This is a genomic window from Bifidobacterium phasiani, assembly GCF_019331775.1.
In the GTDB taxonomy this organism is placed as follows: Bacteria; Actinomycetota; Actinomycetes; order Actinomycetales; family Bifidobacteriaceae; genus Bifidobacterium; species Bifidobacterium phasiani.
In genome coordinates this window covers 57672-173014 of sequence record NZ_JAHBBD010000002.1, presented here as the reverse complement: position 1 = coordinate 173014, position 115343 = coordinate 57672, and the positions used below count along the sequence as shown (strand labels likewise).

Below are 115343 nucleotides of genomic sequence, written 5' to 3'. Positions count from 1 at the left end.
TCCTCCGGCGACGCCGAGACCCAGGCCGTCGAGAAGGCCGTGGCCGACTGGTCCGAGCAGTCCGGCCAGAGCGCCGAGGTCGTGGTCGCCAGCGACCTGTCCCAGCAGCTGTCGCAGGGCTTCGCCGGCGGCGACCCGGCCGACGTGTTCTACCTGGCCCCCGAGCAGACCGCCGGCTTCGCGGAGAACGGCTCGCTGCTGGCCTACGGCGACTACCTGGAGAACAAGGACGACTTCTACGACAACCTGCTGCAGACCTTCACGATCGACGGCGAGCTGTACGCCGCCCCGAAGGACGTCTCCACGCTGCAGCTGTTCATCAACGACGACCTGTGGGCCGCGGCCGGCCTGACCGAGGCCGACTACCCGACCACCTGGGACGAGCTCGAGACGCTGTGCGCCCGGCTGACCGACGGCGATCACGTCGGCCTGACCTTCAGCGGTGAGTACGCGCGCATCGGCGTGTTCATGAAGCAGGCCGGCGGCGGCTTGGTCAGCGACGACGGCACCGAGGCCATCGCCAACTCCGAGGAGAGCGTCGAGGGCCTGCAGGAGGTCAAGGACCTGCTCGCCACCGGCGACGTCGCGACCGCGGCCGACCTCGGCTACGGCTGGGGCGGCGAGGCCTTCGGCTCCGGCGCCGCCGTCATGGCCATCGAGGGCAATTGGCTGACCGGCAGCATGAGCGTCGACTACCCGGACGTCGACTACACCGTCGTCGAGCTGCCCGCCGGCCCGGCCGGCAAGGGCACGATGCACTTCACCAACGGCTGGGGCATCGCGGCCGACAGCCCGAACCAGCAGGGCGCCATCGACCTGGTCGAGTACCTGACCAGCGACGACGTGGTCATGGACTTCGCGGACGCGTTCGGCATCATGCCGGCCACCACGACCCTGTCCGACGCCTGGACCGAGGCCTACCCCGAGCTCAGCGCCTTCATGGCCGGCCTGGAGTACTCGGTGACCGTGCCGACCGCCAACGGCGCCGCCGACGTCATCACCGACTTCAACGCCAAGCTGGAGAACCTGGCGAACACCGAGGTCACGTCCATCCTCGACGAGACCCAGACGAACCTCGAGGCCATCCTCTGACCTCCCGGATCCGCCCCGGTCCCGGCCTGCACCCAGCGCCGGGACCGACGGCCGGGGCGGCGGCCCGAGACGGCCGCCCCGGCCCCGCGGGCCCCGCCCGCCAGCCATCGCCGGGCCGCCTCGCCACCGCGACCGCGACCCTTGTCCAAGGGAGAACACGAGATGAAACACACATTCCGCTCGCCGGCGGCGAAGTCGAAGCGAGCGAAGAAGGCGGTGCCGGTCCGCCGCATCAACCGGCGCAACGAGGAGATCTCCGGCTGGCTGTTCGTCGCGCCGATGATCATCATCCTCGGCCTGTTCCTCGTCGTGCCGATCGTCATGGCCCTGTGGGTGAGCTTCTCCGACTGGAGCGGCCGCGGTTCGCCGTTCGGCTCCAACGTCAGCTTCATCGGCCTGGGCAACTACGCCGAGGTGCTCACCGAGCCCGGCCTGGCGCAGAGCGACTTCGGTACCGCGATCCGCAACAACCTGTGGTACACGATCCTGGTCATCCCGCTGCAGACGCTGCTCGCGCTGCTGCTGGCCGTGCTGGTCAACCGCCGCGCGCTCAAGGCCCGCGGGTTCTTCCGCACCGCGTTCTACTTCCCGTCGGTGACCAGCTCCGTGGCCATCACCGTGCTGTGGCTGTTCCTGTTCAACGCCTCCGGCTCCATCAACGCGGTGCTCAAGTGGTTCGGCGTCAACGGCCCGAACTGGTTCAACGACTCGCGCGGCCTGATCCACATCCTGCTGTCGAAGTTCGGCGTCGAGCAGGGCCCGGCGTTCCTGACCGGCCACAAGTTCCTCGGCGTGAGCCTCTGGGAGTGGCTCTCCGGCCCGTCGGTCGCGATGTTCGCGATCATCCTCATGGTCGTGTTCACCACCTCCGGCACCTACATGCTCATGTTCATCGCCGCGCTGCAGAACATCGGCGAGGCCACCGAGGAGGCCGCGATCATGGACGGCGCCAGCTCGTGGCAGCGGCTGTGGAAGGTCACCGTCCCGCAGCTCAAGCCCACGATCTTCACCGTGGTCACGCTCGGCATCATCGGCACCTGGCAGGTGTTCGACCAGATCTACACCGGCACGCAGGGCGGCCCGGCCAAGACCACGCTCACGCCCGCCTACCTGTCGTACAGCGCCGCGTTCAACAGCCAGAAGTGGGGCAGGGGCGCCGCGATCGCGTTCATCCTGTTCCTGATCATCATCGTGATGAACGCGCTGCAGCGCTGGGTGATGAAGGACAAGAAGCTCTCCCGCCGCAAGCGCCGCGACTACGAGGCGATGAAGGCGGAGGCCCGCTCGATGAGCCGGGCCGAGGTGCTCTCGCTCGGCTCTCACGGCTCCGGCCCGGTCGACCCGAAGGTCGCCGCGGCCATGGGCGGCGCCGCGACGGCCGCCGCAGGCGGCAAACCCCAGGAAGGAGGGGCACGATGACCACGCACTTCGCCTCGCCGGAACCCGGCTCCGCCCCGGCCAGGCCGCGCCGGAACGAGCCGCTGTGGTACCGGATCCTGCACAGCGGGTTCCTGGTGTACATCCTGCTGCTCGCGCTCGCGGTCGTCTACATCATGCCGTTCCTCATCCAGATCGCCACGTCGTTCAAGACCGACGCGGACGCGACCGCCAACCCGGTGTCGCTGATCCCGGAGACCTGGACGACCGCGGCCTACGAGCGGCTGTTCCTGAACTCGGACTTCCCGCTGTGGTTCAAGAACTCGTTCATCGTCACGATCGCGGTGACGGTGTGCCGCGTGTTCTTCGACTCGCTGGCCGGCTACGCGCTCTCGCGCCTGCGCTTCCGCGGCCGCAACCTCATCTTCGCGCTGCTCGTCGCGGTGATGAGCGTGCCCGGCGTGGTGCTGCTGATCCCGAAGTTCCTCATCATCAACAGCCTGGGCATCTACGACAGCTATGCGGGCATGATCCTGCCGCTGCTCATCGACGCCTCCGGCGTGTTCATCATGAAGAACTTCTTCGAGTCGATCCCGCGCTCCGTCGAGGAGCAGGCGATGATCGACCGGGCCGGCACGTTCCGCATCTTCTGGCAGATCGTGCTGCCGATGGCGCGGCCCTCGCTCGTGACGATCGCGATCCTGTCGTTCCAAGGTTCGTGGAACGAGCTGTCGCACTTCATCGTCTCCACGCAGTCCACCGAGCTGACCACCCTGACCAAGGGCGTCGCCTCGCTGGCCAGCGGACAGCTCAGCTCCGGCAACCAGTACCCGGTCAAGCTCGGCGCGGCCGTGGTGATGACCATCCCGGTGGCGGTGCTGTTCTTCATCTTCCAGAAGAAGATCATGAACACGTCGGAAGGCTCGGTCAAGGAGTAGGCCCGCGGCCCACGGATCCCCGACCCTCGTCAACAACGGAGAAACCCATGACAACTCATACCAACGCACAGCCCCGCCAGCCGTGGATGCACGACATGAAGGCGCTGGTCTGCGCGCCCGCCCAGCTGTGGTGCGACCCGGACGGCACGGTGGCCGGCGGCGGCACGCACGCCGGGGCCGCCAGCATCGGCGGGTTCTACGTCGCGGACACGCGCGTCGTCTCCTCGATCGGCGTCGCCGTGGACGGCGAGCCCGCGACCCCGCTGACCTGGCGCACGACCCGCCGCGCCGCGAGCGTGACCTCGATGGTGGCGCGCAACGTCGACGGCCCGACCGTCGACCCGCAGCTGCGGCTGGACGAACGCCGCGAGCTCGCCCACGACGCGCTGACCGAGCGGATCGACGTGCGCAGCGCCGCCGACCGCGAGCGGACCGTCACGCTGTCGGTCGCGATCGGCCTGGACATGGCCACGATGCAGGAGGTCAAGGGCGGCGCGCCCTCCGCCGCGGCGAGCGGCGGCGCGATCGCGCTGCGCGCGGCCGACGGCGCGGCGGTCGCCGAATACGGCGGCATGACCGTGACGATCGAGCCGGTGGGCGGCGAGACCTGCGGAACTGTCGGTGATGCAACCGGCGGAGCGGATTGCGGTGCAGCCTGCGATGCGGCCGCCGGGACCGCCGACCGCGGGACCGCGCCGACCGTCGCGATCGACGTCGACGGCCTGGTCTGCACGGCCCGCTGGACCCTGACCGTCCCCGCGCGCGGCCGCGCCGGCGTCGGCCTGCGCGTGCGGGTGGCCGCGCCGGACGCCGTGGTCGCCGCCGCGGGCACGCCCTGCCCGTGGGACGGCCTGCGCGCCGTCGCCGACGACAGTCGCGTGCGCCGCTGGGTCAACGCCTCGCTCGACGACCTGGCCGGCCTGCGCCTGTCGGTCCCCGCGCTGCCCGACGACGAGTTCCTCGCCGCCGGCGCGCCCTGGTTCTTCACGCTGTTCGGTCGCGACTCGCTGTGGGCCGCGCGGTTCCTGCTGCCGCTGACCACGCGCACCGCGATGGGCACGCTGCGCACGCTCGCGCACTTCCAGGCCACCGAGCTCGACGCCGCGACGAACGCCGAACCCGGCAAGATCATGCACGAGCTGCGCGGCGAACAGCTCGTGTCCACCGGCGCGTTCGCCGAGGACGGCATGAGCCTGCCGCCGCTGTACTACGGCACGATCGACGCGACGCCGCTGTGGGTCATCACGCTCGCCGAGGCGCTGCGCTGGGGCGCGCCGGAGGACGAGGTGCGCGCGCTGCTGCCCAACCTCGAGGCCGCGCTCGCCTGGCTGCGCGACTGGGGCGACTGCGACGGCGACGGGTTCCTGGAATACGTGGACCGCACCGGGCAGGGCCTGAGCAACCAGGGGTGGAAGGACTCCGGCGATTCGGTGCGCTGGAACGACGGCAGCATCGCCGACGGGCCGATCGCGCTGTGCGAGGTGCAGGGCTACGCCTACCAGGCGGCCATGCTCGGCGCCGACCTGCTCGACCGCTTCGGCCGGCCGGGCGGCGACGAATGGCGCGCGTGGGCGGCGACGCTCAAGCGGCGCTTCAACGAGCGCTTCTGGGTCGACGACGGCCGCGGCCGCTACCCGGCGATCGCGCTCGACCGCGACAAGCGGCCGGTGGACGCGCTGACCAGCAACATCGGGCATCTGCTCGGCACCGGCATCCTCGACGAGCGGGGCGTGCGCGACGTGGCCGCCCGGCTGGCGAGCCCCGAGATGCTCAGCGGCTACGGCGTGCGCACGATGAGCAGCGCCGCCGGCGGCTACTGGCCGCAGAGCTACCACTGCGGCTCGGTGTGGGCGCACGACAGCGCGATCGTGATGAACGGGCTGGCCGCCGAGGGGCATGTGGACGAGGCCGTGCGGATCGCCGAGGGCCTGGTGCGCGCCGCCGAGGCGTTCGACTACCAGATCCCGGAGCTGTATGCGGGCGACGCCCTGGAGGACGGCGCCGGCGGGCCCGCGCCGTACCCGGCGGCCTGCCATCCGCAGGCCTGGTCGGCCGCGTCGTCGGTGGCGGTGGCCGCGCTGCTGCTCGGCATGCGGCCCGACGGGTCGACGCATCCGGTGGATTCGCCGCTGGCGCGCGGGCTGCGGTTCGAGCGCGGGTGAGCGGAGCCGGCCGACCGGTCGGCCCGCTGACCGGTCGGCCGGTCGGTTGCATGCTCCGGTTGGGCATGGAGCCCCGGTGTGATTGCCGCCGTGGACACGAGAGGTGTCCACGGCGGCTTTCGTATATACACGGTGTGGCTTGTGGCCTTGGGGCGGGAGCGCGCGGGGCGGGGGCGCTGCCGGGCGATTGCGGTTCGATGTGGAGTCGAACGCCGGGCATATTCTCCGATGTCTTTCGGGGGTATTGCATGGGGGATGAAGGTGTTGCGATGACAGTGTTTTTCGTGACATAAAGGGGGCTACTCGCGCCATATGGGGGTATCTCCCCCACGTCTGATTGTGGGTAGCATGGCCAGCAGAGTGTCAAGAACGATGCCGTCCGTGGCTCGTGGGGGCGGGCAAACCACCCACGAAACCGCGAAACGGTGCGGAAAAGCAGAGGAATGACGCGAAAGGGAGAACGGGTTATGCGTAACCGCAAGTTCAAGAACATGCTCGGGGGGGGGGTATCCCCATTTGGCTCCTCTGACGGGCGTGACCGCAAACGCACCGGAATCAACCGCTTGCTGACCGCGATCGTGGCCCTGGTGGCCACGGTCGCGCTCGCCGTTCCGACCGCCTACGCGGTCACCGGCGACACCGTCGTCGCAGGCGACGCGGCGCAGCAGGATGCGGCGGATGGTACGCAGGGCGACGCCGAATCGGATGCGGCGTCGGTTGCGGATGTGGTGGAGCCGTCGTCGGATGATGATGTGCGTTCGGCCGATCCGGTGGCGCAGGATGATGGCAGTGCGCTGTATGTGGTTGATGTGCCGGTTGGTCAGGGGGATGCGGCCGGTTCGTTGGGTGTCGAGGTGACGGTGCCGGCCGGCGCGCTGCCGGAGGGTGTGGCGCTGGTCGCGGGCGCGGTCGAGGATGCGGATGCGGTGTCCTCCGCGCTGACAGGTGCGGGCGTGGAGTATGACGGTCTGCTGGCCGTGGACGTGCGCTTCGAGGATGCCGAGGGTAACGAGGTGGAGCCGTCCCAGCCGGTGTCGGTGCGTTTCGACACGACCCAAAGCGTGCTGGGCGGGGATGTGGATGCCTCGACTCTTGCGGTGCGTCACCTGGCGGAGGATGCGGATGGTGCCGTGGAGTCGGTGGACATGGTCGCCGACGCGGGCGATCAGTCCGATGGCACGGTGAGCGTGGACGGCGTCGCCGTCCTGAGCGCCGACGAGACCGCTGATGCTGGCGCTGACGCGGCGGTGTCGGCCGAGTTCCAGGTGGACTCCTTCTCCAGCTTCACCATCACATGGGTTAAAAATAACTACATAGGCAAGGACTATACGCGTGACGTGGAGGTTTCCTGTGTTGACGCTGATACGAAGCAATCGTTGCCGGGCGGTGCGTGCGTAAGCATTCCCGATAGCGACGACAATAAATTAGAAGTCAATAATGGGCAGACAATCCTCTTCTCGAAGGATAGCGATTACGCCAAGCGATATTTTCAGATCAGCGGCTATACCTATGAATCTGCAGAGTACAGGTACCAGTTCAACAATTCGAATTGGACTAATTGGAGCGGTCTGACGTCGTTGCAGAATACCAAAAATAGTTATAGCAGTGGTTGGACCACTAAGGTGAACGACAATGAACTGAGTGGCAGTCATGTGACGGTGCAAGTCCGCCTATGCTACACCGAGAAAGAGAATCCAGATGGCGGTTCCGGTGATGAGGGTGAGACCGGGGACAAGGACGTGACGGTGACGACGGGTAAGACCGCCGTGCTGAATGACGATGGTAATTATGATTTGACGTTGTCGGTCACCGGTGATCGTGGGTCGAGCAGCCAGAAGCAGAAAGTGGATGTGCTGTTCATTCTCGATAAGTCCGGCAGTATGGCGTTTACGCTTGACAAAGAGGATGAATACCCCGGTAAGTATGAAGACAGCCGTATGGACCTGTTGCAATCGTCGGTGAAATCGTTGGTTGACACGGTCGAGGCGAACGATGGTATCGACGCGCGGTATGCCGCGGTGGCGTTCGCCGGCGACGGCGGTGGGAATCACGGCAGCACGTACACTACGACAAGGAACAACGGTGCGGCATGGCGCGACAGCAACGGTATTACGTCTTTTGTCGATGACATTGATGCCGATGGTGGCACGAACTACCAGCGTGGTATCCATGAGGGCATTGGCCTGCTGAAGAGCGCGCGTGATGACGCCTTGACCTTCGTGGTGTTCGTTTCCGACGGCATCCCGACGTACCGGGGCAACTACGACGACTCGGGTAATGGCAGCAGCGACCCCAGCAACGAGAACATCAATGCCGCCGTAAATGAAATCAGAGGGTTGTCTTGTGATTACTTCTATGCGCTTGGTATGGGCCCTGAGTTCGGCCAGCAAGGCGGCCGGCCTGGGCGTCCGGAACAGACGGTCGATAAAGAGGGCACAGCGAACCTGAAGGCTCTCGCGAATGCGGTGAATGCTACGTCGAAGGGCGACAACAACGTGTTCAACGCGAGCGACACGACCGCGCTGCAGAACGCGTTCAACCAGATTGCGTCGAGCATCACGTTCTTCGCTGCAAATAACGTGGCCATGATCGACCCGTTGAGCAAGTATGTCGACTTGGTGGCCGTGGCCGGTTCCAGTGGTTCTTCTCCCGCCTACCAGTTCACAGTGAAACTGGAACATCGTGACAGTGACGGGAATTACACCGTTGTTGATACTGAACCTATCGAGGTCAGCCCGGGCGAGGTCGGGACATCTGTGACGTTGAGCCACCAAAATGGTGAAACGACGGAGAACGTGCCGATGACCGTGTATGTCGAAATGGTGGGTGGCCAGGAGACCATTCGCGTGGTCTTCGATTCCAGCTATCAGCTTGCGCAGAACTATCGGTACACGGTATCCACCACGATCACCCCGAGTAATGATGCCAAGCAGTACGTTGGGTCTGACACGAATGAGGATGACCAGCAGACGCCTGACCCGGGTACAGGCACGCATGCCGATGAGAACGAGACGGGTTTCTGGAGCAATGATAACGCTAATGCGAAGGTGACCTATGACGCGATCGTGACCGACGAAAACGGAAACGTCACGAGCAGCACGCCGGGCGAGCAGTCCTTCCCGAAGCCGGTCATTCAGGTTACGGTTAAAGATGTAATCCTTGATGGTTCGGATTTTGTGACTGTGAAGAAAGTTCTCGCGGGGCGCGATTGGCTTGAAAACGAGTATTTCGATTTTAAGTTAGAAGCGTTGAATCCTGAGAACGCACCTATGCCGATCAAGGATGGCTCGCAGCAAGATACGTTGAGGATCGAGCGGCCGACAACTGGTTCGCAGAAAACGACGAATACGGGATCATTTGGCGACATCACGTTCACTGAACCCGGCACGTATACGTATACGTTGCAGGAGGTCCGGCCAGATGATATCGCTGATCGCTATGGCTTGGAATACTCGACGGATAAGTATCTGATCACCGTCATTGTTCCAGAGCCCATGGCGGCGCCGACCGTGACTGTGCAGTTGGTTAATGATAATAATGAGGCGATTAACCAGCAGCCGGAAGACGTCGGTGAGCGTATCGCGACGTTTATGAACTCAATCACGGTGGCAGAGCAACCGGTGCAGAAGGACCTCGTCGGCCGCAAGTGGGGCAAGGATGATGAGTTCACGTTCCGCGTGCAGGCCGTCAATGATAGTCTGCGGCCGTTGCCTGATAGCGCTGAAGTGCCATTCCAACCGATGAACGCGACGCCCGTTACTGATAAGTCGAATACGTGGGAGTTCACGGTTTCGAAATCGGACACCAGCTGTAGCCCGATTGAGGAGGGATCCGACTGGACTACGTGTAGAGCTGGTCTTCTTTTCGGAGCGGTGAACGGATACAGCGCTAAGTCTGTCAAATATCTTGTGTACGAGATTGACGATGGTGAGCCCGGCATGACATACTCGCAGGCCCGGTACACGTTCGATGTGGGTATTGACGACAGTACGGGGTATCTGAGCATAAACAACGTTGAACCCGTCAAACAGGATGATGGCGACGGCTCTGATGGTTCCGGCCCGTCGACGTACGAAGCCTTGCCTTCGTTGATGTTCACCAATCGGTATACCGAACCGGTGTCGGCGTTGCCGTTGACTGGCGGCGACACGACCGCGCGGAGCATCATGCTCGCCGGTGGCGGTGTGCTGCTGCTGGCCGGTGCGGCGTGGTTGCTGGCCAGGCGTCGGCGAGTCTGACGAGTGCTTGGCCGGGCGGCGTGAGCCGTCCGGCCCCAGGGCCGGTCTGTCCGGCTGGCCCTTACCCCTTATCCAATATTGAGATTTCCCGCCTGTCCTCCGCTTTCCCGGATGGGTCGGGGGAAACCTTCAGGGAAAGCGAACCAGATAACTGAAGAATCCATTTTTCCAATAGTCATCCCGCTCCTGCTTCTGTGGGGGTGGGGGAGTTAAGGAGAAAAGAACAATGATGATGAAGGGCATGTTGAAGAGGTGCCTGGCCGGTGTGGCCGCCGCCGCTCTCGCGGTGACGGGCATGGCCGCCATGAGCGGCGCCGCCAACGCCGCTCCGGTCGCCAGCGCGGATATCACGCTGACCGGCGACGCCGCAGGCCGCACGTTCGATGCGTACAAGATTGGTGATTACGCGGATGTCAACTACGATGCCGAAAACGGCGGTGGTCTGCTTTCCGTGGGCGTGTCCACCGACCCCGACTGGTCGGAGATCCTGGAGGACGCGATTGGCGCCGTCACCTCGACTCTGGACCCGACTTACGAGGAGAGTGAGTACCAGGGCAATCCCGCGGGCTTCATCGCGAACCTGGACACCGCCGCCGACGGCGCCGCGCTGCGCCAGATCGTCGAATACATCGAGGATCAGATCAACGACCCCGATGTCGATACGCCTGATGCCGACATTCCGCAGGTGCAGGGCACCGCGGACGGCGTGACGATTCCCGTGAAGGATGACGGCCTGTACCTGGTCATCGACAGCAATGGCACCCCGATCCTGGTCGGTTCGCCCGTCCAGGTGGCCACCGAAGGTGCGAACCAGTACGAGAACGAGATCGGCGCCACCAGCAGCAAGATGCCGCTGGGCGCTGCCGATCTGAAGCCGCTGACGGGTCCCTCCACCGACAAGACCGTCGAGGAGGCGGAGGACGAAACCGTGATTAAGTTCGACGACCAGTCCGCCTACGTCGGCCAGACGCTGCAGTACACGGTGTCGACCAAGGTGCCGAACACGACCGGCTTCGGTGGCGATGGCAACCCGTACGTTCTGTACATCCAGGATGACCCGAGCTCCAGCCTGACCCTGCAGAACGATTACAAGGTAGTCATCAAGGGCGCCGGACAGGAAGGCACCGATCTCACGGTGAATCCGTGGGACGGCAACAGTGAAGAGCCAGATCTGTACTATCGGATTGTCACGCCGCAGGTCAACGATGGCGACCCCGTGACCATCATGATCAGTGACCTCGCCGGCTTTGACGGCATGCCCATCGAGGTGACCTACACCGCGAAGGTCAACGAGAACGCTCTTAAGGATGCGGTGAACAACGTGGCCGGGGCCAGCCATGACAATAAGAACTGGGGCACCACGGGCAGCACGACCGTGCGCACGTACGGGTTCGACTTCACCAAGACCAACAAGACCGGTGATAAGAATCTGCAGGGCGCCGAGTTCATCATCAGCCGCACGGACGTCATCGATGACAACAAGTACCTCATCTATGACACCGTCAATGATACGTGGACGACCGGCACCGAGGACCAGGCCAAGGCCAGCCCCGTCGTCAGCGATTCGAACGGCCAGGTGAGCTTCCAGGGCCTGCCGCTCGGCACGTACACCGTCAAGGAGGTCAAGGCACCGACGGATTACATCACCCCGTCCAACATGACCCTCACCGTGACCCTGACCGATGAGAATGAAGACGGCGTGGTCGAGGTCCAGATCAAGGGCGGCGACGGCTACCTGTCCGGTAATCAGGAGGACGGCTACAAGGTCTACAACGCGGCCAGCCTCGCCGAGCTGCCCATCACCGGCGCCGCGGGCATCACCATGTTCGTGGTCCTGGGCCTGCTGATCGCGGGCGCGGGCGTGACCGTGTACATGAAGTCGCGCGGCGTGCGCAACGCCATGCGCGCCTGACATCCTGATCCCGTCGGATTCCCGGAGTGCTGACGTGGCCATGCATCCGCGTGACGCGGGGTGGACGAATCGTCTGCCGCATGGCCTCGTCAACGCCCGGTGAATCGGCGGGATTCCTGGGCGAATTGGCCGATACCGGCTTGCGTGCCGGTATCGGCTATCCCTGTTTTCAGGTGGACTTGTTTATCCGTATATCTCAATGGAGTCGACGCTGGCCGTGGGGCGGGCATGCGCGCGTTTCTCAGGTTGTGGAGTGAAGGGTTATGGCACGCAAACGTGAGTCGGAAGGAGCGCGGGGGTTCAGCGTCCGCGAAATCAAGTATCTGCAGTCGCTGCCGGCGGTCGAGCATGTGACGCGGACCCGCATCGAATACACGGAAGGCTTCAAGGTCGACTGTCTGCGCCGGTACATGGCGGGCGAATCCCCGGCGAAGATCTTCCGCCGCGCCGGGCTCGACTCGCAGCTCATCGGCTATAAGCGCATCGAACGCTGCATCGCCCGTTGGAAGAAGATGTACCACCTCGACGACGTCCGCCGCCCGTCCGGCCGGTCCGCCGGCGCCCAGACCCAGCCCGCCGACCTTGCCGCCGCCGACTCTGCCGCCGGTCCCGCAACCGGCGAAACCCCGCAGGACTCCGCCGTCGTGCAGTCCGCCGCACCGGGCAAGACCGCCGTCGACGTCGGGCACATTGTGCGCGCCGGAACCGACGCCTCCGCCGCCGCGTCCCCGGCGGATGCCGACCCCGCCGCTGCTTGCGACGCGACCGACTCCACCTCCGCCAGCCCCGCAACTGCGCCCGCCGCCGCAATGGCAGCCCCGACCGCCTCGCCGACCGCGGACCACGCGCCGTCCTCAACGGCCGCCGGCCAAACCGATGGTGCGGACCATGCGGAGAACGCTCCTGCCGCACTCGATCCCGCCTCCGCCGCCGCGCCCGACCCCGAGGCCGGCGCCTTCGACGTGCCGGAGTCGGAGCGCTGGGTCGCGCCCGTCGACCCGCTGTCGTTCGACCTCGACGACGGCACCTATGCGGATCTGCGCTACGCGTACCCCACGCCGCGGTCGACTCGCGGCGACCACCGCAGCGACGACATCTACCAGCTCATCATCATGCAGCAGGCCCGCCGTATCGAACGCCTCGAGCATGAGGTCAACGGCCTGAACGACCGGCTGCGCCATGCCTCCCAGCAGATTCAGGAACTCACCAAGGCGTGAGCGCGCCGTCATCGGCGTGGCTCGTCGCGTGGTGCCGGCGTTTGCGTCGCCGCTGCCTGACGTGCGTGCGGCTCGTCGTGTGATGCGTCGTCTTAACATTGTCGCCGCTGTCCATGCGCGGCCGGCTGCCCGGCTGTTGCCCGGCCGTTTGACCTGCCTGCGTCCTCGATTGATGCGGTATGGGGGATAAGCCGAAGCACGGCACGGGCGAGACAGGCCGGATTGCAGCCTGTGACCGCTTATTTGTCCACCTGCTCAGCGCAGCAGCGCCGGCAGCACATCGGCGATGTCCGCCGCGATCTGGATCGCCGATACCGGCGCATGCGTCGGCGACCCCGGCATCGGCCGCGTCGTGGTCGGGTCCATGTTCAGCCGGATAAGCCGCGCCGATGATGACGCGGTCGGCGTCGGCGAGCAGATCGCGGGCGCTGCGCAGCGGGTCGGTTGCGGTGTGACGGGTGTACGGGGCATTGCCGGAATCGGCCGGCCCTGCCGGGTTTGCGGGGCCGGGTGCGTCTGAATCGGCCGAGTCGGTTGGGTTGACTGAGTTGGTTGAAATGACTGAACTGGTTGAATCGGCTGAGGTTGAGTCGGACGTGTCGGGTAAGGCCGACGAGTCGGGCAAAGACACATTGTGCGCATGGCGGATGGCGGCATCGGAACCAGGGGAGTCGGGCGCGGGCGGCACGTGGCCGCCGCCCGCACCGCGCGCCGGCGCGCCGAACAGCCGCCGGTACAGCGCCTCGTCGCGCTCCGTGAACGTGACGAACACCACCCGCATCGGCGTATCGGCATGCCGGTCCAGCCAGTCGCGCACCGTGGCGGCCGCGATGTCCGCGGCCTGGTCCTGCGGGAACCCGAACACGCCGGTGCTGATGCAGCACAGCCCGATGCTCCTGTCGCCGGCCCGCGCCGCCGCGTCGAGGCAGCTGCGATAACACGACGCGAGCTGGTCGCGGTGCTCGTCGGTCGGCCGCCCGTTCGCGATCGGCCCGACCGTGTGGACGACGTGCCGGGCCGGCAGGTCGTACGCGTCGGTGACCATCGCGCGCCCGGTCGGTTCGGGCGCCCAGTTGCGGCCCGCCATGTAGCGCGCGCACTCGTCGCGCAGCCGGATGCCGGCGAAGGTGTGGATCGCGTTGTCGATGCACGAGTGCAGCGGCGACCAGCAGCCGGTCATGCCGCTGTTCGCCGCGTTGACGATGGCGTCCGCGGCGAGCGTGGTGATGTCGCCGCGCCAGACCGCGATGCGCGGGTCGGCCGGTGTAACGGGAATGGTGGCGACGTCGGTGATGCCGTGATTGGCGATGAGGTCGCGCAGCAGCCGGTCCTGCGCGTCCGTGAAGCCGTCCGGCGGCGTGGCCGGCTCGCGGGTGTTGACCAGCGCGCGCAGCCGGTGCCACTGCTGCGCGAAGGTGCGCCCGGTGGGGTCGTCGGGGCCGAAGGTCGCCGCGGCGTCCGGTCGATCCGCCGTCGATGCGGGGAAGGGGAGCGGCCGGCAGGCGTCCGTGCGTTCGCGTGTGAGCTGGTTGACCAGTCGCGCACATAGTGCCAGTCGTTCGTCTGTGGTCATCGTGGTCATCGCGCCGTCGCCTGCCTTTGCTGCCGGTGTGGGGTTGCCTGGAGTGATGTAACAAAATATATTGCAACAAAGTGGCAGTGTCAATGCCATGATCGCCGTATGGTTTGTATGTTTCGGTCTGTATAATGCAGTGTGTTCGATACGGAACCGATATACAGACGAAGACCTATACAAGGATGTTAAAGCCATGAACAGACCGCTGAGAAGAAGCTCGATCATAGCGGTCACCGATGGCGACGGGTCGAACCGGTACCTGCTGTACCACGACGCGAACTGGGGTTGCGACTTCTTCCCGAACCGCGCGGCGACCGGCGACGTGGAGGCCGACATGGCGAACGCCGCCCGCTACCTGACCGTCGAATTCGGCATCCCCGAGTCCGACGTCGAGCTCAAACCGGTGGGCATGGCGGAAAGCACCAAATATTCGACCGAACACCACGAACAGCGCGACTACGTCTATCAGCTGTACCGCGCCAGCCTGCGCGCCGTTCCGGACGGGTGGCGGGGCGATCGGTTCTCGGTCCGCGGCAAGGACTGCCGCTGGATGACGCTCGACGAGATGCTCGCCGACGGGCGGATCAACGAGATCAACCACGACGTGGTCGCGCTGGTCAGGCAGTCCGCGTAGCTCGTCCGAGCCAAGGGGCGAAAGTTTCCGCCGCGTTCACCGCAACCACGCCCGGGTGGGGGATACTGGAAGATATGGAACCCATGCAGACGCAATCGACGGCGGAACCCACGCGCACCGAAACGACCCCGGGCATGCCGGCGGTCGAGATCCCGCGGGGCACGGTCGTGCTCGCGGCGACCCCCATAGGCAACACGGCCGACGCGTCGGCCCGGCTCGTGGCGCTGCTCGAGCACGCCGACATCGTGGCCGCGGAGGACACGCGGCGGCTGTACGCGCTCGCGAACCGGCTCGGCGTGCACGTCGGCGGCAGCGTCGTCGCCTACCACGACCACAACGAGCGTGAGAAGGCCGACGGCCTGCTCGACCGCGTCGAGGCCGGAGCCACCGTGCTCGTCGTCTCCGACGCCGGCATGCCGACGATCAACGACCCGGGACTGACCGTGGTCCGCCGCGCCATCGAACGCGGGCTGCCCGTCACCTGCGCGCCCGGCCCGTCCGCCGTGCTCGACGCGCTCGCGCTGTCCGGACTGCCGACCGACCGGTTCTGCTACGAGGGGTTCCTGCCGCGCAAGCACGCCGAACGCATGCAGTACCTGCGCGCCATGCGCGGGGAGCGCCGCACGATGGTGTTCTACGAGACGCTGCACCGCATCGCCGAGTCGATGGACGACCTGCTGGAGGCGTTCGGCCCCGACCGCCGCATGGCGCTGTGCCGCGAGCTGACCAAGGACTACGAGCAGGTGCGGCGCGGCACCATCGCCGAGATCCGCGACGGCGTCGCGGCCGACCCTCCGCGTGGCGAGATGGTGCTGGTCGTCGCCGGCGCGTCCGACGAGGAGGCGCAGGCCGCCGCACCGGCCGCGCTGTCCGTCGAGGACCTGGCCGTGCTTGCCGTCGACCGCGCCCGCGAGGACGGGCTGCGCGTCAAGGACGCCATCGCGCAGGTCGTCGAGGAACATCCGATGGCCGACGGCACGCTCGCCAACCGCAAGCAGGTCTACGCCGCCGTGCTCGAGATGCGCTCCTGACCGCGGGGCGGCCGCCCCTCCATCGAATCGAACAGGATCTGCAGCGACTCCCTGACGTACGGTCCGCCCGCCTGCGACACGAACTCCAGCAGCGCCGCGTCCGCCGCGGGGTTCGCGACGATCCAGCGGCGCAGCCCCGGCTCGTCGCGCGCGATCCGCCAGAGCACGTCCCGCGGGGTCATGGGGTCGCAGGCCATAGCCGGCGTCGGCTGCAGCGGCGGCGCCGGCGGCTCGGCCGGAACCGGAGCGGCGCCGCCTGGCCTGGCCCCGGCTCGCGTGACCGTTCGCGATTCCCCGCCCGTCCCCGGTGGCGCGCGCCAGCGGAGCGCGGCCAGCCGGTGCTCCGGCGACGGTTGCGCATCCTGCCGTTTCGGCGGCAACCGCACCGCCCGCCGCAACGTCGACCGTATGCGCGATCGTCGGCCGTTGCCGTCGCCATCGCTGTCGACGTCGCCACGCCGTCGTCGTATCGTCATGTTCACCCCCTCTCGGATGCGATGCCGCAGGAGCTCCCGGTGCGCGTCGCCCGCCACCCGCCGCGCCCGCGGGGCCCTAGAAGCAATGCTGGATGTATTCGAAGAACGCCCTGGCGCGCGGCGCGTTCTGCCAGTACCGGTTGCGTTCGAGGATCTCCAGGCAGTCCGCCGGCCGGAAGTGGTGCGTCTCCATCAGCGAGCACACCATCTCGTTGGCCTCGTGGCGCGACAGCTCGTCCAGCGGCAGCAGCGCGAGGTCGCAGGCCGTGCGCGCCGGGCTCGTGACCTGCAGCGGCCCGAGCCTGGACAGGTGCGCGGGCGGCGCCTTGCGGTTGAAGACCCTGATCTTCCGTCCGAACACCAGCGCGCGGTAGTGCGAGGCGGAGATCACGTCGACCGTGTCGGGGAACTCGCCGCCCAGCCATACCCAGACCGCGGTGAGCGCGCAGGCGATGGTGCCGAACGGGATGACCTTGGCGGCGACCATGGCCCTGCCGTACAGCGTCAGCGCGTCCTCGGCGCGGTAGGCGGTGGCGGCGTCGAGCTTGTGGATGACGCCGAGCTCGGACAGCCGGTTCAGGCTCAGCGGTCCGGGCAGCTGATCGGCCTTAATCAGCGGGTCGGACGGCGTCGTTGTCGTGTCGTGTGGCATGCGCCGACCGTATCGCGATTCGGCGCCGTCCGCCCGTCGCCGGCGAAAATTTGTGGATATGTGGAGCGGGCGCCGCCGGGCCGCGGCGAATGTGGATAAATCGGCGGCGAGGCGCGCCCGCCGCCCGCCGCCGCTGTCCCCGCTGGGCCTGATAATCGGGCTATGACTCATGTTTTGGTGAATGTTGCCTGGCCGTATGCGAACGGCCCCCGTCACGTCGGCCACGTCGCCGGCTTCGGCGTCCCCTCGGACGTGTATGCGCGCTACGAGCGCATGAAGGGCAACGACGTGCTTATGGTGTCGGGCACCGACGAACACGGCACCCCGATCCTCGTCGAGGCGGAGAAGGAGGGCGTGACCGCGCAGGAGCTCGCGGACCGGTACAACCGCGTCATCGCCAAGGACCTGTGCGACCTCGGGCTGAGCTACGACCTGTTCACCCGCACCACCACCGGCAACCACGAGCATGTGGTGCAGGAGCTGTTCCGGCAGTGCCTGAAGAACGGCTACATCTACAAGGGCACGCAGAAGGTCGCCATCAGCCCGTCGACCGGCCGCACGCTGCCCGACCGCTACATCGAGGGCGAGTGCCCGATCTGCCACACCGACGGCGCGCGCGGCGACCAGTGCGACGCCTGCGGCAACGAGCTCGACCCGGACGAGCTGATCAACCCGGTCTCGAAGATCAACGGCGAGACCCCGCGCTTCGAGGAGACAGAGCACTTCTTCCTCGACCTTCCCGCGCTCGCCGAGGCGAATCTCGCCTGGCTGAAGACGCGCACGGACTGGCGCACCAACGTCATCAACTTCTCGATCGGCCTGTTCAAGGAAGTCAAGCCGCGCGCCATCACCCGCGACATCGACTGGGGCATCCCAGTGCCGGTCGACGGCTGGATCGACAACCCGAACAAGCGCCTCTACGTGTGGTTCGACGCGGTGATCGGCTACCTGTCGGCATCGATCGAGTGGGCGCGCCGCTTCGGCGAGACCCCCGACGACTGGCGCAAGTGGTGGAACGACCCGGCGACGCCCGGCTACTACTTCATGGGCAAGGACAACATCACGTTCCACTCCCAGATCTGGCCCTCCGAGATGCTTGCCTACAACGGGCAGGGCTCCAAGGGCGGCGAGGTCGGCGAGCTCGGCCCGCTCAACATGCCCGAGCAGGTGGTCTCCAGCGAGTACATGACGATGGAGGGCCGCAAGTTCAGCTCGTCGCGCGGCATCGTCATCTACGTCAAGGACCTGCTGGCCCGCTACCCCGTGGACGCGGTGCGCTACTACATCTCGGTCGCCGGGCCGGAGACCTCCGACGCGGACTTCACGTGGGCCGAGTTCGTGCGCCACAACAACGAGGAGCTGGCCGCCAGCTGGGGCAACCTGGTCAACCGCGTCGCCAACCTGATGTACAAGAACTTCGGCGAGATCCCCGCGCTCGACGAGTCGCGCATGACCGACGAGGACCGCGCGCTGCTCGAGGAGTCCAAGGCCGCGTTCGCCACGGTCGGCGACCTGATCGAACGCCACCGTCAGAAGAACGCGCTGTCCGAGGCGATGCGCGTGGTCGGCGACATCAACAAGTACATCTCCGCCACCGAACCGTGGAAGATCAAGGACGACCCGGCCCGCCTCGGCACCGTGCTGCACGTCGCCGCGCAGGCCGTGGCCGACGCGAACCACCTGCTCGCGCCGTTCCTGCCGCATTCCGCGCAGAAGGTGTGGGAGGCGCTCGGCGGCACGGGCGTGTTCTCGCCGCTGCCGCGCCTCGAGGAGGTCGAGGACCTCGACAAGCCGGGCTTCATCTACCCGATCATCACCGGCGACTACCGGCTCGGCGAGACCGTGCACCCGTGGCGGAGCGAGCCGATCGCCGCCGGCACGCCGATCGCCAAGCCGACCCCGATCTTCGCGAAGATCCCGAAGGAGGCCGTCGAGGAGGAGCTGCAGCGCTTCGAGGCCGACCAGGCCGCCCGCCGCGAGGCCGAGGCGCAGCGCCTGGCCGCGGCGAAGTCGAAGCTCGAGGGCTGAGGGCGGTGGGCAAAGCGACGTGAGCCGTCGCGTGCACGATGACGGAAGCCGCGCACCCCGGGGGATCCGGGATGCGCGGCTTCCGCGTAGAGGAAAGAAGGAAGGAAAGAACAGGATCAGTACTTGTACAGCTTGAGCAGACGGGCCTCGGGCATCGGGCCGAACTCGATGCTCATCTTCTCGTCGCCGTTGAGCACGCGCGAGGTGACGAACCTGCCGTCGACGATCGTGCCCTCCTGGTAGGAGACGACGCCCACCTTGCTGTTTTCGCCGATCTTGGCGGAGAAGTTCATCGAGCACATCATGCCGACCATCAGCAGCGTGTCGTCGTCAAGCTCGAACAGGGCGCCGGAGGCCAGCGGCTGCGACTCTGCCTTGGGGGAGAACGCGACCTTGAGGTCGTAGTTCTTCAGCTGGAAGTAGCGGCCGAAATCCGTCTCGCTCTCGCGGACCCAGCTGTGCAGGCGGTCGGTGCCCCGGTATTCGAGCAGCAGCGGCTTCATGCCCTGGATCAGCTCGTAGACGCGCGACAGGTACGGCTTGCTGTTCGTGATGTCGAAGGACGACGGGTCGATGTTCAGGGCGATCATCACGCTCATCGGCGGCTTCGGAATCGAATTGGGGTCGAGCGCAAGCTGTTCGATGCCGAATGGCGAGTAGCCGATCGCGTTGTATTTGGTGAACGCATGCAGGGCGTACGACGCGGTCTGCGCGTCCTTGCGGACCTCCGGCACGAACAGCGGGTTGCCCTCGTAGCTGTAGTCGTTCATCGCCTTGGCGATGGTGGGCACGTAGATGTCCGGGGCGAGCGTGAACAGCGACGGCGCCATGGCCTTCCAGACGCGGTGCGTCGGGGTGGACGGACCGCCCGCCGGGTAGGAGCCCGGATTCCACGGATACTGATACAGCCAGGAGTTCGCATAGGCCGGGATTGGATGCCTGGCCATGCCCCCCGCGGTGATACGCTCCACATCCTTGGCGTAGTGGTAGGCCATGAAGTTCTCGCCGTCGTGGCCCGGGAACTCGTCGGCCCACGGAGTGCCGGCTGCGACTCCGAGCCGTTCCGCGAGATCGGCTGGGATGCCTTGGGCGAACAGCGCGTTGGCCATATCCGAATAGTCGCGGTCGGAACCGAGCAGACCGATTTCGTTCTCGACCTGCATGAAGATGAACGTGGTCTGGTCATGGTCGAGCTCGGCGATATGCTCCATGAGCCTGGCGTATGCGTTCGCGTCCTTCTCCACGGCGGCCTCGCACAGCGGGGAGATCGAATCGAGCGGTTCGCCGTTGACCTTGCGGGCGCGGAAGTAGGTGTCGGTGTCCGTCTTCATCCAGCCGGGGACGTACATGGACTCGGCGTTCTTCCACAGACCGAACCACAGGCCGATGATCTTGGTGTTGTGCTCGCGGGCCTGTCTGGTGATGCCGTCGACCAGCGTGAAGTCGAACGTGCCCTCCTCGGGTTCGATCTGTTCCCAGTACAGCGGAATCACCAGCGAGTTGACGTGCATGCCCTCGAGATTCGGCCAGACGTTCTGCTCCATGTACTCCAGGCTCGCCGCCGACGAGTTCTGCAGTTCGCCCGCGGTGGCCAGGAACGGTTCGCCGTCCACGAACAGCGTGGGGATCCCGTTGACGTCTTCGATGTGCGGAATGGGTTCCATTGTTCCTCCTTTGGAATCGGTCACCCTCAGTACACCGTGGTTTGTCGGGATTGTCTATCGCAAAAATGAAATATCTATAGCTTAAAATTAAGAAACAAGTGGAAAAATTGTAAAGATTGTCGTGGCTAGTGTGTTTGCCGGTATTTTGCCGGTGTATCTCCGGTATATTTTCTGAACACCGAGCAGAAGTGGCTCGCCGAGCGGAACCCGCAATCCGCCGCGATGTCGCCGATCGGTTTGTCGGGGAACTGCAGCAGCTGCAGCCGGGCGTTGACGACGCGGGTGATGGTCAGGAAGTGGTGCACGGTCTGCCCGACGTTCTTCTTGAACAGGCCGCAGAGATATTCGTTGGACACGCCGGCCTCGGCGGCGATGTCCCCTATGGGGAGCGGCTCCATGTAACGTCGCTCGATTGTGGCGATGGCCCGGTCGACGATCGGATTGGAGTTGTAGACGCCGATGTGCTCGATGTGCTTGATGCGCTCCGACAGCCCCAGCAGCAGATGGAAGCATGCGGCGGCGATGCCGTTGTGGTCCTGGCGGTCGCGCATATAGAGGTGAAGCATGTCGGCGATGCGGTCGCGGAAGAAGTCCGGGTCGGAAAAGTAGTACGCGCCTGAGTCGTACATGCCCAGATTCATGAGCAGGTTGGCGCACAGCGGTCCCTTGAACCCCACGAAGTGCACCGTCCAGTCGTCGCTGAGCGGCTGATAGGTGTGCGTGACGTGGGGGTGCAGCAGAAAGCCCTGCTTCTCGCGGATGATCATGCGCTGGTCGTCGACGGTCAGCGAGCCGCTGCCGCGTTCGCAGTAGAACCACTGGTACAGGGGCATGCCGCGGGGGCGGTCGATGGGTTCCTGTTCGTGGTCGTATCCAAGGAGGTTCACCTCAAGCGGCATGGCGTCTTTGCCGCGCTTGCGGTTGCTGAGTGTAATAATCACAATATCTCCACAAAAAAATTAATTTTTCGCAATCGATATTATTTTACTGAGATAGACGAAGGATGTCTACGGCGCTGTAATGAGAAGTGTTCAAACCAATCAGGAGTTTGAGGCCTTACGGCGATCCGTCGACGCGACGGGTCGCCGGCCGCCAATGAAGCGGATTAATTGTCGAAGGAGATAGTATGGCTGCTGCTTCCCGTAGCGTGACGTCGAAGTACTTGCCCCGCATCGGTTATATGTCGGCCGAGATGGGTACGACGTTCAGTTTCTATATGATCAGTTCGTTCCTGAGTGTGTTCTACACGGATGCGGTGGGGTTGACGCCGATGGTGGTGAGCACGCTGATGTTGGTGGTGCGTGTGATCGACGCGGTGGCGGCGCCGATCATGGGCGGCATCATCGACGGCACGCGCAGCAAGTGGGGCCGTTGCCGTCCGTGGCTGCTGTGGGGGCTGCCGTTCCTGGTGCTGCTGTCGATTCTGACGTTCTCGAACTTTGACTTCAGCGGCGCGGGCAAGGTGATGTACGCGTACATCACCTACATCGGTCTTGAACTCGCCTACACCTTGGTCGACACATCCAAGGCCGCGTTGGTGAACACGATCACCGCGGACGGCCAGGAGCGTGTGGTGCTCAATTCGTGGCGTTCCGCCGGCGGCTCGATCATCAACATCGTGCTTTCGGCGATCACGATGCCGATCATCCTGCTGCTGGGCAACGATTCCGGCGCGTACCAGATCACCAACATCATCTACATCATCGTGTGTATCCCGCTGATCCTGTGCGGCTTCTTCTTCTGCAAGGAGACCGTCGTCGACGCCACCACCAGCGGCGAGAAGGTCAAGTTCACCGAATCGCTGGGCTCCCTGCTGAAGAACCCGATGCTGCTGTGCCTGTTCCTGTCGAGCGTGCTGGGCGTCGCCGCGTCCCTGTCCCGTATCGGCACGCAGGTGTATTACTACCAGCATTCGCTGCAGCGCGCCGACCTGGTGGGCACGATCATGGTCGCCTATCAGGTGGGCCAGTTCCTCGTGCCGTTCGTCGTGCCGACGGTGCTGCGGTTCCTCGGCAAGAAGATGGGCATGATCGTCGCGAACCTGCTGGACGGCGTCGCGCTGCTGTTCCTGTTCCTGCTGGGGCCGGACGCGAATCCTGTCGCCGTGATTGCGGGCACGTTCTTCGTTGGTTTCTTTGCGATGAGCGCATTGATGAGCTTCTCTGCGACGTCGGACTGCATCGAGTACGGCTACTTCCGCAACGGCAAGCGCACGCCGGGCGCCTCGGTGGGTGTGATGACGATGAGCGTGAAGCTCGGTCTGGCCATCGGCGGTTGGCTCGGCTTGTTCCTGCTCGGCCTGTTCGGCTACCAGCAGGGCGTGGTCGTGGACGACGGCATGCGTGAGAGCATCAACTTCGTGGTCAACGCGGTGCCCGCCATCCTGACCTTCCTGAGTGTGCTCCCGATGATTCCGTATACCTTGACCAACAAGCGCATGAAGGAGATCAGCGCCGCCAACGCCGAGACCGACGCCAAGCTCGCTTCCCAGGCGGCTGGAGAGGTCGAGGCTGCCGAATAAGCGGTAGGTCGGACGATCGGGCCGCCCGCGGCATGGGGCGGCCCGATCGTCCGGGGTCGGCTGTGACGCGACGGGGAGTCGCGGCTGTGAAAGATCGCCGGGTTCATCGATGAGTCAATCGGCAAGGTGGCCGATGCGACGTCCTGCAATTGAAATCGCCCACCGCGAATCGTTCATCGCCGTCAAGGGCGATTGTTCGGTTCCTGGCGTTCATGTGAAAGGAGCGCGGCAATGGTCGCTGCGACAAGTGTGAAGTCGAAGTATCTGACCCGCTTCGGTTATATGTCGGCCGAGATGGGTACGACGTTCAGTTTCTATATGATCAGTTCGTTCCTGAGCGTGTTCTACACGGACGCGGTCGGACTGACCCCTATGGCGGTGAGCACGCTGATGCTGGTGGTCCGCGTGATCGACGCGGTGGCGGCGCCGATCATGGGCGGCATCATCGACGGCACGCGCAGCCGCTGGGGTCGTGCCAGGCCGTGGCTGCTGTGGGGTCTGCCGTTCCTGGTGCTGCTTTCCATCCTGACGTTCTCCGACTTCGATTTCTCGGGCACCGGCAAGGTCATGTACGCGTACATCACCTACATCGGCCTTGAGTTCGCCTACACCCTCGTCGATACGTCGAAGGCGGCTCTGGTGAACACGATCACCGCGGACGGTGACGAGCGAGTGATCCTGAATTCGTGGCGTTCCGCGGGCGCCGCGATCATCAACATCGTGCTTTCGGCGATCACGATGCCGATTATCCTGTTCCTCGGCAACGACTCCGGCGCCTACCAGATCACCAACATCATCTACATCATCGTGTGCATCCCGCTGATCCTGTGCAGCTTCCTGTTCTGCAAGGAGACGGTGGTCAACGTCAACGTGTTCGACAAACCCGTCAGGTTCTCCGAGTCGTTGGGCTCCCTGCTGAAGAACCCGATGCTGCTCCTGCTGGTGGTGTCGAGCATGCTGGGCACGGCCGCGTCGTTGACCCGCATCGGCACGCAGGTGTACTACTATCAGCATTCGCTGCAGCGCGCCGACCTCGCCGGCACGATCATGGTCGCCTATCAGGTGGGCCAGTTCCTCGTGCCGTTCGTCGTGCCTGTGCTGATCAAGGTCGCGGGCAAGAAGATGAGCATGATCGTCACGAACCTGTTGGACGGCGCTGCGCTGCTGTTCCTGTTCCTGCTGGGGCCGGACGCGGATCCGATTCTGGTGGTCGTCGGCTCGTTCTTCGTCGGCTTCTTCGCGATGACGGCGCTGATCATGTTCTCCGCGACGTCGGACTGCGTCGAGTACGGCTACTGGCGTAACGGCCAGCGTATGCCGGGCGCCTCCGTGGGCGTGATGACGATGAGCATCAAACTGGGCCTGGCCATCGGCGGATCGCTCGGCCTGTTCCTGCTCGGCCTGTTCGGCTACCGGCAAGGCGTGGTCGTGGACGAGACCATGCGTGAGAACATCAACTTCGTGGTCAACGCGGTGCCTGCGATCCTCACGTTCCTGTGCGTGCTCCCGCTGATCCCGTACAAGCTGACCAACAAGCGCATGAAGGAGATCAACGCGGCCAACGCCGAAACCGACGCCAGGCTCGCCGAACGGGCAAAGTAGGACCAACGCGTCTCTGCTGCGCCCGTTGTGTAGGGTGGCGATGCCATCGACGAACGTATCGAGCATCTGACGGTAAGCGGTGCCGATGCCTGAATCTGGCTGTGGATTTTGGTCGGTATCGTATGCGCTCTGCCGGCTCCGCGCGCTGCGGTTCCGCGTTCCGGTCGGTTCGGTCTGTCGGGCGCGGGTATGTGTTTGGTGCGTAGCCGTCGTAACGTCCGGTCGATGCCGTGCACGACGTGTGGGCTGCTGCATCGGCGTCGGCGAAGATCGATGCTTCGATCGCGACGGCCGCATCTTTGGTGCCGCCCGGTTCCAGGAAGGGCGGCGTCTGACGGGATGTTGGCGTCCATGCACGGAAAGCGGGGTTTGCCGTAGCTCGGTCCGAGTCGGACGAGCGGGTTCGTTTGCGTGAAAGTCGCTGTGTCGGTGCGTATTTTGCAAGCCCGTCACATTCCTCTCAGAGTTCTTTGAGGAACACGCAGAGACTCCTTCAAGCAAGGGGCGGTTATATAGGGATTGTCAGCAGAACGAAGCCGCTGGCGAGGTTCCTGGCGGAACCCCATAACTGAACCCTTCTTCTCTCTTCTCTCTCACCCGGCGGCACCCCCGCCGGGTTTCTCTTTTTCTTGTACTGTTCTTGTGCTGTTCGTGTTCGGCGCGAACCGGCGCGCGCGGTGGCCGATGCCGTGGCGGAGGGCCGCTGGTTTACCGTTATCTGCAAGGTATGCGCCGGCGATGCGCAGGAGGTCGTGCCTTAGGACGCTTGGCATGCGCATCGGTGCGCCGATGCGTCCGGGAGGGCTTGTCACGGCGCAGTGCCGTGAATCGGGGAGCGGGCGCGTTGGAAGTGGGGCACGTCGATGGCGGGGCGCTGGCGGGCAATCGGCGTTATCTGGGGTAGATCTGCGGTGTTGCGAACATCCAACTGGATTACGTGAGGCGGCCGGTCGCGGTGCCTCGCAGTATCGGCCGCGGAATGACGCGGCTCCTACTTCGGGTGTTGGCGGATGGATGCCTCACGTAGTCCAGATGGATGTCTGCAGGGTGCTGAATCCGCTACAGATAGTGAAGATGATGGGATCTCGGACCGCTCCGGTCCGGCGATGGGGCGTCGAACCGCCGTCCTGGGGCCGATCGGCTATGCCTGCATTCCCGTCGACCCCGTGTCCATGATGCACCCCGGTCAGCGTCACGCCGCAGATGGGCAATCATGCGGTCGGACTCGCGTCCATGGCGCGCCCGGGCGGCGGTTGTTGTGCAACTCCGATGATTCTTTCGGGTTCCTTTGAGCGACATGCGGAGGATTCTCCAAGCATGCGGCGGTTGTATAGAAGCTGTCAACGGAACACCACCGCTGGCGAGGTTCCCGGCGGAACCCCATAACTGAACCCCTTCTTCTCTTCTCTCTTCTCTCGCCCGGCGGCACCCACCGCCGGGTTCTCTTTTCTTAGGTGCAATCGGTCCCGCGGAATGCAAGTGATTGGGGTGGGCGGTTCCGTGGGACGCGAGCGATTCCGTGGGATGCAATCGGTTCCATGGGACGCAAGCGGTTCCGTGGCCTACGACCGGCTGCGGTCCGCAATCGAATCCGTGCCGCGAGGCGGGCCTTTGCCCGCCGTCGCGTACGGACACATTGTGCCAATGGATTTCGGAGACTTGCGAATCACGGGACGGCCGGCAGCCGTCCACGTTCATAGTCGTGACGGTCGCCCATCGATGCGAGCTGGGCGCTCATGGTCACGTCCCGCTCCGCGCGCGGAGGTAAGCAGGGGCGGAAGATCCTCGGTGATGGTGAACGGCGCCCTGCTCCGCCCTCGCGGAGATAGGCCTGCGAGAGCACGCGGGCCGGGCGCGCCCGCAGCCGCGCCCGGCCCGCACCGTTCCGCGCTCAGATGCGCGCGTACGAGAAGTCGCGGATCGAGTCCAGCACCTGCTGGCTCTCGTCCAGCCAGGTCATGCACACCGGGAACACGTGGCCGAGCGTCTCGGCCGTGTTGGTCTTCCAGTCCTGCAGCTCGAAGTCCGCGCCCTTGCGGGCCAGCGCCGTGGCCAGCCCGAGCGTCTCGGCCTGGATGAAGTCGTCGCTGCTGGTCAGCAGGAACAGCGGCGGCAGGTCCACGTTGGCCACGATGTCGGCGGCCGTCAGGAAGTCCGGGTCGGCGTCCTCGAGCCCGGCGAAGAACGACGGGCTCAGCATGTCCTCGAGCATGGCGCGCTTGGCGGCCTCGTAGCCGGTGCCGCGGCCCGTCGCCTTGCCTGCGGAGGCGAGGCTGTACACGCCGCAGACCAGCGCGCCGCCCTTGAACCCGATGCCGGACGCCTGGTCGATGCCGAACGCGGCGGCGGCCTTCGGGCTGTTCTCGATCGCCAGCGTCAGCAGCGACAGCGCGCCGCCCGCCGAGTCGCCCGTGATGAACACGGAATCCGGGTCGACCGGGTAGTCCTCGAGATGCGCCTTCAGCCAGCGCAGCGCGGCCTGCACGTCGGCCAGCTGGCCCTTGAGGTCGGTCTGCGGGGCCGGGCGGTAGTTCAGCGAGACGACGGCGAAGCCCCGGGCCGCCAGATGCGTGTTGAAGTTGCGGTTGAGCTCCTTGTAGCCGTAGCAGAAGCCGCCGCCGTGGACGTCGACGTACACGGGCGTGGTGCGGCCGCCGCGGACGACGGCCTCGTGCGGCAGGTAGATGTCGAGCAGGTGCCCGCGCACCTGGCCGGCCGCCGTGTCGGTGCCGCCGTCGGGCAGGTAGGCGATGTCGCAGATCGCGTCGACCGTTTCTGGGTCGTGCCAGTAGTCCGTGCGCGGGTGGTCGCACTTCGAGGTCTCGCAGCGCGACTGCAGGATGGGCGCGGCGATGTCGTCCGGCACGGCGGCGAGGTCGCCGTCGATCTCGGTCCAGGCTTCGGCGTCCTTGAGCATCTGCGCGTCGTAGCGGGTGATGTCTCGTGTCATGGTCATGTGGTGGTGCTCCTTTGCTGGGTGGCCGGCGGCTGTCGGCCGGGGGCTGCGGCCGGCGCCGGCGGTGTGTGTGGCCGGTGGCCCTGTGTTCCATTGTGCCCCTGACGCGAACCGGTTTGATAAGGCGTGTTGCGTTGGTGCGCGGCGGCGGGTGCGGGGAGGTGCGGCGGTGTGTGGGAAGGTGGCGGTGCATGGGAAGGCGGCGGTGCATGGGAAGGCGGCGGTGCATGGGAAGGTGGCGGTGCATGGAGAAATGCGCTGTGTGGGTGTGCCGGGGCGAGGTGCGATGGGGCAGGAGGGCGCGAGGCGCGACACGCCGAAGGTGGTCGCGGGGTTTGGGGGATACCTTGCGGGAATCGCGCCATTCCGCCATTCCCCGCGCAGTATCTGCGACCTCTGCGACCGCCTTCGGCGTGTCGGGACCCGCTCGGGCCGGCCGGCGAAACCCCGTCGTCCCCGAACTGAGGGTAAACGATGTACTATAGGGAGGTGCGCGTCAGGGCCGACGAATGCGACGTCGGCCGGAGACCCTGGCGACGGGCGAGATTCGCCGCGGGCGCCACCCGACCGCCATCCAACCATCACCCGACCGCCCCGGCCACCACCCGGCCGTCACCCGACCACCACCCCAACCGAAAGGGACCAGCAATCATGCAGTACCGCAACGTCGGCAAGGCCGGCATCTCCGTCGGCGAAATCGCCCTGGGCAGCTGGATGACCCGCCTGGAGGACACGGCGGCCGTCGAGAACGCCGCGGCGATCGTCCGCGCGGCGTGGGAGTCCGGCGTCAACTTCTTCGACTGCGCCGACGCCTACTCGGGCGGCGACGCCGAGGTCTTCCTCGGCCGCGCGCTCAAGGACTACCCGCGCGACGAGGTCGTCGTCTCCAGCAAGGTGTTCTTCCCGACCGGCCCCGGCGCCAACCAGCACGGCCTGTCGCGCAAGCACATCCTCGCCAACTGCGAGCGCAGCCTGCGCAACCTCGGCATGGACTACATCGACCTGTACTACTGCCACCGCTTCGACCCGTCCACCCCGATGGAGGAGACGCTGCAGGCGCTCAGCGACCTGGTCGACCAGGGCAAGATCCTGTACTACGGCGTCTCCGAGGAGTGGAGCGCCGCGCGTCTCGAGCGCGCCGAACGCATCATCGCCGAGCGCGGCCTGCACCCGCTGAGCGTCGTCCAGCCGCAGTACCACATGATGGACCGCTACATCGAGCATGAGATCGTCGAGACGTGCGAGCGCTACGGCATCGGCATCACGCCGTTCTCGCCGCTGGCGCAGGGCCTGCTGACCGGCAAGTACCGCAAGGGCCGGCCGCTGCCCGCCGGCTCGCGCGCGACCTGGCAGTCGGACCACCAGATCAACGACCTGCTGACCGACGAGAACCTCGACAAGGTGGAGGCGCTGCTCGCCGTGGCCGACGGGCTCGGCCTGCCGATGCCGGTGATGGCGCTCGCCTGGATCCTGCGCCTGCCCTCCGTCAGCTCGGTGATCGTCGGCGCGTCCCGACCGAGCCAGCTGGAGTCGAACCTCGCCGCGTCCGGCGTGGTGCTGCCGGCCGATGCGCTCGCCGAGATCGACCGGATCCTGGGCTTCCGCCGCTTCGAGCGCCACGTCGGCTGACGGCCGGCCGCGGCGGACCGGACGGGCGCCTCGCCTCTGCCTGGGATGAGGCGACGCGTTCGCCCGGCCGCCGTCGCCGCCGTCGTCTTGCCGTCCCGCCGCCGCGGGGCAACACGCCGACACGTAGCGGGGTTGCGGCCTGCGCCGGTCGGTCTAGAATGAACCGCGTTTGCGAATCCGAACAGGGGGTTCGGCCGGGGAGGAAGCCGGCGACGGGACTACTCGAAACACGACGGACGTGAATCGTAGCGGCCGCGCCATGGCCGCAAAACAGAACAACCGAAACCCAACACAAGCAAACAATCCCAGGGTGGCGAGCCGTCGTCGTATCCGTGCCGTGCCGCGGCGCGGGCGTCCGTATGCCCGGCTGGCGCGCCCCGGGATCGACCAACCCAGGAACATGAGGGTTCCCAACCATGTATGTCGATCCGAACCGCAACCAGAATGCCGGCAACTTCCGCTGGATCCTGCCGTATTGCAAGCCCGACCTGCCGCGCGTCGTCGGCGCGGTGCTGCTGTTCATCGTCAACGACACGATGGCGCTGATCATCCCGCTGATCACCGGCGTGATCGTCGACCAGGTCATCACCGGCGGCCGCGCCGACCTGCTCGTGCGGCTGTGCCTGATCATGATCGTGTTCACGCTCGTGCGCGTCGGCTCGCGCTACGGCTACCAGATGTTCATGGAACGCTTCGGCCAGAACACGATCTTCCGCCTCGTCTCCGACGAGTACGAGAAGCTGCACCAGCTGGACTTCACGTACTTCAACCACACGCGCGTCGGCGACATCATGAGCCGCATGACCTCCGACACCGACGCGATGCGCCACTTCCTGTCGTGGGCCACCTACAACATCCTCGACTGCATCGTCATGTTCGTCGGCGCGATCGCCGTGATGTTCGCCATCGACTGGCGCCTGGCGCTCGCCCTGGCCTGCATGACGCCGTTCATCTGGTTCTTCGCCCGGCAGCTGTCGAACCACGCCCGCCCGCTGTTCTTCGACATCCGCAACTCGCTGGCCGCGCTCAACTCGATGGTCGAGGAGAACATCGAGGGCAACCGCGTCGTCAAGGCGTTCGTGCGCGAGGGGTACGAGACCGAGAAGTTCGACGAGCGCAACGCCGACTACATGGACAAGAACATGGCCCAGGCCTACAACTCCCGCCGCTATCTGCCGTGGCTCGACGGCTGCTCGTACTCGCTGCAGCTGATCACGCTCGTCTTCGGCGGCTGGCTGGTCATCAACGGCTACATGACGATCGGCAACCTGGTGAGCTTCAACAGCTTCCTGTGGATGATCGACGGCCCGGTGCGCCAGTTCGGCTGGCTGCTCAACGACCTGCAGCGCTTCAACGCCAGCTGCGTCAAGATCCGCCGCCTGCTGACCGCCAAGTCGCGCATCGTCGAGAAGCCCGACGCGCAGGAGTCCGTCAAGCAGGCCGTCTCGATCCAGAGCCAGGTCGGACAGCGCCACGCCGCCGCCCCCGACCGCATCAGCGGCGAGATCCGCTTCGACCACGTCAGCTTCGCCTTCCCCGACGACCCGGACACCCCGATCCTGCGCGACATCGACTTCGCGATCCCGGCCGGCGCCAAGCTGGGCATCCTGGGCGAGACCGGCTCCGGCAAGTCCACGCTGGTCAACCTCATCTCGCGCTTCTACGACCCGACCGTCGGCCACGTCGTCATCGACGGCATCGACGCGCGCGACTGGCCGCTCGCCACGCTGCGCTCGCAGGTGTGCGTCGTCGCGCAGGACACCTTCCTGTTCTCCGACACGATCGGCGGCAACATCGCGTTCGGCGCGGGCGGCGACCGCGACGAGGGCTACATCCGCCGCATGGCCGCGATCGCCGGCGCCGACGGCTTCATCCGCTCGATGCCCGACGGCTACGACACCGTGGTCGGCGAACGCGGCGTCGGCCTGTCCGGCGGGCAGAAGCAGCGCCTGTCGCTGGCCCGCGCGCTCGCCGACGACCCGGCCATCCTCATCATGGACGACACCACCAGCGCCGTCGACATGGAGACCGAGGCCGAGATCCAGCGGCACCTGCGCGAGATGGGCGGGACGAAGACGATCATCACGATCGCCCACCGCATCTCCTCGGTCAAGGACGCCGACCTGATCCTCGTGCTCGAGCACGGACGGATCGTCGAGCGCGGCGACCACGCCGGCCTGGTCAGGGCGCACGGCCGGTACTGGGAGATCTACCGCAAACAGCTCGGCATGCAGTCCGGGCTCATCCAGGGATTCGACGAGTAAGGAAGCAGGACGCACCATGGCACAACGCAACACCTACCGCGAGGACGAGGAGCTCGAGGAGCAGATCAACCTGCATGACATCCTGCGCATCGGCAAGTACCTCAAGCCGTACAGGGCCGAGGTCGTGCGCATCCTCGCCGTCGTGATCCTCATGAGCTGCATCGCGGTCGCCGTGCCGTACCTGACCAAGATCATGATCGACCAGATCATCCCGTCCGGCGACATGCAGGGGCTGCTCGCGCTCGCCGCCGTGTTCGTCGTCGCCATCGTCGCCTACGAGCTGTGCCTGCGGTACCGCACGGTGGCGATCACGCGCGTCGGCCAGCTCATGCTCAAGGACATGCGCCGCGACATCTTCACGCACATCCAGACGCTGCCGTTCAGCTACTTCGACTCGCGGCCGCATGGCAAGATCCTGATCCGCGTGGTCAACTACGTCAACACGCTGTCCGACACGCTCTCGTCGGGCCTGATCAACGTGATCTCCGACGTGTTCACGTTCGCGATCACGCTGGTCGTGATGTTCGTCATCGACTGGCGGCTCGCGCTGTTCAGCCTCGTGCTGTTCCCGGTGCTGGTCGTCTGGGTGCGCGTGCTGCAGTACTTCCAGCGCCGCGCCTACCAGAAGCTGTCGAACAAGCAGAGCAACCTCAACGCCTACATCCACGAGTCGATCGCCGGCGTGAAGACCACGCAGACCTTCGCGCGCGAGCGGGCGCAGTACCGCACCTTCCAGGAGCAGTACGCCGACCAGCGCACGGCCTGGATGCACGCCGTGCACATCCAGTTCCTGATGTGGCCGGGCGTGCAGACCATCTCCGTGATGACGATCTCGCTGATCTACTACGTGGGCGTGATGGGCGTCGGCGGCGTGGACGTGACCACCGGCGTGCTCATCGCGTTCGTCGGCTACGCGAACAACTTCTGGAACCCGGTCATCAACATCGGCAACTTCTACAACCAGCTCATCACCTGCTCGGCGTACCTCGAGCGCATCTTCGAGACGCTCGACGTGGTGCCCGAGATCGCCGACCGGCCCGACGCCGCCGACCTGCCGCAGATCGCCGGGCGCGTCGACTTCGACGACGTGGTGTTCCGCTACGAGGAGGGCGGCCGCAACATCCTCAACCTGGTGGACTTCCACGTCGAGCCCGGCCGCACCGTCGCGCTCGTCGGCCCGACCGGCGCCGGCAAGACGACGATCGTCAGCCTGCTGTCGCGCTTCTACGACGTGTCGGAGGGCGCGGTGCGCATCGACGGGCACGACGTGCGCGACGTGACGCTCGCCTCGCTGCGCCGGCAGATGGGCGTGATGCTGCAGGACACGTTCATCTTCTCCGGCGACGTGCGCGAGAACATCCGCTACGGCCGGCTCGACGCCACCGATGAGCAGATCGAGGCGGCGGCGAAGGCCGTGCACGCCCACGAGTTCATCATGGACCTGCCCGACGGCTACGACACGGTGGTCGAGGAGCGCGGCTCGACGCTGTCCGCCGGGCAGCGCCAGCTCATCGCGTTCGCGCGCGTGCTGCTCGCCGACCCGCGCATCCTGATCCTCGACGAGGCCACGTCGAACATCGACACCCGCACCGAGGAGGCGCTGCAGGCCGGCCTGAACCACCTGCTGGTCGGCCGCACGAGCTTCATCATCGCGCACCGCCTGTCGACGATCGAGAACGCGGGCGAGATCTTCTACATCGACCACGGGCAGATCGTCGAGCACGGCACGCACGAGGAGCTGCTGGCGGCCAAGGGCGCGTACTACCGGCTTTACGAGTCGCAGTACGCGATGATCCGGGCCGCGCACGGCGCGATCGACGAGTAGCGGGCGGCCGGCGGTCGCCCGCGGTGGGCGGCGGCCGGCCGGTCGGCCGGCGGACGGGCCGGAGGCACAGGCGTCGCCTCCGGCCCGTTGCCGTCTTGGCGCCGCCGCACGGTGATCCGACGGTCGGAGCGGGGCGGTGTAGACTATGCCGCAGATGCGGCCGGCCGGGCCGCGTTCGGAAACGGAGGTGACGCGGTGGCGGAACGCGACGACGATGACGTGAACGGCGCGGCGGGGGCATCGGACGCCGGCTCGCGCGAGGGACTCGTCTTCACCGAGGAGCAGCGGCGGGCGATCGCCGATCTGGCGAGCGAGAACACCTACGCGAAGCAGTCGAAATGGCGCACGTTCCGCGAGCTGCCGATGAAGGACAAGTGGCCGTTCTTCGCGCAGCACTTCCTGCTCGGGGTCGTCGCCGTCATCGTGGCCATCGCGTTGGTCGTGATGTTCGTCGTCGAGAACCTGACCCGCGACCCCGATCCGCTGCTGTACATCGCCGGCGTCAACGTGCCCTCCGACATCAGCGAGCCGATGGAGCGTCTGGACGAGGGCTTCGCCGCGAGCAGCGGGCTGGACGGCGAGCTGGTCACCTACGACGGCGCGTTCACGATCACCGCGAGCGGGTACAACGGCGGCACCTATGACAGCAGCGCCCGCCTGCTGACGATGGCGTCCGCCGGCACGCTCAACGCGATCATCACCGACGAGGAGACGTTCGCGCAGCTGAGCGCGGCCGGCATGGTCTCGCCGCTGGCGGACGTGCTCACCGATGCGCAGCTGTCGGAGCTGGACGAGGCCGGCGTGACGGTGGAGGCCGATTCCAGCGACGCGCAGGGGACCGGCATGACCGACAAAGGGCTGGACCTGTCGCGCTCGCAGGCGTGGGCGTCGGTCGACGGGCTGCCCGACGGCATGATCCTCGGGTTCTCGAACGTGTCCGAAACCGGCGTCGAGTATCCGCAGGCGTTCGTCGACTACCTCGATTTCTCCTGACGCGTGGCCGGTCCCGCGACGCGGTGCCGGCGGCGGATGCGGCGTTGCGTGGCGTCGACCGGGGGCGGAGTCGATTTGTCCACCTCGTTGTCCGGCCGCACATGAGGAGTCCGCGATGGCACTTCCGTCTCATACAGCGTCCGTTCCCGCGGACGACCCGACGGGGGAATCCACTTCATCAACGATTTGTCCACCTCGTGGCGTGCCGTGTCGCCGATACCGTGGTGCGTGTATTCGGCATCCGCCGCAGTCATCGTTGAGGAGGACACCATGGGCGAACCGGCACGACACAGCCATCCGCTCGACATCCGTCGGGTCGGCGTCACCGACGAGTTCTGGCGCACCCAGCAGGAGCTGGTGCGCACGGCCGTCATCCCGTACCAGTGGGACGCGCTGAACGACGCCGTGCCCGGCGCCGCCCCGAGCTACTGCATGCACAACTTCAGGGCCGCCGCCCGGCAGAACGCCGCCAAGGCCCGCGAGGGCAGGGCCTTCGTGCCGCCGACCTACACGTTCCGCGGCTTCGAGGCGCTGCCCGAGGACCCGTCGCGCCCCGACCCCGACACGTTCTACGGCTTCGTGTTCCAGGACACCGACTTCTCCAAGTGGGTCGAGGCGGTGGGCTACAGCCTGGCGCGGCACCCGGACTCCGAGCTCGAGGCGACCGCCGACGCGGCCATCGAGATCGTCTGCGCGGCGCAGCTCGACAACGGCTACCTGGACACGTACTACATCCTCAACGGCATGGACCGCCACTTCACCTATCTCAAGGACCACCACGAGCTGTACTGCCTCGGGCACCTGATCGAGGGCGCGGTGGCGTACTACCAGGGCACCGGCAAGGACCGCCTGCTCGGGGCCGCCTGCCGCTTCGCCGACTACGTCGACTCGGTGTTCGGCCGCGAACCGGGCAAGCTGCGCGGCTACCCGGGGCACGAGATCGCCGAGATGGCGCTGGTCCGTCTGTATGAGACCACCGGCGAGCAACGATATCTCCACCTTGCGCGGTACTTCGTCACCGAGCGCGGCCAATCGCCGCTGTACTTCGAGCAGGAGGACCACGCCCGCGCCGAACACGACGGCACGCCGTTCGTGCCGAACACCAACCTGCCCAAGCCGTACGCCTACTATCAGGCGCACGAGCCGGTGACGGAGCAGGACGAGGCCGTCGGCCACGCCGTGCGCGCCTGCTACTTCTACTCCGGCGTCGCCGACGTCGCGCGCCTGACCGGGGACGCCGACCTGCTGGCCGCATGCCGCCGGCTGTGGCGCAGCATCGTCGACCGCAAGCTCTATGTGACCGGCGGCGTGGGCGGCACGCACATCGGCGAGGCGTTCTCCTTCGACTACGACCTGCCGAACGACACCGCGTATTCCGAGACCTGCGCGGCGATCGCGCTCGCGTTCTTCGCGCGCCGCATGCTGGAGATCGAACCGGTGGGCGAGTACGCGGACGTGATGGAGCTGGCGCTGTACAACACCACGCTCGCTGGCATGGCGCTCGACGGCAAGAGCTTCTTCTACGTCAACCCGCTTGAGGTGGACCCGAAGGCCTGCCATCAGGACGAACGCAAGTTCCACGTGAAACCGGTGCGGCAGAAGTGGTTCGGCTGTGCCTGCTGCCCGCCGAACATCGCGCGCATCATCGAATCGATCCAGCAGTACGCCTATACGGTGGACGACGATTCGTCCACCCTATACACCCATCTGTACATCGGCGGCACCGCAACGGTCGACCTCGGTGCGGATGCCGGCCGCAGCCTGACGCTGGAGATGACGGCGGGCATGCCGTGGCGCGGCGACGGCCGGGCGGTCGTGCGGATCGCTGATGGTGCCGCCGGCGTCGTAAGCAGTTCCGCTGGTGCCGGTGTCGGCGGTCATGCCGATGACCGCGACGGTTGCGATAAGCCGTCCGGGATCCGGCTCGGCGCATGCGGCGATCATGCCGATTGCACGGGCGGCAGCCGGGGCGGCGAGGGCAGCGGTTCCGGTGATGGCAACGGTTCCGTCGGCGGCGACCATGACCGCCTCGGCGTCGCTGCGACGCTGGCGTTCCGACTGCCCGCCTGGGCGGGCGGCGAGGCCGCGGCCGACGCCGTCGCCGTGCAGTACGCCGACGATTCGTCCACCCCGCGCATCGCGCACGAGGTGAGTGACGGCTACGTGTACCTGACCGGCGTGTGGCACGACGGCGACGCCGTGGCGTTCGACTTCCCGATGCCGGTGCGCATGCTGGCCGCCGATCCCCACGTGCGCGAGGACGCCGGCAAGGTGGCGTTCATGCGCGGCCCGATCGCGTTCTGCGCCGAGGGCGTCGACAACGGCCCCGACCTGCACCTGCTGCACGTCGACGCCGAGACCGTCGCCGCGCACCCCGAATCGGTGCAGGTGGACGATATTACGTTCCATGCCGGGGCGCGAGGAATGGACGAGTCCGGTCTCGGCGAGGTCGACGCCGTGGACCGCCCGATGGTGACGCTGACCGTCCCCGGATGGCGCGAGGTCGCCGACGATCCCGGCACGGCCGGGGACCCGGCGGCCGGAGCGCCCCCGTCGCCCGCATCGTCCCCCACGGCCGCGGGCCTGTACCGCCCGTGGCGGCCGGTCCGTCGCATGGCGACGCCGGTGACGCTGATCCCGTACTTCGCCTGGGCGAACCGCGGGGAGAACGAGATGGCCGTATGGCTGCGCGTGTGATCGCCGTCGCGCGCGCATGCGACGCGCGCCCGGCCGCCCCCGAGGGGCGTCTGCTACGGTGACGGTATGACGGTGTCGATGGGGCGCCTCGAAGGCCCGGTGGACTTTCTTTCGGTCGGACAGTTCGTGTCCGGACCGGGGTGGCGGCATATGCGCCGCACGCTCGACTCGCACGAGCTGGTGTTCGTCCGGCGCGGCGTGCTGCCGATCCGCGTGGGCGAGCGCCGCATGCACGTCGCGGCCCGCCAGCTCGCGCTGCTGCCGCTCGGCGTCGAGCACGCCGGCACCGAGACGATCACCGCCGACCTGGAGTTCTTCTGGATGCACTTCCGCATGCCGCGGTCCGGTCCGTCCGCGGGGCGGCCCCGCAACCGGCGCGACGACCCCGGCGCCGTCCGCCCGCAGACGCTCGGCCCGGGCGACGCGCCGCCGCAGGACGAGCGCTGCCTGCTGCTGCCCGAGCTGGCCGACGCGGCCGACGGCGACCGGCTGTCGGTGATGTTCTCGCAGCTGTTCGACATGTACGCCGAGCACGGCCCGCATTCGAACGCCTACTGCGACTACTTCGCTACCAGCCTGCTGCTGGAGGTCTCCGCGCAGGAGCGCGCCGGCGCCACGGGGGCGGCCGCGGACCCCGGGTTGGGCATGATGCGGTCGGTGCGCTCGTGGATCCGCGCGAACGCCTGCGAGGACATCACGGTCGCCAAGGTCGCGCGGCGCTTCCATTACTCGCCGAGCTACCTGACCGCGCTGTACAAGCGGGTGTTCGGCGTCGGCATCGCCGAGCAGGTGGCCGAATGCCGGATCGACCGGGCGCGCGAGCTGCTGTCGTCCACCACCAGCCCCGTCGCGGACATCGCGCGGGAGGTCGGGTACGACGATCCGAAATACTTCATGCGGGTGTTCAAGCACCGCACCGGCCTGACCCCGGGGCGGTACCGCGACGCGTTCCCCGCCCGGCTGTTCAACTCCGAGTGACCGCGAACGGGGCGGGGCGGCGGGCGCCCGTGGAACGGCCCGTCGGGCCGCCCGGCGGGCGGGCCGCCCTGGCCGGCGCCCCGTTCGTCCGCGGCGCAACAAGCGTCCGTCCGCGTCGATCCGCGGCGGCAACTTACAGGAAAGGATGATGATGACCGATTCGACCGCAACGACCGAGGCAGTCGGCGTGACCGCAACGACCGGGATGGACGGGGCGACCGGCGTGACCGGTGGCGCCGCCGCTCCGGCGCCCCTCAAGGCATGGCGTCCGCCGATGGGCTGGAACTCGTGGGACTCCTACGGCACGACCGTCACCGAGGACGAGGTGCTGGCCAACGCGCGGTTCATGGCCGAGCATCTCAGGGCCGCCGGCTGGGACACCATCGTCATCGACATCGACTGGTACGACCCGACCGCCCGCGCCCACGGCTACAACGCCGACGCCCCGCTGATCCTCGACGGCTACGGCCGGCAGCTGCCCGACCCGGCGCGCTTCCCCAGCGCCGCCGGCGGGCGCGGTTTCGGGCCGCTCGCCGAGCAGGTGCACGCGCTCGGCCTCAAGCTCGGCGTGCACATGATGCGCGGCATCCCGCGCCTGGCCGTCGAGCGCGACCTGCCGGTCAAGGGCACCCCGTACACCGCGCGCGACGTGGCCGACCTCGACCACGTGTGCGTCTGGAACCCCGACAACTACGGGCTGGACCAGTCCCATCCGGGCGCGCAGGCCTGGTACGACGCGCAGGTCGACCAGTTCGCCGCGTGGGGGCTGGACTTCCTCAAGGTGGACGATATGCAGACGCCGTTCCACGTAGACGAGATCGCCGCCTACCATCGCGCCATCGCGAAGGCCGAGGCCGCGCACGGCCGGCCGATCACGCTGTCGCTGTCGCCGGGCGGCTGGCTGTCGACCGGATACGTCGACTTCCTGCGCGGCAACGCCGAGATGTGGCGCATCTCCGACGACCTGTGGGACCGCTGGGAGGACGTCGTCCAGCAGTTCGCCCGGCTCGCCCGCTGGGCCCCGTTCCAGCGGACCGGGCACTGGGCCGACGCCGACATGCTGCCGTTCGGGCACATCGGCCTGCGCGCCGAGCGCGGCGACGACCGCGACTGCCGGCTGACCCCGGACGAGCGGCGCTCGCTGACCGCGCTGTGGTGCATGGGCCGCAGCCCGCTGATGGTCGGCGGCGACCTGCCGACCTCGACGCCCGAGACCATCGCCCTGCTGGCCGCCCCCGCCCTGCGCGAGGTGACCGCCGGCTCGCGCGGCAACCACGAGACCGTGCGCGAGCGCATCTTCGCCGACTGGGGGGATGAATCGTCGTTCCGCGGGGAGCTCATCGTCTGGGCCGCCGACGCCGCCGACTGGGCCGACGGCACGCCCTCCGCGCATCCCGGCGGCCGGTACGCCGCGCTGTTCTGGACCGGCGACGACCCCTACGAGCTCGGCCGCACCATCGAGCTGCAGTCGATCGTCGGGCTCGACCGGCGCGAGGAGCCGTGGAGCGTGGCCGATCTGTTCGCCGGCGTGGCCGACGGCGCGACCCCGGCCGACGTGAGGCTGGAGGGCGAGAGCGCCGACCGCGTCATCCGCGGCACGATCCCGCCGCACGGCGTGCTGTGGATCGCCCTCGACCCCAGGTGACGCGCGGACGGTTGGCGGCGGTCCCGCACGCGGGCCGGCCGCGGACCGCATGACGGGCGTCCGGGATGTCCGGGGGCCGGGATGGGCCGGGCGCGCCGCGGTCGGGAATCCGACCATGGCGCGCCCGGCCCTGTCGTCCCCGGCCGCGGGGCTCCCTCGGATTGCGCCCGCGCGCCCGGCGGCCGGCCGGGGCGGTCCGGGGCGTCCGGGACGGTCCGGGCACGTCCCGTAGGCGCCCCGTCGCAGGCGCCCGCGGGACATGCGGGGCGGGTTCCGCTAGATCAGGCCGCCGAGTCCGTGGTCGGCGCCGTTCCGGGCGAAGACGGGCACCACGTCGAGCGGCGCGTCGACGGTGACGGTCCGCCCGCCGCTCAGTCGTTCGCCGGAGTGCAGGTCCGTCCATGTCGTGGATCCGTCGCCGGGCAAGTACACGTCGCGTGAGCGGGCGCCCGGTTCGGTGACCGGCGCGACGAGCAGGTCGGGGCCGAACAGGTATTCGTCGGCGATGTCGGCGGCGGCCGCATCGTCGGGGAACTCGTAGAACAGGCCGCGCGCGATCGGCTGCCCCGATTCGTGCGCCTGCGCGAACAGCTCGCGCGTATATGGGCGCATGGCCTCCCTCGCCGCGATGTACTTGCGCGCGATCCGTTCGACGTCGGGCCCGTAGCTCCACGGCTCGTTGTCCGCGCCGGTGTGGATGTGGTCGATCGGGTTGCCGCGGCGGTCGAACGTCGGCTCGCCGACGACGCGCGTGGCGGGCAGGCGGTCGCCGTGGTTGCGCATCACGGGGGAGAAGCAGGAGAACTGGCACCAGCGGACGTACAGCTCGCGGAACGCGGGGTCGTCGGGGTCGCCGCCGGCGAAGCCGCCCATGTCGGTGGTGAACCACGGGATGCCGGCCATGCCCATGTGCACCTGGCAGGTGATCTGCGCCTTGAGGTCGTCGAAGGTGGAGTGCACGTCGCCCGACCAGACCAGCGAGCCGTAGCGCTGCGAGCCGGCCCAGGCGGCGCGCGTCAGGTTCACGATCCCGTTCTCGCGCCCGATCTCCAGCTGCCCGTCGTAGAACGTCCTGTTGTACAGCTGCGGGTACACGTTGCCGACCTTGTTCGCCGGGCCGATGTGGAACAGGTAGTGGTCGTGGTCGTAGTCGCCGCCCCATTCGGGCTCGGCCTCGTCCAGCCAGAACGCGTCGACGCCCAGGTCGGCGTAGTTGCGCTTGGCCAGGCCCCACACGAAGGCGCGCGCCTCGGGGTTCGTCGCGTCGAGGAACTGGTTGTCGCGCGGCCACCACATGCCCACGTCCTTGCCGCTGGCCGCGTGCGCCAGATAGTTGTGGGCGCGCATCTCGTCGTAGTTCTCGGATTCCAGGTCGATCTGCGGCCAGACCGACACCATGAGCCTGACGCCCATCTCGTGCAGCTCGTCGGCCATGGCCTTCGGGTCGGGCCAGAACTCCTCGTCGAAGCGGAAGTCGCCCATCAGCGGCCAGTGGAAGAAGTCGACGACGATCAGGTCGAGCGGGATGCCGCGGCGCTTGAACTCGCGCGCGGTCTCGAGCAGCTGCTCCTGGTTCCAGTAGCGCAGCTTGCACTGCCAGAACCCCAGGCCCCATTCGGGCATGACCGGCGCGTGGCCGGTGGCGTCGGCGTACTGGGCCATGATCCGCGCGGGCGTGTCTGCCGCGGTGACCCAGTAGTCGATCTGGTCGCAGGCCGCGGCCTGCCACTGCGTGCCGGTCTTGGCGAACGTGGCGCGGCCGACCGCCGGGTTGTGCCACAGGAACCCGTATCCCTTCGAGGAGACGACGAACGGCACCGAGACCTGGGAGTTGCGGTGCGCCAGCTCCAGCGACGCACCCTTGAGGTCCATGACGGGCTGCTGATACTCGCCCATGCCGTACAGGTGCTCGTGCGGGTCGGCGTCGAACGTGACGGTGGTGCGGGCGCCGCCGCCGGGCAGCGGCTCGTACCTGCGGGCCTTGAGCCGCAGCGCGCCGCCGTCGTCGGCCTCCTTGAGCAGCACGTTGCCGTCGGCGTCGGTGAAGGTCAGCTCGCACCGGCCGTCCCAGCGGGGCATGCGCGCGGTCACGGTGACGCCGCCGTTGGTCAGGGACGCTTCGCTGCCGTCCTCGGCGATGACGATGGCCGGCGCGGGCGCGTCGGCCGGCGGCGGCAGCAGCGCCCAGTCGGCGTCGGCGATCGGCTGCATGAATCGGGCCCGGACGCGGACGCTGTTCGCGCCCCATGGCTCGATGCGGACGGACTCGCCGTCGCCCACCCAGGTCAGGGCGCAGTCGGCGGCGGTGAACGGTGAGGTGATGGTCATGGAAGCTCCTTTGCTGGCTTGTGCGGAATGCGCTCGCGGGCGTGCCCGCGGGCCTGTCCGCGGGCGCTTGGCTGAGGCGGCCCCGTCGACAGGCGGGCATGCCGCGTCGTCACAAGAATTGTAGCGCTAAAATTCCGTGCCGCCAACCGGTGGGGCGTTGTGGGTGGGTCATGCCGCGGCGCCGTTCCGCCGGGCGCCGCGGCGTTCGGGCGAAGGGTCCGGCGCGCCCGGCGGGGCCTGGGGTCAGGTCCGTTCGCCGCTGCCCCGGGAGGCGAGGCGGTATCCGAGATCGACTGTCCGCGGCGCCGGGGGGCGGCCGGCGTCCCGTTCGATGCGCGCCATGAGCAGCTCCAGGCACACCCGGGCGGCCTCCTGCGGGTCGATGGCCACGCTGGTCAGGCCGGGCGTGAGGTACTGGCCGTCCTCCACGCCGTCGAACCCAGTGACCGCCACGTCCTGCGGCACGCGGACGCCGGCTTCGGCCAGCGCCTTGAGCGCGCCGATGGCGATCGGGTCGTTGAGGCAGCAGACGCCGTCGAAGTCGCGGCGCTCGTCGAGGATGGCCCGCATGCGGCGGTACCCGGCCTCGCGCGTCCAATCGCAGGGATAGACGTCGTCGGCGCGGTACGGCAGACCCGCCGCCAGCAGCCCCTCGGCCGCCCCGCGGACGCGGCGCTGCTCGGAGGTGCCGGCGTCGTCGAAGCGCTCCGGCGGCAGGTACCCGCCGCCGAGTGTCAGCACCCGGCGGCAGCCGTGCCCGATCAGATGCCGCGCCGCCGCCGCCATGCCGTCCGTGCAGGGGGTGAACACGCAGTCGCACCGCCCCTCCAGGCCGAACCCGTCCAGCAGCACCAGCGGGTGGGTCCGGGCGAAGCTCTCCATCTCCGCCGAGACGGAGCTGGGCCAGCAGATGATCGTGCCGTCGCAGATCTGGCTGGTGGCGCTGGACAGCATGCGGCGCTCGAAGTCGTGCGAGAACCGCGTCTGCTGCACGATGACCTGGTATCCGAGGGCCTGTGCCTGGTCGGAGACGGCCGCGGCCAGGGCGGCGGGGAAGATCAGGTCGAAGTCGGCGACGGTCAGCCCGATGACCTGCGTGCGTCCCGAGCTGAGCTGGCGCGCCGCGATGTTGGGGTGGTAGCCCAGCTCCTTGGCGGCCGCGATGACCTTGCAGGCCGTCTCGGGGCGCACGACCGTCCTGCCGCGAAGCGCGTTCGACGCGGTCATGCGCGAGACGCCGGCGCGTGCGGCGACATCGTCGAGCGTGACCATGGCGTCTCCTTTCAAACGGCCCCGGGTCCATGGTATCGTGCCGCCCCGCGGTCCGCGCCCCGCCCGGCGGTCCGTCCGCGTCGGCCGCGTGGCCCGCCGTCGTCGCGGCGTGGGCGCGCCGCCCCGCGGCCACGGCGGGCGTGCTGGCCGCCGGCGATCCGTACGCGGGCGTCCGCGGCGAGGTCGGTCGGGCCCCGGTCCCGGGCGGCCGGGCGCGGCGTGCGGCATGGCGTCCGCCGCGGCGATTGAATCGATTAGCGTGTCGCGGCGCCGCGGTCTACGCTGAATCGGAATACAACGTTGTCTCATGCGCCGGTATCGCAGCGGCGCCATGACGTCGACCATGATGACCCCTCACCCCGCAAAGGAGCGCCGATGACCGACACCCTGACCGCCACTGTGGACGCCTCCGCCGTCCGCCGCATCAGCACCGACCTGTGGGGCATCTTCTTCGAGGACATCTCGTCGGCCGCCGACGGCGGCCTGGCGTGCGAGCTCGTCCAGAACGGCGCGTTCGAGTACTCGCGCGCCGACCACCCCGACTGGAGCGGCTACACGGCCTGGCGCAAGCCGGTGCCGGCCGGCTCGTTCGCCGCGTTCGGCCTGCGGGCCGCGGATCCGGTGGCGGAGGAGAACCCCCATCACGCGCGGATCGAGGTCCGTTCCGTGGCGGGCGGCCCGGTCGGCCTGGAGAACACCGGCTTCGACGGCATGGTGTTCCGCGCGGGGGAGACCTACCGGTTCTCGATGTGGGCGCGCACGGCGTCCGGGGGAGCGATGCCGGTGCGCGTGGAGCTGGCGGGCGACGACGGCGCGCCGCTGGCGGACGCCGGACTGTCCGTGTCCTCACGCGATTGGACGAGGTACGAGGTGACGCTGTCCGTTCCGGCCTCATCCGCCGCGGACTGCGCCGCGTACGGCGGATGCGGCGGGGGCGGGACGCCGCGTGAGCCGTGGAACGGCCCCGCGCTGGCCGTGCGGGGCACGCTGCGGGTGATGTTCCTGGCCGAGGGCGTGGCGGACGTGGACTTCGTCTCCTGCGAGCCGGCCTCCACCTACAAGGGGCTGGAGCATTGCCGCCCCGATCTGGTCCGCGCGCTCGACGAGCTGCATCCGCGGTTCGTGCGGTTCCCCGGCGGCTGCATCACCCACGGCCTGGGGCTGGACAACATGTACCGGTGGGAGCGCACGATCGGCCCCGTCGAGCACCGGCCCCACGACTTCAACGTATGGGGCTACCACCAGAGCTTCCGCATCGGCTTCTACGAGTACTTCCGCCTGTGCGAGACGATCGGCGCCAAGCCGTTGCCGGTGCTGCCCGCCGGGGTGAGCTGCCAGAACACCAGCCAGGGGCCGGTGCCGATCGCCGACGAGGACATGCCCGGCTACATCGACTCCGTGCTGGGGCTGATCGACTTCTGCAACGCGGACCCCGAGACCAACGAGTGGGCGGCGAGGCGGGCCGGGATGGGTCACCCGGAGCCGTTCGGGCTGGAATACCTCGGCATCGGCAACGAGGATCGGATCGACCCCGTCTTTGAGGACCGGTTCCGCCGCATTCACGACGCGGTGCGCGCCGCGCACCCCGAGATCGTGATCGTCGGCACGGTCGGCCCCGACCCGAGCGGCCGCGACTACGACGAGGGATGGCGCATCGCCCGAGAACTGGACGTGCCGATCGTGGACGAGCACTCCTACCGCTCGCCCAGCTGGTGGTTCCGCAACCTCGACCATTACGACCACGCAGACCGGAGCGGCCCGAGGATCTACCTGGGCGAATACGGCTCGCGCGACGTCCATCTGCTCAACGGCCTGGCCGAGGCCGCGGCCATGGGCCGGATGGAGGCCAACGGCGACGTGGTGACGATGGCCTCGTACGCGCCGCTGCTGTGCAAGAACGGCCACAACAGCTGGGACCCCGATCTCATCTACTTCGACAACGAACGGGTCTACCGCACTTACAGCTACTGGGTGCAGCGGATGTTCGCCGCCGCCACGGCCGACACGGCGTGGCCGGTCGCCGTGGACGGCGACGTCATGTTCCGGCGGAGGCTTCCGCGCACGGTGGGCCTATCCGTCACGGGCGGTGCGAGCGCGGACATCACGGACATCGTCGTCACCACCGACTCCGGCGAGCGGGTCGAGCTGCCCGGCATCGCGTATCGCGGCAACGGGCCGGTCTCGACAGGGCTGGCGCTCGACGCCGACTCGTACACGGTGGACATGACCGTGACCTATCACGAAGGCATGTGGGGCGTGCAGGTGCATATGGGCGACGTGGACGGACCGGACCACAACGTCGTCTCGTTCGGCCGCAGCTTCGAGTTGCAGCTGGTGCGCGAAGGGTGCGGGTCGACCATCGCCGGCACCGAGGTCTCCATGGACGCGGTGCGTCCGGGCACCGCATGGCATGCGCGGGTCGCCGTGTCCGACCGCGGCGCCGGCATGGCGCTGGACATCGACGGCAGGCCGGTCGTCTCGGGGTGGGAGGACCCGGCCGAGCCGCGTCGCGCGGTGGCCGTGGCCCGCGACTCGGCCTCCGGCACGACCTACCTGCGCGTCGTCAACGCGATGGCCGCCCCCGTATCCGTGGACCTGTCCCGGGTGCTTGCCGCGCTGGACATCCCGATGGCGTCGCGCTCCGCGGCCACGGCGAGCGTGCTGACCGCCGGCGATCCGTACGCGGGCGTCCGCGGCGAGGAGGCGCCGACGCGCCCGGTCGAAACGCCCTGCGACCTGGGGGCCGGCGTCTACGAGGCGCCGGCGTGGTCGTTCACCGTCATCGCGGTGTGAGGCGCGCGTCGCCCCGCGATCCGGCAAACGGCGCGGGCCCCGGGCCGGGCCCGGGCGGCGCGAGCCCCGTCCCGGCTACACTGGGGAACCATGAGCAAGCACCATCGCGACCGCAGCTGGGCGCCGGCCCCCGAACCGCTGCCCGAGGACGCCCACGTCATCGACAACCACACGCACGTCGCCTCCGTCGTGCCGTTCTCGCGCGCGATGAGCCACGAGGCCGAGGCCAAGGGGCAGCCGCCGGTGCCGGTCTACGACGTCGACGAGCTGCTCGGCCAGGCCGCCGCGGTCGGCGTCGAGGGCGTCATCGACTCCGGGTGCGAGCTGCCCGAGCTGATGACCGCCGTGCGGATGGCGGTCGACCACCCCGGCGTCGTCCACGCCGCGATCGCCATCCATCCCAACGAATCGGTGCTGCACGGCCATCGCGGCGTGCCCGGCCCGGACGGGCTGGAGCTCAAGTACAAGCCGCACCACGACGTGCCGTTCGAGGACGCGCTCGCCGAGGTGCACCGCCTTGCCGTGGCGTACCCGGAGCAGGTCGTCGCCATCGGCGAGACCGGCATGGACTTCTTCCGCACCGGCGGCGCCGCCCGCGAGCTGCAGCGCGAGGCGTTCCGCGGGCACATCGCGCTCGCCAAGGAGCTGGGGCTGCCGATGCAGATCCACGACCGCGACGCGCACCGCGAGGTCATCGAGACGCTGCTGGCCGACGGCGCGCCCGAGTTCACCGTGTTCCACAGCTACTCCGGCGACGCCGAGATGGCCAGGGTCGCCCGCGAGCACGGCTGGTACCTGAGCATGTCCGGCACGGTCAGCTACAAGGGCAACGACGGCATCCGCGAGTCCGCGCGCATCGTCGGCCTCGACCACGTCATGGTGGAGACCGACGCGCCTTACCTGTCGCCGATGCCGTACCGTGGGCGCACCAACGCGCCCTACATGATTCCCTACACGCTGGCCGCGCTGGCCGACGTGTTCGATCTGCCGGTGGCCGAGGTCGCGCGCGCGACGCGCCGCGTGACCCGGACCGTGTACGGGGTCTGAGGGGCGCGGCGGCCCATTGAGGGGCCGATCGGTCGTCGGCGGCGTGGTGTCTTGGCCGGGCCGGGCCCTGTGAGGTGGGATTGCGGCGTGGTCTGGTGGCGCGTCGGTCCTTGGGGGGCTTGCTGGACGGGGCGCGGTCCGGCAGCGCTTTACCACATACACATTGTGCGTTGTGAAAAGTCGGGATTCGCGCCTGAAATGGCCGATTTCAGCGCTTGCCGACGTACACATTGTGCGTTGGGTGGAGTGGCGGCCGATCGAGGCGGCCGCCGGTCAGCGGCGGCGTGTGGATTCGCGGGCGAGCAGCTCGTAGTCGGCGGTCATGTGCACGGGGGATCCGTCGGCGTCGCCGTCGATGCGTTTGAGCAGCAGTCCCATGGCCTTGCGGGCCAGGTCGTCGAGGTCGGTGCGGATCGTGGACAGCGAGGGGATGAAGCATGCGCCCTCCGAGATGCCGTCAAAGCCGATGACCGCCATGTCGTCGGGCACGCGCAGGCCGCGATCGGCCAGTCCTCGGATGACGCCCAGCGCGATGGTGTCGGTCATGCAGAAGACGCCGTCGACCGGGCGCCCGGAGTCGGCGATGGCGTGCGCGCACCGCCGCGCGCTTTCCGGATCCCAGGGCGCGAGGGGGATGAACATGTCCGGCTCGATGGGCATGTCCGCCTCCTCGAGGGCGTGGAGGCTGCCCAGCATGCGTCGGCTGGAGACCTTCGCCGATTTGCGGTCGTCGGCGAGGTCCTCGAAGTCGGCCCCGACGACCAGGATGTGGCGGCAGCCGATGTCGATGAGGTGGCGGACGGCCGCCTTCGCGCCTTCGACGCATGGGGTGTCCACCGAGTCGAACACCGGGTCCGGCGACACGTCGTCGAGCAGCACCATCGGCTTGCCGCCGGACAGCGCCCGCAGCTCCTCGTCGCTGACGTTGCTGGGGCTGAAGATCATCCCGTCGCACAGCTGGCTGGTGACCTTGCGCAGGATGGAGATCTCGCTCTCCTTGGAATTCGACGTCTGCTGCACGATGACCTGCAGGCCGTGCCGTTCGGCCTCCCGGGACATGGCGGCGCTCATCTCGGACGGGTACGGGCGGTCGAGCTCGAAGATCGCGACGCCGACGACGCCGTTCCGCCCCGAACGCAGGGATCGTGCCGAGAGATTGGCGGTGTAGTGCAGGCGCTTCGCGGCCTCGCGGACGCGCGCGGCCGTCGCGGGGACGATGCGCGGGTCCCCGCGCAGCGCGTACGACGCCGTGGCGCGCGATACGCCGGCTGCTTTGGCGACATCGCTCATGGTGACCATGCGCCTTCCCCCTTCGTTCGCGTTGTAGGCTTCGGTGCTGACGGCGATCCGCCTCTGCAAGACACAGTATACCAAGCAGATTTGACACGATTCAACATTGGGTGCATAATGGGTGCATCGTGATTTGAATCGTGTCAAATAATCGATTCAAATCACGTGCCGGGACGAAGCGGTACCTGGCTCGACATCAGTGGCCATGTGGGTCATGACGACGCAGGCGGTGTGGTCTGCGACGAAAGGAGAAGCAATGAAACTCAACAAGGCAGTTCGGGTCGCCGCCGCGCTCGCGGCGGGTGCGATGCTGTTGCCGCTGGCCGCGTGCGGCGGCGACACCGCCCAGAACGACGGCAAGACGACGCTGACGATGTTCACGTGGGACAACGACCAGGTGATGAAGCCGTACATCGAGGCCTTCGAGGCGAAGTACCCCGACATCAAGGTCGACCAGAGCAGCGCCCCGGCGAACGGCGACAAGGCGCAGATCCTCAACACCCGCATCACCGGCGGGCAGGCCCCCGACGTGTTCTACTTCGGCAACGCGAAGAACGACCTGCACGTCGCCCAGGACCTCGTCCTGGACATCACCGACGAGCCGTTCGTGGAGAAGATGGGCGACGGCAGCCGCGCATACATGTCCAAGGACGGCAGGGTCTACGGCGTGACCTCCACGGCGTGGGAGTCGGGCATCGTCTACAACAAGGAGATACTGGCCAAGGTCGGCGCCGACGAGATTCCGGAGACGTGGGACGAGTTCATCGACCTGTGCAAGAAGATCAAGGACGAGCTGGGCGTCACCCCGTTCCAGGAGCACCTCGACGAGACCCCGCACCTCGTGGCGGCGTGCATGGGCGGCCATTACGCCGCCGAAGGCAACGAGGAAGGCGATCTGGCGATCATCAACGGCGACACCACCTTCGAGAAGGAGTACCAGGGCTGCCTGACCCAGTGGATGCGCCTGTACGAGGAGGACGTCGAGTCCCGCGACTCCGTAGGCGTCAGCGGCGAGCAGGCGCTGCAGGAGTTCATCAACGGCAACGCCGCGATGATCATCACCGGCGCGTGGGACTTCACGAAGCTGAACGAATCGGGCATCGACTGGGCCATGGACCTCGTTCCGACGTTCGAGGGCGGCGAGTCCCGCTACGGCGCCGGCGCCGACAGCCCCGGCTACGCGATCTACGCCAAGGTCGAAGGCAAGAAGCTGGACGCGGCCAAGAAGTGGCTGGAGTTCATGCTGAGCGACGAGGCGCTGCAGATCACCGCGGACGCGGGCAACATCGTCACCGTCAAGGGATTCGAGCAGGAGATCGACCCGCACTACCAGAAGGTGTATGACGAGGGCCTGAAGCTCGGCAAGTACTATCTGCCGAACCAGAACTTCGGCGTGCAGAGCGACGCGATCGACACCGAGGCGACCTCGCAGTACCAGCTGCTGGTCCAGGGGCAGACCACCCCGGAGCAGTGGGGACAGAACATGGACGCGAAGGTGGCCTCGCTGTCCTGACGCGCGGCCGTCGCGGCCCGGGGCGCGGGCCGCTCCCGGCGCAACGGCGCCGGCCGGTTCGCGCCCCATTCGCGACCGTCGGGTCGGATTCGGAAGGAAGGAGTCAAAGATGACCATTCGGCGGAAGACCAAGGCCGTATACGCCAGCGACAGGGAACTCGAACGGCGCAAACGCATGAGGAACCTGAAGGAGGACGTCGCCGCCTCGTGGTTCCTGCTGCCGATCTGCGCGGTGTTCGTGGTGCTGTATGCCGTGCCGCTGGCGCAGACGCTGTACTACTCGCTGACGGATTGGGACGGGCTGAACCTCAATCCCGGCTGGGTCGGCTTGGAGAACTATGCGAAGATATTCTCCGACGCCTCCATCCTGGAGGGACTGGGCTTCACCATCGTGTATGCGGTGCTCACCACGCTGCTGGTGACGGTGATCGCCATCCCCCTGGCCGTCCAGCTCAACCAGCGGTTCCTGGGCAGGAACTTCGCCCGTTCGCTGTTCTTTTTCCTCTCGGTGCCCTCGCTGGCGCTCATGGGCATGGTGTGGAAGCTGATCCTCTCCCCGCTGCAGTCCGGCATGATCAACACCCTGCTCGTCAACCTCGGCCTCGACACCGTGCCGTGGCTGTCGAACTCCCGGCTGGCCCAGGCCTGCGTGATCTTCGTGGGCGTCTGGGCGCAGATCGGCTGGCATGCCACGCTGTATCTGGCGTATCTGCAGTCGATTCCGTCCGATCTGTACGAACAGGCCCGGGTGGACGGCGCCAACGCGCGCCAGCAGTTCATCCACATCACGCTGCCGCAGCTGACCCCGGGCATCGTGGTCTCGATGTTCCTGCTGATGTCGGGCGGTCTGAAGGTCTACGACCTGCCGTTCACGCTGACCGGCGGCGGCCCCGGCTTCGCCACGAACACGGTCAGCCAGGCCATCATCGACCGGGGCATCGGCCAGCAGCAGTACGGCATCGCCTCCGCGCTGTCGGTGCTGTTCACCATAGCGATGTGCGTGGTGATTTTCGCTCAGCTGGGCATCTCCAGCATGATTCAAAGGAGATTCGTGTGATGAATACGCCGGCAAAGAAATCAGGGACGACGCGGCGTGGGACGGGCATGACGTTCTCCGCGCGCGCCCGCATCGCCTACTGGGTGCGCACCGTGGTCATCCTCGCGCTCGCCGCGGTGTGCGCGATTCCGCTGTGGTACGTGCTGATCAGCACGTTCAAGTCCGGCGTGGAGATGTACTCGGATCCGCTGGGCCTGCCGAAGCACTGGGTGTTCGGCAACTACGCCAAGGCCTTCGACGAGCTTCCCATCGTCCGTTCGTTCTTCAACACGCTGTTCGTCACGGTGTTCGGCGTCGTGTTCCAGGTCGCGATCGGTTCGCTGGCCGCCTACGGCATGATCATCCGCAACTCGCGGTTCACGGCCCTGGTGGGCGCCGTGCTGATGATCGCGTTCGTGATCCCGTCGCAGGCCACCCTGATCCCGCTGTACCGCATGGAGGCGGCCACCGGCCTGGTCAACACCCTGCCCGGTCTGGTGGTGCTGTACCTGGGCGGGGCGGTGTTCTGCTACTTCCTGATCGTGGGATACATGAGGAGCCTGCCCTATGAGCTCATCGAGGCCGCGCGCATCGACGGCGCGAGCTCGCTGCGCATCTACTGGACCATCGTGCTGCCCCTGATCCGCCCGATCCTGACCACCGTGGTGGTCTTCCAGACGCTGAGCACGTGGAACGACTTCATGAACCCGAACGTGTTCATCTCGTCGACGGAGAAGAAGACGATCGTGCTCCAGGTCTACAACGCCGTCGGCCAGTTCGCCACGGACTGGACCGTGTTCATGACCATCACGGTCATCGCGCTCGTGCCGGTGTTCGTCTTCTTCGTGCTGTGCCAGCGCTGGATCGTCTCCGGCCTGGTCGCGGGGTCGGTCAAGGGCTGAGTCTTTGCCGCAAGCCTTGTGGGAGGTCGAACAATGCGACGACGATGGTCGGAAGACGAGATCTGGGCGTGGTACACGGAACGGGAGTGGATCTCCGGATTCAATTTCGTGCCGAGCACGTCCACCGGGGGCGTACTGTATCTGCTGCAGGAATACGGGCACGACGAGGCGTTCCGGCAGGCGGCCAAGGAGATCGCGCTGGCCGCGGGCCTGGGGCTCAACAGCGTGCGCGTGCACCTGCCGTTCGAGGTGTGGCTGCGCCAGCATGATGCGTTCTTCGCGCATCTTGACGAGTTCCTTGCCCTGCTGGACGGCTATGGCATGACGATGATGCCCATCCTGTTCAACGACTGCGTGCCGCCGCGCAGCGCGTTCCGGGAACCGGTCTTCGGCCCCCAGCCGGAGCCCGTCCCCGGGTTCTTCGGCGGCACGGACGCCAACTCGTTCGACGAGGACACGCAGTTCGGCGGCGCCGTCGGGTACAGCATCACCGACGATCCGGGAATGGAGCGCCACGTCGAGCGGTACGTCCGCGAGATGGCCGGCCGGTACGGCGACGACCGGCGGATCCTGATCTGGAACGTGTGGAACGAGCTGGGCAACTCCTCTCGGGGCGATATGTCCATGCCGCTGATGCGCAAGGTGTTCGCCTGGCTGCGGGAGGAGGACGTCACCCAACCCCTGACCGCGGAGGTCTGGGGTGCCATGCCGGACGGCGGCGGCGACTACTACCGGTGGCTTCACGATCCGCGCATCCACAGCGCCACCGAGCGGGAGTCGGTCGAGCTGTCGGATATCGTCAGCTTCCACTATTACGGCGACTACCTGCATGCCAAGCGTTTCGTCGCGTATCTGCGTCGGTTCCGCCGGCCGCTGATCAACACCGAGTGGATGCACCGCCCCCTGGGCAGCTGCATCGAGACGCATCTGCCGCTGTGGAAGCGCGAGGGCGTCGGCAGCTATTTCTTCGGCTTCGTCAACGGCAAGACGCAGTTCGACGTGGTCTGGGACTTTCTCAAGCCGTACCCCGGCATCGACCGGAATCTGTGGATGCACGACATCTTCCACGACGATTTCACGCCGTACGACAAGGACGAGATCGCCGTGATCCGGGCGTGCAATTCCGACAAGCGTCTGCCGGCAACGGCACATGGAAGGAGGCAGGATGTCGACCATGCCTGAACCCCGGGTTTCCCGCGCCGCCGCGCCGGAGGCCCTGCCCCACCGCGTGAACGACACGGTGCTTGCGACCAATCCGCTGCGCCGGTACTGCGCCGATCCGAACCTGGCGGTCTTCGACGGCCGGTACTTCCTGTACTGCACCGACGACGGCGTCGACGACTGGGGCACCACGGCCTTCAGCGTCTACGTCTCCGACGACCTGGCGACGTGGGAGCGCCATCCGGCCCTGGACCTGCGCGACGTGCCGTGGTGGAGCGGCGCGGACGGCGCCTGGGCCCCCTCCATCGTCAAGGCGGCGGACGGGCGCTACGTGATGACCTTCGTCGCCGACTCGCAGATCGGCGCCGCGGTGGCCGACACCCCCTACGGGCCGTTCGTCGCCGAGCCGGAGCCGATCGTCCGCCGCGGCGAGTTCGACTGCCACACCATCGACCCCGGCACGTTCGTCGACGACGACGGCACCCGCTATTTCCTGTGGGGCAACGGCCGCGCGTGCATCGCGCCGTACGCCGACGACTGCCTGGGGTTCGACCGCGACCGCGTGGTCTCGTGGGTGCCCGGCGACTTCCGCGAGGCCATCTGGATCCACCGGCGCGCGGGCGTGTACTACGCGTCCTGGAGCGAGAACGACGCCCGCGATCCCGAGTACTGCGTGAAGTACGCCATGTCCGAGTCGCTGGAGGGGCCGTGGAGCGAGCCGCGCACGCTGGTCGAGCAGGACCCGGGGCACGGCATCTACGCGACGGGGCACCACAGCATCGTCAACATTCCCGGCACCGACGAGTGGATCATCGCCTACCATCGCTTCGCCTACCATCCGGGCGGACGGTGGGAGGGCGGCGACGGCTGCCATCGTGAGGTCGTGTTCGCCCCGCTCGTGCACCGGGAGGACGGTTCGATCGAGCCGGTCCGCCCGCAGGTGGGGTCATACGTTCGGCCGCTGGCCTTTTGACCGGCTGCCGGCGGTGCGGTCTGGACTGGTCGTTCCGGTCGCTCGCCGGTGGCGGCGGTTTCGGTCGTGGATATCCAATGATGCGCTGACGGGCGCGGCTTCAGCTTCAATGTTCTGAATGCGCGTATGGCCGTGGCTGGGCTGGGCGGGGTGCGTCGATGGCGTGCTGATTCCGTCCCGCAGGGTTCGGGGGTTGGTCCGCGGAGAATGGCGGTTTCCCGCCAAAGCCCGCGGACCAACCCCCAAACCCTGCGGCACTCTTCGGCGGCGCTTTACCACATACACATTGTGCGTTGTGAAAAGTCGGGATTCGCGCCCGAAATGGCCGATTTCGGCGCTTGCCGACGTACACATTGTGCGTTGGGCGGGGTGGCGGCCGATCGAGGCGGGGACGTTCTCGGGGTCCTGGCGACCTGTGCCCCGGTCCGGCCCCGCCCCCGACCCGCCGGTCGCCGCGCTATAACGTTATATACACATTGTGCATGATACGCAACAGCGCCCGCCACGCCCGGGCAACCCCGTCCCACAACCCCCGAAATCCCAGTGTTTCCAAAGGGTTCGGCCCATCTTCACAATTCGATTCGCCAATTATGCGGTCGCCGTATAGACTAGCCATCTGTGCATGGGGGCGGCGTCGGAATCACGGCGGCATATCCCATCTCAGAAACTCGCGTGCGGGGAAGGTCCCCGGCGATGGAGGATTGTGAAATGGTCGAGTCACGCAAGCGTGGATCGTCTAAGAACGGAAAGCAGTCCGGCAGGAAGGGCGGAACGGGTCCGGCCGGCACCGGGGGCGGCAAGCCCGATCCGGCCCTGCTGAGGGCGGATTCATTCACGAACGCGCCGAAGGTGTCACGCAAGAAGCTGACCAAGGAAGAGCGCGAAACACTCATCAAGCAGCAGGAGGCCGAACGCAAGGAGGCCGAGAAGCTCGACAAGGTGGCCGATAAGGGCCCCATCGGGCGCTGGTGGTACAGGCTGCAGTCGAGCCCGGACAAGGTCAGCCTGGGCATGGCCATCGTCGCCCTCGGCGTGGTCTACGGCGACATCGGCACCTCGCCCCTGTACACCGCGCAGACCTTCGTCTCCGGCCAGGGCGGCCTGGCCAACACCGGGCGCGACGCGGTGCTGGGCATGCTCTCGCTGGTCTTCTGGTCGATCACGCTGATCACCACCGTGAAGTACGTGCTCATCGCGATGCGCATCGACAACAACGGCGAGGGCGGCATCTTCGCGCTGTACTCGCTGATCCGCAAGCACGGCGCGTGGCTGGCGATCCCGGCGATGCTCGGCGGCGCGGCGTTCCTGGCGGACTCCGTGCTGACCCCCGCGGTGTCGATATCGTCCGCGGTCGAGGGCCTGCGGACCCTGCCGGCCCTGGAGCGGCTGTTCTCCGACAACGGGAACCTGACGCTGATGATCACCGCGGTGATCATCGTGGTCCTGTTCGCCGTGCAGTCGCGCGGCACCGAGTCCATCGGCAAGGTGTTCGGCTCGGTGGTGATGGTCTGGTTCGCCTTCCTCGCGGTGGTCGGCGTCGTCGCCATCGGCGGGGACTGGTCGGTGCTCGCCGCGCTCAACCCGGTGTACGGCGTCAGGTTCCTGTTCAGCCCCGGGAACGAGGCCGGCCTGGCGCTGATGGGCACGGTGTTCCTGTCGACCACCGGCGCCGAGGCGCTGTACTCCGACATGGGCCACGTGGGCCGCGGCAACATCTACTTCACCTGGCCGTTCATCAAGGTCGCGCTGGTGCTCAACTACTTCGGGCAGGGCGCGTGGATGCTGCGCAACCAGGACAACCCGGCGTTCGCCGACGCGGAGTCGGTCAACCCGTTCTTCCAGATGATGAACCCGAACGTGCGCTACGTCGCCGTCGTGCTGTCGGTGACCGCCGGCGTGATCGCCTCGCAGGCCCTGATCACCGGCGCGTTCACGATGGTCTCCGAGGCGACGCGCCTGAACTGGATGCCGCATCTGCAGGTGCGCTACCCGGCGCGCACGCGCGGCCAGCTGTACATCCCGGTCATCAACGTCGTGCTGTGCGTGGCCACGCTCGCGGTGCTGGCGCTGTTCCGCGATTCGGAGCACATCTCCGCGGCGTACGGCCTGGCGTTGACCATCACGATGATCACCACGACGATCCTGCTGGGCGTGTACATCTGGTACCAGCGCAAGCGCGTGGCCGCCGTCGTGTTCACGGTGGTGTTCCTCGCCATCCAGGTGCTGTTCTTCGCCGCGTCGATGGCGAAGTTCCTGCACGGCGGCTGGTTCACGCTGCTGCTCACGCTGGCGATCCTCATGGTGATGTACACATGGAACGAGGGCACGAAGCTCGAGCGCGCGCAGCGCCGCCACATGATGCCGAAGGACTTCATGCCGGCGCTCGACAAGTTGCACGACGACAAGCGCATCGGCTACTTCGCCGACAACATCGTCTACCTGACGTCGGATTCGGACCTCAAGCGCCTCGACACCGACATCTTCTTCTCGATCTTCGCCGACCACCCCAAGCGCGCCCGCGCCTGGTGGGCGGTGTCGGTGCAGACGACCGACGAGCCGTTCACCCGCGAGTACACGGTCGAGAACTTCGGCACCGACTACCTGTTCCGCGTGCGCATGCGGCTGGGCTTCAAGGTCTCGCAGTCGATCCCGGCCTACCTGCACCAGATCATGCACGATCTGGAGCGCACCGGCGAGCTGCCGAACCAGACGTCGATCTACCCGAAGGTCGACGCCGATCCGGGCATCGGCACGATCCGCTACGTGGTGATCCACAAGGCGCTGATGCCGGAGTCCAACGTCTCCGGCCGCGGCGCGCTGTCGCTGCAGATCAAGTACGCGATCCGCCGCGTGGCCGGCTCCCCGGTCAAGTGGTTCGGCCTGGCCCCGTACAACCCGGTGGTCGAGGTCCAGCCGCTGTTCGTCTCGACGCGCCGTCCGCCGCGCCTGACCCGCGTGGGGCAGTCGTCGAAGGCGACCGCCAAGGCGAAGCAGCTCGACCGGGCCGCCGACAGGCCGGCGGAGAAGGCGGCCGAGAAACCTGCCGAGAAGGTGACCGACAAGCCGATCGAGAAGACTGACGACAAGGCGGCTGACAAGGCTGCCGAGAAACCGACCGGTGGTTCGCCCGGCAAGCCGGTTGACCGGTCGTCCGATAACCCGGCCGCCAAGTCCGGCGACAAACCGACCGAGAGACCTGCCGGCAAGCCGACCGCGGAATAGCCCGGCCACAGCTTGGCTGTGTAGTCCGGCCGGTCGCGGACGCGACCCCGGCCGGCCCGCCGCGCGCCGTACCGCATAAGAACAAGGCGCCCGCCGTACCGTCGTCCAACGACGGCGCGGCGGGCGCCTTGGCGTAGGTACTGCGGGCGCGACACGCCGTCGCCGTCTCCGGACGCGTTGCCCTACCATAAGTACAAGGTTGTACTAACGATGACGCCACACGGAAAGGACACCGTCACCATGACACAGCAGCACAACGCCGCCCGCCTCGTCGTCGACGACGACTTCGAGGTCGCACCGGTCGACGACCGCCTGTTCGGCTCCTTCGTCGAGCACCTCGGCCGGTGCGTCTACACCGGCATCTACGAACCCGGCCATCCCACCGCCGACGAGCACGGCTTCCGCGGCGACGTCATCGACCTGGTCAAGGAGCTCGGCGCGACCACCATCCGCTACCCGGGCGGCAACTTCGTCTCCGGCTACCGCTGGGAGGACGGCGTCGGCCCGAAGCGGGACCGCCCCCGCCGCCTCGACCTGGCGTGGCACTCCACCGAGACCAACGAGTTCGGCCTGCACGAGATGGCGCAGTGGCTTGAGGCCACCGGCGGCAACGAGCTGATGGAGGCCGTCAACCTCGGCACCCGCGGCCTGGAGGAGGCCCTCGACCTGCTGGAGTACGCGAACGTGCCCGGCGGCACCGCGATGTCCGAGCGCCGCCGCGCCAACGGCGCCGACAGGCCCTTCGACATCCGCATGTGGTGCCTGGGCAACGAGATGGACGGCCCGTGGCAGCTCGGCCACAAGTCCGCGGAGGACTACGGCACGCTGGCCGCCTCCGTGGCCGCCGGCATGCGCCAGATCGACCCGGGCGTCGAGCTGGTGGTCTGCGGCTCCTCCGCGCACGGCATGCCGACCTTCGGCGCCTGGGAGCGCACCGTGCTCGAGAAGACCTACGAGAACGTGGACTTCATCTCCTGCCACGCCTACTACCAGCCGTTCCTCAACGCGGACGGCACCCGCGACATGGCCAGCTTCCTGGCCTCCGGCGTGGACATGGACGGGTTCATCACGGACGTGGCCGCCGTCATCGACGCCGTCAAGGCCCAGCTGAAGAGCACGCACGACGTCTACATCTCCTTCGACGAGTGGAACGTGTGGTACCAGGGCGAGGAGCCGAGCAAGGTGCCGGAGGGCATCGGCAACTGGCCGGTCGCCCCGCGCCTGCTCGAGGACGTGTACACCGCCGCCGACGCGGTCGTGTTCGGCGACCTGATGATCACGCTGCTCAAGAACGCCGACCGCGTGCACGCGGCCAGCCTCGCGCAGCTGGTCAACGTCATCGCCCCGATCATGACCGAGCCGGGCGGCCCGGCGTGGCGCCAGACCACGTTCTATCCGTTCGCGACGACCGCGCGCCTGGCCAAGGGCGGCACGGTGCTCGAGCCGAAGCTCGCCGCCGGCTCGGTGGACACGCCGCGCTACGGCGAGGTCGACGGCGTCAACGCGGTCGCCGTGCGCCGCGCCGACGGCACGCTCGCGGTGTTCGCCGTCAACCGTTCGCTGGACGAGGCCGCGCAGTTCGAGGTCAGGCTGCCGGAGGGCCGCAGGGCCGGCGAGGTCGAGGCGATTACGCTGCACGACGACGACGTGTTCGCCGCGAACACGCTGGCCGACCAGAACCGCGTGACCCCGTACGCCAACGGGACCGCCGCCGTCGACGCCGAGGCCGGCACGGTCCGCGTCACGCTGCCGCCGGTGAGCTGGACCGCGCTGCACGTGCGCTGACGCCGCATCCGCGCCGTCCGGTCCGTCCCGCCGCCGTGGCGGGGCGGACCGGTTCGCGTGGCGGATTGTTATGCTGAAAGGGTCCCGCCGCCGCGCGCCGGCGGAGGGCGGCAGGCATTCATCGCAGGGGAGGCGGTCATGGCGAAGCGAGTGACCATCACCGACGTGGCCCGTGAGACGGGCGTGTCGATCAAAACGGTGTCCAACGTGCTCAACGGGACCGGCAGCATGCGTCCCGAGACCCGCGCGCGCGTCCAGGAGGCCATCGTCCGCCTCGGGTACCGGCTGAACGTGTCGGCCCGCGCCATGAAGACGGGCGGCACCAAGCTCATCGGTCTGGCGATCACCGACTTCGACCAGCCGTTCATGCCGTATCTGGCCAGCAGCGTCGTGAACGCGGCCCGCGCGCGCGGCTACGCGGTGATCACCGACACCTACAGCCACGCCGGCGGGCTCGACGCGATCCTGCCGGAGACGCGCCGCCTGGCCTCGGACGGGTGGATCTTCTTCGTGGACCAGCCGTTCGCCGCGGATCCGGAGGCGCTGCGCCAGCCGTATCCGCTGGTCGTGGTCGGCGACTACGACGTGCACGGCGCGACGGACTGGGTGACGATGCCGAACGTCGAGGCGGTCAAGGCGACGGTGGGCGGCCTGCTGGACGCCGGGTGCCGCCGCGTCGCGCTGATCGGCGGGACCGCGGACGTCGGCGTGATGCGTCGCCTCGCCGAACGGGCCGGGCTGGCGGGCGGCGCGAGCGGCTCGGGTGACGCCGCCGTGAATGGCTCCGCGGACGGCGCGGCAGGCAACGATGGCGCGGCCGGTACGGGCGCGGCCGGTACGGGCGCTGCCGGTGCCGCCGACAGTGCGGGCAGCGCGGGTGATGCGGCCGGTTCGCAGGGCGCCGGCACCGCCGCCGTGCCCGCGGAGACGACGAGCACGCTGCGCACGCGCGGCTACTGCGAGGCGTATGCGGAGCGCGGGATGCAGGTCGACTGGCGGCTGGTGCGCAACTCGGATTGGGTGCAGGCCGGCGGCCGCGACGCGGTCGCCCAGCTGCTGGACGACCCCGACGTGCCGCTGCCCGACGCGATCATGTGCCTGAACGACGCATTGGCGATCGGCGTGATCCACGAGCTGCAGCGCCGCGGACTGCATGTGCCGGAGGACGTGCAGGTGGTCGGGTTCGACAACGTGCCCGACGCCGAGTACTGCATGCCGGGGCTGACCACCATCGACCCGCATGTGGACGATTACGCGCGGCACGCGGTGGACATGCTGATCGAACGCATCGAGGGGCGCGACGACGCGGCCCGCGTCTACACCACGGCGTTCGACCTGGTCCGCCGCGGTTCCACACGGTAGGCCATCGCGCGGCGGCGCGGCTCGGCGGGAAGGTGGACGAATTCACGGCGGCATGCGCCGCACGCCCGCCTAGAATGGGCCGTATGAGCGGATACATCCCCACGCTGGAGCAGGTCGACGAGCTGCATCGCAAGATCGCGCCGTCGGAAGCGGCCTACGAGCTGATCCATACGCACTGCGTGATCGTCGCGACGATCGCGCGCCAGCTGGCGCACCGGCGGAACGCGCTGTTCATGCGCCGCTGCACGCTGCCCGCCGACGCACCCGAGCTGGGCGGCGCCGAACCGGGATGCGCCGCCGGCCCGGCGGATGCGGCGGATGCGGCGGAACCGGGCGGTGCCGCGGCCGCCTCGCCGCGGATCGACTGGACGGTGCCCCCGACCGACGGCGTCAGCGGCGGCACCGTGCCCCCGCGCCTGCTCGACGAGCATCTGGTGCTGATCGGCGGGCTGCTGCACGACATCGGCACCTACCGCGTGCTCAGGAAGAAGCACGACGGCCGCGACGGCAGCGACCTGAAGTTCAGCAAGAAGCGCTACATCCGGCATGGCCTGCTCGGCTACGAGTACCTGCTCGACGAGGGGGTGGACGAATCCATCGCGCAGTTCGCCCGCAACCACACCGGCGTGGGGCTGACGCGCGACAGCGTCATCGCCCAGGGGCTGCCGCTGCCGCCCGACGACTACGTGCCGGTGAACCTGGAGCAGGAGACGGTCATGGTCGCCGACAAGTACCACAGCAAGTCGGTGCCGCCGAAGTTCGTCTCCGTCGACGCCTACACGGCGCGCGCCGCCCGCTTCGGCGAGGACAACAAACGGCGCTGGCTTGAGCTGGTGGAGACGTACGGCCGTCCCGACATCCCCGCGCTCGCCGAACGCTGGCACATGCGCATGATCTGACGCCGGGCCCGAACCGGCGGGCGACCGCGGCGGGAGGGATCGGGGCGACCGGAGCGCCTGCGGGCCGGCGCGGCGGTCACGACCGGAGAGACAACGATTACGACGGGAGGGCGGGGCCGTCAACGCGGCGGCCCCGCCCTCCCGTCATAGTCGTCGCTACGGTTCCACCACGCGGTCGGCGGCCTCGGCCACCGTCTCGTCGGAGGTCACGATGATGACGCAGCGCTGCGGGTCGCCGGTCGCCAGTTCGCGCAGCGTGGCGAGGATCGCGTCGCGTTCGGCGTCGTCGAGCCCGCCGGTCGGCTCGTCGGCCACGACGATCTGCGCCTCGCAGCAGATGGCGCGCGCGATGGCGACGCGACGCCGATCGGCCTGCGACAGCGCGCCGGCCTTGGCGTCGCAGCGCCCGGCGTCCAGCCCGGCCGCGGCGAGCAGCTCCCTGGCCAGCACCGGCTTGGGCTTGAGGAAGGTGCGGCCGGAGGCGTCCATTGCGTACACGACGTTCGCGACCGCGCTCAGGTCGGCGCGCACGCCGAAGCGCTGCGGCACCAGCCCGACGCGGTGGCCGTGCAGCTCGGAGGGCTCCAGCTGCATGTAGTTCGCGCTCTTGTTCATGACGCTGCCCTCGGTGGGGAGCAGGAACCCGCTCATCAGGCCGACGAGGACGGCGCGCAGTTCGTCGTCGTCGGCCGGCACGAGCACCGCGTACACGCCGCCCGCCTGGAACGCCAGGCTGAGGCGCTCGACGACGTTGCGGCCGGTTTTACGGTTGCGGTAGCCGACGGCGTCGAAGGCGAAGGTCGGGTTCGACTTCAGCAGGATCTCGTCGTCCTTGCCGATGCCCAGTTCGCGGTCGATGCGGGTGGAGACGGCCGTGGCGGTCGTGCGGCGGCCGGCCGCGTGCAGCGTGTGCTCGGCGGTGATGCGCGCGGCGTCGAACGCGTCGCCCGGTTCGGCGGCGTCCGTGGCGGCGTCGGCGCCCGCGGGGCGCGCGAGGTTCAGCGTCTCGTTGACGCGGGCCGCGTTGGCGTCCACCACGTCGGTGACGGCCTGCGGGGCGGCGGGCTCCTCGCCGTCGTGCGATGCCGGAGTCGTCGTTTCGTCCGCCTTATTCGTCTCGCCCGCTGCGGCGTCGTCGCTGGCGGTGGCTGTGTCGGTGGCGGTAGCGGTGATGGTCGTGTCGGTTGTGGCGGACTCGGTGGCGTCGGCGGACCGCTCATCGGTCTCGGCCGCGCTGTCCGCTTCGGGCGAGTCGCTCGACTGAGCGTCACCATGCCGGTCGGTGGCGTCGGCAACGGTGGTGTCGGACGATTCGTCGGCGTCACCGGCGTCGGCGGGCTGCGTCGGCACATCCGTCTCATCCGCCGCGGTGCCGTCCGGCGCGATCGCCTCGGCCCCGGTCTCGATGACCTCGATCACGTCGGCCTCGGCCTCCGCATCGTCCGCATCGATGAGCAGGTCGTCATCCACGATGACGGCATCGTCGATTAATAGGGCGTCGTCATCGTCATCGTCATCGGACGGCTGGTCGATGTCGTCGTCGAACACGACGCCGAATTCGATCGATTCGGCGAACGTGTCCATCTCGGCGGCATCCTCCGTGGCGTTGTCATCGTTGGAGGCATCGTCAGCGTCGGTGGCATCGGCGACGTCGGCCGCGGCGGCATTCGCATCGGTGTTGTCGGTCGCGGCACCGTTCGTGTCGTCCGTGTCGTCGGCGATCGGGTCGCCTGCGACACCGCTATCCGCGTCATTCGCGGCGGCGCCATCGGCAGTGCCGTTACCCACTGCGTCGTCATCCGCAGCGTCGCCATCGGCGGCGGTCTCGGACCCGGTCTGTGCACTGGCGGCCTCGTCCGGAGTGGCCGACTGTTCCGTCTCGGCGTCTGCGGTCGCTGCCATCGTCTCGTCGGTTTCGGTCATGTTGGTGGTCTCGTCGTTCATCGCAATGTCCTCGGGGTCCATGTCATCCGTGGTCGGCTTGGTCGCGTCGCTCATTTCGACTCCTCCTCGGAACGTGCCGTTGACGGGTCGTCGTTGTCGGCCGTGCCGTCCGCGTCCGTGCCATCGTCGTCGGCGTCGTCGGCAACGTCGGCATCATCCTTGATCGCGCCGTCCGCCCCGGCCGCAACCGCGGCGTCATCCGCGGTCTTCTCCGCAACATCGTCCGTCGCCGCCGCGCCCGCATGCCCGGCCGGAGCGGCGTCGTCGCGCCTGCCGAACAGCGAGGCCATCGGGAAGAACGCGACGCGCAGCATCGCCACGACCGCCAGCACGATGGCCGCGCCGACGCCGTACCAGATCACATGCCAGACCGAGTCGGCCAGGACCGCGGTCTCGTGGCCGCCGGCCAGCGCCGCGCCGAGCGGACCGGAGGCGAACCCGCCGGCCAGCGCGCCGACGACGAACGCCGGCAGCAGCGGCATCCACGTCTCCAGCATGAACTGCCAGCCGAGGCGCGCCTTGGACACGCCGACGACCAGGGCCGAGCCGATCTCGTCGCGCCGCCGGCACGCGCCGGAGACGACGATCGCCAGCAGGATGACCGCGCCGCCGATCCACAGCGCCGGCAACGCGACGCGCATCGTCGCGGCCAGGTCGCCGAGCGGCGCGATGGAGGCCTCGTACGCCTCCAGCGACGGCGAGGCGACCTCGTAGTCGTCGGGCAGGCCGGCGTCCTTCACGGCTTTGGCGAAGGTCTCGTAGTCGGCGGGGCTGGTCATCGTGAACATGATGTTGAGGTCGGGGGTCGACCAGCCGGTGCCCGAGTCGGTGTCGAGGCCGAGCTCGACCGCGAACGTGTAGTAGCTGATGTAGATCGCGTTGTCGCGGTTGTCCTTGCTGAGCGCCGCGTCGTCGCCCTGGCCCTCGGGGGCGTCCCCGACGTACTCGTAGATGCCGCGCACGGTCAGCTCGTAGGTGGTGGAGGCGTCGGACGGGTCGCCGACCGTGATGGTGTCGCCGACCTCCAGGCCGTTCTCGTCCGCGAGCTCGCGGGAGATCAGCGCGCCCCTCGGCGCGTTGCCGGAGTAGCTCAGGTGCTTGCCCTCGACGACCTTGTATCGGCCGGTGTCGTTGGCGCGGGCCGCGGTCAGCGTGTAGAAGGCCTTGAGCGTCAGCTCGCCGCCGGTGTCGTCGGCGTTCTCGTCGCCGTCGCCGGTCTGGATCGCCTGGATCGAGTCGCTCTGGCGCACGGGCAGCGACTCGGTCACCGTGTATTCGAACTGGAGGCCCTCGGCCTGGGCGGCGGTGGCGTATGTGGTGTAGTCGCTCCACGTCAGCAGGTTGTCGTCGGCCCAGCCGGGGTCGGCGCCGTCGCGGTCGGCGAAGCCCTGTTCGGTCAGGCGCATGACGGCCTGCGGCTGCTGCGCGTCGTAGGCGGTGCCGTTCGCGGTGTCGTTCTCGGCGAGCACGGCGAGCCCGAACATCGAACCGAACGAGACGAGCAGGGTGACGACGACGGCGAGCAGCGTGCGCCATTTCCGGCGGACGACTGCGGCCCATGCGTTCTTGAGAACGAACATGTGGTGCTTCTCCAGTTCTCTCGCGTCGGCGTTCCTCCCGCGGAATCGCGCCGGACGCTGTCGTACGTTGGCCGGGATGCCGTGCGAGACGGCTGCGAGGTGCTCGCGTGAGGGCATCCCGTACCCAACACTATGGTCAGGCTACGTGTATGTTATCTTGCGCGTTTCTGTTATACCTCTTGGGGAAGTCTGAAAGCTGGCTGGGAACGAGTGGCGGCGTATGGGGGATCGGGTGGTGTGGAATGCGGTGGACACCGCGCCGCCGGTCCACATATCCACATTTTTCCGCAGGCCGGTGGCGCGTGCGGTGCGCCTCTGCCACAGTGGCTCCGTACGCCGCCGGACGCATCGGACGGTCCGGTGCCCGGGCGGCGCGCAAGGAGTTGGGTATGACTGCGTTGGATTTCGATACGACGGGGTTCCTGCAGGCGGTGGACGCGCTCGGACGTCGGCTCGACCGGGCCGTGGAGGGCGGGGATCCGGCGGCATGCGCCCGGACCGGCCCGGCATGGCGCGCGCGGTCCGCGGACCGCCTCGACGAGGGGTGCGAGCTGTACGAGGCGGCCGTCGAGGTCTTCGGCTTCACCGACTGGGCGACGGCCATCTGCGCCGCGCCCTATGCGGCGGCGCCCGATCTGGCGTGCGCGTGCCGCCGCTTCCTCGACGGCTCGGCCGCCGTGGTCACCCGGCACGGGATGTCGGTATGGCTGTACGACCTGCTGAACGACGCCGCCAAGGCCGTGGCGACCGGCGAGCCCTCGGCGCATATGCCGCGGTGCGTGGCGGGGGAGCGCGAGGTGCGTGGTTGCTCGGCGGGGAACGGTGCGGCATGCGGTTGTGAAGCGCGGGACGGTGCGGCGTGCGGCTGCGAGGCGGGGAGTGGTACGGCATGCGGCTGCGAGACGAGGAATGGCGCGGCGTGCGGCTGTGAGATGAGGGACGGCGCGGCGTGCGGCTGTGCCGCCGGCATGGAGGGGCCGGACGGCGGCGCGTGCCGCGGCGAACCCGCCGGCGAGGGGGACGGCGCCGGCCTGCTGGACCATGCGATGCAGATGCACCGGCTGGCGGCCTACTGCGCGCTGCGGTGGGGCGGGCGCGAACCGCGCAGCCTCGCCATCGCGCAGCTGCTGCTCGACAACCCGGGACTGGGCATGTGCATGCTGCGGGAGGATGACGAGGTGCGCGCGATGGGCGCGATGCCCGACCTGCGCTACCGGCGTGCGGTCGACTACCTCAAGGAACTGCGTGCGCAGGCGGATCTGGAGTACGCCAAGGCGCTCGCCGGCGCGGGCGGCCCTCGCCCGACGTTCGGCCGCATGCCCGGGTTCGGCGCGGTGGACGCGCGGTACCTCTACGACGCCCGCCGCGTGGTGTCGGCGTATCGGGCGCTGTGGGACGAGCCGACGGCGTCCGGCGGCGAGGTGCTGGAGCGGGTGGAACGCGTCGGCGTCCGGCCGGTCGTGCCGTTGTGGCGCAACGCCGCGTATCTGGACGATCTGGCGAGATCGCTGATGGGGGCGTCGTTCGCCGCCGACCTGGTGGTCGGGTTCGCGGAGCGCGATGAGGAACGGTTCCGCGAGGGCGCCGACCAGCTGGATGAATTCGCCGATTTCGTCGAAACGGTCGGGTTCGTCGCGTTGCCCGGCGTGGTGCTGGGCACCTATGCGCTGGACGTCGAGGAGGCGTCGGCGCGGTCCGAGCGCGAATGGAACCGGGAGCGACGGGTGCTGGCCAGCGTCGGAGGCAGCATGGCGTCGGTAGCGCTGGCCCGCATGCCGGATGAGGATGTGGCTCGCAAGGCCGCCACGGCGATGATCGCCTGCGACACCGCACGGTACATGGCCCTGGTGATGGACCTGCTCGACGGCGCCCCCGCGGAGGCCGGCTAGATGGGCGGGCGGCCGTGGCGGCTGTGGCGTTTGCGGTGTGCGCGACGGTTATGGCGCGCGGGGCGGCCGCAGTCGGGTGCTTCCTGCAGACGCGATGTGATGAAGGACCCGCGGCGGCCGCAGTCGGGCGCTTCCCGGTGCCCGTGCCGGTTGTTTGCGGCGTTCGCCTGCCGGCTGTCCGTCGGGGCGCGGGCGCTACTGCCTACACTGGTGGTATGGGTGATTCCGCCGTCAGGTCGTACCGCCGGCTGTCCGAATGGGCCGACCGGCGTGTGCCGGTATTGCGCAGGATCACGCATCGGTGGACCGCATTGTTCGCGGTGGTCGGCTGCGTCGCCAACGCCGTGGCTTGGATGTGCGGGAGTCCGGCCTCCGCCGGTGCGGGTCCCGTGCCGTTCGCGCTGCTCGCCCAGTGCGCCGTGCTGTGCATGGCGGTGTCTCCGCCGGTCGGCGGCTTCCTGACCGCGCTCGTATGGTGCGTGCACGTGCTGGTGCCGTCCGGGTTCGTGCTGCCGCCAAGCTATGTGTGCTGCGTGTGCCTGGCCGTGGGCGCCCTCGAATACGTCATGACGCCCGCCGGTTTCGCGGTCGCGGTGGTGGTCGGGCTTGTCACGGCGGCCGGCGATGCGTCCGCGGGTGCTTTTGCATCATGGACGGGGTGGGAGCCGCTGGGACTGGCGTCGCTGACGATCCCGCTGTTCGTATGTATCGCGGCGTGCGGGAGACTGCTGGCGTACCGCGGACGGATCGACGGCCTGGAGGCGGAATTGTCGCGTCGTCGGGCGGACGAGCGTACGGCGTATCGGTTGCACGACGCGATCGCGAACGAATTGTCGGATGCGACGCTGCTGCTGCGCGAATCGTTGGCGGCGACCGGCGCATCCGACCATGAGATTCTGTGTCGGCAGGCTTTGGGCCACATGGAGACCGCGGGCGTGCGCATGCGCGAGGTCATCCTTGCCCTGGAGCATGCGGGCGCGGTTCGCGACCCGGCCGGCGGCGGGACCGTGCGCCGTGAGGAACTGCGGGGCCGGTTGCACGGCATCGCGGACCGGCAGCGTCGGACGTTGTCGGCATGCGGGTTCGACGGTGTGATCCTGATGCCCTCCGACCTGAGCCGGGCATGGTACCCGGCGGTGACGGCCGACCTGCTGTGCGGGCTGGTGGGCGAGTGCGGGGCGAACATCCGCAGGCATGCGAGCCGGCGGCATCGGTACGTGATGACCGTGGAAGCGCATGAGCACGGCTTCGTGCTTGAGCTGCGGGATTACGTCCGCGAGGGGGATGGACGGAACGGGGGCGGTCGGGATACGGCCGGCCAGAATGCGGCCGATTCGGTTGAAGCCGATCGGGACGCGGGCGCTGCCGGCATGGTTGGCCTGCCGCATACCGGGCTGCGTCGCTACCGGAGGATGCTTGAGCGCATCGGCGGATGGTGCGAGATTCGCTGCGACGGACCGCAGTGGTCGCTGAAGGCGACCATCCCATGCGTCACGCCCGAGCTGTAGCGTCCCGGGCTTCGTCGCTCGTAAGGTCTGTTTCGTCCATGGCGTCGCCCGCGGCACGGCGAACATGACTTTCGCCCTTCGCCGCCAGCACCGCGATGACCGCCAGCGCAACCAGGTCGATGATCAGGCCGACGGCGCCGACCATGATGCCGTCGCCCGGATACCCGGACAGCTCCAGCCCCCGCCAGCCCCAGGACAGCAGGTAGCCGGCGGCGGAGCACACGACGTAGCCGCGTGGGTATCGCCGTTCCATATATATGAACGCCACCACCCAGACGCCCAACGCCGCCCAAAGCACTCGCCACGTGGACGGGCCGAACGGCAGCGCCGCCTGGGCCTCGGGTGGCAGTGAGGCGGACCAATGCATGCCAATATCAAGGGCGAGCGCGATGGCCAGGTACGCCACCCATTCGGCGGTGCGGCGCACCACCGCAACGGCCGCGCCATGGTCCTTCCTCGCGTGCGTAATGGCCCCTGGGGTGCCGGCGTGCAGCGGTGATTCGGAAGGGTCCTCCCCGTCGCGCGCGATGGCACGCCGCATATGCGGGGTGTGTGAATCGTCATGCCGCATCGTCATCCCCTCCCGTCGTGTGTCTGGGTCGAGTTGCACTCGTCGTACGGCGCGTCCGTGGTTCCGTGCGGCCGTGGCGTTCGCGTCTCATCGTCGTCCCTCCCGCCGTGCGCCTGGTCCGAGTTCCATCCGGCGCGCCGCATCCGCGACCTTGCGTGGCTGCGGTACTTGGACCGCCGCGGCGGCCGTACGCCTCCACCCTAGGTCTGGGGTGCGGGCCGTGGCAACGCGGACTCCATGATTCATTGAGCCGCGCCCGCAAGCCGGCGGCCTACGATTGAAGCCATGGAACGGAATCGGGGCGATGGGGCGTTGCGCGTGGCGATCGTCGACAACGACGTCTGCGCGCTCGACATGATGGCCCTGCTGATCGGGCGGCTCGACCCGTCGATCACGGTGCCGTGGAAGGCGACGCGGGCCCAGGACGCCCTCGAGCATTGTCTGTTCGACGATCAGGCTCCCGATGTCGTCGTCCTCGACCTGGCACTGTGCGGCATATCCGGCGTGGACGTATGCCGCGAGATCCGCGTAAGAAACGCGACGACCGGAATCATCGGCGTATCGGCGTATCCGCTCGCCCCGTACCGGTCGGCGATGATCGAGGCCGGCACGCAGGCGCTGTTCGACAAGCGTCGGATCGGGACGCCGTTGTTCCGGGACGCCCTGCGATGTGCGGGGCGCGGCCTGCCCGCGCCGGAGTGCGACGGTTTCGACACCGCCCAGGCCGCCCATGAGCGGTTGCGCGACGGCGATGGAAGGCATGCCAGGCTGTCGCCGCGCGAGCTTGACGTGCTGCGGCTGTACTCCCAGGGGCTGGCGACCGACGAGGTCTGCACGCGGTTGGGCATCTCCGCCAACACCGCGCTGTCGCACGTCAACCACGCCGCGCACAAGCTGGGCGTGCGCCGCAGGACGGACGCCATCCGCGCCTGCCGGGATCTGCACCTGCTGGACTGATCTGCAGTGACTGGTGGCACGGCTCGCTTCGCGATGCGAGCGTGATCCGATGCACAGAGGACTTTGCGGCGCACCGGCATATGATGCGCCTGGATGAATGCGGAAGGCCCGCCGGCGCCGGCGGGCCTTCCGAAGAAGTACCCCCCGTGGGACTCGAACCCACAACCCACGACTTAAAAGGACGCTGCTCTAACCATTGAGCTAGAGGGGCAACAGCTGTTCATCATACAACGACACCATCGCATGTAGCAAGCCGCCGGCGTTTGTGTTCCATAATCCGTGGCACTGGCCGGCCGGTATCGATGCCGATGCCGGCCGATCGGCGGCGTTGTTCGATTCTGCGTTCGCCCGGCATGCGTCGATGCGCGCTTGGTGCTCGTTGCCTGCCACGGTCGGAGGTTATCCGCACTACGTGCAGCGGATTCGGGGCCTTGCAGACACCTATCTGCACTATGTGAGGCCGCCTGGCGGCGTCCCGACCGGTACGAACGGCGGTATTCCGCCGTCGATACCAGGCCTATGCCGCCACAGGCGCCTCACCTAACGCAGATCGATGTCTGCAAGGCCCCAAATCTACTACACCTAAGCCAATTACTTCAGTCGAACACCGCATCTGGTGCTCGCCGCAGCGCCGCATGGCGTCGGCGGATCCAATGACACGGAATCGAACCGGACCGATACGGGCGAAGCGGACCGACGTGATCGAATCCGTCCGAATCGCTGGACGAATCAGGCCGGCACGGCCGAACCCGCCCGACCTTGGGCGAAGCGAACCAATTGGCCGAATCCGCCCGAGGCCCGATCCTTCCGATCAGTTGAACCCGACGACCTTGTTCGCGACGCGATAGCCCACGCGGATGATGGCGCGACCGACCGATCCCGGCAGGTTCAGCGCCCGCGAGATGAGCTTGCGGCGCACGTCGTGGTAGATTGACGGCGAGGCGCGCCGGATGTCCTCCCACAGCGCGTCCTTGATCTTGTAGTTCTCGGGCTTCTTCGACAGGATCAGGAACACGCTGGTCACGGAGCTCTCGATGGCGAGGAAGTGGATCATGTAGCGGTACAGCCCGTCGGGCACCGTGCCGCGCTCCGGGGTGGCCGCCACCATGCGCTGGTTCACCAGGCGCAGCTGGTCCACGCGGCGGATCATCACGTCGGTCTGCACGCTCTGCCCGTCGCGCCCGATGAAGTAGTGGTAGAACGGCGTGTCCAGGTACATGATCGTCTTGACCCACGGGAACGGGTGGTACGAGTAGATGAAGTCGACGTAGAACGTGTGCTCGGGCAGCTGCATGCCGGATTCGCGCACCACCTCCGTGCGGAAGGTCAGCGCGTGCATGATCATGTACTGCGCCACGCCGAAGCGGCCCAGGTCGTCCCAGCTCAGCATCCGGCCGGGCTTCATCACGTGCCTGAAGTTCACCACGTGCTTGATGCGCTTGCCGACCTTGTCGTACACGTAGTCGGTCACCACCAGGTCGACGGGCGCGTCGCTCGCGGCCTGCGCGCGCAGCAGCTCCATCATGCGCTCCAGCGACTCGGGGCCGACCCAGTCGTCGGAGTCCACGACCTTGACGTACATGCCGCGCGCCTCGGCGATGCCGGTGTTCACGGCGCCGCCGTGCCCCTTGTTCTCCTGGTGGATGGCCCGCACGATGCCCGGCATGCGCTCGGCGAGCATGTCGGCGATCTGCGGGGTGTTGTCCGAGGAGCCGTCGTCCACGATCAGCACCTCGATGTCGTCGCGGCGCTTCGTCGCCACCAGCGAGTTGATGCACCTGTCGAGGTAGGTTTCCATGTTGTATGCCGGCACCACGAAGGTGAGCGTCTTGGGAGTTGTCTGCTCCATGTTTCCTGTTGTCATCCTCTGTCGCGGCCTGCTGGCCTGTTCTCTGTCTCTTTCGAAACCAACGTAGCACCTCGTGGGGAGACATGCGCGCGATGGGGGCCGTCGGCGACCCCGGAATCTGGCGCCCGCCCCCGGAATGTTCCCCTAGGGGTGTCCGGCGGGAGGGCGTCGGGGACGCGGGCCGAACCGGCGGCCGCGGTCACGCCCGGCCCTCGGCCCCGCCGTCGCCCGGCTCGGCCCCGCCGTCCCCGCGGGGGCCGGGCACGTCGCCGTCGATGCCGCCGGCCTCGGTCTCGTCGCCGGTCCCGGCGCCGCCGTGGTTGACGTCCATGATGGTGACCGGTCCGCCGTCGCGGGCCGGGGGCAGCGCCGCCGGGGCCGTGCGCCTGGCCTTCGAGCCCTCGAAGCGGAGCGTGGGCTTCGCCTCGAGGCGCGAGAGCCCATGCCAGGCGAGGTTGACGATGTGCGCGGCGAGCTGCTCCTTGCTGATCTTGCGCTGGTCGGCCCAGTACTGCCCGGTGAACACGGTCATGCCCACCAGCATCTGCGCGTAGTACGGCACGCCCTTGGCCGGCAGCTTCTGCCGCTTGAACGAGAAGGCCAGCAGCTCCTCGACCTTGAGGCTCACCTCGCCGAGCAGCGAGCTGAACGACCCGGCCGGGTCGGTGCTCGGCGAGTCGCGCACGAGCACCTGGAAGCCCTCGGCGTTCTCCTCGATGTAGGTCAGCAGCGCCATCGCGGTGCGTTCCACGATCTGCCGCGGGTGCATCGAGGGCTCGGCGAGGGCCGACGTCAGCGCGGTGGTGAGTGCGCGCATCTCGCGGTCGACGACGACGGCGTACAGCCCCTCCTTGCCGCCGAAATGCTCGTAGACGATGGGCTTCGACACCTTGGCGCTCGCCGCGATCTCCTCGACGCTCACCGCCTCGAAGCCCTTGGCCGCGAATAGCGAGCGGCCCACCTGGATGAGCTGCTCGCGGCGCTGCAGGGACGTCATTCGTGAGGAATTGGCCATGGTATCAAGTGTAGGGTGGCAGGCGACGATGCCATGCCGTCGGGCGGCCGTCATCGGCGGTTCCCCGGGGGTTGGGAAGGTGCCGAGGGGTGCGTAGACTGGCCTGTATGGATACGAATGTGATTATCGGCATTGTCGCCGCCGTCGTGGTCATCGCGGTCGTGGCGATCGTTTGGTTCGTGGTGTCGCGTCGCGGCAAGGGCGGCGCCGCGGGCGCGCCCGCCGTCCCCGCGTCCGGCGCCTCCGGTTCGGTCGCGGACTCCGGCTTGGCCGCGTCGTCCGGCGCGTCCCCGGCTCCCGAACGCCCGCAGGCGGCCTCCGGAACGGCCCCGGCCGCGCGGCCGGGAGCGGCGGCGACGGAGACCCGGGAATCGGAGACCTCGGAGCCTAAGACCCCGGCGTCGCCGACCGCGCAGCCCGCCGCCCCCGCCCCGGCGCCCGCGCCCGCCAAGCCCGCGCTCGAACGCCCGGAGACGGCCCCCTCGCGCATCGCGCGCCTGCGCGCCAAGCTCGCCGCCAGCTCGAACCCCTTCGGCAAAGCGCTGTTCAACATCCTCGCCAAGGACCATCTGTCCGAAACCGACTGGGAGGACGTCGAGGACACGCTGCTGCTCGCCGACGTGGGCGCCGAGGCGTCCGCGCAGCTGGTCGACGAGCTGCGCACCGACTCGCGCATCACCGGCACCTCGGACCCGGCCCAGGTGCGCGAGGCGCTGCGCGTCAAGCTGCTCGACCTGGTCGGCACCGGCATGGACCGCCGCCTGAACGCCGTCAAGGAGGGCGCGAACCGGCCGTCCGTCATCATCATGGTGGGCGTGAACGGCACCGGCAAGACCACGACCGCCGGCAAGCTCGCCCGCCTGTTCGTCGCGGACGACAAGTCGGTGATGCTGGGCGCCGCGGACACGTTCCGCGCGGCCGCCGCCGACCAGCTCCAGACCTGGGGCGCGAAGGTCGGCGTGCCGGTGGTGCGCGCCGACAAGGACGGCGCCGATCCGGCCTCGGTGGCCTTCGAGGCCGCCGCCAAGGCCAAGGAGCAGGATGCGGACGTCCTGATCATCGACACCGCGGGCCGCCTGCAGAACAAGGCCAACCTGATGGACGAGCTGGGCAAGATCCGCCGCGTCACCGAGAAGAACCTGCCGGTGGACGAGGTGCTGCTGGTGCTCGACGCGACCACCGGACAGAACGGCATGGCCCAGGCCAAGGTGTTCGCCGAGGCGATCGGCATCACCGGCGTGGTGCTCACCAAGCTCGACGGCTCGGCCAAGGGCGGCATCGTCGTGTCGGTGCAGAAGGAGCTCGGCGTGCCGGTCAAGCTCGTCGGCCTCGGCGAGGGCCCCGATGACCTGGCCCCCTTCGATCCGGAGGGCTTCGTCGACGGCATCCTCGCCTGACGCGGGCGCCGTCGGCCCCCCGGCACGGCCGCCGACGGCCCGCCTGGCGGCCGCCGCGCATCCGCCCCGGCGTTCGCAGTGTGGACATCGTGACCAACCGCCGCGCGGAATGTTACGTGATTCGTAACATTCCGCGCGGCGGTTCATTTTCCGCCGTTTTCGCCCCGCCGCACGCCCCCGCGCGGCGGGGCGGGAATTAACCCTCCGGTAACACGCCGTAACGTTCCGAACATCCGCCGGGCGTTGTATGCAGCTGTCGGTTCCCGCACGGGAACGAACGCAAGAATGAAGCCCGGACGCCCGCCGGATGCGGCGGACGCCACGGAACACAAGGAACATAAGAGAGGGAGGTAGAACATGGACACCGGAAACGCCGCATGGCTGTTGACTTCCGCGGCCCTCGTTTTCCTCATGACGCCCGGTGTGGCGCTGTTCTACGGTGGCATGGTCCGCGCGAAGGCCGTGCTCAACATGCTGATGCTGTCCGCCGCGGCCCTGTCGGTCACCATGACCGTGTGGGTGCTGTGGGGCTGGTCGATTTCGTACGCCGGCAGCGACGTCGCCGGCATCTTCGGCGACCCGGTCACCGGCTTCCTGCTGCGTGACTCGATGGTCGCCCAGGACGGCGTGTTCACCGCGGTCGACACGAGCGGCGACTACCCGGGCAGCGTCGACGTGGCGTTCCAGGCCGCGTTCGCGATGATTACCGTGGCGCTGATCTCCGGCGCGATCGCCGAGCGCGTCAAGTACAGCACTTGGATGATCTTCGTGGCGCTGTGGATTACGCTCGTGTACTGCCCGATGGCGCATATGGTGTGGAACGGCGGCCTGCTCTCGCCGGACGGCGCGATCGCCCAGGCCATCGGCGCCGCCCCGCACGACTTCGCCGGCGGCACCGTCGTCCACATCAACGCCGCGGTCGCCGCGCTGGTGATCGTGCTGATCATCGGCAAGCGCAAGGGCTTCGGCAAGACCCCGATCCGCCCGCACAACGTCCCGATGGTCGTGCTCGGCGCGTTCCTGCTGTGGTTCGGCTGGTTCGGCTTCAACGCCGGCTCCGCGTTCGCCGCGAACGGCACCGCCGGCTACGCCTGGGTGAGCACCGCCGCCGCCGCGGCCGCCGCGATGCTGGCCTGGGGCTTCACCGAGAAGATCCGCTCGGGCCACTACACCGCGATGGGCGCCGCCTCGGGCATCGTCGCCGGCCTGGTCGCGATCACCCCGGCCGCCGACGTGGTCTCCCCGCTGTGGGCGATGGTCATCGGCGCGATCGCCGGCATCGTGTGCTGCCTGGCCTGCGGCCTGAAGTTCAAGCTCGGCTATGACGACTCGCTCGACGTCGTCGGCGTGCACGGCGTCGGCGGCCTGCTCGGCACCCTGCTCATCGGCCTGTTCGGCGAGGGCACCGGCCTGCTGGCCGGCGGCGACTGGCGCCAGCTGGTCGTCCAGCTGATCGTCGCGGTCATCGCGATCATCTACTCGGCGGCGGTCACCGCGATCATCGCCTTCGCGCTGGAGAAGACGATCGGCTGGCGCGTCACCGAGGCGCAGGAGATCAGCGGCATCGACCTGGCCGACCAGGGCGAGCGCGCCTACGATTTCGCTGGCACCGCCAGCTCCGTCCTCAAGGAGGTGAAGTGAGATGAAGCTGATTACCGCCATCATCCAGCCCCATATGCTCGACGAGGTCAAGGCGGCGCTGACCGCCGCCGGCGTGCACGGCATGACCGTCTCGGAGGCCAACGGCTACGGCCGTCAGCGCGGCCACACCGAGGTGTACCGCGGCGCCGAGTACACGGTGGACCTGATCCCGAAGATCCGCCTGGAGATCCTCGCCGACGACGCCGACGCCGAGACGCTGGTCGGCGTGATCGTCAAGGCCGCCGCGACCGGCACGATCGGCGACGGCAAGGTGTGGGTCACGCCGCTCGACTCGGTGACCCGCGTGCGCACCGGCGAGACCGGTTCCGCCGCGATTTAAGGACCCCGCCCCTGCGGGCGGATATTCAAGACCGGTCCCCGCATCGCCCTGGGCGGTGGTGCGGGGGCCGTTACCTATATATGGACCATATCTACCGACGTACATGCGCGGCGCGCGGCGGCAGGCCGGCGGCGCGGCCGCGGTAAGGAGCGACGATGACGAGTGCGGTCGATGGGCTCAGGCGGCGGTTCCTGGAGCTGGGCGCCCCGGACGCCGACGGCGTGCTGCGCGACGGCGCGGCCAAGCGGGCGGCCCGCACCGAACTGGCGATGACGGCGCTGGCCGAACTGTGGCGGCAGGCCGTGGAGGCGGTGCCGTTCGCGGTGCCGGACGGCGGGGTCGGGCTCGCGGCGGTCGGCTCGCTGGCCCGCGGCCAGATCGGCCCGTGCTCGGACCTGGACCTGGTGCTGATGCACGACGGCCACGCGCTGAGCGAGGCGCAGCTGGGCGAGCTGGCCAACAGGCTGTGGTACCCGCTGTGGGACTCCGGTCTGGACCTGGACCATTCCGTGCGTTCCCGCGCCCAGTGCGAGGCCGTGACCGACCACGACCTGCCGGCCGCGACGGGCTGGCTGGACGTGCGGCCCGTCGCCGGCGACCGCCGGCTGATCGAGGACACGGCCTCGTCGATCCTGGCGCGGTGGCGCAGGGCCGCGCGCAAACGGCTGCCGGAGCTGCTGGCGTCCGCTGAGTCGCGGCTGCGCGAGTTCGGCCGGCTGGCCTACCTCAACCAGCCCGACGTCAAGGAGGCGCGGGGCGGGCTGCGCGACACGGTGCTGGTCGCCGCGCTCGCCGCCTCCTGGCTGGCCGACCGCCCGCACGGCCGGTACGACGAGGCGGTGGAACGGCTGCTGGACGTGCGCGACTGCATCCACCTGGCGGCGAACAAGGACACGAACCTGCTGCTGGCGCCGTACCAGCCGAAGGTGGCGGCGATGCTGGGCCTGGCCGATCCGACGCTGCCCCCGGGCGAGCGCGAGGCCGCGTCGGTCGACGACCTGATGACGATGCTGGCGCGCCTGGGGCGCACCATCGCGTTCTCCTACGACTCCACCGCGTCGCGCGCCGAGCATTCGCTGACGCACGAGCGGCCGCGGTTCGCGTTCTTCCAGATGTTCCATCCGCGCGCCGGCGGCCGCCGCGAGGCCCCGAAGTTCGACGTGCTGGAACCGGGGGTGGCGCGGCACGAGGGGGAGATCGTGCTGGCGCCGGGCGCCGACCCGGCCTCGGACGCCACGCTGCCGCTGCGCGTCGCCGTCGCGGCGGGGGAGCACAGCCTGCCGATCAACCCGGCCACGCTGGCGCATCTGCGCGACTGCCCGATCCGCGACAACGTGTGGGACGACGCGTCGCGCGCCTGGTTCCTGCGGCTGCTGGCCTGCGGCGCCGAGCTGCCGCAGGTGTGGGAGGAGATCGACGTGGTGGGCATCCCCGGGCGGTGGATGCCCGAATGGCTGGGCGTGCGCAACCGGCCGAGCGCCTCGGCCGCGCACCGCTACACCATCGACCAGCATATGGTCCAGGTCGTCTCGAAGCTCGGGCGCCGGCGGCCGGGCGCGGACGGCGGGGCGTACGACGACGACCACTACGCGGCGCTGCTGCTGGCCGGGCTGCTGCACGACATCGGCAAGCGGCCGGGCGTGGCCGACCACGCGGCCGAGGGGGCGCGGCACGTGCCGGCGATCCTGCGGCGCATGGGGTTCGACGAGCACATTGTGCATATGGCGACGCTGCTGGTGCGCGAGCATCTGGTCCTGTCCGAGTACGCCACCGGCCGCGACCCGAACGCCCCTGCCGTCGCGGACGAGCTGGCCGACCGCGTCGAGGGCGACCCGCTGCTGCTCGACATGCTGTTCGACCTGACCCGGGCCGACGGCTCGTCGCTGGGCGCCACGGCCGGCGAGGCGATCACCAAGCGCTACGGCTGGTCGTCGTGGCGCGAGGCCACGGTCCGCGCGATGTACGCCGCGGCTAGCGCATCCATCGGTCGCCGCGCACGCGCAGCCCGTTGAACAGCGCACGCACGCCGACGAACAGCACGTTGATGGCGGTCCACAGCACCGCCATGCGCACGGCGTCGCTGCCGATCAGCACGCCGTCGGCCGCCCGGACGGCCAGCAGCGCCGGCAGGTACACGACCGCGGTCACGGCGCAGGCGACGGCGAGGTAGCGGTAGTCGCCCGCGCCGATCAGGATGCCGTCGATCGCCCACATCCACCCGCTCAGCGGCAGGAACAGGCCGAGCACGACCATGCCGACGACGATGAGCTGCTGCACCGCCGGGGTCGGCGAGAACAGCGGGGCGGCGACGAGGCCCGCCGCGATGACCGCCAGCCCGATGACGACGCCGCCGGCCAGCCCCGCGCGGCCGGCCGCCGCGGTCATCGCCCGTGCGCGCCCGCGCCGCCCGGCGCCCAGTTCGGTGGCCACCAGCGCCTGTCCCGCGATGCCGATCGCGTCCAGCATGTTGAGCACGAAGTTCCAGCACGAGTTCACCGACTGGTAGGCGGCGAGCACCTGCGTGCCCATCGCCGTGGCCAGCATGACCGTGGCCACCATCGAGACGCGCAGCGCCAGCGTGCGCGCGAACAGCGCCGAACCGTCCCCGGCGCTGTGCAGGATGCCGGCCGGCCGCGGCCGCCAGTCGGCCTCGTCGGCGCGCGCCCACAGCAGCGCGGGAACGACGAGGAACGCTCCCATGAACCACTGGGCGATCAGCGTCGCGACGCCCGAGCCGGCGACGCCCCACCGCAGGCCGAACACGAACAGCACGTCGAGCACGGTGTTGGCCACGGCGCCGCAGACGGCCGCGACCAGCGTGATCCGCACCTTCTTCAGCCCGCGGAAGATGCCGTTCGCCGCGTACACCAGCAGCATGCCGGGCATGCCGAACACCACCGCGCGCAGGTAGGCGACGGCGGCGGACAGCACCTCGCCGCGCGCGCCCATCGCCAGGCAGAGCGGCTCGGCGGCGAGGAACATGGCCAGCGAGGCGACGACGCCGATGCCCAAGGCCAGCCACAGCCCGTCGATGCCCGCCTCCAGGCCCTCGCGCCGCCGGCCGGCGCCGATCAGGTGCCCGACGCGGCTGGTGGTGCTGTAGGCCAGGAATATGCACAGGCCGACGGCGGTGAGCAGGATCGTCGAGCCGACCGACAGCCCGGCGAGCGCCGCGTCGCCAACGTGCCCGACGATGGCCGTGTCGATGAGCACGAACGTGGGCTCGGCGATGAGCTGGCCGAATGTGGGGACGGCGAGGGCGAGGATCTGGCGGTTGACGCCGCGGCGGTCGATCGCGCCGTCGGTGTCGGGCGCGCCGGCGGTCGGGCTTTCGGGGCGGGTGTCGCCGGGGCCGGTCTGTGGTGTGGTCATGCCCTCCACGGTACCCCGGGCCGTCCTGCCGGCACAATGCCGGGGCGATGGCGGCACGGCCGCCGATATGCGTAAGCGGGCTTGGCATGTCGGGTGGGCGCAATGCCGGGGGTGGCACGGCCGGGCGAAACACACACGATGGGGTGTGCGGTTTCGGGTGGTTGCCGGGGCCATGCGGGGCATGCGCGGGCGAATAGCACACCGCCGCCCGATTGTGCAAATCGGGGTGACGCATCCACAGGGTTATCCCCAAGTTGTGCACAATGTTATCCCCATAATGTGGAAAACTTGGTGCACTATCCACAGAGATATCCCCAAAATGTGGATAAGTGGACAAAACGGAGGATTGTTATCCACACTGCATCAATCCGTGCGTGTCGCATTATCGAACGTTCGCTGAACGCTATGTGAACAATAACGCAAAGAAACATGAGAAAACTGGTATCATACGAGCGGTCTGCGGGCCGTCGCCCGGAACCGTCGGACGGGGCGGGCCGGACGGCACGGCGAGACGGTGATGCTCGGGCATCGGTTGTTACATGGTCGCCGGACAATTGTGACATTGGCGCTGTCGCGGATGGATCTGGGGACTTACGATACCGGAGGAAGCCCGTGGCGTGGGGGTGTGGTGTGCGTCGACGGCCGTCGCGGCCGGCATGGCCGCCGCGACGCGACAAAGGAAGGGGGCGGTCATGCTGGTGGCGATCGTGGACGACGACCGGCTGCAGGCCGAGGAGCTGGTCCGGCTGGTGCGGCGCTCCCCGGCGTTAGGCCGGTCCCTGACGCGGTCGTCGGGCCGCGCGCCCGTCGGCGCGGCGCCGACCGGCCGCCCCGACGCGTCGCCCGAGGCCGACGGGGCGGGCGGTGGCCCTGCGGCGCTCGGTGACGTGGACGTCCGCTGCTTCGATTCCCTGGATGGCTTCGAGCGTTTCTGCCGTGGCGGGGAACCTGCCGCCGACATCGTGTTCATGGACATCCGCTTCGGAGGGCCCGACGGTGCGGAGGGCATCGAGGCGGTGGCGCGGCTGTTTCCGAGAGGCAGCGCGACGCAGGTCGTCTATGTCACCGGATACGGTGAGTGCCACTCCAAGGTGTACTCGACCCAGCACGCCGGCTTCCTGATCAAGCCGGCCGGTCAGGAGGCGGTGGACGAGGCGCTCGCCGAGGCGCTGCGGCGGAGGGCCGAGTCGTCCGAACGCCCGGTGCTCATCACGTCCGGCGGCGACGTGCGCGTTGTGCTGCCGCGCGACGTGATGTGGGTGGAGAGCCATCGCCGGCTGCTGTGCATCCACACCCGCCACGGCGAAGTGAAGACCTACCTCAAGCTCGCGCGGATCGCCGAGATGCTCCCCGACCGCTTCGTCCACTGCCACCAGAGCTTTTTGGTGAACCTCGACTACGTGACGTCGTGGGGCGGCGACCGGTTCGTGCTCACCGACGGCAGAACGATCCCGATCAGCCAGCGGCGCCGCGCCGCGACGAGGGCGGCGGTGCTGGCGTACGCGCGCACGGTGCGATGAGCGTGGGCGCGATGCTGGGGGCCTACGCCACCGGGCCGATGGTCGGCGACATGGCGGCCGTGCTGGTCGCCGTGGCGCGCTTTCACGTGCAGAACCACACGATGCGCTCCCGCGCGCCGATCGCGCTGATGTGCGGACAGTCGGTCCTGTTCCTGGTCATGCTGGCCATGCGCCCCGAAACCGGTCTTGTCGCCGATGGCGCGGCGGCCCGCGTGCTGCGCCTGGCGGTCCTGCCGGTCCTGATCTACGTCGTGCTGCCTTTTGCCGCCTACGTGGGCGGCGTCGTGGAGCGCATGCTCGCCGTATGCGCCACGACGCTGGCGTTCTGCACGACGGCGTTCGCCACGATCGGCCTGGCGTCGCTGCGGGCGCACCTGCTGGGGGAGGCGCCGCCGCTGCCGGTCTTGCCTGCCGTGCCGCTGGCCGAGGTATTGTCGGGCGTCAGCGTGCTGCCCGGCGCGATGCGAACGGCCCAGCCCTATGCGATGGGCGCCATGGTCATCGAGATCGGCCTGGTCCTGCTGCTCGACGCGATGGTCGCGGAACGGGCTCGCCGGTACTACGTGCACGCGGATTTTCTGCGCAACGACCGGTTCCTGATGTTCTCCTTCTTCCAGTTCGCGATCCTCGGCGTCTCCCTGACGATGGCCATGTCGGCGTTCGCGGGCGACCGCCGGTATCTGCTCGGCGCGGCCGGACTGGGCGTGGCCTGCCTGTTCGTGGACGTCGTGATGTTCGGTTCGATGGAACGCGACTACCGGGCGCGTCTGGACCGGGAGTCCGCACGGCTGCTGCGGCGTGAGCTGGATGCCTGCCTGCGGCGGTACGGCGAGGTCGCGGAGTACGTGGAGTCGGTGGCGCGGCGCAACCACGACATTCGCAATCAGCTGGCCGTCGTGTCCGCGTTGGCGCGGCGCGGCGAGTTCGACGCGGCGGCCCGGCACCTGGAATCGGTGGCGGCGCTCGGCCGTGAGGCGCGCGGCGGGCGTGCGCATGTGGGGCGGCGGCGATGACGGCCGCCGTGATGGTCGCCGCCGTCGCCGACTGCGTCGCGTTCTCGCTGCTGTTGGCCTCGTCGGTGCGCCTGATCGGCGGTCTGGAGGGCGCGGCGGTCGGCAGGCGCGCCCTGAACGCGCTGTACCCGCTGAGTCAGATGGCGTTCATCGGGTACAACATGGCCTCGCTCCACCTGGGCGGCGACGACCGGTACCGGGTGCCCTACGCGCTGTTGCTGGCCGGACTCGCCGTGCTGTGCGCGATCGTGGACGTCTCGCTGTTCCGCAACCTGGCGGAGGCCGAGGACGCGCTGCTGTACCGGGAGCGGCGGACGCGGCTCGAACGGCAGCTGCGCGCCCAACGCCGGCATTTCCGGACGCTGCACCGCGAACTGGACCAGGCGATGGCCGTGGACGACGCGATCGAGGCGCGGCTGGCCGAGGCGCGTGCCGCCCTGGCGCGTCGGGATGCGGACGCCGTGTGCGCATGGTGCGCAGACCTGTCCGCGCGGCTGCCGCGACGCCGCGCGTTCTGCCGCCACAAGGCCGTCGACGCGCTGTGCGCGACGATCGTCCCGGCGCTGCGTCGCGACGGCGTCGCCTGCGATCTCGCCATCGAGCTGGACGACGACTGCCCGCTGCCGAGCGCCGAACTGTGCGCGCTGTTCTCGAACCTGCTCGACAACGCCGCCGCGGCGTGCCTGGCGCTGCCGCGCGACCGGCGGTGGATGACGTTGCGCGCGCACGTCGTGCTCGACTGCCTGGTCATCGAGACCCGCAACGCCACGGCCGCGCCGCCGCGTCGCCCCCGCCGCGCGAGCGCCGCCGCACGGCGCGCCCGGTTCGGGCGGCGCGGATGGGGGCTGTCGATCATCCGACGCATCGCCGAACGGCGCGGCGGCGCGCTTGATGTGTCGCGCGGCGTCTCGCCGAACGGCGGCGCATGGTTCGCCGCGCGGGTCGTCGTACCCTGCCCCGCGCAATCGGTTGTGGCGTGAACGCGATGCGTTGTGATGAGGACGGCCCGTCTCCGGCTCTGCGCCGATAGATTCCACCTTGTATGCCCGTCTCCGGCGCGCGGCGTATGCCGCCGGCCGCTCCACGGCGGGAATCGAACGAGACTGAGGAGGAATGCAAGGTGAGGTTTGTCTGGAGAACCAAGTCGCCCGGCGTCGCTCCGCTGTCGCTGCTGGCGGCGGCCATGCTGTTCGCCGTGGCGTGCGCGTTCGTCGCCGCGCCGATTGCGGCGGCCGAGGACACGGCGACGGTGACGGCGCCCGAGGGTGCGACCCACATGTGGGTGGATGTCGAATATGCCGACGAGAACATACGGATCGAGGGGACGTTGAACGACGAGCCGGTCGGCTTCACGGCCTCGCCGTCCGGGGCGACCGCGATCTGCGATGTCGCCGCGGGCTCCGAGTACCGCTTGTCGCTGACGGCCTCGGCGCAGACCGATGCGCTGGTCGCGCTCACCTTCGCGGATGACGACGACGTCATCGTCCAGGAATCGTCGGCGCAGGCGCATCTGGATCAGACCGAGACGCCCATCGAGCCGCAGGAGCCGTCGAATCCCGGAACCGGCGATGGGGCCGGCGCCAACGGTGGTGCCGGGAACGCATCCCACACCTCCGGCGACGGTCCGGCCAAGCCCGGTGTCGTCGGCAAGACCGGATCGCCGATCATGCTCGTCGCGTCCGTCGGCGCCGTGCTGTGCGCCGCGGGTGTGTTCGTCGCCGTGGCGCGCCGTCGGGCGGGTCGTGCGGCACGCGGGGCTGACGAGGGACATATGCGGGAGGTGGAGCGATGAGCCGGACGAAGCCGATGAATCCACGTCACGCGGCGCGAACCCGCAGCCGGTTCGTGGCCCTTACGGCGGCGCTGCTCGCGGCGGCGCTGTCCTTCGGCGTGATGACCCCGAAGCACGCCTACGCCGCCGAACTCAACGACGTGCCGGAACGCATCGCCGTTGACGCCTCGGCCCGGGTCCCCGTCGTCGAATCGTCCATCGGTCGTGGCGGCCTTGCCGCCGAGGGCGGCACGGTGGCGTTGCCGGGCGTCGACGGCTATGACGCCGCCCTGATCCGCATCGGCGTGTTCGATGCCGCGCAGGACGTGACGGTGAACGTGGCCGGTGCTCCGGCGCTCGCCGTCGCCGCGGGGCACGACGCCTCCCAGACCGTGCTGGCTCCGATCGTCGACGGCGGCGTCTCAATGTCGGCGACGGCCGATGTCGACTCCCGCGTGGAGGTGCTGGCGCTGTTCGACGGCGACGAGAACGTGCCCGGATCCACCAATGCGGTGGCCGAACCGGTTCTGCGTGCCGACACCGCGCAGGGGCTCGCCGGAGGCTCCCTGGGCACGGAACCGTTGACGGTGGGCCTGACCGGTCAGGGCGGTGTGCCGTCCACCGGCGTGCGTGCGGTCTACGTGACGCTGACGTTCGACGCGGCCGAGGCCGGCGCGGTCACGCTCGGCGGACAGCGCATCGACGTGCCCGCCGGGCGCAGCGTGATCTCCACCATCGTCGTGCCCGACGGCGAGACGCAGGACATCGAGGTCGCCGCGGACCGCGAGCTCGGTTCCTTTGCCTTGGCCGTGCGCGGCTGGGTGCGCGGTTCGGTCCAGAACGACGCCGCGGCCAACGTCGAAGGCAGCTTCGTGCCGACGGTCGGCGCCGAATGGATTGAAACGGACGTGTCCGCATCAAACGGCGCCGATGTGACGCTGGACGGCGTCGCCGACCGCGCGTTCTCCCTGGTCCTGGTGGATGCGTCGTCCCACGGCGCCGCATCCGATGCCGGGGCGAGGCACACGTTCATTGATGTCGGCGATGGCATCAAGGGCCGGTCGCAGGGCGTGCTGGTGGACGACGAGCTTGGCGCCCCCGCGCAGATCGACGTCGTGGACACGGCGTCGGCGAACGCGACCGTCGACGTGCGCGGCGCCGATGCGACCGCCGGCGTGCTCGCGTTGGGCGCGATCGTCGGGGAGCGCCCCGCCGATCCCGGCACCGTCGAGGTCACCATCGACACCCCGTCGGACGGCGACGGGATCGACCTCGCCGAAACCGGCGGCGCCGTGACGCTGGAAGGCACCGTGGACTCCGACGTCGCCGTCGACAAGGTCGAGGTGTATGCCGATGGCGAATCTATCGGCACGGCCGAACTGACGTCCGACGGGCAGACGGTGCGGTGGAGTTTTGAAACCGCGGCGCCGATGTCGGACACGTACGAGTTCGAGGTGAAGGCGACGACCCGTGGCGGTGCTGAGGGTGCGGATTCTGTCACCCTGCCCGTACGTCTGCCGGAGGCGGACGACATCGTCGTCGCTTCGCAGGCAGTGGCGATTGACCCGGATGCTGAAGCCGGTGCGGTGACGGCAATCGTCGATGATGATGTGTACTTTTCCGCGAAGCCGCAGTTCAACGTCGGCGATGTCATCGTCTCCGGAGTCGGGGCGGCGGTACCGCATGGCTTCCTGAACCGTGTCAAGTCGATCGACCGTGTCGGGGACCAATGGGTCGTCCGCTGCGAGCAGGGCGTATTGACTGATGTATTCATCCAGGCCGAGGTCCGGTATACGGAATCCGTGATCAACGACGACACCGTGCTGCATGTATCCGAATCGGAGTCGGAGAATTCCGAAACGTTGCCGGGCGACGTGTCGAATGTCCAGATCCTTCCGGCCGACCAGATGGACATGGATGTACGGGGGAATGAGCAGGCGGCGCTGGCGAAGACGGGACAGCGCGGCGACCTGCTTGCCGAGGAGGCTGGTGTCGAATTCCACTTCGATTACAGCTTCGAACCGGGGAAGGATAAGGCCCAGGACCATTCCAAACAGGAGGACTCCGAACAGAAGGCGGAAGACGCCGCCGAAATCAACGGCGGCATCAGTCTGTCATTCGATGCCTCGGTGAAGATCGGGGCCAATATGGTGCTGGATATCAATCCAATACTGGAATGGGGCGGTCCGGAAGGCGTCGTCGAGCTGTTCGAGGCAAGCGTATATGGCGAACTCAAGGCCGACACCAAGGCCGTCGCCTTTGCCGAGTTCAGTCAAAAGGTCACCAGGGATGAGTTCATGGTGGTGAACACGCCGGATATCACGGTGCCCATTGGCATGATGCCCCTGGTCCTGACCACGGAGGTCCCATTTGACTTCGAGGCGGGGGTCGATGCCAGTGCCAAACTCCAATACGAGAACGTCTGGAAGCAAACCTTCGAGAAGGGTATGCGCTACACGTCATCGGACGGATGGGAACTGATCGATGAGCAGACCAGCGAGAAGGCCGATCGTGATCCGTGCTGGCCGACGGGGCTGAGCGTGGAGGGATCGCTGGTCGCCGATGCCGGCATCACCGCGAAGCCGGAGATGATGCTGTACGACACGGTTGGGCCCTCTCTGATCCTCAGCGCGGTCGGCCGCTTCACGTTGGATGCGTCGATCAGCGCGAATGGTCTGTTCAAAGTGTCGGGCAAGCTTGAACTACTGCTCTCTTTGGGCGGAAACGTCAGCATGCAGGTGCCGATTATTGATGCGGGCATCCTTGAGCATGATTTCGGCACTGTGGAGTTCGATCCGATCGTGCTGTTGCAATGGGATCCGGAACCGATCAGTCTGTCATGCGCCGCCGGGGATGACAGCGTCACGCATTACCACGGCGTGGTGTATGACCAGTATCGCTACAGTACCGGCAATGGTGAGATAGTGCCGTTGTCGGGTGCCACGGTCACCCTGCAGAACGACGATGGCGAGCCTTTCGCCATGACCACCGGGGCGGATGGGGCGTATGCGTTCGATCTGCCGACGGATGACTATGACGTGACCGTGACGAAGCCGGGTTACGTGGCGCAGACCGGTTCCCTCGACATCCTTGATTCCGAGTGGGATTGCGGATTGTGGCTCGAACCCGGGGAGATTCACCACTATACGGTGGACGTGACATACGGGGCTGGAACCGGACTGCCCAGAGGACAACTGTTCCTCACCGGCTACTACGAACCGGGCGATACGTGGACCGCTGTCCTTGGCGGCGCCGTGGACCATGAGTCGACGGAGAGTGGCGGATACGCCTCGACGTATGACAACGAGTACATCGTGGATGATGACCACGGTGTGATGTCCGCGGACTTCTATCTCGGCGACATCGGCGAGGCCGCATTCGTCCTGCGGAATGTGGAGGACGGGCAGCATATCAGCGTCACCGTGCGCAGGGACGGGGAGACGATTTATTCGTCGGGCCTTCCCGGCGGGGTCGCTGAGGGAGGCGAATGGTGGACGCTTGCCATCGACGATGGCGTAGTCGAACACGATCGTGTCCCCGATTGGGTGCACGGCGATGGGGATGATACCGGCGGGGCCGAGGAAGGTGGTGGTATTCGCTAGCCTTTTGGCGGGTCGCTTGGATGCCTCGCGCGATATGCGCGAGGCATCCAAGGTTAAATGAGGCAGCGTGGGTCTTATGCGTGCGCGTTGCGGTTGTCTTTCGCTCGGGCGTCGGTTCGGTAGCACTTGCGGCGGCACGTGTGCTACCGAACCGACGTTGGGGATCGCCCAGCGTCTGCTAAAACGCAGTCGCCTCGTTGTTTATCAACCAAAACTGACGCCGGCGACTACTGATCCTGCAGCCGGGGCGCGGAATCCGCTCCGCTCGCAGGGCAGGTCGGACGCGACCGTCATGGATTCCCACGTGTTGGCGCCGGGGCTGCCAAGCGCACCCCGATGCGCCCCGTGATCATAAGGTCAGACTCCGCCATAGGTGCTACAAGCTCCTACTAAGCTTCAAGCTGAACCTGAGACCTCGCTCCCTTGACTCGAGACGTTCCAGCTTCGACAAAAATGTAGAATATACTTTACATTTCTGGCCTCGTGATAGAAAATGTAGAATATACTTTACATTATGGAGGTGTACCGATGTATCCCCGACCCCGGCTGCTGGAATCGCTGATCGCCCATCTGGGCACCGACGAGGTCAAAGTGCTGACGGGCGTGCGCCGATGCGGCAAATCGACGCTGCTGCGCATGCTCGCCGATCATCTTCGGTCGGGCGGCGTCGCCGAATCCAACCTGTTCTTCAGGCAGCTCGACGTCGCGGACCTGCCCTTCGACTACACCGCGCGCGACCTGTACGACGAACTGTCCGCGGCGTACCGTGCCGCGGACCGGGGCGATACGTTCATCATTCTGCTGGACGAGGTGCAGGAGGTGGAGGGATGGGAGAAGGTCATCCGCCGCTTCCAGACGCAGCCGGACACCGACATCTACCTGACCGGATCGAACGCGATGCTGCTGTCGGGCGAACTGGCCACCTACATCGCCGGCCGGTACGTGGAGATACCGGTCTACCCGTTCTCGTTCGAGGAATACGTGTCGTATCGCGCCCTGCGGGACGGTTCGGCAGGCCCGGCCGACGCGCTGCTGGCCGACTACATGCGGTACGGCGGCATGCCGTCGCTGCTCGCCGGCGGCCCGGCCGACGAGGCGCGCGCCGCGGAGATCCTGGACGCCGTGTTCAACACCATCGTCGTCAAGGACGTGGCGAGCAGGTACGGCATCCGTGACTTCGCGACGTTCGGCAAGATCGCGCGGTATCTGTTCGCGACCTCCGGCAACCTGTTCTCGGTGCGCGGAATCGTCAACGCGCTGAAGTCGGCCGGCGTCGCCATCAGCCCGCAGACGCTGGACGAACAGATCAGGATGCTGGGGCAGGCGTTCGTGATCTATGCCGCGGAGCAGTCCGGGCTGCGGGGCAAGCAGATCCTGCGGCCGCAACGCAAGTACTACCCGGTCGACAACGGGTTCAGGAACCACGCCTTGCGCTTCGCCGGCACGGATGTCGGGTTCCAGATGGAGGGCATCGTGTTCATGGAGCTGCTGCGCCGCGGGTGGACGGTCCAAATCGGCGCGCTGCCGGCGGGCGAGGTCGATTTCGTCGCGCGGCGCGGGTCGGCGGTGCGGTACATCCAGGTCACCGCGTCGATGGCCGACGAGGCCACGCGGGAGCGCGAGCTGGCGCCGCTGCGCGCCGTCGGCGACTCCTTCCCGAAGTTCGTCGTCGCGCTCGAACCCTACGGCATCGGCACCACGCAGGACGGCATCGCCGTCGTCCGGGCCGCCGACTGGCTGCTGGACGTCGACGGCGACGCGGAGGCGCGGTAGATATCTACCTCCCCTTCGCGCCTGCACCTATACTCGAACGTATGGCTGAAGGAACTACTTGGGACGCGCCCCGGGCGGGCGGCAACCGCGGCGGATCGTACGTGGAGGGCGCCACCGGCACGCCGGTGCGCGACGCGATCTTCGACCGCGTGCCCCCGCATGACGACGACGCCGAGATGGCCGTGCTCGGCGGCATGCTGATGAGCAAGGACGCCATCGGCGAGGTCTCGCAGATGATCGACGTCACGGACTTCTACCAGCCCAAGCACCAGACCATCTATGACGCGATCATCGACCTGTTCTCCGCCTCGCAGCCCGTGGACGTGGTGCTCGTGGCGAACGAGCTGCTCAAGGCCGGCGACCTGGAGAAGGTCGGCGGCACCGACTACCTGCATACGCTGGTGGCCTCGGTGCCGACCGCGGCGAACGCCACGTTTTACGCCGAGATCGTGCACCAGCGCGCGATCCTGCGCAACGTGATCGCCGCCGGCACCAAGATCGCGCAGCTCGGCTACACCGCGGAGGGCTCGCAGGCCGAGGACGTGGTGAACCTCGCGCAGTCCGAGGTCTACGAGATGAGCGTGGGCAAGGTGCGGCAGGACTACGCCGGCATCGGCTCGGTGGTCTTCGACACGCTGGAGATGCTCGACAAGATGCAGAACGGCGAGATCGAGCGCGGCGTGCCGACCGGCTTCCGCGACATCGACGACGTGACGCAGGGCCTGCAGCCGGGGCAGATGGTCGTCGTCGCCGGCCGCCCGGCCATGGGCAAGTCCACGCTCGGCATCGACTTCGCGCGCGCCGCGGCGCTGCACAACGGGCTGACCACGGTGGTGTTCAGCCTGGAGATGAGCAAGGTGGAGCTCGCGCAGCGCATCATCTCCGCCGAGACGAACATCCCCCTGGTGGCGATGCGCCGCGCCGACGACATCACCCCGGAGCGCTGGCACACGCTGAGCGACTTCTACGACAAGATGAAGAACGCCCCGCTGTTCATCGACGACAGCCCGAACATGAGCCTGATGGAGATCCGCGCCAAGTGCCGCCGGCTCAAGCAGACCAACGACCTCAAGCTCGTCGTCATCGACTACCTGCAGCTGATGACCTCGGGCAAGCAGATCGAAAGCCGCCAGCAGGAGGTCTCCGAGTTCTCCCGCGCGCTCAAGCTGCTCGCCAAGGAGCTCGAGGTGCCCGTCGTGGCGCTGTCGCAGCTGAACCGAGGCCCCGAGATGCGCAACGACAAGAAGCCGCAGCTGTCCGACCTGCGCGAGTCCGGCTCGATCGAGCAGGACGCCGACGTGGTGTTCCTCGTCCACCGCCCCGACTTCTACGACAAGGAGGACCGCCCCGGCGAGGCCGACATCATCATGGCCAAGCACCGCAACGGTCCGACCGAGACCTTCCACCTCGCGTTCCTCGGCGCCACCTCGAAGTTCAAGGACATGCCGCAGGACTTCAACAACCAAGGAGTGTGAGCCATGCCCGGCAGCACCACCACCAGACCGAACCCGAAGCGGCCCCGCAGGCCGTGGAACGCGTTCGCCACGCCGCTCATCGGCAAGGCCGTGCGCCGCGCCGCCAGGCTGGCGCATTTCGGCGGCAGCGCCTTCCCCGGCCGGGTCGCCGAGACCATCGACCCCGGATTCCTCGCCCGCACGCTCGCCCAGCTGCCGCTCGGCGTGGTGCTCGTCTCCGGGACGAACGGCAAGACCACCACCACCCGCATGGTCGCCACGATGCTGGAGGGCCTGGGGCTGCGGGTGTTCACCAACCCCACCGGCTCGAACTTCACCAGGGGCGTCGTCTCCGCGCTGCTCGACAAGGTGAGCCTGGGCGGCCGTCTCGACGCCGACATCGCCGTGCTCGAACTCGACGAGGCCTACGCCGTGCACTTCGTCCGGCAGGTCCGTCCCCGGCACTGCCTGCTGCTCAACGTCATGCGCGACCAGCTCGACCGCTTCGGCGAGATCGACAACACCGCGCGGCTGCTCGGCCACGTCGCCGAGGCGACGACCGGCACCGTGGTGCTCAACCGCGAGGATCCGCGCATTGCCGCGCTCGCCGGCCTGGCCGCGCAGGCGCGGTCCATACGCTATTTCGGGCTGGACGAGGGCCTGCGCTCCTTCTTCCCCTCCGACGACGACATGACCACCACGGTCTCGTCGACCGGGCTGTCCGACGGGCAGGGCGGCGACGCCTCCACCGCCGCGGACGACGGTCCCGCCGCCGAGCGCGGCGAGTCGCCGGCCGACATGCCGCCTGCCGACGTCACGCTGATGGCCGTCGGCGACCACGAGGCCACGTTCCGCATGGACGGCGCCGACCTGACCACGTCGGTCCGGCTCGAAGGCGTCTACAACCTGTACAACGCGGCCGCCGCGCTCGCCGTCGTCCGTGCGGTGCTCGACGACCTCGCCGCGCGCCGGGCCTCGGGCGCGTTCGCCGCCGCCGGGAGCGACGCCCGGGCGGCCGCCGCGGCGCCGTCGATCGGTACGGTCGACAACCGGCGGCTGATGCGGGTGCTGTCGACGGTCACGCCGGCGTTCGGCCGTGGCGAGGCCATCGACGTCAACGGCTCCACGGTCGAGCTGCTGCTGGTCAAGAACCCGATGGGCTTCCGCCTCTCGCTCGCCTCGTTCCGGCCCGAGGGGCACGACACGATGATCTGCATCAACGACGAATACGCCGACGGCCGCGACATGAGCTGGCTGTGGGACGTGGACTTCACCAGCCTGCGGGGCACCGGCGTGGCGCTGGTCTCGGGCGTGCGCGCCTGGGACATGGCCCTGCGCCTGGAATACGACCAGGTGCCGGTCGGCGAGGTCGACACCGCGCTCGACGACGCGGTGGAGCGGTTCGTGGCCATGAACCCGGGCACGCCGAAGCACATCTACTGCACGTACACGGCGATGCTCGCCGTGCGCGCCCGGCTGGGGCGCATCACCGAAGTCGCCGACGCCGGCGTGGGGAGGTAGCACCGCGATGAACGAGCACATGCAGACGCCGGCGCCCGCCGGCCGCGACGGCGAGACGCGCCCCATCGACGTGGTCTCCCTGTACCCCAGGGACATGAACATCTACGGCGACTCGGGCAACGTGCTGACCGTCACGCGCCGGCTCGCCCTGTACGGCTACGAGCCGCACGTCCACGAGATCAACCAGGGCGACCCCTGGCCCGGGCGCGTCGACATGATCCTCGGCGGCGGCGGCCAGGACACCGGCCAGAAGAAGATCATCGACGACCTGTTCCGCCGCGCGGACGACCTGCGCGCCTTCGCGGCCGACGGCGTGCCGATGCTGATGATCTGCGGCCTGTACCAGCTGTTCGGCGACTACTTCGAGACCATCGACGGCACGCGCCTGGACGGCATCGGCATCATCGGCGCGCACACCATCGGCCGAGACGTGCGCATGATCGGCAACCTCGTCGAGCACTCCGCGCAGTTCGGCGACGTCATCGGGTACGAGAACCACTCCGGCCAGACCTTCCTCGACGACGGCGTGGAGCCGCTCGGCCACGTCGACCACGACGGCACCGGCAACAACGGCGAGGACCACACCGAGGGCGCCCGCGTCAACAACGTCATCGGCACCTACATGCACGGCTCGCTGCTGCCCAAGAACCCCGCGATATCCGACTTCCTCATCCGCGCCGCCGCCGAGCGACGCCACGGGGCCTTTGAGCCGAGGCAGGGCGACGCGCAGCGCGACGAGCTCGCGCGCATCGACGGCGTCGCCGCCCGCGCCCGCAAGGTCGCCGCCTCGCGCCCGCGCTGACGCACCGGCCTCCGACGGCCGCGCGCCGGGCTGGTGTGTGCACCGGGCGGCGCGGCCGCGGTGCGGTAGAGTGGTACTACATCCAAGCAAAGGAGGTCACGATGGCTGATTTCGATCTGGGCGACGGCCTGCGCAAGGTGTTTCTGGCGGGCGTCGGCGCCCTGGCCACCACCGTCGAGAAGGGCCAGGAGATCGTCGACGATCTGGTGAAGAAGGGCGAGCTGACGGTCGAGCAGGGCAAGGCCCTGAACACCGAGCTCAAGCGCAAGGCCGAGGAGGTCAAGGAGCAGTCCGTCAAGAAGGACGAGCCCGCGACCGAGGACAAGGCCGAGTAACGATTTTCCACAGCACGGCACCCGACGATGCGTCGCCCGGCGGCCAACGGCATGCCGGGCGACGCATCATGCCATGACGCCCCCACGATGATGACCGACGATACGCAGCACCCCCAGGACCCGTCCACGCCGGACGCGCACGACGCGCATGCCGCCCGCGGCGACGCCGCGTCGCGCCCGCATGCGGACGCCGACGGCGCCCGCCCGGCCGGCGCGCCGCCGCTGACCGCCGCCGAGGCGGTCGCCGCGCAGGCCGCGGGGGAGTCCGCCGTCCCGCCCCGCGGCGCGCTGTCCGACCGCGTCAACGACGTCATCGGCACGGGGCCGACGCCGGCGCCGCCCCCGCGTGACGACGAGGTCATCGGGCTGTTCGGCGCCCACCGCGACACGTTCTCCGAGCGCTACCACCTGACCCGGCTCAACAAGGTCAGGCGCCTGTGGCAGATCGGCAGCATCGCCAACCAGTTCGACATCCTGCACGGCCTGACCCCCGTGAAGATGCGCCTGATGCTCGAGGCGCTCGGCCCCACCTTCGTCAAGGTGGGCCAGATCCTGTCGATGCGCTCCGAGATCCTGCCCCAATCGTTCTGCGACGAGCTGGCCAAGCTGCGCGCGGACGCCGACCCGATGCCCTACCAGACCGTGATCGACACGCTCGCCGCCGAGTACGGCCGCCCGATCGACGAGATCTTCGCCGCCATCGACCCCACGCCGCTCGGCTCCGCGTCGCTGGCGCAGGTGCACCGCGCCACGCTGACGACCGGCGAGGACGTGGCCGTCAAGGTGCAGCGCCCCGGCGTGCGCGAGACGATGGCGCAGGACGTGTCCATCATGCGCTCCATCGCCAAGGTGGCCGCCAAGGTCGTGCCCAGCGCGCAGGTCGTCGACCTCGGCGGCGTCGTCGAGGAGCTGTGGGACACCTTCGAGTCGGAGACCGACTTCCTGATCGAGGCGCGCAACCTCAGCGAGTTCAAGCGCTTCTGCAGCCGCTACGCGTACATGGACTGCCCCAAGCCGTACATGGACCTGTGCACCGAGCACGTGGTCGTGATGGACTACGTCGACGGCATCTCCGTCGCGCACCCCGAGCGGCTGGTCGCCGCCGGATACGACCTCAAGGAGATCGGCACCAAGCTGGTCGACAACTACGCCACGCAGGTGCTCGACGACGGCTTCTTCCACGCCGACCCGCACCCGGGCAATATCATCATCGACGGCGGGCGGATCGTGCTCATCGACCTGGGCATGACCGGGCGGCTCAACGCCAAGACCCGCTCCGTGCTCAGGGACATGATCTTCGCCGTCGCCAAGCAGGACTCGCCCGCGCTGGCCGACGGCCTGCTGCGCTTCGCCGGCGTCGAGGCGGACAACGCCGACTACCCCTCGCTGCTCGCCGACCTCGACGTGATCGTCAAGGAGTACGGCACCGTCGACCTGCAGGAGCTGGACATCGCCGCGTTCGTCACCGCGCTGACGCAGCTCGCGCAGCGGCACGGCATCGAGGTGCCCAGCACCGTGACCACGGTCGCCCGCGCGCTGGTGACGCTCGAGGGCCTGCTCGACGAGTTCATCCCCGACGTGAACATGATCGAGATCATCTCCGAGCACATCGCCACGTCGAAGACGCCCGCCCAGGCCGCCAAGGACGAGCTCAAATCGCTCGGTGTCGAGGGGCACCAGGCGCTGCACGGCCTGCTCGGCACGCTGGCCGAGGCCAAGGTCGCCGCCCGCATGCTCACGCGCGGCCAGTTGCGCGTCAACATGGAGCTGATCGGCGCCGAGGAGCCGATGCGCAGGCTCTCCGACATGGTCAACCGCCTGACGATGGCGCTGATCGTGGTCGGCCTGTACGTCGGCTCGTCGATCGTGTACTTCGCGGGGGTGCCGCCGATCGTCTTCGGCATCCCGGTGGTCGGGTTCCTCGGCTACGTGGTCGCGTTCGCGCTGTCGGTGTGGATCGTCTTCGACATCTACTTCAAGGGGCGCCGCTCCAGGAGGCGGTAGCCGTCCGCGGCCCGTGTCTCGTCCGCCCCCGCGCCGGGACCGGGCGCGCCGCCGATGGCCCGGTCCGTCGACGGCGCCGGGTTTTCCGCGCAACCCGCTGTGTGGCCCCGCCGATTCGGCGCGCGGCGTAGCGCCGGCGCGCGGGCGGGCTAGCATGGAACCGGCGCGCCGCCGGAACGTGCGGCGCATGGCGGAGGGAGCGTCGGCATGGAGATCAAGGTGTTGCGGTGCTTTCTCGCCGTCGTCGAGCATCGCGGCATCTCCGCGGCCGCGGAGGCGCTGGGGGTGAGCCAGCCGACCGTCTCGCGGCAGCTGCAGGCGCTGGAGGACGAGATCGGCGCGCCGCTGTTCGTCCGCGGCACCCGCGGGCACGGGCTCTCGCTCACCCGGGAGGGGCGCGTGCTGTTCCGTCGCGCGCGGGAGATCGTCTCGCTGGCGGACCGCACGATGCACGAGCTGACCTCCCCGGACGACGACGTGTCCGGCGAGGTGGGCATCGGCGCGGCCGAGGCCGACGTCATGCGGGTGGTCGCGGGCGTCGCGGTCGCGGTGCGCCGCCGCCATCCGCGCATCCGCTTCGACATCCGCAGCGGCAGCGGTCCGCAGGTCGTCGAGCAGCTGGACGGCGGCCTGGTGGACTTCGGCGTGCTGATCGAGCCCGTCGACCTGAGCCAGTACAACCACCTGCAGCTGCCGGTGATGGACTCGTGGTCGGTGGTGATGCGCCGCGACAACCCGCTGGCCGCCAGGCAGGCCATCGCCGCCGCGGACCTGCGCGGCGTGCCGGTGATCATCCCGAGCGGCTCGGAGCGGCGCAACGACCTGTCCGGATGGCTGGGCGGCAGCCTGGCGCGGCTCGACGTGGTCGCCACCACGAATCTGCTGCACAACGCCGCGCTGATGGTCGAGGCCGGGCTGGGGGTCGCGATCGCGCTCCGCGATTCGCTGCTGGACACCTCGGGCGCGCTGTGCACGCGGCCTCTGTCGCCGCCGGTGAAGGGGCGGGTGAGCCTGGTCTGGAAGGAGGGCGTGGCGCTGTCGCCGGCATGCCGCGTGTTCCTTGATATGTTGCGTGCGGAACTGGCCGGGCGTTCGTAAGACGCGGCCCGCGCGATTGCGCGGGGACCCGCGTGCGGTGATTGGAATGCGGCATGGTCATGTTCTGTTATGCCAATCAAACCGAACATCAATAATGTTCGTTTTTAATATATTCAAAAATCGAATATAAAACAGAACGCTGCATATCAAATTTGCATATTAGTTGAAAAACAGCCATTCGTGATATGCATATCAAACCAAGTTTTTCCGTATGGAATAACAGATTGTGCGGGAAAATCGACAGGATATCGAACATGCCGATGTGCGGTATACCCGAATCTGATTCAATGCAAGGGACATAGCGATGTGCCGGCCACCGTCGACGCATCCGCAAAACGGGCGGGGACGAGCCGTTCACGGCTGGGCGACGCCGCGCAGCCGACCCCGCCCCGGTCGCAACGCATGAACGGCAGTCAGAGAAGAAAAGGACGAGCAATGTTAGGTATCAACATCGATGACGTCATCGCCGTCATCCAATCGGTACGGCCGCAGCTCATCGCCATCGTCGTGGCGCTGGTGCTGGGCATCGTCGCCACCGTCGCGGTCAACCGCAGGACCGTCGCCTCGCAGGGCGTGCGCAAGCTCACCCACTCGACGGTGTGGGTGGCGGTCGTCGCGGCGATCGCCGTGTGCGTCAACCTGATGCTGACCGGTCCGCTGAGCAGCATGCTCACGATGGCCACTGCAGAACGCCATGAGCTGACGCAGGAGACCATCGACGCGACCGAACAGCTTGCGGTCGACATCGAGCGCGAGGGCATCACGCTGCTGCGGAACGACAACGACATGCTGCCGCTGACCGACACCGACGCCATCAACGTGTTCGGCTGGGCGTCGACCAACCCGATCTACGGCGGCACCGGCTCCGGCTCGCTGTCCGACGCCTACGCGATGACCTCGCTGCTCGACAGCCTGCACGACGCCGGGTACGAGACCAACGACGAGCTGACCGACTTCTACACCGACTACGGCACCGAGCGCGGCGTGATCGCCGTGACCGAGGCCGACTGGTCGCTGCCCGAGCCGCCGGCCAGCACCTACTCCGACGACCTGATCGCCGACGCGCGCGACTTCTCCGACACCGCGATGATCGTCATCGGCCGCGTCGGCGGCGAGGGCTTTGACCTGCCGACCGACATGGGCGCCGACAGCGTCACCTACAACGACAACTCCGCCGACTACGAGGACTTCCCGGCCGGCACCCACTACCTCGAGCTCAGCCAGACCGAGCGCGACATGATCGACCTGGTCACCAGCAACTTCGACGACGTCATCCTTGTGTACAACGGCGCGAACGCCTTCGAGCTGAGCTTCGTCGAGGACTACCCGCAGATCCAGTCGGTGCTGTGGGCGCCGCACCCCGGCCAGGTCGGCTTCGAGGCGCTCGGCGAGGTCATCTCCGGCGAGGTCAACCCGTCCGGCAAGACCTCCGACACCTTCCTGTACGACCTGACCCAGAACCCGACGTGGAACAACTTCGGCCCGAACCAGTACGACAACGTCTCCGAGTTCGAGATCGAGTCGGTCCGCGGCCTGCGCTCCCCGAAGTTCGTCAACTACATGGAGGGCATCTACGTCGGCTACCGCTACTACGAGACCGCCGCGGACGAGGGGCTGATCGATTACGACGCGACCGTGCAGTATCCGTTCGGCTATGGCCTGAGCTACACGAGCTTCGACCAGCAGATGGGCGAGGTCAGCTTCGACGGCGACACCGTGAGCTTCGACGTGACGGTGACCAACACCGGCGACGTGGCGGGCAAGGACGTCGTCGAGGTGTACTACAACCCGCCGTACTATAACGGCGGCATCGAGAAGGCCTCCGCCAACCTGGTCGCCTTCGACAAGACCGACGAGCTGCAGCCGGGCGAGTCGCAGACCATCTCGATCGAGTTCACCGACGACGACATGGCCTCCTACGACTACGAGGACGCCCAGGCCTGGGTGCTCGAGGCCGGCGACTACGCGATCTCGATCCGCTCCGACAGCCACACGGTCATCGCCGAGCAGACGGTGAACGTGCCCGAGACGATCACCTACGACACCGAGGACAACACGCACAACGGCGACCAGATCGTGGCCACCAACGTGTTCGACGACGCCAACGGCGGCCTGAACTACCTGTCGCGCGCCGACGGCTTCGCCAACGCCGCCGAGGCGCTCGCCGCCCCGACCGACTTCTCGATGGCCGACGAGTACAAGGCGACCTACTACAACCTCGGCAACTACGATCCGACCGAGTTCGACGACCCGGACGACCAGATGCCGACGATGGGCGCCGACAACGGCATCCGCCTGGCCGACCTGCGCGGCGTCGACTATGACGACCCGCAGTGGGACCTGCTGCTCGACCAGCTGACCTTCGACGAGATGGACACGCTGATCGCCGACGCCGGCTACCAGAACGCCGCCATCGACTCGATCGGCAAGGTCCGCCTGTCCGACGTGGACGGCCCGGCCGCCCTGCGCGACAACTTCACCAACGTCAGCTCGATCGGCATGCCGTCGAACATCGTCGTCGCCTGCTCCTGGAACAAGGACCTGGCCCGCCAGTTCGGCCGGACCATCGGCGACATGGCCCACGAGATGTACGTGTCCGGCTGGTACGCGCCGTCCGTGAACATCCACCGCTCGCCGTTCGCCGGCCGCAACTTCGAGTACTTCTCGGAGGATCCGGTGCTGACCGCCGACCTGGCCACCGAGCAGATGCTCGGCGCCGCCGACCGCGGCGTGTACTCGTTCACCAAGCACTTCGCGCTGAACGAGCAGGAGAACGAGCGCAACGGCCAGCTGTGCACGTGGTCCAACGAGCAGGCGATCCGCGAGATCTACCTCAGGCCCTTCGAGGAGATCGTCAAGGCCGACGGCGACGCCCAGGCCATGATGGGCTCCTACAACTACATCGGCAACACCTACGCCAGCGCCCACGAGGGCCTGAACCAGACGGTGCTGCGCGACGAGTGGGGCTTCAAGGGCTTCGTGGAGACCGACTACTTCTCGGGCGCCAACTACTCCTACCAGGACGCCGACCAGGTGATCCGCGCCGGCACCGACGCGATGCTCGCCTCGACCGACACCACCAACCACATCGACGACGACAGCGCCACCTCGGTCATCCAGATGCGCCGCGCCGCGCACAACATCCTCTACACCGCCGTCAACAGCTGGCGGTACGAGAACGGCGAGCCGGACAGCGGCATGCCGGTCTGGCAGGTCGCGATGATCGCGGCCGACGTGGTGATCGGCGTGCTGCTCGTCGGCCTCGAGGCTCTGGCCGTCAAGCGCTGCCTGGACCGCGCCAAGACCGCCAAGGCCAAGGCCTGACCGAATCCAAGGGGCCGGCGGGAGGCCAACGCCATACGGTCGCCCGCCGCCTCCTCCTTTCTCTTCCTCCTACCGCGAACGACGTGCATCCCGGCATCCGGGGCGCACGTCGTTCGCGTAGGGGGCGGAAAGACCTGAGCTCCGGCTAGGCTCGGTAGCAGGATGACCAAGGGAGGACCATCATGGCAAAGAAGAACACGGCGGGCAGGGCGCTGCTGCTCGGCGCGGCGGCCATCGGCGCCGCGGCCTGGGCGATCGCCCCGCGCGGCTTCGCCGACAAGCGCGACCACTACGTCCCCGCCGTCCCCGACGCGCTCTACGCCCACCGCGGCCTGCACGACGCCGGCTCCGGCCTGAGCGCGCAGTACGCGGCGGAAAGTGGCGAGTACGTCGCGCTCGCCCGCCGCATGGCGATGAAGGGCGGGTACGGCACGCCGGAGTGCGCCGGCCCGATCGCCCCGGAGAACTCGCTGGCCGCGTTCGCCGCCGCCTGCGAGGCCGGCTACGGCATCGAGCTGGACGTCCAGATGACGATGGACGGCCAGGTCGTCGTCGTGCATGACGCCGACCTGATGCGCGTCGCCGGCGACCCGCGCCGCGTGGCGGACCTGACCTACGAGGAGCTGACGCGCATCCCGCTGTTCCCGGCCCCCTCGCGCCCCGGGTGCGCGCTCGCCGAGCCGGTGCCGAACGCGGTCGAGGCGCCGGCGCTGGTGGTCACCCCCTCGGCGCCGCCGCGGGGCTACTACCAGCACGTGCCGCTGTTCTCGGACGTGCTCAGGGTCGTGGACGGCCGCGTGCCGCTGATCGTGGAGTACAAGTTCGAGGGCACCGACTGGACGCCGCGCAGCGATGAGCTGATGGAGAAGGCCGACGCCCTGCTGCAGGCCTACGACGGCGCGTACGTGGTCGAGTCCTTCCATCCGGGGGCGATGCACTGGTACCGCGAGCACCGCCCCGAGGTCTGCCGCGGCCAGCTCGCCGAGTCCGCGCCGCTCGGGCGCTCGGGCGTGGTGGACTGGCTGGCCGGCCTGCTCGCCTTCGACTGGCTGTCCCGGCCCGACTTCGTGGCCTACGACTGGCGCGGCGGCGCCAGCCCGCAGGTGCGGCTGGCCCGCGCGATGGGCGCCGTGCCCGTCTCCTGGACCGTGCGCAGCCGCGACGAGCTCGCCGAATGCGACGAGTGGTTCGACCACCACATCTTCGAGTCCTTCGTCCCCGACCGCGCCTGACCGCGGTCCGATGCGAACGGGGCCGCGCATCCCGGAGCCCGGGGGCGCGGCCCCGTTCGCATTCCGGGCGGCCGGCCCGGTCGGTCAGCGCAGGGGGAGCGTCGACTCGCGCTGCACCAGGCGGCACGGCACGTATTCGACGCCGTGGTGCGGGCGGCCCTGGATCGCGTCGAGCAGCCGCCGGGCCGCGATGTGCCCGATCTCCTCGGTCTGGTTGGCGATGCTGGTCAGCGGCGGCAGCGAGTCGAGCGTGAGCACCTGCCAGTCGTCGTGCCCGATGACCGCCACGTCGCGCGGCACGGCCAGCCCCTCCTGGCGCAGCGTGTCCAGGCAGCCGCGCGCGATCTGGTCGTTCTGGCAGACCACGCCGTCGAAGTCGATCCGCTGGTCGATGAGCAGACGCGTGGCCGCCCGCCCCCACGCCTCGGACCACTCGTTGAACCGGACCGGGCCGGCCGGCTCGAGGTTCGCCTCGTGCAGCGCGCCCATCGAGCCGCGCAGGCGGTCGAACGACGCGGTGAACGTGTCGCTGCCGCCGATGATGGCGATCTTGCGCTTGCCGCACGACAGCAGGTGCTCGACCGCCATCCGGCCCGCCTGCACGTTGTCGCTGGTCACCGAGCAGTCCTCGGGGTCCTCGCTGGGCGCGTAGGCGTAGACCAGCGGCACCTGGGCGGGGTGGGGCAGCGGCGCGCGCGGGTTGGTCTCCTGGCCGGCGACGAGGATGCCGTCGACGTTGTGCGAGATCAGGAAGTCGAGGCTGTTGCGTTCCAGCAGCGTGTCGCCGCGGGCGTTGCTCAGCAGCACCGTGTTCGAGGTGTTGCCGAGCTCGTCCTCCGCGCCGATGAGGATCGGCGTGCTCCACCGGCCGACCAGGTCGGAGGTGATGATGCCGATCGAGTTGGTCTTGCCCGTCGCGAGCGACTGGGCGAAGGTGTTCGGCGCGTAGTCCAGCCGCCGGGCGATCTCGGCGACGCGCGCGCGGGTGCTGTCGCTGACGCGCGGCTGGTTGTTGAGCGCCTTCGAGGCGGTGGCGAGCGAAACGCCCGCCGCGGCGGCCACATCGGCGAGCGTGACCTTGCGGTGCGGTGTGTCCCCCGTAGCGTCATCCTTCATGAGGCTGACCTCCTTGTGCATGTCCCTTGCGGACAGTATAGCCGCAATCGGTCCGGTTTGCGAAATATTTTTCGCATTAACCATAGGGGCGGGGGTGGTCGCGGATGGTCGGCGGCGTTGGTTTCTCTGTGTCGTGACGGGATATGGTGGGAAAAAAGTCGGGGGGGGGGGGGGCTTCGTTGCTTGATAAACGCAAGGAAAACTTTACCGTTCCGTGATGGCTTATCGTTCGTGATCGTATATGTTTCTGTGCGGTTTTGGTGCGATGTGTGAGTGTTTTGGGGCGATCGTCCCAAATGTGATGGAGACGTGAAGAAAATGCGAAAGCGATTTTGCATTCACGCCGACGCTGCCCTATGATGAGAAAAGGCTTTCGCAGTTTTCCTCGAAGCTCATGGAAGAACGACGGGGAGGCGCGGGCCGAACGGCGGATGCTCCGCCACCGACTCTCACTGCTGAGCGGTAACCGAACAAGAGAAAGAAGCGAACATGGTGTCTTTCAACAAGGCCGCGCGAACGCTTGCCGGCATCGCGGCCGCTGCGCTCATCGTCCCCCTGGCCGCCTGCGGCGGCAACGGCGGCACCGCCGCCCCGGCCGACATCCCCGCCGAGGGCACCGACGACGGCACCGAGATCACCCTGTGGACCCGCTCCCCGCTGGAGCGCCAGGCCCAGGCCGTCGTGGACGCATACAACGCCTCCCACGAGAACCAGGTCAAGCTCGAGATCATCCCGAACGACGACATGGAGGGCCGCGTCGGCGGCGCCTCGCAGACCGACTCGCTGCCCGACATCCTCGCCGGCGACGTCGTGCGCATCCCGTACTGGGCCTCCGAGGGCATCTTCGCCGACATCACCGAGCAGATCGACGGCCTGGACAACCTCGACGACCTGCAGCAGGGCCACATCGAGGCCGGCACCGTCGACGGCGCGAAGTACACGCTGCCGTTCATCACCGACGTCTCCGTGTGGGTGTGGAACAAGGACCTCTACGAGCAGGCCGGCCTCGACCCCGAGCAGGGCCCGACCGACATCGAGTCCTTCACCGAGCAGGCCAAGGCCGTGGCCGCCCTCGGCCAGGACGGCGTCGCGGGCTCCTACCTCGCCGGCCAGTCCGGCGGCGCGCTCGCCTTCGACCTGTTCCCGTCCGCCTGGGCCGACGGCGAGGCCGTCATGAACGAGGACGGCACCGAGGCCATGCTCGACAACGACTCGATGAAGGCCGTGCTCGACTCCTACCGCGAGCTCGCCAACACCGACAACGGCCTGGGCGCGGGCTCCAAGGAGGAGACCGGCGCGACCTGGACCGCCCCGTTCGCCAACGGCGTCATCGGCGTCATGCCCTACCCGAACACCTCGCTCAACGACATCTTCGACGCCGAGGCCTCGGGCGGCTTCGAGGTGGGCGTCACCCCGATCGCCGGCACCTCCGGCGGCACCTCCACGTTCCTGGGCGGCGACGCGATGGGCATCTCCAAGGACAGCGAGCACGTCGCGCAGGCCTGGAACTTCCTGCACTGGCTGATGCAGTCCGACACCCAGGCCGAGGTCTTCGCGGCCAACGGCTACACCGCCTCGAACATCGAGACGCTGCAGACCGCCTACGAGGACGCCGACCCGCGCATCCAGACCATCAACTCCACGATCATCGACGGCAACGGCCAGACCCCGAAGTCGGCCGCCTTCAACGAGGCGTTCAACGCCGCCGGCTCCCCGTGGCAGCTGCTGATCCAGAACTACGTGTGGGGCTCGGGCGACAGCCTCGAGGCCGACAACCAGGCCGTCACCGACATCCTGGCCCAGTGACGGCCGACGGGCGCGGCCCGCATGCGGAGCCGCGCCCGTCCCGCCCCTCCTCCGCTTCATTGCCTTTCCCCTTTTCTCCTTTTCCTTCCTCCGACGGACGGCGGCCGCGGGCCGTCGCGGGCCGCCCATGCGCGCCCGCGCGTCCCGCGACGCCCGTCTTCCGGGGCCGGGACCGCGCCGCCGAGGCACGTCACGGGCTACGGACCGCAGCCGGTCCGGGGCCCATGAGGGATCTCACCGACGAATCCCCGCAATCCAACCAAGTGAGGAGAGAACTATGACAAGCGTCTCCAAGCACCCGGCGAAGACGCGTTCGAGGGAGCGCGCCGACGCCACGCGACGCGGCCTGTTGTACGCGCTGCCCGACTGGGTGATGATCGTCGCGCTGTTCTTCGTGCCCATCGTCCTGCTGATCGTCATGGCCTGCTCGCGGTGGAGCCTGATGGGCGGCAACCGCGGCTGGAACTTCCCGGACAACTTCATCGAGGTGTTCAACCACCCGCTGCTCGGCCAGTCCATCGTGTTCACCCTCGAGTACACGGTGATCGTCACGATCTTCCTGCTGGTGCTCGGCCTCGGCCTGGCGCTGATGGTGCAGGAGTCCAGCCGCTGGAACAACGTGCTGCGCACCTGCTTCCTGCTGCCGAGCGCCACGGGCCTGGCCTCCGCCTCGCTGCTGTTCTACGCGCTGTACTCGCCGCAGGTCGGTCCCGTCACCAAGATCCTGAGCTTCTTCGGGCTGATGGACGAGGGCGGCTCGGTGCTCGCCACCGGCCAGAGCGCGCTGTGGGCCACGATCATCGTCATCGTCTGGCGCTTCTCCGGCTACTACATGCTGCTGATGATGATCGGCCTGCAGTCGATCCCCGGCGACCTGTACGAGGCGGCCCGCATGGACGGCGCCGGCACGTGGCGCATCTTCCGCTCGATCACGCTGCCGCTGATGAAGCCGACCATCGTGATGTGCCTGGTCTACTGCGTGACCGGCTCGATCCTCGCCTTCGACCAGTTCTTCATCCTGACCAAGGGCGGCCCGAACAACGCGACGATGACGGTCGTGCAGCTGATCTACAACTTCGCCTTCGACTCCAAGAAGGACCTCGGCATGGCGGCGGCGCTGTCGCTGGTCGTGCTCGTGGCCCTGATGATCATCAACTCCATCCAGATGCGCGGCATGCGCGACAACACCAAGTAAGGAGGTACCCGCCATGACCACCCCGTTGTGGAAGCGCGTCATCGCCCGCGTGCTGCAGGCGATCCTCGCCCTCGTCTTCGTCTCCCCGCTCATCTGGGTCATCGTCAGCTCGTTCAGCCCGCAGCCGGGCTCCGCCCAGACCGACGGCTGGGGCGTGAACAACTACATCACGCTGTTCAACTACCAGGCCGGGCTGCCGGCGTACCTGTTCAACTCGATCGTCATCTCGCTGGTCACGATCGTGCTGTCGGTCGTCATCTGCACGATGGCCGGCTACTCGTTCTCCCGCTTCGACTATCCGGGCCGCAACCTCGGCTTCATGGTCACGCTGTCGATCCTGATGGTGCCCTACGCCTCGCTGCTCATCCCGCTGATGGTGTGGTACAGCCAGATCGGCCTGAACAACACGCTGGTGGGCATCGGCCTGGTGCTCACGCTGTTCCAGCTGCCGATGTCGACCTTCATCATGCGCAACGCCTTCGACGCGATCCCCAAGGACATGGAGGAGGCCGCGATGGTCGACGGCTGCAACTCGTTCCAGGCGCTGGTGCGCATCCTGGTCCCGGTCGTCAAGCCCTCGATGGTCACCGTCGGCCTGCTCGCGTTCCTCGAGGCGTGGAACAACTTCATGATCCCGCTGTACCTCGCCGGATCCGACAACACCCCGCTGCCGCTGGCGATGGTCAACATGCGCCAGCAGACGATGGGCGTCATCGACTACGGCGCCACCGAGGCCGGCGTCGTGGTGCTGCTCATCCCCGCGGCCATCCTGTTCCTGGCCCTGCAGAAGTACTACGTCAAGGGCTTCATGGCCGGCGCCGTCAAGGGCTGACGGCCATCCGCCCGGCCGCGCCGACGCCGGCCGGGCGGCGTACCACCCACCCGTCCCGACCCTCTCCGCCGGACCACGGCCGGCGCGCGCCCCGGGCGTCATGCCGCAGGGCGCACGCCGGCCGCGCCATGCCGGCGCACCGCCGCCGTGGGGCGCGGCAGAGGCCGGGATCGCAACGAAACGGACGAAACGCAAATCATGTGCACTACCAATCCCAAGCCGAATCCATACCGCTCGGAGCGGGGGCTCCCGCAGGTGGAGATCACCTCGTCGTTCTGGCGGCGCTACGTCGATCTGGTCACCGAGCAGGTGCTGCCGTACCAGTGGTCCGTGCTCAACGGCGAGCGCGACGTCGCCCTGCCGCCGGACCCGGGCGGCAACCCGGTCGACGAGTACGACACCCGCAACCACGCCATGCGCAACCTGCGCGTGGCCGCCGGCGACATGGACGCCCCGTTCCACGGCATGCTGTTCCAGGACTCCGACGTCTACAAGTGGCTCGAGGCCGTGGCCTACGCGCTGCAGCGCCGCGACGACCCCGAGCTGCGCCGGCTGGCCGACGAGGTCGTCGACGTCATCGCGCGCGCCCAGCGCCAGGACGGCTACCTGGACACCTACTTCCAGATCAAGGAGCCCGAGCGCCGCTTCAGGCGCATCCAGCAGTCGCACGAGCTGTACGTGATGGGCCACTACATCGAGGCCGCCGTCGCCTACTGGCAGGCCACCGGCAGCGAAAAGGCGCTGGACGTGGCGCGCCGCATGGCCGACTGCATCGAGGCGAACTTCGGCGACGGCGAGGGGATGATCCACGGCGCCGACGGCCATCCGGAGATCGAGCTGGCCCTGGCCCGCCTGACCGAGGCGACCGGCGAGGCGCGCTACGCCGAGCTCGGCCGCTGGCTGCTCGACGTGCGCGGCCGGGACCCGGAGTTCTACGACGAGCAGAACCGGGCCGACGGGTGGGAGCGCGACTTCTTCGCCGTCATCCGCGACTTCCCTCGCACGTACTACCAGGCCGCCGAGCCGGTCGCCGACCAGCGCGACGCCGACGGCCACGCGGTGCGCGTCGGCTACCTGTGCACCGGTCTGGCGCACATCGCCCGTCTGACCGGCGACGCCTCGATGGCCGCCTCGGCGCGGCGGCTGTGGGACAGCATCGTGCGCCGCCGCATGTACATCACCGGCCAGGTCGGCTCCACGCATGTGGGCGAATCGTTCACCTACGACTACGACCTGCCGAACGACACGATGTACGGCGAGACCTGCGCCAGCGTGGCGATGAGCTTCTTCGCCCGGCAGATGCTGCTGTCCGAGCCGCGCGGCGAGTACGGCGACGTGCTGGAGAAGGAGCTGTTCAACGGCGCGCTGGCCGGCATGTCGCTCGACGGCACGCACTTCTACTACGTCAACCCGCTGGAGGCCGACCCGGCCGCATCCGCCGGCACGCCGGACAAGAAGCACGTGCTCACGCACCGCGCCGGCTGGTTCGCCTGCGCGTGCTGCCCGGCCAACCTGGCCCGGCTGATCACCTCGATCGACCGCTACATCTACGCGACCTGCGAGGACGGCACGATCCTGGCCGACCAGTTCATCGCCTCGAAGGCCGTGTTCCCCGACGGCGTGACGGTCGACCAGCGCGGCGACTACCCGTGGGACGGCGCGATCTCGTGGAGCATCGCGAACCCGACGGACGCGCCGGTCCGCTTCGGCGTGCGCGTGCCGGCGTGGTCGGCGAAGGGCTGCGAGCTGCGCGTCGACGGCCGCCGCGTGCCGGCCGACGTGCGCGACGGGTTCGCGTACGTCGACGTGCCCGCCGGATGCGAGGGCTTCACGGTCGAACTCGATCTGGACATGGCGGTGCGCCTGGTGCGAGCCTCGAACCGCGTGCGCGAGGACGTCGGCAAGGTCGCGGTGATGCGCGGCCCGCTGGTGTACTGCGCGGAGGAGTGCGACAACCCCGGCCCGCTGTGGCTGTACTCGCTGAGCGCGGCCTCGCCGACCGAGGCGGGCTACCGCTTCGACCCCGACCTGCTCGGCGGCGTGGGCGTGGTGACGCGCGCCGCGATCCGCGCCGCGCAGGACGCCGAGGACGCGCCGCTGTACGTCGACGCCGCCGAGCGCGGCATCTCCGAGCTGGTCGAGCTCAAGATGGTGCCGTACTACGCCTGGGCGAACCGCGCCGACGGGCAGATGACGGTCTGGCTGAACCGGACCTGATCCGGGGGCGCGCCGCGCCGCCCTGGTGCGGACGCGGCGCGCGCATGGACTTGCCCGGCGCCGGCGGGGAGACAACCGCCGCGACGCCGGGCGGGCGGCGGGTCCGCCGGGCTGGAGCCGGCGGGTTCGCCGCGGAACGAGAGGCGGCCGGTCGTCCGTTGCGGACGGCCGGCCGTTTTTGCATGCGTGCGGCGTGCGGCGCCGTGCGCGTTGCCGGGTGCTGATCGGCGTGCGGCGGGGGCGCTCCTCGGGGCGTTCCGAGGGCGCCGCGACCGGCCGCAACGAACACGCGGGGAAAAGTTGCAAAAGGGGTTTCGCATACCGTATGATGGCCATTAGCTGCGATTGACCATATCTCCAGCATGTATTTTCGCAGTTTTCTCTCGTTTCGATGCGATATCCGCATACAGGCGTCGGCTCCGACGACGGTGGTCTGACGCAGGAAGACAGACAACAGGCGACAGCCTGGGAGGAGTTCAGTGTATGAATGCACGGATTGACCGCAGGGCGGGAACATTCCGCACTGCGTTGACCAGATCGGGGACGGCGCTGGTCGCCGGTCTGGTCGCGGCGTCGATGCTGATGCCGGCATCGACGGCCGCCGCGGCCGACGCCGCGATCGACAACCCGAACGCGGCGATGGGCTACCCCACGTTCCGCGGATCGGACGACCCCACCTACCTGCAGTACCTGAAGGACAACGGGCTGGTCTACGACCCGTCGACCAGCTACCTGCAGCAGATCTTCGACAAGGACGTGGCCAACGGCGCCGGCACCGACACCGACCACGACTTCTACATCGACAGGATCCTGACCCGCACCGGCGCCGCCCCGACCGGCACCGGCACGAACGACGCCGGCGACTACCGCTACGAGGGCGCCGACGGCAACAGCTACCTGTTCGCCCGCGGCCGTGCGGCGTACATGTACACGCACACGCCCGGCTCGCTCGGTTTCGTCGGCGACGCCGCGTACTGGGACTCCACCGGCAAGTCCGGCTTCACCGTAAACGTGAGCCTGAACGGCGCCGAGCAGCGCATGCGCGAGGACACCACGCAGCGCAAGCAGACCCCGAGCTACTTCACCACCGTGTTCTCCAACGCGGACGGCACGCTCACCGTGACCGAGACCAAGTACATCACGTACAACAACGTGATGGTCGCCAACCTCGAGATCACCTCCTCCACGGGCGGCGAGGTCACGCTGACCGCCGAATCCCCGTTCGCCGCCTCCGGCGAGAACGGCGCCACCGAGCTGACCGGCCGCACCAACGCGAAGAACGACCTGACCACGCTGCATCCGCGCTTCTCGGGCAACGGCTTCGCCGTCCAGGACGGCACGCTCGTCTCCACGCTCGCGCTCGCGGCGGGCGAGACGCAGTCCACCAAGCTCCAGCTCGGCCTGATCACCGACGAGCTGCCCGGCTCCACCGCCGAGTACGAGGCCCGCTACACCGGCGACCTCGTCGACCCGGTCGCCTCGTACCGCGACTCGGTGACCGAGTACAACCGCTGGTGGGTCGAGAACATCCCGTACGTGGAGACCCCGGAGCACAACATCGACAAGACCGTGGTCTACCGCTGGTGGCTCGCCCGGTTCAACTCGCTCGACGCGAACATGCCCGGCAACACCTTCCAGTACCCGACCTCGATCGAGGGCGTGCTCGGCTACAACAACCAGATCGTGCTGACCTCCGGCATGTTCATCAACGACACCAAGTGGCTGCGCAACCCTGACCTGGCCTACGGCACGTGGGTCTCGGCCGGCCAGACCGCCAAGAAGGGCGAGTCGGGGTACTACTACTACCACGACAACCCGGGCGACCCGGCGAACTGGAACCACAGCTACACGCAGTACATCACCAAGGCCGGCTGGGACTCCTACAAGGTCCACGGCGGACCGTCCTCCCTGGCCGAGGCCCTGGGCGACTACGGCTCCGACGACGTCAACGGCCTGCTGAACTCCGAGACCGAGCCCGACGCCAACGACAACCAGAACGACAACGAGAACTACCTGATCGACTGGTCCTGGTGGTCGATGACCGGCAACGACGCGGACGCCGTCTCCTTCTCCGAGCCCGGCCGCTCCGGCCAGCGCATGGACCGCGCCGACGGCTCCGCCAACATGTGGGCGAACGCCAACGCCTCGGCCCAGGCCTATCAGGCCGCCGCCGACGCCGAGACCGACCCGGCGAAGAAGGACGAGCTGCAGGCCAAGGCCGACGCGATGCAGCAGACCGCCGACAACATCCAGCAGGCGGTGCTCAAGGAGCTGTGGAACCCCGACACCAAGCTCATCCAGCACAAGTGGCTGAGCGACGGCGCCTTCGCCAAGTACAAGGAGAACAACAACTACTACCCGTACTCGGTGGGCCTGATCCCCTCCGAGGGCGAGGAGGGCTACCAGGAGGACTACGAGGAGGCGCTGCGTCTGTTCGCCGACGCCGACGAGTTCCCGATCTTCCCGTTCTTCACCGCGAACCAGGCCGACAAGGAGGAGCTGGGCTTCCCCGGGTCGAACAACTTCTCGATCATCAACGCGACGCCGCTGCTGCAGATCTACTCGGCCGGCATCCGCGACTACAACGCCGACGAGCACGGCTACATCACCAACGAGACGTTCAAGAAGCTGCTGTACTGGGTGGCGTTCGCGCACTACCAGGGCGGCGACAACAACTATCCCGACCAGAACGAGTTCTGGAACATGGATAACGACGACGTCGACGACCTCAACGGCGACGGCGTGGTCAACAACGTCGACAAGAACATGGACGCCAGCCTCGACGGCGGCAAGATCACCTACCGCTCCTGGATCCACCACACCCAGCTCGGCACCACGAACTGGACGGTCATCGAGGACGTGGCCGGCATGGTGCCGCGCGAGGACGCCAAGATCGAGCTCAACCCGATCGCCATCCCCGGCTGGGAGCACTTCACGGTGAACAACCTCAGCTACCACGGCCAGGACCTGTCCATCGTGTGGAACAACGACGGCACGTACAACGCGCCCAAGGGCTACACGCTGTACCTGGCCGGCAAGCCCGTGTTCACCTCCGACAGGCTGGCCCACCTGATCTACGACCCGTCGACCGGCGCCGTCGAGGTCGCCGACGACAGCGACGCCGTGATCACCGGCGCGACCACCGCCACGCTGCCCGCCGCCAACCAGGTGACCTACGGCGCCGAAGACCGCGTGACCGAGATCTTCGCCACCTCCGGACAGAACATCGACGCCGCCTCCGACAGCCAGATCGACGTGGCGCGCGGCGCCGACGTCGAGGCCACCTACGAGGCCGACGGCTACCCGGCCGCCAACGCGGTGGACGGCAAGAACGTCATGGAGTCGTTCTGGGGCACCAAGGGCTCGCCCAACGCCAAGGACACGATCACGGTGACGTTCAGGGGCGGCGCCCAGACCATCGACGACGTGCGCCTGTACTTCTACCAGACCTCGTCCAGCCAGACGATCTCCGGCTACAAGGAGCCGTCGGTGTACACGCTGGAGTACCAGGACGCCGCCGGCGAATGGCACAGCCTGCCGAACCAGGTGCGCACGCCCACCTACGCGGGCGCGAACTACAACCGCATCCAGTTCGACCCGGTGAGCGCCGTCGCGATCCGCGCGACCTTCACGCCGCAGGCCGGCCAGGCCGTCGGCCTCAAGGCCATCCAGGCCTACGGCACCGGCATCGAACCGGCCGCCGAGCCGACCAACCAGGCCCCGAGCGTCGACGCCTACGTCGACAGCAGCACCTCGGCCGGCGCCGCGGTCGTCGGCACGGTCAAGGACGACGGTCTGCCGAACGGCGGGCTCAGCGTCGCCTGGGAGCAGGTCTCCGGCCCCGAGGGCGGCGTCGCCTCCTTCGCGGACGACACGGCCGCCAGCACCATGGTGACCTTCAACATCGAAGGCGACTACGTGCTGCGCCTGACCGCCTCCGACGGCGAGAAGAGCTCCTCGGCCGAGCTCTCCGTGCACGGCGTGCCGTCCGACGGCACCGTGAACATCGCCACCCAGGCCACCGCCACGGCCAGCTCCCGCAACAGCTACGCCATCGGCGACGTGGACATCCTCAACGACGGCATCGTCGACCTTGAGGGCTCCGACACGATGAAGTCGTGGAACAACTGGGGCAACGCGCAGGACAAGACCCCGACCGTCACCTACAAGTGGGATGGCGAGGTGCCGCTGAGCAAGGTCCAGGCCTACTTCTGGACCGACAACGGCGGCGTGCTCCTTCCCGCCGGCTGGACCGTCCAGTACTGGGACTCCGCGGATGAGGACTGGAAGGACGTGACCCTCAAGGAGGGCCAGTCCTACACCGTCAATCGCGCCCAGGGCAACGAGGTGTCCTTCGAGCGGGTATGGACCAGCAAGATGCGCATCGTGATGACCAAGCGCGCCGACGACGGCAACGGCGTGGGCCTGAGCGAGCTCGAGGCCTACGCGGCCGACCCGCTCGGCGTCGACGACGTGCACCGCATGGTGCAGACCGGCACCAAGGCCGAGGATCTGGACCTGCCGGACACCGTCGAGGCGTACTATGCGGACGGCACCCGTCACGGACTGACCGTCAGTTGGCCGGCCGTGACCGATGAGCAGCTCGCCGCCGACGGCGTGCAGACGCTCAACGGCGTCGTCACCGGTTCGCTGGGCGGCGCGCAGGCCGTGCTCGACGTCAAGTCCGACGCCGCCAGCCAGACCTCCGGCACCGCGCAGCCGGTCGAACAGAGCGTCCATCGCGGCGCCGCGTCGATCGACCTGCCGGCCACCGTGCCGGTCCAGTTCCCGAACGGCGCCCAGGACGACCGTGCGGTCGTCTGGAACGAGGACGACGTCGCCGCCATCGACCTCGACGAGGTCGGCGACTACGAGGTGACCGGCACCGCCGACGGTTCGAGCGGCCCCGCCCGCCTGACCGTCCACGTGCTCGTCAACCCGAATGACGCGCAGGCTCCCGACCCCGATCCGGAGCCTGAACCCGAGCCCGAGCCGCTTGAGGGCTGGATCGAGGGCCGCGTCGCAGGCGCGACGGTCAGCCACCAGTCCGGTTTCGCCACCGGCGGCGCCGACGCCCTGCACGACGGCGCGCTGGTCGACGAGACCTGGCCCGACGGCGACGACCAGGACGTGAACATGAGGGTCTGGGGCAGCTGGGGCGCGGCCGTCGACGGCATGTACGCCGAGTACACCTGGTCCGAACCCGCGCTGATCGACTCGGCCCGCGTGCAGTTCTGGGCGAACTTCGCCGGAGGCCCGTCCCAAAAGGGCGGTCTGGAGATTCCCGACGGCTGGGAGATCCAGTACCGTGGAGCCGACGGCGCCTGGACGCCCGTCACCCCGACCGCGGACGGCGGCTACGCCACCGTGCGCAACGATCCGAGCCGGCGCGGCGAAGGCGAGGGCGGCGGCTGGAGCACCGTGGCCTTCGAGCCGGTCAAGACCGACGCGTTGCGCCTGGTGCTGCATCCGCACCTGAGCGACGACGCCACCTTCGGCGCCGCCGTCGCCGAGTGGGGCGTGCACGCGCAGCCGCAGGAGGATCCGGAGCCGGAGCCCGAGCCCGAGCCCGAGCCGGAACCGGTCGACAAGACCGCGCTGAAGTCCGCGATCGACGCCGCAGGCAGCCTGGACGCGAGCCGCTTCACCCCGGCCTCGTGGCAGGTGCTCGCCGATGCGCTGGCCTCCGCCCAGGCCGTCTATGACGACGCCGAGGCGACTGCGGACGATGTGGCCGCCGCCATCGCCAAGCTGGAGGACGCCCAGAAGAACCTGGTCGCCAAGGCCGATACGGCCGCGCTCAACGCGGCCATCGACGCCGCCTCCAAGTTCGTCGAGGGCGACTACACGGCCGAGTCGTGGCAGGCGTTCGCCGATGCGCTCGCCGCCGCCCAGGCCGTGGCCGCCGATGCGAACGCGACCCAGAATCAGGTCGACGACGCGCTCAAGGCGCTTGTCGAAGCGCAGGACGCGCTTGTGGGCGCCGCTTCCGCCGACAAGAGCGGCCTGGACAACGCGATCGCCTCGGCCGGCCAGCTCAACCAGGGCGACTACACGGCCGAGTCGTGGCAGGCGTTCGCCGATGCGCTCGCCGCCGCCCAGGCCGTGTCCGCCGACGAGAACGCCACCGCCGAGCAGATCGCCGAGGCGCTGGCGAACCTGAACGCCGCCCGCGAGGCGCTGGTTCTGGCCGGCGGCTCCGCGAACGGCGGGCAGCATGCCGGCGGCTCCGGCGGCCAGCTGACCGCCACCGGTTCCGCCGTCATCGGCATCGGCGCGGTCGCGCTCATCGCGCTGGGCGTCGCCGTGGCGCTGGCGGTCCGTCGCCGCATGGCGGGCCGCTGACCCGCAGGTCCGGCCGCGCAGCCCCGCGCCGCGCGGCCGGACCCCGTGCAACGCCGGACGGGTCGGCGGACCTGCCGGGCCGCCCGGCATGAGACATGACCATGGGCCGTGCACCCCGCAACTGCGGGATGCACGGCCCATGGTCGTATGGGGCCGGCGCCTGGCCGGCCCGGTGCGGGCGTCAGTCGATGACGCCGTACAGGCGGTCGCCGGCGTCGCCGAGGCCGGGGACGATGTACGCCTTGTCGTTGAGCTTCTCGTCGACGGCGCAGACCACGACCTTGAAGTCGATGGACGGGTCGATGTTCTCCTCGACGAACTTGATGCCCTCGGGCGCGGCGATGATGCACAGCGCCGTGACGTCCTTGGCGCCGCGCTCGGCCAGATAGTGCGTCGCGGCGACGAGCGTGCCGCCGGTCGCGAGCATCGGGTCGATCAGGAAGCACTGGCGGCCGGTCAGGTCGTCGGGCAGGCGGTTCGCGTAGGTGATCTGCTGGGTCGGGTGCTCCTCGTCGCGCTTCATGCCGAGGAAGCCGACCTCGGCGGTCGGCAGCATGCGGGTCATGCCGTCGAGCATGCCCAGGCCCGCGCGCAGCACCGGCACGATGATCGGGCGCGGGTGCTTGACGA

The 115343-nt window shown here is 68.3% G+C and carries 74 protein-coding genes and 1 tRNA gene (2 of these 75 cut by a window edge); 56 read left to right on the top strand and 19 right to left on the bottom strand.

From position 1 onward, the window contains the following. The 7 genes from KIH73_RS01845 to KIH73_RS11165 form a co-directional block, all read left to right on the top strand. A protein-coding gene (locus KIH73_RS01845) for a sugar ABC transporter substrate-binding protein (protein ID WP_219079946.1) crosses the window boundary here: on the top strand, positions 1 to 1092 show its 3' portion. It extends 156 nt beyond the left edge of the window; only the last 1092 of its 1248 coding nucleotides appear in the window; its start codon lies beyond the left edge, outside the window; the stop codon is at positions 1090 to 1092. Positions 1093 to 1254: 162 nt separating this feature from the next. Next, entirely contained in the window at positions 1255 to 2511 is a 1257-nt protein-coding gene (locus KIH73_RS01840; protein ID WP_219079944.1) for a carbohydrate ABC transporter permease, read from the top strand. After that, positions 2508 to 3407: a carbohydrate ABC transporter permease gene (locus KIH73_RS01835; RefSeq protein WP_219079942.1), complete on the top strand. Its 900-nt coding sequence runs from the start codon at positions 2508 to 2510 to the stop codon at positions 3405 to 3407. Before KIH73_RS01840 ends, KIH73_RS01835 begins: the two co-directional genes overlap by 4 nt. Before the next feature lie 47 nt (positions 3408 to 3454). Further along, positions 3455 to 5569 carry a glycogen debranching N-terminal domain-containing protein gene (locus KIH73_RS01830; RefSeq protein WP_236022508.1) on the top strand — a complete coding sequence of 705 codons (2115 nt, stop codon included), beginning with the start codon at positions 3455 to 3457 and terminating at the stop codon, positions 5567 to 5569. Between the two features lie 467 nt (positions 5570 to 6036). Further along, complete coding sequence (locus KIH73_RS01825) at positions 6037 to 9807, top strand: DUF7604 domain-containing protein (RefSeq protein WP_219079940.1); 3771 nt, start codon at positions 6037 to 6039, stop codon at positions 9805 to 9807. Between the two features lie 241 nt (positions 9808 to 10048). Beyond that, positions 10049 to 11719 carry a SpaA isopeptide-forming pilin-related protein gene (locus KIH73_RS01820; RefSeq protein ID WP_219079938.1) on the top strand — a complete coding sequence of 557 codons (1671 nt, stop codon included), beginning with the start codon at positions 10049 to 10051 and terminating at the stop codon, positions 11717 to 11719. 263 nt (positions 11720 to 11982) lie between these two features. Next, positions 11983 to 12936 (top strand): hypothetical protein, encoded by a 954-nt coding sequence (locus KIH73_RS11165; protein WP_219079936.1) that lies wholly within the window; start codon positions 11983 to 11985, stop codon positions 12934 to 12936. Here KIH73_RS11165 and KIH73_RS01810 read toward each other — a convergent pair. Beyond that, complete coding sequence (locus KIH73_RS01810) at positions 12923 to 14608, bottom strand: protein-ADP-ribose hydrolase (protein ID WP_219079934.1); 1686 nt, start codon at positions 14606 to 14608, stop codon at positions 12923 to 12925. The two genes, KIH73_RS11165 and KIH73_RS01810, sit on opposite strands and share 14 nt — an antisense overlap. A 97-nt stretch (positions 14609 to 14705) precedes the next feature. On the opposite strand from KIH73_RS01810, the gene KIH73_RS01805 reads away from it, so the two are divergent. Further along, positions 14706 to 15146, top strand: coding sequence for a hypothetical protein (locus tag KIH73_RS01805; protein ID WP_236022507.1), 441 nt, complete (start codon positions 14706 to 14708; stop codon positions 15144 to 15146). A gap of 83 nt (positions 15147 to 15229) precedes the next feature. Then, positions 15230 to 16177: a 16S rRNA (cytidine(1402)-2'-O)-methyltransferase gene (gene rsmI, locus KIH73_RS01800; RefSeq protein WP_420830206.1), complete on the top strand. Its 948-nt coding sequence runs from the start codon at positions 15230 to 15232 to the stop codon at positions 16175 to 16177. Here the strand turns inward: rsmI and KIH73_RS01795 are convergent. Next, positions 16147 to 16374, bottom strand: coding sequence for a variant leucine-rich repeat-containing protein (locus KIH73_RS01795; protein ID WP_219079930.1), 228 nt, complete (start codon positions 16372 to 16374; stop codon positions 16147 to 16149). The genes rsmI and KIH73_RS01795 overlap by 31 nt on opposite strands. Before the next feature lie 355 nt (positions 16375 to 16729). Continuing rightward, positions 16730 to 17305 (bottom strand): hypothetical protein, encoded by a 576-nt coding sequence (locus KIH73_RS01790; RefSeq protein ID WP_219079928.1) that lies wholly within the window; start codon positions 17303 to 17305, stop codon positions 16730 to 16732. Positions 17306 to 17467: 162 nt separating this feature from the next. Here KIH73_RS01790 and metG point away from each other — a divergent pair, with 162 nt between their 5' ends. Then, on the top strand, positions 17468 to 19333 hold the full coding sequence (gene metG / locus KIH73_RS01785) for a methionine--tRNA ligase (protein WP_219079926.1): 1866 nt from the start codon (positions 17468 to 17470) through the stop codon (positions 19331 to 19333). Between the two features lie 116 nt (positions 19334 to 19449). On the opposite strand, the gene KIH73_RS01780 is transcribed toward metG, so the two are convergent. Both KIH73_RS01780 and KIH73_RS01775 read right to left on the bottom strand, forming a co-directional pair. After that, positions 19450 to 20997, bottom strand: coding sequence for a DUF5597 domain-containing protein (locus tag KIH73_RS01780; protein ID WP_219079924.1), 1548 nt, complete (start codon positions 20995 to 20997; stop codon positions 19450 to 19452). A gap of 125 nt (positions 20998 to 21122) precedes the next feature. Next, complete coding sequence (locus KIH73_RS01775; RefSeq protein WP_219079922.1) at positions 21123 to 21938, bottom strand: helix-turn-helix transcriptional regulator; 816 nt, start codon at positions 21936 to 21938, stop codon at positions 21123 to 21125. Positions 21939 to 22123: 185 nt separating this feature from the next. Between KIH73_RS01775 and KIH73_RS01770 the strand changes: the two genes are divergently transcribed. Both KIH73_RS01770 and KIH73_RS01765 read left to right on the top strand, forming a co-directional pair. After that, complete coding sequence (locus tag KIH73_RS01770; RefSeq protein ID WP_219079920.1) at positions 22124 to 23518, top strand: MFS transporter; 1395 nt, start codon at positions 22124 to 22126, stop codon at positions 23516 to 23518. A gap of 231 nt (positions 23519 to 23749) precedes the next feature. After that, positions 23750 to 25120: an MFS transporter gene (locus KIH73_RS01765; protein ID WP_219079918.1), complete on the top strand. Its 1371-nt coding sequence runs from the start codon at positions 23750 to 23752 to the stop codon at positions 25118 to 25120. Between the two features lie 1891 nt (positions 25121 to 27011). Here the strand turns inward: KIH73_RS01765 and KIH73_RS01760 are convergent. Beyond that, a complete protein-coding gene (locus KIH73_RS01760; protein WP_219079916.1) occupies positions 27012 to 28076 on the bottom strand; it encodes an alpha/beta hydrolase in 1065 nt (354 codons plus the stop codon). A 651-nt stretch (positions 28077 to 28727) separates the two neighbouring features. On the opposite strand from KIH73_RS01760, the gene KIH73_RS01755 reads away from it, so the two are divergent. The 7 genes from KIH73_RS01755 (at position 28728) to KIH73_RS01725 (ending at position 40107) form a co-directional block, all read left to right on the top strand. Continuing rightward, positions 28728 to 29705 carry an aldo/keto reductase family protein gene (locus tag KIH73_RS01755; protein ID WP_219079914.1) on the top strand — a complete coding sequence of 326 codons (978 nt, stop codon included), beginning with the start codon at positions 28728 to 28730 and terminating at the stop codon, positions 29703 to 29705. Positions 29706 to 30121: 416 nt separating this feature from the next. Further along, on the top strand, positions 30122 to 31969 hold the full coding sequence (locus KIH73_RS01750; RefSeq protein WP_219079912.1) for an ABC transporter ATP-binding protein: 1848 nt from the start codon (positions 30122 to 30124) through the stop codon (positions 31967 to 31969). 16 nt (positions 31970 to 31985) lie between these two features. Continuing rightward, positions 31986 to 33794: an ABC transporter ATP-binding protein gene (locus KIH73_RS01745; protein WP_219079910.1), complete on the top strand. Its 1809-nt coding sequence runs from the start codon at positions 31986 to 31988 to the stop codon at positions 33792 to 33794. Between the two features lie 195 nt (positions 33795 to 33989). Continuing rightward, positions 33990 to 34787, top strand: coding sequence for a hypothetical protein (locus KIH73_RS01740; RefSeq protein ID WP_219079908.1), 798 nt, complete (start codon positions 33990 to 33992; stop codon positions 34785 to 34787). Positions 34788 to 35057: 270 nt separating this feature from the next. Beyond that, on the top strand, positions 35058 to 37484 hold the full coding sequence (locus tag KIH73_RS10810; RefSeq protein WP_236022505.1) for a glycoside hydrolase family 127 protein: 2427 nt from the start codon (positions 35058 to 35060) through the stop codon (positions 37482 to 37484). A 66-nt stretch (positions 37485 to 37550) separates the two neighbouring features. Next, complete coding sequence (locus KIH73_RS01730; RefSeq protein WP_219079906.1) at positions 37551 to 38462, top strand: AraC family transcriptional regulator; 912 nt, start codon at positions 37551 to 37553, stop codon at positions 38460 to 38462. A gap of 274 nt (positions 38463 to 38736) precedes the next feature. Next, entirely contained in the window at positions 38737 to 40107 is a 1371-nt protein-coding gene (locus tag KIH73_RS01725) for a glycoside hydrolase family 27 protein (protein WP_219079985.1), read from the top strand. Positions 40108 to 40383: 276 nt separating this feature from the next. Here KIH73_RS01725 and KIH73_RS01720 read toward each other — a convergent pair whose 3' ends face one another. Continuing rightward, complete coding sequence (locus tag KIH73_RS01720; protein WP_219079904.1) at positions 40384 to 42435, bottom strand: glycoside hydrolase family 31 protein; 2052 nt, start codon at positions 42433 to 42435, stop codon at positions 40384 to 40386. Positions 42436 to 42678: 243 nt separating this feature from the next. Then, the gene (locus KIH73_RS01715) at positions 42679 to 43707 is read right to left on the bottom strand and encodes a LacI family DNA-binding transcriptional regulator (protein WP_219079902.1); all 1029 of its coding nucleotides are present in this window, start codon (positions 43705 to 43707) and stop codon (positions 42679 to 42681) included. Between the two features lie 375 nt (positions 43708 to 44082). Here KIH73_RS01715 and KIH73_RS01710 point away from each other — a divergent pair, with 375 nt between their 5' ends. Further along, on the top strand, positions 44083 to 46500 hold the full coding sequence (locus KIH73_RS01710; protein WP_219079900.1) for an alpha-L-arabinofuranosidase C-terminal domain-containing protein: 2418 nt from the start codon (positions 44083 to 44085) through the stop codon (positions 46498 to 46500). Positions 46501 to 46590: 90 nt separating this feature from the next. Further along, positions 46591 to 47547, top strand: a complete 957-nt coding sequence (locus KIH73_RS01705) for a TatD family hydrolase (RefSeq protein WP_219079898.1) — start codon at positions 46591 to 46593, stop codon at positions 47545 to 47547. A 273-nt stretch (positions 47548 to 47820) separates the two neighbouring features. Here KIH73_RS01705 and KIH73_RS01700 read toward each other — a convergent pair whose 3' ends face one another. Further along, a complete protein-coding gene (locus KIH73_RS01700) occupies positions 47821 to 48846 on the bottom strand; it encodes a LacI family DNA-binding transcriptional regulator (RefSeq protein WP_219079896.1) in 1026 nt (341 codons plus the stop codon). A 247-nt stretch (positions 48847 to 49093) separates the two neighbouring features. Here KIH73_RS01700 and KIH73_RS01695 point away from each other — a divergent pair, with 247 nt between their 5' ends. The 9 genes from KIH73_RS01695 (at position 49094) to KIH73_RS01650 (ending at position 61690) form a co-directional block, all read left to right on the top strand. Further along, positions 49094 to 50350, top strand: a complete 1257-nt coding sequence (locus KIH73_RS01695; RefSeq protein WP_219079894.1) for an ABC transporter substrate-binding protein — start codon at positions 49094 to 49096, stop codon at positions 50348 to 50350. A 109-nt stretch (positions 50351 to 50459) separates the two neighbouring features. Continuing rightward, a complete protein-coding gene (locus KIH73_RS01690; protein ID WP_219079892.1) occupies positions 50460 to 51407 on the top strand; it encodes a carbohydrate ABC transporter permease in 948 nt (315 codons plus the stop codon). Positions 51408 to 51454: 47 nt separating this feature from the next. Next, positions 51455 to 52288 carry a carbohydrate ABC transporter permease gene (locus KIH73_RS01685; RefSeq protein WP_219079983.1) on the top strand — a complete coding sequence of 278 codons (834 nt, stop codon included), beginning with the start codon at positions 51455 to 51457 and terminating at the stop codon, positions 52286 to 52288. Between the two features lie 33 nt (positions 52289 to 52321). Next, entirely contained in the window at positions 52322 to 53470 is a 1149-nt protein-coding gene (locus tag KIH73_RS01680; protein ID WP_219079890.1) for a beta-galactosidase, read from the top strand. Further along, positions 53463 to 54422, top strand: coding sequence for a family 43 glycosylhydrolase (locus KIH73_RS01675; protein ID WP_236022504.1), 960 nt, complete (start codon positions 53463 to 53465; stop codon positions 54420 to 54422). The genes KIH73_RS01680 and KIH73_RS01675 overlap by 8 nt, the downstream gene beginning before the upstream one ends. 708 nt (positions 54423 to 55130) lie before the next feature. Continuing rightward, positions 55131 to 57644, top strand: a complete 2514-nt coding sequence (locus tag KIH73_RS01670; RefSeq protein WP_219079981.1) for a KUP/HAK/KT family potassium transporter — start codon at positions 55131 to 55133, stop codon at positions 57642 to 57644. Between the two features lie 240 nt (positions 57645 to 57884). Continuing rightward, entirely contained in the window at positions 57885 to 59429 is a 1545-nt protein-coding gene (arfA, locus tag KIH73_RS01665; RefSeq protein ID WP_219079886.1) for an arabinosylfuranosidase ArfA, read from the top strand. 138 nt (positions 59430 to 59567) lie between these two features. Beyond that, on the top strand, positions 59568 to 60791 hold the full coding sequence (locus KIH73_RS10805) for a LacI family DNA-binding transcriptional regulator (RefSeq protein WP_236022503.1): 1224 nt from the start codon (positions 59568 to 59570) through the stop codon (positions 60789 to 60791). A gap of 83 nt (positions 60792 to 60874) precedes the next feature. After that, positions 60875 to 61690, top strand: coding sequence for an HD domain-containing protein (locus KIH73_RS01650; protein WP_219079885.1), 816 nt, complete (start codon positions 60875 to 60877; stop codon positions 61688 to 61690). A 156-nt stretch (positions 61691 to 61846) separates the two neighbouring features. Here KIH73_RS01650 and KIH73_RS01645 read toward each other — a convergent pair whose 3' ends face one another. Both KIH73_RS01645 and KIH73_RS01640 read right to left on the bottom strand, forming a co-directional pair. Next, complete coding sequence (locus KIH73_RS01645) at positions 61847 to 63688, bottom strand: ATP-binding cassette domain-containing protein (protein WP_219079883.1); 1842 nt, start codon at positions 63686 to 63688, stop codon at positions 61847 to 61849. Next, positions 63685 to 65214, bottom strand: coding sequence for an ABC transporter permease (locus KIH73_RS01640; RefSeq protein ID WP_219079880.1), 1530 nt, complete (start codon positions 65212 to 65214; stop codon positions 63685 to 63687). The genes KIH73_RS01645 and KIH73_RS01640 overlap by 4 nt, the downstream gene beginning before the upstream one ends. Before the next feature lie 389 nt (positions 65215 to 65603). Here KIH73_RS01640 and KIH73_RS01635 point away from each other — a divergent pair, with 389 nt between their 5' ends. Both KIH73_RS01635 and KIH73_RS01630 read left to right on the top strand, forming a co-directional pair. Then, positions 65604 to 67103 carry a hypothetical protein gene (locus KIH73_RS01635; protein ID WP_219079878.1) on the top strand — a complete coding sequence of 500 codons (1500 nt, stop codon included), beginning with the start codon at positions 65604 to 65606 and terminating at the stop codon, positions 67101 to 67103. A 14-nt stretch (positions 67104 to 67117) separates the two neighbouring features. After that, on the top strand, positions 67118 to 68611 hold the full coding sequence (locus KIH73_RS01630) for a sensor histidine kinase (RefSeq protein ID WP_219079876.1): 1494 nt from the start codon (positions 67118 to 67120) through the stop codon (positions 68609 to 68611). Here the strand turns inward: KIH73_RS01630 and KIH73_RS01625 are convergent. Then, positions 68595 to 69188: a hypothetical protein gene (locus KIH73_RS01625; protein WP_219079874.1), complete on the bottom strand. Its 594-nt coding sequence runs from the start codon at positions 69186 to 69188 to the stop codon at positions 68595 to 68597. The two genes, KIH73_RS01630 and KIH73_RS01625, sit on opposite strands and share 17 nt — an antisense overlap. A gap of 279 nt (positions 69189 to 69467) precedes the next feature. On the opposite strand from KIH73_RS01625, the gene KIH73_RS01620 reads away from it, so the two are divergent. Further along, entirely contained in the window at positions 69468 to 70139 is a 672-nt protein-coding gene (locus KIH73_RS01620) for a response regulator transcription factor (protein ID WP_219079872.1), read from the top strand. A gap of 138 nt (positions 70140 to 70277) precedes the next feature. Here KIH73_RS01620 and KIH73_RS01615 read toward each other — a convergent pair. The 4 genes from KIH73_RS01615 to KIH73_RS01600 form a co-directional block, all read right to left on the bottom strand. Further along, positions 70278 to 70350 (bottom strand) — tRNA-Lys (locus tag KIH73_RS01615). Then, a complete protein-coding gene (locus KIH73_RS01610; RefSeq protein WP_219079870.1) occupies positions 70341 to 70529 on the bottom strand; it encodes a hypothetical protein in 189 nt (62 codons plus the stop codon). Before KIH73_RS01610 ends, KIH73_RS01615 begins: the two co-directional genes overlap by 10 nt. 421 nt (positions 70530 to 70950) lie before the next feature. Next, positions 70951 to 71988, bottom strand: a complete 1038-nt coding sequence (locus KIH73_RS01605) for a glycosyltransferase family 2 protein (protein ID WP_219079868.1) — start codon at positions 71986 to 71988, stop codon at positions 70951 to 70953. 199 nt (positions 71989 to 72187) lie between these two features. Further along, positions 72188 to 73003 (bottom strand): TetR/AcrR family transcriptional regulator, encoded by an 816-nt coding sequence (locus KIH73_RS01600; protein ID WP_338023926.1) that lies wholly within the window; start codon positions 73001 to 73003, stop codon positions 72188 to 72190. 107 nt (positions 73004 to 73110) lie between these two features. Between KIH73_RS01600 and ftsY the strand changes: the two genes are divergently transcribed. The 4 genes from ftsY (at position 73111) to KIH73_RS01580 (ending at position 78393) form a co-directional block, all read left to right on the top strand. After that, positions 73111 to 74400, top strand: a complete 1290-nt coding sequence (gene ftsY / locus KIH73_RS01595; RefSeq protein WP_219079866.1) for a signal recognition particle-docking protein FtsY — start codon at positions 73111 to 73113, stop codon at positions 74398 to 74400. 357 nt (positions 74401 to 74757) lie between these two features. After that, positions 74758 to 76041, top strand: coding sequence for an ammonium transporter (locus tag KIH73_RS01590; RefSeq protein WP_219079864.1), 1284 nt, complete (start codon positions 74758 to 74760; stop codon positions 76039 to 76041). 1 nt (position 76042) lies between these two features. Next, entirely contained in the window at positions 76043 to 76381 is a 339-nt protein-coding gene (locus KIH73_RS01585) for a P-II family nitrogen regulator (protein ID WP_219079862.1), read from the top strand. A 155-nt stretch (positions 76382 to 76536) separates the two neighbouring features. Next, positions 76537 to 78393, top strand: a complete 1857-nt coding sequence (locus tag KIH73_RS01580; RefSeq protein ID WP_219079860.1) for a [protein-PII] uridylyltransferase family protein — start codon at positions 76537 to 76539, stop codon at positions 78391 to 78393. Here the strand turns inward: KIH73_RS01580 and KIH73_RS01575 are convergent. After that, entirely contained in the window at positions 78353 to 79753 is a 1401-nt protein-coding gene (locus KIH73_RS01575; RefSeq protein ID WP_219079858.1) for an MATE family efflux transporter, read from the bottom strand. The genes KIH73_RS01580 and KIH73_RS01575 overlap by 41 nt on opposite strands. Positions 79754 to 80445: 692 nt before the next feature. Here KIH73_RS01575 and KIH73_RS01570 point away from each other — a divergent pair. From KIH73_RS01570 to KIH73_RS01505, 14 genes are all read left to right on the top strand, one after another. Then, positions 80446 to 81273 (top strand): LytR/AlgR family response regulator transcription factor, encoded by an 828-nt coding sequence (locus KIH73_RS01570; protein WP_219079856.1) that lies wholly within the window; start codon positions 80446 to 80448, stop codon positions 81271 to 81273. Continuing rightward, a complete protein-coding gene (locus KIH73_RS01565; RefSeq protein WP_219079854.1) occupies positions 81270 to 82286 on the top strand; it encodes a hypothetical protein in 1017 nt (338 codons plus the stop codon). Before KIH73_RS01570 ends, KIH73_RS01565 begins: the two co-directional genes overlap by 4 nt. After that, positions 82283 to 83266: a GHKL domain-containing protein gene (locus KIH73_RS01560; protein WP_219079851.1), complete on the top strand. Its 984-nt coding sequence runs from the start codon at positions 82283 to 82285 to the stop codon at positions 83264 to 83266. The genes KIH73_RS01565 and KIH73_RS01560 overlap by 4 nt, the downstream gene beginning before the upstream one ends. Positions 83267 to 83406: 140 nt before the next feature. Further along, the gene (locus tag KIH73_RS01555; protein ID WP_219079849.1) at positions 83407 to 84078 is read left to right on the top strand and encodes a hypothetical protein; all 672 of its coding nucleotides are present in this window, start codon (positions 83407 to 83409) and stop codon (positions 84076 to 84078) included. Further along, positions 84075 to 87659: a carboxypeptidase regulatory-like domain-containing protein gene (locus KIH73_RS01550; protein ID WP_219079847.1), complete on the top strand. Its 3585-nt coding sequence runs from the start codon at positions 84075 to 84077 to the stop codon at positions 87657 to 87659. The genes KIH73_RS01555 and KIH73_RS01550 overlap by 4 nt, the downstream gene beginning before the upstream one ends. Before the next feature lie 528 nt (positions 87660 to 88187). After that, the gene (locus tag KIH73_RS01545) at positions 88188 to 89432 is read left to right on the top strand and encodes an ATP-binding protein (protein ID WP_219079845.1); all 1245 of its coding nucleotides are present in this window, start codon (positions 88188 to 88190) and stop codon (positions 89430 to 89432) included. 41 nt (positions 89433 to 89473) lie between these two features. Beyond that, on the top strand, positions 89474 to 90907 hold the full coding sequence (dnaB, locus tag KIH73_RS01540) for a replicative DNA helicase (protein ID WP_219079842.1): 1434 nt from the start codon (positions 89474 to 89476) through the stop codon (positions 90905 to 90907). A 3-nt stretch (positions 90908 to 90910) separates the two neighbouring features. Then, positions 90911 to 92407, top strand: coding sequence for a Mur ligase family protein (locus KIH73_RS01535; RefSeq protein WP_219079840.1), 1497 nt, complete (start codon positions 90911 to 90913; stop codon positions 92405 to 92407). 7 nt (positions 92408 to 92414) lie between these two features. After that, positions 92415 to 93209, top strand: coding sequence for a type 1 glutamine amidotransferase (locus KIH73_RS01530; RefSeq protein WP_236022502.1), 795 nt, complete (start codon positions 92415 to 92417; stop codon positions 93207 to 93209). A 101-nt stretch (positions 93210 to 93310) separates the two neighbouring features. Beyond that, positions 93311 to 93544, top strand: coding sequence for a phasin family protein (locus tag KIH73_RS01525; protein WP_219079838.1), 234 nt, complete (start codon positions 93311 to 93313; stop codon positions 93542 to 93544). 90 nt (positions 93545 to 93634) lie between these two features. After that, positions 93635 to 95548, top strand: coding sequence for an ABC1 kinase family protein (locus tag KIH73_RS01520; RefSeq protein WP_420830205.1), 1914 nt, complete (start codon positions 93635 to 93637; stop codon positions 95546 to 95548). Positions 95549 to 95755: 207 nt separating this feature from the next. Beyond that, positions 95756 to 96646, top strand: a complete 891-nt coding sequence (locus KIH73_RS01515) for a LysR family transcriptional regulator (protein ID WP_219079836.1) — start codon at positions 95756 to 95758, stop codon at positions 96644 to 96646. A 435-nt stretch (positions 96647 to 97081) separates the two neighbouring features. After that, positions 97082 to 99970, top strand: a complete 2889-nt coding sequence (locus KIH73_RS01510) for a glycoside hydrolase family 3 protein (RefSeq protein ID WP_219079834.1) — start codon at positions 97082 to 97084, stop codon at positions 99968 to 99970. A 182-nt stretch (positions 99971 to 100152) separates the two neighbouring features. Then, complete coding sequence (locus KIH73_RS01505; protein ID WP_219079832.1) at positions 100153 to 101202, top strand: glycerophosphodiester phosphodiesterase family protein; 1050 nt, start codon at positions 100153 to 100155, stop codon at positions 101200 to 101202. Positions 101203 to 101286: 84 nt separating this feature from the next. On the opposite strand, the gene KIH73_RS01500 is transcribed toward KIH73_RS01505, so the two are convergent. Next, a complete protein-coding gene (locus tag KIH73_RS01500) occupies positions 101287 to 102318 on the bottom strand; it encodes a LacI family DNA-binding transcriptional regulator (protein ID WP_219079830.1) in 1032 nt (343 codons plus the stop codon). 489 nt (positions 102319 to 102807) lie between these two features. On the opposite strand from KIH73_RS01500, the gene KIH73_RS01495 reads away from it, so the two are divergent. The 5 genes from KIH73_RS01495 (at position 102808) to KIH73_RS01475 (ending at position 114713) form a co-directional block, all read left to right on the top strand. Further along, positions 102808 to 104124 (top strand): ABC transporter substrate-binding protein, encoded by a 1317-nt coding sequence (locus KIH73_RS01495; protein ID WP_219079828.1) that lies wholly within the window; start codon positions 102808 to 102810, stop codon positions 104122 to 104124. A gap of 277 nt (positions 104125 to 104401) precedes the next feature. Continuing rightward, on the top strand, positions 104402 to 105319 hold the full coding sequence (locus KIH73_RS01490; protein WP_219079826.1) for a carbohydrate ABC transporter permease: 918 nt from the start codon (positions 104402 to 104404) through the stop codon (positions 105317 to 105319). Positions 105320 to 105332: 13 nt separating this feature from the next. After that, positions 105333 to 106151 (top strand): carbohydrate ABC transporter permease, encoded by an 819-nt coding sequence (locus KIH73_RS01485; RefSeq protein ID WP_219079824.1) that lies wholly within the window; start codon positions 105333 to 105335, stop codon positions 106149 to 106151. Between the two features lie 198 nt (positions 106152 to 106349). Continuing rightward, complete coding sequence (locus KIH73_RS01480; protein ID WP_219079822.1) at positions 106350 to 108368, top strand: glycoside hydrolase family 127 protein; 2019 nt, start codon at positions 106350 to 106352, stop codon at positions 108366 to 108368. A 576-nt stretch (positions 108369 to 108944) separates the two neighbouring features. Next, positions 108945 to 114713: an Ig-like domain-containing protein gene (locus tag KIH73_RS01475; RefSeq protein ID WP_219079976.1), complete on the top strand. Its 5769-nt coding sequence runs from the start codon at positions 108945 to 108947 to the stop codon at positions 114711 to 114713. A gap of 181 nt (positions 114714 to 114894) precedes the next feature. On the opposite strand, the gene upp is transcribed toward KIH73_RS01475, so the two are convergent. Beyond that, on the bottom strand, positions 114895 to 115343 hold the 3' portion of the coding sequence (gene upp, locus KIH73_RS01470; protein WP_219079820.1) for a uracil phosphoribosyltransferase. The gene runs 196 nt beyond the window's last position; only the last 449 of its 645 coding nucleotides appear in the window; the start codon falls outside the window, past its right edge — the gene reads right to left on this strand; the stop codon is at positions 114895 to 114897.

Coding starts and splice junctions, on each gene's coding strand:
- KIH73_RS01840 (WP_219079944.1), top strand. CDS start 1,255: ATGAAACACACATTCCGCTCGCCGGCGGCGAAGTCGAAGCGAGCGAAG.
- KIH73_RS01835 (WP_219079942.1), top strand. CDS start 2,508: ATGACCACGCACTTCGCCTCGCCGGAACCCGGCTCCGCCCCGGCCAGG.
- KIH73_RS01830 (WP_236022508.1), top strand. CDS start 3,455: ATGACAACTCATACCAACGCACAGCCCCGCCAGCCGTGGATGCACGAC.
- KIH73_RS01825 (WP_219079940.1), top strand. CDS start 6,037: ATGCGTAACCGCAAGTTCAAGAACATGCTCGGGGGGGGGGTATCCCCA.
- KIH73_RS01820 (WP_219079938.1), top strand. CDS start 10,049: ATGTTGAAGAGGTGCCTGGCCGGTGTGGCCGCCGCCGCTCTCGCGGTG.
- KIH73_RS11165 (WP_219079936.1), top strand. CDS start 11,983: ATGGCACGCAAACGTGAGTCGGAAGGAGCGCGGGGGTTCAGCGTCCGC.
- KIH73_RS01810 (WP_219079934.1), bottom strand. CDS start 14,608: ATGGCATTGACACTGCCACTTTGTTGCAATATATTTTGTTACATCACT.
- KIH73_RS01805 (WP_236022507.1), top strand. CDS start 14,706: ATGAACAGACCGCTGAGAAGAAGCTCGATCATAGCGGTCACCGATGGC.
- rsmI (WP_420830206.1), top strand. CDS start 15,230: ATGCAGACGCAATCGACGGCGGAACCCACGCGCACCGAAACGACCCCG.
- KIH73_RS01795 (WP_219079930.1), bottom strand. CDS start 16,374: ATGGCCTGCGACCCCATGACCCCGCGGGACGTGCTCTGGCGGATCGCG.
- KIH73_RS01790 (WP_219079928.1), bottom strand. CDS start 17,305: ATGCCACACGACACGACAACGACGCCGTCCGACCCGCTGATTAAGGCC.
- metG (WP_219079926.1), top strand. CDS start 17,468: ATGACTCATGTTTTGGTGAATGTTGCCTGGCCGTATGCGAACGGCCCC.
- KIH73_RS01780 (WP_219079924.1), bottom strand. CDS start 20,997: ATGGAACCCATTCCGCACATCGAAGACGTCAACGGGATCCCCACGCTG.
- KIH73_RS01770 (WP_219079920.1), top strand. CDS start 22,124: ATGGCTGCTGCTTCCCGTAGCGTGACGTCGAAGTACTTGCCCCGCATC.
- KIH73_RS01765 (WP_219079918.1), top strand. CDS start 23,750: ATGGTCGCTGCGACAAGTGTGAAGTCGAAGTATCTGACCCGCTTCGGT.
- KIH73_RS01760 (WP_219079916.1), bottom strand. CDS start 28,076: ATGACCATGACACGAGACATCACCCGCTACGACGCGCAGATGCTCAAG.
- KIH73_RS01755 (WP_219079914.1), top strand. CDS start 28,728: ATGCAGTACCGCAACGTCGGCAAGGCCGGCATCTCCGTCGGCGAAATC.
- KIH73_RS01750 (WP_219079912.1), top strand. CDS start 30,122: ATGTATGTCGATCCGAACCGCAACCAGAATGCCGGCAACTTCCGCTGG.
- KIH73_RS01745 (WP_219079910.1), top strand. CDS start 31,986: ATGGCACAACGCAACACCTACCGCGAGGACGAGGAGCTCGAGGAGCAG.
- KIH73_RS10810 (WP_236022505.1), top strand. CDS start 35,058: ATGGGCGAACCGGCACGACACAGCCATCCGCTCGACATCCGTCGGGTC.
- KIH73_RS01730 (WP_219079906.1), top strand. CDS start 37,551: ATGACGGTGTCGATGGGGCGCCTCGAAGGCCCGGTGGACTTTCTTTCG.
- KIH73_RS01725 (WP_219079985.1), top strand. CDS start 38,737: ATGGGCTGGAACTCGTGGGACTCCTACGGCACGACCGTCACCGAGGAC.
- KIH73_RS01720 (WP_219079904.1), bottom strand. CDS start 42,435: ATGACCATCACCTCACCGTTCACCGCCGCCGACTGCGCCCTGACCTGG.
- KIH73_RS01715 (WP_219079902.1), bottom strand. CDS start 43,707: ATGGTCACGCTCGACGATGTCGCCGCACGCGCCGGCGTCTCGCGCATG.
- KIH73_RS01710 (WP_219079900.1), top strand. CDS start 44,083: ATGACCGACACCCTGACCGCCACTGTGGACGCCTCCGCCGTCCGCCGC.
- KIH73_RS01705 (WP_219079898.1), top strand. CDS start 46,591: ATGAGCAAGCACCATCGCGACCGCAGCTGGGCGCCGGCCCCCGAACCG.
- KIH73_RS01700 (WP_219079896.1), bottom strand. CDS start 48,846: ATGGTCACCATGAGCGATGTCGCCAAAGCAGCCGGCGTATCGCGCGCC.
- KIH73_RS01695 (WP_219079894.1), top strand. CDS start 49,094: ATGAAACTCAACAAGGCAGTTCGGGTCGCCGCCGCGCTCGCGGCGGGT.
- KIH73_RS01690 (WP_219079892.1), top strand. CDS start 50,460: ATGACCATTCGGCGGAAGACCAAGGCCGTATACGCCAGCGACAGGGAA.
- KIH73_RS01685 (WP_219079983.1), top strand. CDS start 51,455: ATGACGTTCTCCGCGCGCGCCCGCATCGCCTACTGGGTGCGCACCGTG.
- KIH73_RS01680 (WP_219079890.1), top strand. CDS start 52,322: ATGCGACGACGATGGTCGGAAGACGAGATCTGGGCGTGGTACACGGAA.
- KIH73_RS01675 (WP_236022504.1), top strand. CDS start 53,463: ATGCCTGAACCCCGGGTTTCCCGCGCCGCCGCGCCGGAGGCCCTGCCC.
- KIH73_RS01670 (WP_219079981.1), top strand. CDS start 55,131: ATGGTCGAGTCACGCAAGCGTGGATCGTCTAAGAACGGAAAGCAGTCC.
- arfA (WP_219079886.1), top strand. CDS start 57,885: ATGACACAGCAGCACAACGCCGCCCGCCTCGTCGTCGACGACGACTTC.
- KIH73_RS10805 (WP_236022503.1), top strand. CDS start 59,568: ATGGCGAAGCGAGTGACCATCACCGACGTGGCCCGTGAGACGGGCGTG.
- KIH73_RS01650 (WP_219079885.1), top strand. CDS start 60,875: ATGAGCGGATACATCCCCACGCTGGAGCAGGTCGACGAGCTGCATCGC.
- KIH73_RS01645 (WP_219079883.1), bottom strand. CDS start 63,688: ATGAGCGACGCGACCAAGCCGACCACGGATGACATGGACCCCGAGGAC.
- KIH73_RS01640 (WP_219079880.1), bottom strand. CDS start 65,214: ATGTTCGTTCTCAAGAACGCATGGGCCGCAGTCGTCCGCCGGAAATGG.
- KIH73_RS01635 (WP_219079878.1), top strand. CDS start 65,604: ATGACTGCGTTGGATTTCGATACGACGGGGTTCCTGCAGGCGGTGGAC.
- KIH73_RS01625 (WP_219079874.1), bottom strand. CDS start 69,188: ATGACGATGCGGCATGACGATTCACACACCCCGCATATGCGGCGTGCC.
- KIH73_RS01620 (WP_219079872.1), top strand. CDS start 69,468: ATGGAACGGAATCGGGGCGATGGGGCGTTGCGCGTGGCGATCGTCGAC.
- KIH73_RS01605 (WP_219079868.1), bottom strand. CDS start 71,988: ATGGAGCAGACAACTCCCAAGACGCTCACCTTCGTGGTGCCGGCATAC.
- KIH73_RS01600 (WP_338023926.1), bottom strand. CDS start 73,003: ATGGCCAATTCCTCACGAATGACGTCCCTGCAGCGCCGCGAGCAGCTC.
- ftsY (WP_219079866.1), top strand. CDS start 73,111: ATGGATACGAATGTGATTATCGGCATTGTCGCCGCCGTCGTGGTCATC.
- KIH73_RS01590 (WP_219079864.1), top strand. CDS start 74,758: ATGGACACCGGAAACGCCGCATGGCTGTTGACTTCCGCGGCCCTCGTT.
- KIH73_RS01585 (WP_219079862.1), top strand. CDS start 76,043: ATGAAGCTGATTACCGCCATCATCCAGCCCCATATGCTCGACGAGGTC.
- KIH73_RS01580 (WP_219079860.1), top strand. CDS start 76,537: ATGACGAGTGCGGTCGATGGGCTCAGGCGGCGGTTCCTGGAGCTGGGC.
- KIH73_RS01575 (WP_219079858.1), bottom strand. CDS start 79,753: ATGACCACACCACAGACCGGCCCCGGCGACACCCGCCCCGAAAGCCCG.
- KIH73_RS01570 (WP_219079856.1), top strand. CDS start 80,446: ATGCTGGTGGCGATCGTGGACGACGACCGGCTGCAGGCCGAGGAGCTG.
- KIH73_RS01565 (WP_219079854.1), top strand. CDS start 81,270: ATGAGCGTGGGCGCGATGCTGGGGGCCTACGCCACCGGGCCGATGGTC.
- KIH73_RS01560 (WP_219079851.1), top strand. CDS start 82,283: ATGACGGCCGCCGTGATGGTCGCCGCCGTCGCCGACTGCGTCGCGTTC.
- KIH73_RS01550 (WP_219079847.1), top strand. CDS start 84,075: ATGAGCCGGACGAAGCCGATGAATCCACGTCACGCGGCGCGAACCCGC.
- KIH73_RS01545 (WP_219079845.1), top strand. CDS start 88,188: ATGTATCCCCGACCCCGGCTGCTGGAATCGCTGATCGCCCATCTGGGC.
- dnaB (WP_219079842.1), top strand. CDS start 89,474: ATGGCTGAAGGAACTACTTGGGACGCGCCCCGGGCGGGCGGCAACCGC.
- KIH73_RS01535 (WP_219079840.1), top strand. CDS start 90,911: ATGCCCGGCAGCACCACCACCAGACCGAACCCGAAGCGGCCCCGCAGG.
- KIH73_RS01530 (WP_236022502.1), top strand. CDS start 92,415: ATGAACGAGCACATGCAGACGCCGGCGCCCGCCGGCCGCGACGGCGAG.
- KIH73_RS01525 (WP_219079838.1), top strand. CDS start 93,311: ATGGCTGATTTCGATCTGGGCGACGGCCTGCGCAAGGTGTTTCTGGCG.
- KIH73_RS01520 (WP_420830205.1), top strand. CDS start 93,635: ATGACCGACGATACGCAGCACCCCCAGGACCCGTCCACGCCGGACGCG.
- KIH73_RS01515 (WP_219079836.1), top strand. CDS start 95,756: ATGGAGATCAAGGTGTTGCGGTGCTTTCTCGCCGTCGTCGAGCATCGC.
- KIH73_RS01510 (WP_219079834.1), top strand. CDS start 97,082: ATGTTAGGTATCAACATCGATGACGTCATCGCCGTCATCCAATCGGTA.
- KIH73_RS01505 (WP_219079832.1), top strand. CDS start 100,153: ATGGCAAAGAAGAACACGGCGGGCAGGGCGCTGCTGCTCGGCGCGGCG.
- KIH73_RS01500 (WP_219079830.1), bottom strand. CDS start 102,318: ATGAAGGATGACGCTACGGGGGACACACCGCACCGCAAGGTCACGCTC.
- KIH73_RS01495 (WP_219079828.1), top strand. CDS start 102,808: ATGGTGTCTTTCAACAAGGCCGCGCGAACGCTTGCCGGCATCGCGGCC.
- KIH73_RS01490 (WP_219079826.1), top strand. CDS start 104,402: ATGACAAGCGTCTCCAAGCACCCGGCGAAGACGCGTTCGAGGGAGCGC.
- KIH73_RS01485 (WP_219079824.1), top strand. CDS start 105,333: ATGACCACCCCGTTGTGGAAGCGCGTCATCGCCCGCGTGCTGCAGGCG.
- KIH73_RS01480 (WP_219079822.1), top strand. CDS start 106,350: ATGTGCACTACCAATCCCAAGCCGAATCCATACCGCTCGGAGCGGGGG.
- KIH73_RS01475 (WP_219079976.1), top strand. CDS start 108,945: ATGCTGATGCCGGCATCGACGGCCGCCGCGGCCGACGCCGCGATCGAC.